A 115,343-nucleotide genomic window follows, 5' to 3' on the forward strand; every position below is an offset into this window, starting at 1 on the left:
TTACAATCACTTACCGCCCTCCCCCCGTAAATTCGGGGGAAAACACCGAAGGACAGGATCAAAAGATCCTGACCTTCGGTGCGTCCTGCAGAGTCAAACGCAATCAGGCGATGGCGCCCAACAGCTTTTCCCACTCTTTGTTTTCTTTCTTCGACACACCGCCCAGCAGGTCAATTGCCTGGCGCAGACGGAAACGGGTCAGGTCCGGCCCGAGGATTTCCATCGCATCGAGCACCGACACCGAACTCGCCTGCCCGGTGATCGCGGCAAACATCAGCGGCATTGCATCACGCAGCTTCAGCTCGAGGGATTCGACCACCGCCTGAATCGTCGCGGTGATGCTGTCTTTCTCCCACTGACGCAGGCTTTCCAGCTTCCACAGGATCAATTGCATCAACTGACGAACCTGATCGCCCGAGAGCTTTTTCGATTCGAACAGCTCGGCATCCGGGTTCACGCCACCGGAGAAGAAGAACCCGGCCAGCGGTGCAACCTGGCTGAAGGTTTCGACACGGCCCTGAACGTGCGGCGCGATCTTCATCATGTATTCGGAATTGAACGCCCACTTCTGCACGCGAGCGGCGAACTCTTCCACCGGCAGATCACGCAGCCACTGGCCGTTGAGCCACGACAGTTTCTCGATGTCGAAAATCGGCCCGCCCAGCGACACGCGCTTGAGGTCGAAGTTGTCGACCATTTCCTGCAGCGAGAACTTCTCGCGCTCGTCCGGCATCGACCAGCCCATGCGGCCCAGGTAGTTGAGCATCGCCTCAGGCATGAAGCCCATGCGCTCGTAGAACGTCACCGAAGTCGGGTTTTTGCGTTTGGACAGCTTGCTCTTGTCCGGGTTACGCAGCAGCGGCATGTAGCACAGCTCCGGTTGTTCCCAGCCGAAGTACTCGTAGAGCAGGATCAGTTTCGGCGCCGACGGCAGCCATTCTTCACCGCGCAGCACGTGGGTGATACCCATCAGGTGATCGTCAACCACGTTGGCCAGGAAGTACGTCGGCAGACCGTCGGTCTTCATCAGCACTTGCATGTCCATGCGATCCCACGGGATCTCGACGTCGCCACGCAGCATGTCCGGAACCACGCAGACGCCTTCGCTCGGCACCTTCATGCGGATCACGTGCGGCTCGCCGGCAGCCATGCGACGGGCGACTTCTTCCTTGGACAGCAACAGCGCACGGCCGTCGTAACGCGGGGTTTCGCCGCGTGCCATTTGCTCGGCGCGCATCTGGTCCAGCTCTTCGGCGGTGCAGAAGCACGGGAAGGCGTGGCCCATGTCGACCAGTTGCTGGCAATACTTCTGGTAGATATCGCCGCGCTCGCTCTGACGGTACGGGCCGTGCGGGCCGCCAACGTCCGGGCCTTCGCTCCAGTCGATGCCCAGCCAGCGCAGGGCGTCGAAGATCTGCTGTTCGGACTCGCGGGTCGAACGCAACTGATCGGTGTCTTCGATCCGCAGGATGAACTCACCGCCGTGCTGCTTGGCAAAGCAGTAGTTGAACAGTGCGATGTAAGCGGTACCTACGTGGGGATCCCCGGTAGGCGATGGCGCGATGCGAGTGCGGACGGTGGTCATGGCATGTCTCGAAAAGAATGAAAAGCAAAGAACGATCAAGCGGCGAATGGTAACAGGCGACACCCGCCCCGCTCCAGCGGGCAGGGCATTTAAGCCAAGGTTGCGTCTGGAACGCCCGTTGGCCGTGGTGAATGGCCGAATATCAACAGACAGCATTTACCGCTCATCGGCTGTATGCCAGATTCGCCTGCTGATAACTTTCCTGACAATTCCTCGACTACAGTTTGCCCATGCCTGCCCAACTCAAGCGTCGCCTGTTCATTTTCCTGTTGCTGGTCCTGTTGATTGCCGGGGGCTTTTTCGCTCATTGGTTTCTCAAGGGACGCTTTTATGAAAGCACCGACAACGCCTATGTCCAGGGTGAAATCACCCGCGTGTCGAGCCAATTGAGCGCACGCATCGACGAAGTCCTGGTGCAGGACAACCAGCACGTGGAAAAAGGCCAGTTGCTGATCCGCCTCGAAGGCGATGACTTCCGCCTCGCCGTCGATCGCGCCAACGCCGCCCTCGCCACCCGCGAGGCCGAACGCCTGCAAGCTCAGAGCAAACTGACCCAGCAAGCCAGCCTGATCGCCGCCAGCGACGCGCAAGTAGCCACGACCCAGGCGACGCTCGGCCGTTCGCAGGTGGATTTGTCGCGGGCAGAAACCCTGCGCAAACCCGGCTACGTTTCCGAGGAGCGGGTCACCACCCTCTCCGCCGACGCCCACATCGCTCGCTCGCAAGTGGCCAAGGCCCAGGCCGATGCCCAGAGCCAGCGCCAGCAGGTCAACGCACTGACCGCCGAAATCAAACGCCTCGACGCGCAGATCGCCAACGCCCGCGCCGACCTCGCCCAGGCCGAACTGAACCTGACCCGCAGCGAAATCCACGCGCCGATCAGCGGCCTGATCGGCCAGCGTGCCGCGCGCAATGGTCAGGTGGTACAGGCCGGCGCGTATCTTTTGTCGATCGTTCCGGACGAGGACATCTGGGTGCAGGCCAACTTCAAGGAAACCCAGATCGGCCACATGCAGCCGGGTCAGAAGGCCGAACTGCTCTTCGACGCCTATGGTGATACGCCGATAGAAGCCCGGGTCGACAGCCTGTTCGCCGCCTCTGGCGCGCAGTTCAGCCTGTTGCCGCCGGACAACGCCACCGGCAACTTCACCAAGGTCGTGCAGCGGATTCCGGTCAAGCTGACCTTCAAGGCCGATAACCCGCTGCACGGCAAGATCCGTCCGGGCATGTCCGTCACCGCCACCGTGAACATCAAAGACGCCCCGGACAATGGCCGGTGATTCACTGATCCGCCCGGTCGGCGAACCGACCCGGCGGGACTGGATCGCGGTGATGAGCGTGATGCTCGGCGCCTTCATGGCGGTGCTCGACATCCAGATCACCAACTCCTCGCTCAAGGACATTCAGGGCGCCCTGTCGGCGACGCTGGAAGAAGGCTCGTGGATCTCGACGTCTTATCTGGTGGCGGAAATCATCATGATTCCGCTGACCGCCTGGCTGGTGCAGTTGTTGTCGGCCCGTCGGCTGGCGGTGTGGGTGTCGCTGGGATTTCTGATTTCGTCGCTGTTGTGCTCGATGGCCTGGAGCCTGGAGAGCATGATCGTGTTTCGCGCCATGCAGGGTTTCACCGGCGGCGCGCTGATCCCGCTGGCGTTCACCCTGACCCTGATCAAACTCCCCGAACATCACCGCGCCAAAGGCATGGCGATGTTTGCCATGACCGCCACCTTCGCCCCGTCCATCGGACCGACCCTCGGCGGCTGGCTCACGGAAAACTGGGGCTGGGAGTACATCTTCTATATCAACATCCCGCCGGGGCTGATCATGATCGCCGGGCTGATGTATGGACTGGAGAAGAAAGAAGCGCATTGGGAACTGCTGAAAAGTACTGACTACACCGGCATTCTCACGCTGGGCATCGGCCTCGGTTGCCTGCAGGTTTTTCTTGAGGAAGGCCATCGCAAGGACTGGCTGGAATCGAGCCTGATCGTGACGCTGGGCAGCATCGCCCTGCTGAGTTTGATCACCTTTGTGATCGTGCAGATTTCCAAGCCCAATCCGCTGATCAACCTCGGCATTCTGCGCAATCGCAATTTTGGGCTGTCGAGTATTTCCAGCCTCGGCATGGGCGTCGGGCTGTACGGTTCGATCTATCTGCTGCCGCTGTACCTGGCGCAGATCCAGAATTACAACGCCCTGCAGATCGGCGAAGTGATCATGTGGATGGGCGTGCCGCAGCTGTTCCTGATTCCGCTGGTGCCGAAACTGATGAAATTCGTCTCGCCGAAATGGCTGTGTACGATCGGTTTCGGCCTGTTCGGGCTGGCGAGTTTTTCATCCGGGGTGCTCAACCCTGATTTCGCCGGGCCGCAGTTCAACCAGATCCAGATTATCCGCGCCTTGGGTCAGCCGCTGATCATGGTGACCATTTCACTGATCGCCACGGCGTACATCCTGCCGCAGGACGCGGGTTCGGCGTCGAGCCTGTTCAACATCCTGCGCAACCTCGGCGGCGCCATCGGCATCGCCCTGCTCGCCACACTGCTGGACGCGCGCACCAAGACCTACTTCGATTACCTGCGTGAAGCGGTGGTGCCGACCAATCCGCAGGTGGCCGAACGCCTGGCGTCGATGACTGATCGGTTCGGCAGTGACACGGCGGCGTTGGGCAAGTTGAGCGAGATCGTGCATCAGCAGGCGCTGATCATGGCCTACAACGATGCGTTTCATTTTGTCGGGATTGCGCTGGGGATCAGCATGCTGGCGATTTTGCTGACCAAGAAACTGCCCGCCGGACTGAAGGCCGGCGAGGCACATTAACCTTGAGCGGACGCAGAGCGTCCAGGGCTGCATTCCCACGCAGAGCGTGGGAACGATCAGTCAGACAGCCAACAGCCGCTCACGCAGCTTGGCAATTTCGTCGCGCATCTGCGCTGCCGCTTCGAATTCCAGGTCGCGGGCCAGCTGGTACATCTTCTCTTCCAGTTGGCGAATGCGTTTGGTGATCTCGCTCGGCGAGCGCAATTCGGCTTCGTACTTGGCGTTCTCTTCGGCGGCCTTGGCCATGCCCTTGCGCTTCTTGCTGCGCGAACCGGGCACGGTGGCGCCTTCCATGATGTCGGCGACGTCCTTGAACACGCCCTTCGGCGTGATGCCGTTGGCCAGGTTGAAGGCGATCTGCTTGTCGCGACGACGCTCGGTTTCACCAATAGCCCTCTCCATCGAACCAGTAATGCGGTCCGCGTAGAGAATCGCCCGGCCATTGAGGTTCCGCGCCGCGCGGCCGATGGTCTGGATCAGCGAACGCTCGGAACGCAGGAAACCCTCCTTGTCCGCGTCGAGAATCGCCACCAGCGATACTTCCGGCATGTCCAGACCTTCACGCAGCAGGTTGATCCCCACCAACACATCGAACGTGCCCAAACGCAGGTCGCGGATGATTTCGACTCGCTCGACGGTGTCGATGTCCGAGTGCAGATAACGCACGCGCACGCCGTGATCGGCCAGGTAATCGGTCAAGTCTTCGGCCATGCGTTTGGTCAGCGTGGTGACCAGCACCCGCTCCTCCACCGCCACACGCTTGGTGATTTCCGACAATAGATCGTCGACCTGGGTCAGCGCCGGGCGCACTTCAACCTGCGGGTCGACCAGACCGGTCGGGCGCACAACCTGTTCGATCACCCGTCCGGCGTGCTCGGCTTCGTAGTTGCCGGGCGTGGCCGAGACGAAAATCGTCTGCGGGCTCACTCCTTCCCACTCGTCGAAGCGCATCGGCCGGTTGTCCAGTGCCGATGGCAGGCGGAAGCCGTATTCAACCAGGGTTTCCTTACGCGAACGGTCGCCCTTATACATCGCGCCGACTTGCGGCACGCTGACGTGGGATTCGTCGATCACCAGCAAGGCGTCGGCCGGCAGGTAATCGTAGAGCGTCGGCGGCGCAGCGCCGGCCGGACGACCCGAGAGGTAGCGCGAGTAGTTTTCGATGCCGTTGCAGTAGCCGAGCTCGAGGATCATCTCCAGGTCGAACCGGGTGCGCTGCTCAAGACGCTGGGCTTCCACCAATTTGTTGTTGTTGCGCAGATACTCGAGGCGCTCCTGCAACTCGACCTTGATCCCTTCGATGGCGTCGAGCAGGGTTTCCCGCGGCGTCACGTAGTGGCTCTTCGGATAGAAGGTGAAGCGCGGCAGCTTGCGGATGACTTCACCGGTCAGCGGGTCGAACGCGGAAATGCTTTCCACCTCGTCATCGAACAACTCGATGCGGATCGCTTCAAGGTCGGATTCCGCCGGGTAGATGTCGATCACATCGCCGCGCACCCGGAAGGTCGCACGGGCGAAATCCATGTCATTGCGGGTGTATTGCAGGTCGGCCAGGCGCCGCACCAGCGCACGCTGGTCGAGCTTGTCGCCGCGATCGACATGCAAGACCATTTTCAAATAGGTTTCCGGGCTGCCCAGACCGTAGATGCACGACACCGTGGTGACGATGATCGCGTCCTTGCGCTCGAGCAATGCCTTGGTCGCCGAAAGGCGCATCTGCTCGATATGGTCGTTGATCGACGCATCCTTCTCGATGAAGGTGTCGGATGACGGCACATAGGCTTCAGGCTGGTAGTAGTCGTAGTAGGAAACGAAGTACTCGACAGCGTTGTTAGGGAAGAACGACTTGAACTCGCCGTACAACTGCGCGGCCAGGGTCTTGTTCGGCGCCAGAACCAGGGTCGGACGCTGCACCTGGGCGATCACATTGGCGATGCTGAAGGTCTTGCCCGACCCGGTCACTCCGAGCAGCGTCTGGTGCGACAGCCCGGCTTCGATGCCTTCGACCATCAGGCGAATGGCTTCGGGTTGATCGCCGGCGGGGTCGAAACGGGTGACGAGCTGGAATTCAGACATAAACACCTCTGGAATCGCGATGCGGCGGGTAACCGCAGCACCACGAGAAAGACCGCAAACGACCGATGTCGCGCAAGGAAAAACGAAGATTGTGCTGAATGTGGAGCCGATTGCCTCGCCTTTCAAGGCAAACGTCCTACATCCGGTAAAGTCTCCGACAAGCTCATTCGACTAACGGTCGAGAAATAATCGGAAAAACTTACCTTAAAAGCCGATTCGCCTGTCGCCATTGATCGATGATGGCCTCTATACTAGCTCCCCGTTTGTGCACCGCTCTAGTGCATTCGGCTGGAGCGCCACACGTCCCTCCACTCTCCAATAGAGCTGCCGTAAAAATGAGCCTGTTCTCCGCTGTCGAAATGGCACCCCGCGATCCAATCCTGGGCCTCAACGAAGCATTCAACGCCGATACCCGGACCAATAAGGTCAACCTCGGGGTAGGTGTGTACTGCAACGAAGAGGGGCGAATTCCACTCCTGCGCGCCGTCATCGAAGCCGAAACCATTCGCGCCGCTCAGCACGCCTCGCGCGGCTACCTGCCAATCGACGGCATCGCGGCCTACGACCAGGCCGTGCAAAAGCTGCTGTTCGGCAATGATTCGCCACTGCTTGCAGCTGGCCGCGTTGTCACCACTCAGGCCGTCGGCGGTACCGGCGCACTGAAAATCGGTGCCGACTTCCTCAAGCAATTGCTGCCCAATGCCGTCGTGGCCATCAGCGACCCGAGCTGGGAAAACCACCGCGCGCTGTTCGAAACCGCCGGTTTCCCGGTGCAGAACTACCGCTACTACGACGCCGCCACCCACGACGTGAACCGTGCCGGCCTGCTGGAAGACCTCAACGCCCTGCCGAACGGCTCGATCGTCGTGCTGCACGCCTGCTGCCACAACCCGACCGGCGTCGACCTGAGCCCGGCGGACTGGAACAATGTGCTGGAAGCGGTCAAGGCCAAAGGTCACGTGCCGTTCCTCGACATGGCTTACCAGGGTTTCGGTGACGGCATCGCCGAAGACGCCGCTGCCGTGCGTCTGTTCGCTGAGTCCGGTCTGACCTTCTTCGTATCGAGCTCGTTCTCCAAGTCGTTCTCGTTGTACGGCGAGCGCGTCGGCGCGCTGTCGATCGTCAGCGAATCGAAAGAAGAAAGCGCCCGCGTACTGTCGCAAGTCAAACGCGTGATCCGCACCAACTACTCCAACCCGCCGACCCACGGTGCAAGCGTCGTCGCCGCCGTGCTGAACAGCCCGGAACTGCGCGCTCAGTGGGAAGCCGAACTGGCTGAAATGCGCCTGCGCATTCGCGGTATGCGCGAGCAGATGGTTGCTCTGCTGGCGAAGAAAGCCTCGCAGCGTGACTTCAGCTTCGTCGGTCGTCAGCGCGGCATGTTCTCCTACTCCGGCCTGACCACCGAACAGGTTCACCGCCTGCGCAACGAGTTCGGCATCTACGCCCTGGACACCGGCCGCATCTGCGTCGCCGCGCTGAACCAGAGCAACATCGAAGCCGTGACGGACGCCATCGTTCAGGTCATCTGACCCGACGCGGCACTAAAAACGGGAAGCCTTCGGGCTTCCCGTTTTTTATTTGTCTGAAGAAAAGCCGCTACACCCTCTAGACTGCACCCAAACGATATTTCAGAGAGACGACATGAAAAACGATGACCTGCGCGCCGACCGCGACGATCTGGATGACTTCATCCCCCGCGCCCCGGCCAAACGCGGCAACAACCTGGTGCTGCAAGTCGCGGCCGGGGTGTTTCTCGGCGGGCTGGCGCTGTGGCTGGTGCAACTGGGCGCAACGATGCTGTACGCCAAACTGATGCTCGGCACCTTCACGTTCGGCGGTTAAGCCAGTTCCGCTGCACGCTGAGTCGCCGCATCGTCATAAACGACGTAGAGCGATTCGGCGATCTGGCTCTTGATGGCCTTGGTGCTTTCCAGACCGAGGACAAAACCTTCGGCCTTGCCGCCTGCACGGTTCAGCTCTTCAGCCGTGGCGGCCTGAGTGATCGCGTCGAAAAGCTTTTCGGCGTGTGTACCGACGCCTTTGGGCAGGCTGATTTGTGCGGTGCTCATGCGAACACCTCGACAGGACGATGAGTGAGGATGGGGCTATTCATGGCGCGTACCTTTTCGGCGAATGGCCGGCAGCGCGTGTGACCACTTCCGGGCGGCCATGGTAGACCTCTGCTACGGTTCTGGTAACCGCCAATCGCCGATAAACCGCCGCCCGTCCTGACCTTTCCAGAAAATTTACATCTCGCGCTTGACTAGTCTTTTTAAATCAGTAACATACGCACCAATTCCGCAATAGCTCAGTTGGTAGAGCAAGTGACTGTTAATCACTGGGTCCCTGGTTCGAGTCCAGGTTGTGGAGCCAAATACAGAGCCCCTGAATCGAAAGATTCAGGGGCTTTTTTGTGGGCATTGAAAAAGTCAGCGCCATAAAAAGGGCCGATCAGTTTCGCAACTGATCAGCCCTTTTCATTCAACTACAACGGTCAGACGTGCTCGCTGCTTTTGGCATGCGTCTTCGGTGCGCCGTGACCGTGATCCGCATCCGGATCGATCACCGGCACTTCATTGCCGTCGCAGTCGTGCAGTTTGCCGTCGCTGAAGTAGTCGCCTTCACGCAGCGCGGCCAGATCGCGATAACGCAGGGTCCGCTCTTCTGCCGCCGCAAACACCGACTGCTGATCCGAGTTGCCCGCCGTGAAGTGGTTGAACGCCAGGTTCAGCAGGATCGCCATGATCGCCGACGAGCTGATGCCCGAATGGAAAATCGTCGCGAACCAGCTCGGGAAGTGATCGTAGAAGTTCGGCGCGGCAATCGGGATCATGCCGAAGCCGATCGAGGTGGCGACGATGATCAGGTTGACGTTGTTGCGATAATCGACCTTGGACAGCGTGCGGATACCGCTCGCCGCCACGGTGCCGAACAGCACGATACCGGCGCCGCCGAGTACCGAGGTCGGCACGGCTGCGATGACCCGCCCCATGAACGGCAGCAGGCCGAGGATCACCAGGAAGATACCGCCGGTCGCTACCACATAGCGGCTCTTGATCCCGGTCACCGCCACCAGCCCGACGTTCTGGGCGAAGGCGCTCTGGGTGAACGAGCCGAAGATCGGCGCGAACATGCTCGACAGCATGTCCGCCCGCAGGCCGTTGCCCAGGCGTTTGGAGTCGACCTTGGTGCCGATGATTTCACCGACCGCCAGGATGTCCGCCGAGGTTTCCACCAGGGTCACCATGACCACGATGCACATCGACAGGATCGCGGCGAAGTGGAAGGTCGGCATGCCGAAATGGAACGGCGTCGGGAAGCCGAACATCGGGCCCTGGGTGACGTTGGAGAAGTCCGCCATCCCGAGGAACACCGCCAGCACCGTGCCGATCACCATGGCCAACAGGATCGACAGACGCGAGATGGTGGAACTGCCGACCTTGCTCAGCAACAACACCAGCACCAGCGTGACCGCCGCCAGACCGATGTTCTGCATGCTGCCGAAGTCGGGCGCATGACTGTTGCCGCCCATGGCCCAGCGTGCGGCCACCGGCATCAGCGTCAGGCCGATGGTGGTAATCACGATGCCCGTGACCAGCGGCGGGAAAAACTTGGTGATTCGCGAGAACACCGGCGTGATCAGCAAGCCGATCAGCGACGCCGCAATCACCGCGCCGAGCACCGACTGGAAGCCGCCCTCCCCGCCACTGCTGACAATCGCCACCATGGTGGCAACGCCGGAGAACGACACGCCCTGCACCAGCGGCAACTGACAGCCGAAAAACGGTAAACCCAGGGTTTGCAGCAACGTGGCCAGCCCCCCCGCAAACAATGAAGCAGCAATCAACAGACCGATGTCCGCCGGCGAAAGCCCGGCGGCCTGACCGATGATCAGTGGCACCGCGACGATACCGCCATACATGGTCAGAACGTGTTGCAGGCCGTAAGCCATATTCGCGCCGACCCCGAGATTCTCGTCCTCGGGCCGTTGGTGTGAAACATGGGGCGTTTTCATGGTGGGGGAGTTCCCTGGTTTTTGTTATGCGCACACTGTATGCAAGAGTCAGGACAAATGTCCATAGACTTGTATACAACTTATCAGTCACATAATGGTTAGCTAGCCACCCAACCTTCTATCTCGCTGCTTTCATCCCACAAATTCGGCAACACATCCCCAATCGAGTCCACGCTTTATCCGCCCAAGCTGAAGTGTTCATGGCAACCGACGGCGCGGTCGCGTTCTTTTTATACATATAAAGTATGCATAATGAAGTCATTCAAGATTCGGTCCGATAAAAGCAAGAATGCTGCCAACGCATTCGAGCCCAGCGAGCGATGGCAACTTTGTGCAGAGGTGATCAATGAAAGATGAATACAATTTCAGCGACGGTAAACGCGGCGCCATTGCTCCCACCAAGGGTAAAACGCGCATCACCATCATGCTCGATGACGCGGTGATCGAAGCCGCGCGCGAGGTCGCTGAAAGCGAGGGGTTTGGCTATCAGACGGTAATCAACAACACCCTGCGCCACGCATTGCTTAACAGCCGTGACGCTACCGAGGAACTCGAACATTCCAGCGGGCAATTCAAGCAAGGCATCACCGCCACCGACCTCAAGAGCCTTGAGAAAAAACTGTCGGCGGCCGTGAACGAGATCCGGCGGGTACTGGAACCGGACGTCAAACCGTAGCGTTCAAACTGGCTGAATCAAGCGCGCCAGAGCCTCTCGTGCACCGGGCTGGTGCGGCAAGTGCAGGCCGAACTCCCGTTCCAGCAATTCGATCAGTTCATCGACATCCGTCACTTCACGCCGCTCGCTCTCGGCGCCCATGCGATGGATCGCGAAACTGCCGTTGTTCAGTGTGCGCCGCCAGCCGTCGCCGGTACGCGCAACCATCAGGCGCTGGGCAAATGGCGAGTCCGGGTGGGTCGAGACATACCAGTTGCCGAGGGTGTAATCGATGTCTTCCTGGCGTTGCAGGTCGAACAGATACATCGGCCGCCATTCGCCAGCAACCTTGGCCCGCAGCATGTAGCCATCCGCCTGCACTTCGATGCGATACGGTTCATGCGGCGTGGATTGCTCGGCGTCGGTATCGAGCACCAGCGGTGCGGTCGGCACCATGCCACCGAAGCCGACGTCGGTGATGTAGCGCACGTCGTCAATGGTCACCAGGCTCAAGCGGTGAGTGCGCGCCGTCCAGCTGCCCTCGGGCTGATTCATGACCACGCGCCCGCTGATCCCCCGCGCATCGAACCCCAGCTCCAGCAGCAAGGCCAGAAACAGGTTGTTCAGCTCGTAGCAGTAACCGCCACGGGCGTCATGAAAGACTTTGCGTTCGATGGACGGCAGATCGATCAGGACGGGCTCGCCACTGAGCGTCGACAGGTTTTCGAAAGGAAAGGCGCCGGTATGGCGCAGTTGCAACAGACGCAGGGTTTCAAGGGTCGGTGCCGGGGGCGCATCGAATCCCAGGCGTTGCAGGTACTGTTTCAGATTCGTCAGGCGTGGCTCGCTCATTGCTGGGTCCTTTTGCATAGAGGCGCGGATCGTTCCGCCGATGGTCGCCATGTATACGGGATCCGGGCATCGAATCGACAATTGAATTAACCAATCACCTGCTAGCGTCTTTTACGCGAATCGATGCGAATCCACGTCGGTGCATGGTCGCTGGCATGCGGTTCGTTGCGCACCCAGGCATCCACACCGGCCTCGTGCAGATAAGGGCTCAGCTTTGGATTGAGCAGCAGATGGTCGATCCGCAGCCCGGAGTTCTTCTGCCAGTGCTGACGGAAATAATCCCAAAAGGTGTACAGCCGATCTTCGGGATACAGATGCCGCAAAGAGTCCGTCCAACCCTGATCCAGCAGGCGCTGATAGCACTCGCGGCTCTCCGGTTGCAACAACGCATCCTTGAGCCACGAACGGGTGTTGTAGATATCCAGATCGGTAGGCACCACGTTGTAATCGCCGGCCAGTACCACCGGATGATCGCTGCTTTGCAAATCCCGGGCGTATTTGATCAGGCGTTCGAACCAGGCCAGTTTGTAGTCGAACTTCGGCCCCGGTTGCGGGTTGCCATTGGGCAGGTACAGGCACCCCACCAGCACTCCATGCACCGCCGCTTCGAGGTAGCGGCTGTGTTTATCGTCGGGATCGCCGGGCAGGCCGCGCCGGCTCTCCAGCGGTTGCGCATCGCGGGCAAGAATCGCCACGCCGTTCCATGACGCCTGTCCGTGCCAGATGGCGCCATAACCGGCGGCCTCCAGATCGGCGGCAGGAAACGCGCTGTCCACCAGTTTCAGCTCCTGCAAGCAGGCGATGTCCGGCTGCTCGCGCCTGAGCCATTCCAGCAGGTTCGGCAGTCGGGCCCGCAGGCCGTTGACGTTGAACGTGGCAATGCGCATTTTTTTCATCGTCCGGATTCCTGCCATTGACCGATAAAAACTGTGACATCCACCCACCGCGACGGTTGCGTCGGATGCTTCCCGTACGGCGTAATAACCCCTCGCCCGATCGCCGAGAATCCCCACATGCAAACCACGCTGCAAGGTCAGGGCATCATCCTGCGCCCGCTTCAATACACCGACGCCGATGCCCTGCTCCGCGCTGCCGCCGACGGTGAACTGTGGAATCTCACGGTCACCGTGGTGCCGTCAGCCTCTACCGTCGACGCTTACCTGAAGAAAGCCCTCGACGGCCGTGAGGCTGGGACGGTCATGCCGTTCGTCATCGTGCTGAAGGAAACCGGCGAAGTGATCGGCTCGACCCGGTTCTGGAAGATCGACCCGCTCAACCGCAAGCTGGAGATCGGCAGCAGCTGGATCTCGGCACGCTTTCAGAAGACCTTCGTCAACACCGAGGCCAAGTACCTGATGCTGCGCCACGCCTTCGAGGTGCTCGATTGCGTGCGCGTGCAGTTCACCACCGACGAAAACAACCAGAAATCGCGTAATGCGATCCTGCGGCTCGGCGCGCAACAGGAAGGCATCGTCCGCCACGAACGCATCATGCCGGACGGCCGCAAGCGCAACTCGGTGCGCTTCAGCATCATCGATGACGAATGGCCGCAAGTACGCCTGAACCTGGAACGCAAACTGGCGGATTACGGCCTGCACTGAACGGTCAGACGCGATTGCGCAGCCATTGCAGGAAACCTTTCTTCGGCGCAGCTACCGGCGTTTCTTCGGTCAGGGATTGCGCCTTGTGCAGACGGAAATCGAGCAGCGCCTGCATCGCGTCGTTGATGTCGTGACGGGCGTCCAGGCACGGCTTGAGATAAGACTTCTCGATGCGGTACAGCGCGCAGAAAGTCTTGGCGGAGAAGTCGGCCGGCAATGATGTATCGGACAGAATCCCCGCCTCGCCGATCACTTCGCCCGGGCCCATCCGCCCGGACTCGAACGGTGTGCCGTGGCGTTTGAGCGTCACCGAGACCACGCCGGATTCGATGATGAACAGGTGATCGCTGACCTCGCCGCCCGCGAGGATCATCTCGCCGGCACGGAAAGTCTGCAGGGTCATGTTCTGGCTGAAGGTTTCTTTCTCCTCCTGACGCAGGGTGGAGAAAATCGGCGAGCTGTCGAGCAACGCCCGTGGCCTTGAGAGATTGCTCGGCACGCCAGGCTCATCGCTCGACAGCAGATTGACCCCGGACGCTTGCAGGTGTCGGTACGCCAGGTCGAACAGCTGATTGCGCACCACACGTTTTTCGCTCATCGAGGCGACAAACCCGCTGATTTCATATTCGGTGCCGGCACTGCTGGAGTTCTTCAGCGCAACGCTCGGCGCAGGGCTCTCCAGCAATTGGCGGCAACCCTGCATCGCCCGCTCCAGGGCATCAATCACCGAACTGGGCCGAGCATGGGGACTGACCTGCACGCTGACGGCAACCCCGAACATATTGCTCGGCCGGCTGAAGTTGATGATCTTGGCCTTGGCCGCCAGCGAGTTGGGAATCACCGCCATGCTGCCCTGACTGGTTTGCAGCCGCGTGGCGCGCCAGTCGATGTCGGTGACCCGGCCTTCGGTGCCGTCGATGGAGATCCAGTCATCCAGTTGATAAGGCTTGGTGGTGTTGAGCACGATCCCGGAAAACACGTCACTCAGGGTACTCTGCAACGCCAGACCGACGATGATCGCCAACGCCCCGGACGTCGCCAGCACGCCTTTGACCGGCAGGTCCAGCACGTAGGCCAGCGCCGCAATGATCGCAATCAGGAAGATCACCGCGCCCAGCAGATCCTGCAACAACCGCCCGGTGTGCCCGACCCGCTGCATCATCACCGCGCCGATCAACACCGTCAGGGTGCGCGCGCCGAACAGCCACCAGCCGATCTGCAGCCCGGTCGCCGCCAGGTGCAACGGCACGTTGTCGGCCCACGGCGCAGGCTCCATCGGATTGAGCCCTTCGTTGAACAGCAAAATGCTGAACAGGGCAAAAATCAGTACCCGCACCAACAGTTTCCACGAACTGCCGTGGGAGCTGATCAGACGCCACAGACCGAGATCGATCAGGATCAGGATCAAGGCGCAAAACAACGGATGATCGGTGAGCAGAGACAGCATCAAACAACTCCGACAGGGGCCAGTCGCGAGAAGATCGCACAGATTGGGCTCAGTGTAGGAGTAATTGATTTGGCGGGATGAGCGCCACCGAACGCGCTCGAAAAAAACCGGCAGGCGCACGTGGCACCTGCCGGGATTTTCAGCCGTGCATCTGGCCGAAACGGCCGGACTGGAAGTCGGCGAAAGCCTGATGGATTTCCTGCTCGGTGTTCATCACGAACGGGCCGTGGCCGACGATCGGCTCGTCGATCGGCTCGCCGCTGAGCAGCAGCACTACCGCGTCCTGGCTGGCTTCGAGGGTGATGCGATCGCCATCACGCTCGAACAGCGCCAACTGCCCTTCGCGCATCGTCTCCACACCGTTGATCTGTACCGAACCCTTTAACACCACCAGTGCGGTGTTGCGGCCTTCGTGCAGATCGAGCGAGAGCAACTTGCCGGTGTTCAGCCGCAGATCCCACACATCGATAGGCGTGAACGTGCGGGATGGCCCCTTGTGACCGTCGAACTCACCGGCGATCAGACGCAGGCTGCCGGCGCTATCCTTGAGCGCGATATTCGGAATCTCACTGTCCAGAATGGTCTGGTAACCCGGCGCGGCCATTTTGTCCTTGGCCGGCAGATTCACCCACAGCTGCACCATTTCCAGATTGCCGCCGGTTCGAGCGAAGTTTTCCGAGTGGAATTCCTCATGCAGGATTCCGGAAGCCGCCGTCATCCATTGCACATCGCCCGGGCCGATGGTGCCGCCACTGCCAGTGGAGTCGCGGTGCTGCACTTCGCCTTCGTAAACGATGGTCACGGTTTCGAAGCCGCGGTGCGGATGCTGGCCCACGCCACGGCGTTCGGTGGTCGGGGTGAATTGCGCAGGCCCGGCGTGGTCCAGCAGCAGGAACGGGCTGATGTGCTTGCCCAGGTTGTCGTAGGAAAACAGGGTGCGCACCGGAAACCCATCGCCGACCCAGTGGCCGCGAGGGCTGGTGTAGAGACCGATCAGGTTTTTCATGGTGGACTCCGTCATCAGGTTGATCATGGAACGATCATAAATTCACCACGTATTTAGTACTAGTCAGCCAAAACCGTCCTCATCGTTCTATTGGTGGAACGATACCGATTGCGGTGATTCGTGACTTTCAGTCAACAGTACTTTGCCCCGACAGCGGTTTTTCCCAGGGAATCAGACGCGGATACTCCTGCCCATTCCCACTGCAACCCTGGAGTCCTGCATGTCTGTTCCCGCTTTCGGTCTTGGTACGTTTCGCCTGCAAGGTCAGGTGGTCATCGATTCGGTGAGCACTGCCCTTGAACTCGGTTACCGGGTCATCGACACCGCACAGATCTATGAAAACGAAGCTGACGTTGGCGAGGCCATCGCTGCCAGCGGCATCGCCCGCGAAGAACTGTTCATCACCAGCAAGATCTGGATCGCCAACTTCGCCAAAGACCGGCTGATCGAAAGCCTCAAGGAGAGCCTGCAAAAGCTGCAGACCGATTACCTCGACCTTACGCTGATCCACTGGCCGTCGCCGGAAGATCAGGTGCCGGTCGAAGAATTCATGGGCGCGCTGATGGAAGCCAAACGCCTGGGCCTGACCCGGCAGATCGGCGTGTCCAACTTCACCATCGACCTGATGAAACAGGCGATCGCTGCGGTCGGCGTAGAAAATATCGCCACCAACCAGATCGAACTGCATCCCTACCTGCAAAACCGCAAGGTCGTCGAGTTCGCGCAAAGTCAGGGCATCCAGATCACGTCGTACATGACCCTGGCCTATGGCGAAGTGTTGAAGGATCCGCTGATCGTGCAGATCGCCGAGCGTCTGCAAGCCACCCCGGCGCAGGTCACCCTCGCGTGGGCGATGCAATCGGGTTACGCGGTGATTCCGTCGTCGACCAAACGCGCCAACCTGCAAGGCAACCTCGGCGCCACGGCGCTGACCCTGAGCGACGCCGACATGGCGCTGATCGCCACACTGGACCGGGGTCATCGCCTGACCAGCCCCAAAGGCATCGCGCCGCAGTGGGATTGACCGATCAGGCCTGAAGCTGCTGCGCGAGGTCGTGCATGGCCACGCGCAGCAATTCGATGGCGGTCGTCAATGCCGCTTCGGGCTCATCGTCACGGCAAGCCTGTTCGAGCACCCGACACGCCGAAACCACGCGTTCGGCACCGATCATGTGCGCCCCGCCTGTGACGTGATGCGCCAGATCACGTAAATCTGCGCGATCACTTTTACGGCCCGAATCATCCAGACGCTTCAGGTCGATGCGCAGACTATTCAGTACTTCCTCACGCAATTGCCCGATCAGCGGGTTGTCCGCACCCGCCAGTTGCAACAGCGCACTCAGATCGAATTCGGCCACTGCCGGATCGTCTAAGCTCTCGACCGGCGCTCCCCCGGATGCGGCGGCCATCAGCGCGCTCAATTCACGCAGCAGCACCGGCTTGAACAGGCAATCGTCCATCCCGGCCGCCCGGCATCGCTGCTTTTCTTCCATTTGCGCATTGGCGGTAAATCCGAGGATCAGACAGGGCGCCCTGCCCGTCGCGGCCTCTTCCTGACGCACCGCTCGTGTCAGCTCGTAACCGTTGAGCCCCGGCATGTTGCAGTCGGTGATCAGTGCATCGAAGGCGTGCCCGCGCCAAAGCGCCAGCCCCTCCTCACCGCCACCGGCGTCAACGGCACGGTGCCCGAGTTCACTCAACTGCCGGCACAACAACAGGCGATTCACCGGATGGTCATCCACCACCAGCACGTTCAGCGAGTTAACCATCGTCGCCGCTGGCGCCGGTGCGGCCTCTTGCACAAGCGCCGCCAGCACCGGCAGTTCCATTCGCAGCATGACCTGAGTGCCCCTTCCCGGTTCGCTGGTCATCCACAAATCACCGCCCATCATCCGGCACAGGTTGCGGCTGATCACCAGCCCCAGACCAGAACCTCCATGCGCCACAGACTGATGATCGCCGACCTGCACAAACGGGCGGAACAACCGCTGCTGATCCTCGGCGCTGATCCCTCGGCCACTGTCTTCGATGATCACGCCCGCTTCAATCAGCCCGTCCTGTTCGCCGAACACGCGCAGGCGCAGGCTCACCTCGCCGTCCTCGGTGAACTTGATTGCATTGCTCAGCAGGTTCGACAGCACTTGTTTGAACCGCAGGGGATCGAGCATCACCACGACGTTGCTGCGCTCATCCATTTCTACATGCCACAACAATTGTTTCTGCCGGGCCAGGCCTTCGAAAATCCGACACACCGACGCCACCACTTCATGCAGATTGACGCGCTCGGGGGCCAGCGACAGATGCCCGGACTCGATGCGTGCGATGTCGAGGATATCGCCGATCAATGCCAGCAGTTGCTGCCCGGCGCTGGACGCCACCTCGATCGCCTGGCGATCGGTCACGCCTTCATCGGCACGCTTGAGGGCCAGTTCGAGCATGCCGATCAGGGCGTTCATCGGTGTGCGGATTTCATGGCTCATGGTCGCCAGAAACGTGCTCTTGGCGCGATTGGCTTCATCGGCTGCGTCCTTGGCCTCCTGCAATTGCCGTAGCCATTGCTGGCGCTGGCGGATCTGCCGACGCTGAAAGCCGATCCAGCCCAACGCCAACAGCAACAGCCCTGCCGCCACTGCAAACCCGCGCAGTATTTGCGTTTGATGACGCTGCCAATAGCTGTCTTGCAGCACCACGTTACGACTCCAACGCGCGACCAGTCCGTCGATTTCCTGGGGTGCGATGCTCAGCAGTGCCTTGTTCAGAATCGATTGCAGCTGCGGGGCCTCAAGCGACGTCGCCATGGCAACCCGCGCCGGCAAATCACCCAGCGTGGAGACAATCCGCAAACGATCGCGGTACTGGTGATCGATCTGGTAGCGCGCCACCAGCAACGAACTCAATGTCGCGTCAGCCTTGCCGTCGAGCAGCGCCTGCGTGCCGTCGGCCGGACTTGGCAACTCGATCAGGCGGATCTGCGGCACGTTCTCCAGCAGATAATCGTGCAACGGACTACGGCGATAAAGCGCCAGACGTTTACCCGCCATGTCGTCCAGACTGCGCGGAGCCTGCGCCTTCGAGTCGGTAATGAGCACAAAGGGGCTGTTCACGTACGACCGAGTGAACAGCATTGCAGTTTCGCGCTCGCGGCTCGGTGTCATCACCGGCAACAGGTCCAGCTCACCGCTTTTGAGCTGCTCGACCTGATGATCCAGAGTTTGACCGCGCACCACCTCGAAGGTCAGGCCGCTGCGCTGACTGATCAGGTTGAGCAATTGAGCGGCCAGACCACTGAAACGGCCATCGGCGTCAAAGTATGTCAGCGGGGCAAAATCATCGACAGCGCCGACCCGTATCACCGGATGCTGATCCAGCCATTGTTGCTCGCTGTCGCTCAGGCTCACCCGCGACTGCGCCGCCATGTCGGCGCGACCGGCGCTCCAGCGCAGCTCCATGGCCAGGCGCTGCTCCATGGGAATGGCCAGCAGGGCCTTGTCGACCAGACGTTTCAAACGCGGGTTGCTGCGGGCCAGGGCAAAGCCGAAAGGGTTGGCATCAAGGCCCGAAGGCCCGGCCAGTTGCAAGTCGTTGTGAAAATGGGTGTTGATCAGGTAACTGGCGCTGATGAAGTCGCCCAGGTACAGATCATCCCGGCCGAACGCGACAGCGCCGAGGGCATCGAGAATCGATCGATAACGCTGCAGGGAAGCTTGCGGGTAAGCCTCTTCGATGGTCGAGGCTGGCAGGTAGTCGTCCACCATGGCAATGCGCTTGCCAGCCAGATCGCCAGGCAACGGATTGTCGATCCGAGTGACCCACATCGGCTGATCTTCAGCGTAGGCACGGGACAGCATCAGGCGAGGATTAGCGTCTTCAAACTTGTTCGACGTGCCCAGAAGGTGCACTTTACCAGCCACGAGCGCAGCCATGGCGCTTGCGCGGTCGGGATAGCACCAGACTTCGACGCCGATGTTCAAAATCTGTGCAATCGCGTCGGCGTAATCGGCCGTAAGACCTTCCAGTTCATGGCGTTTGCGGGTCAACTCAAACGGCGGGTAATCCGGCCAGGAGGCGCCGATGCGCAATACCGGGTTGGCGCTCAGCCACTGTTTATCCTGCTCATCAAGGCGGACCTGCACGCCTTCCAGACGGGTGCGGGAGACTATTTCCAGCCTTTGCGCGCTAGTCGCCGCCTGCGCTGTGCCCGCAAGCAGCATCAGCAGCAGGACGCATCGCAAAAGGCTCATCATGGGGATCCTCTCAGAGCAAATGGTTGCGAATGGCAAACTCTCGCAGTACCACCGACGACTTGATCCCGAGCTTGAGCATCAAGCGGGTCTTGTAGGTGCTGATGGTTTTGTGACTTCGGTTCATATCCTCGGCAATCTGCTTGTTCGATATACCTCGCGCCAGCTCTATCAGGATTTGCAACTCGCGATCGGACAGCGACGCGATCAGCTTGCCTTCATCACTGTGCAACTCAGTCTGCCCTGCGGTGACGTTCGGCAAGTCCAGGAAATAGCTATAGCCCGCGCGGACAGCCTTGATCGCACTCTGCAGCTGCTGCAATTCGGCGGATTTGGTGACGAAGGCCATCGCACCGGCTCGCCGGCAACGCATCAGAAATTGATCGGGATTGGCAGTGGAAAAAACCACGACTTTACAGGACAGTCCGACTTTCTTTAGGTGCTCCAGCGTTTCCAGGCCACCCGGGCCTGGTAAGTTCAGATCGAGCACCATGAGATCCGGCTCGTATAAACGGACCAACGACACCACCTCACTACTGTCCGAGGTGACATAAACCGGCTTGTAGCCGAGCGACTCCAGAACCAGGCGAACGGCACTGACCACAACGGGATGATCATCGACGATCAATGCTGAACCCATGAACACTCCCGGGGCGAATACATGACATGACGCCACCGATCTTGCATGAACGGGACTATTGGTAGCTGCGCCACAACTGTTACACGCTGTGCACGTTGCTTCACCTGTCAGATCTGACAGTTGTGCGCCAGACCGATCTGTGATCGAACACGCGAAGAGCGCCCAAGCGATGCCTCGACTGAGGTCATCAACTGCTCGATGGCTCGGATGGATGGCAACGGCGCAGGACTGGTGATGATCTTTGCCCCGAATTGCCGGGGAACACCTGAAGAATCCGCCGGCTCACCATAGACCAGCGCCCGCCGGATTTGCGGATGGTCAAACAGGAAACCGCGAAGATCCGCGATCCCGACCGCCAGTTCGGCGTTGATCACCAGGACATCGAACGGCTGACAGCCGTAGTCGACCAGCGTCAGCAGTTCGGCAAGGTTTTGCACCGGTGCAATACGGTAGTAATCGAGGCCGTTGAACATTCGTTCGATCTTCATCCGGTGAAAATGCTGCGGGTCGGCGATCAGGATGCGCAGGGTCTTGTCGGTCAACGTGGAAGTCCGGGAAGTTGCTTCAAGTGGCGGCAAGACTACCCAAGCGCCGAGGCGCACTCTGTAGGACTTTTCCGAAAAACACCGTCATTCATCCGCATTGAACGCTTTATTCCGTAGTGCTCGGACTCCAGAAAGCCTGCACCACCAGGCTTGAAGTGGAAATCCGCTTCACCAGTGCATCCAGCTCATCGCCGTCCACCGAAGTGGTCGCCAGCGTCGCTTCGATCTCGATTTCATCGGCCCCGAAGGCGTGCACATCGACGTCACTGGCCGGGTAGTTGCTGCGTTCGAGCTCGGCTTCAAGCAAGGCGAACACGGCCGTTTGCTGCGAACGCCGGGCGATGACGTAGACGATGTTGGTGACTTCCGCCGAGACCACATCGAGCGGCTGACGGTTGATGTTGTTGACGATCGGCCGCAGCAAGGTATTGGCGGCGAGCACGAACAAGGTGCCCAGCACCGCTTCGGCCAGCAGGTCGGCACCGGCGCAGGCGCCGACGGCCGCCGAGGTCCAGAGCGTGGCGGCGGTGTTGAGGCCGCGCACGTTGCCCTCTTCGCGCATGATCACCCCGGCACCGAGAAAGCCGATGCCGGAGACCACATACGCGACCACCCGGACCGCGCCTTCGGCACCGGCGAGACGGTTGGCCATGTCGACGAAAATCGCCGCGCCGACCGCCACCAGCACATTGGTGCGCAAGCCCGCCGTGCGTTGCCGGTACTGGCGCTCGAAGCCGATCAGGCCGCCGAGGATGAACGCCGCACTGAGGCTGACCAAAGTGTCGAGCAATGAGGTGAGGTTGAGATTGTTGATCGCTTGCATGTCGAACTCCTTGAAACCGCCCCCCTTGCTCCCACAAGGGGGGAATCTTGCCTGTTACTGCCAGCCGAAGCGGCGGATGTAGAAGCCTTTGACGGCCTGGGTCAGTGCCATGTACGCCAGCAGGATCACCGGCAGGAACACGAAGTACATCGACGGCAGCGCCTGCAATTTGAAGTAGTGCGCCAGCGGCCCCATCGGCAGGAAGATGCCCACGGCCATGATGATTCCGGTCATCACCAGCAACGGCATGGCTGCACGGCTTTGCAGGAACGGAATCTTCGGCGTGCGGATCATGTGCACGATCAGCGTCTGGGTCAGCAGCCCGACCACGAACCAGCCGGACTGGAACAGGGTCTGGTGATCCGGGGTGTTGGCATCGAACACGTACCACATCAAGGCGAACGTTGTGATGTCGAAGATCGAACTGATCGGACCGAAGAACAGCATGAAGCGCCCGACATCGCCCGGCTGCCAGCGTTGTGGCTGTTTCAGCATCTCGTCGTCGACGTTGTCGAACGGGATCGCGATCTGCGAAATGTCATACAGCAGGTTCTGCACCAGCAGGTGCATCGGCAGCATCGGCAGGAACGGGATGAACGCACTGGCCACCAACACCGAGAACACGTTGCCGAAGTTCGAGCTGGCAGTCATCTTGATGTACTTGAGCATGTTGGCGAAGGTCCGGCGCCCTTCCAGCACGCCCTCCTCCAGCACCATCAGGCTCTTTTCCAGCAGGATGATGTCGGCCGCTTCCTTGGCGATGTCCACCGCGCTGTCCACGGAAATCCCGATGTCTGCGGTGCGCAGCGCCGGGGCGTCGTTGATGCCGTCGCCCATAAACCCGACCACGTGACCATTACCCTTGAGGATGCGCACGATGCGCTCCTTGTGCGAAGGCGTCAGCTTGGCGAACACGTTAGTGGTTTCCACCGCCACGGCCAGTTCAGCGTCGCTCATGCGCTCGATGTCGTTGCCCATCAGCAGGCCTTGCTGGGCCAGGCCCACTTCGCGGCAGATCTTGGCGGTCACCAGCTCGTTGTCGCCGGTCAGCACTTTCACGGCCACGCCGTGCTCGGCCAGGGCCTTGAGTGCCGGGGCGGTGCTTTCCTTCGGCGGATCGAGAAACGCCACGTAACCGATCAGCGTCAGTTCCTGCTCGTCGCTCAGGCTGTAAGTGTCACGCCCCTCCGGCATCGACCGTGCTGCCACCGCTACCACGCGCAAGCCTTCAGCGTTGAATGCTGCAGTGACCTGACGGATTTTCGCCAGCAATTCATCGCTCAAGGCTTCGTCGACTTCGCCGTGACGAACCCGGCTGCACACCGACAGAACCTCTTCCACCGCGCCTTTGCAGATCAGTTGATGCGGCTGACCGCGCCCCTCGACCACCACCGACATGCGCCGGCGATTGAAGTCGAACGGGATCTCGTCGACCTTGCGAAACGCCGTGCCGACCTTCAGCTCACGGTGGATTTCCACGTGTTCCAGCACCGCCACGTCGAGCAGGTTTTTCAGGCCGGTCTGGTAGTAGCTGTTGAGGTAGGCCATTTCCAGCACGTCATCGGAGTCTTCGCCCCAGACGTCGACATTACGCGCCAGGAAGATCTTGTCCTGGGTCAGGGTGCCGGTCTTGTCGGTGCACAGCACGTCCATGGCGCCGAAGTTCTGGATCGCATCCAGGCGTTTGACGATGACTTTCTTGCGCGACAGGAACACCGCGCCCTTGGCCAGCGTCGAGGTGACGATCATCGGCAGCATTTCCGGGGTCAGGCCCACGGCGATCGACAGCGCGAACAGCAGCGCTTCGGTCCAGTCGCCCTTGGTGAAACCGTTGATGAACAACACCAGCGGCGCCATGACGAACATGAAGCGGATCAGCAGCCAGCTGACTTTGTTCACGCCTTGCTGGAACGAAGTCACCGCGCGATCAGTCGCCCCGACCCGCTGTGCCAGTGCACCGAAATAGGTGCTGTTGCCGGTGGTGAGAATCACCGCCACCGCCGTCCCTGACACCACGTTGGTGCCCATGAACAGGATGTTGTCGAGCTCCAGCGGATTGCGCGTGTCACGATCGGCCTGACGCGGGAATTTTTCCACCGGCATCGATTCGCCGGTCATCGCCGCCTGGCTGACGAACAGATCCTTGGCGCTGAGCACCCGGCAATCGGCAGGAATCATGTCGCCGGCCGAGAGCACGATCAAATCGCCGGGCACCAGTTGCTTGATCGGCAACTCAGCACGCGGCGCATCCCGGCGCAGCACGGTGGCGGTGTTGCTGACCATCGCTTTGAGCGCGTCGGCGGCCTGGTTGGATTTGCTTTCCTGCCAGAAGCGCAGCAGCGTCGACAGCACAACCATCGAGAAAATCACGATGGCGGCCTTGAGGTCTTCGGTCAGCCACGAGATCACCGCCAGCAAGGTCAGCAGCAGGTTGAACGGGTTTTTGTAGCAGTGCCACAGGTGGGTCCACCACGGCAGCGGTTGCTCGTGTTCGACTTCGTTGAGGCCATGCTGCGCGCGCAGCACATCGACTTCGAAATCGGTGAGGCCGTCGGTGTGGGTGCCGAGGTTCGACAGCAGCACGCCGCTGTCGCAATGGGCGGCGTCCACCAGTGTATTGGCGAGAGTCGGCGGCACTTCACGGCTGACCGTGGTGTCGCTGAGGGTTTCCAGCAAAGCCAGGCGACGGAAGTGCCGGGCGATGTGGCGGGTCCGCAGGAAGCCTGCGAAAAACTCCTTGAGCGTAAGTTTCATGGCTGTTGCCCCTATGGTCAGCCGGGAAACCGTCGAGCAGGTACGTCCTCGTCTCTGGCACCGGAAAACCGGCACGGCAAGGCGTGGCGCGCCGGTCAGAAAAGACAGGCGTGTCGATAGGGCTGCAATGACGACGATGAAGTCGACTTCACAGGCTTTTCAGTGTCGATGAGAAGGACGTCGGGACATGACCGGGACCGGTCATGATCGGGATGCCGCTGCTCGCTGTTCGGCGAGACAACGGCACAAAGGAATGCGCGTTATCTTGCCGAGAATCCGCCGGTTACAAGGACCGGCCGACAACTGTCACTCGAACAAGTACCCACTGTGGGTCTCCGCTATTGATGAAAACGCGCGAAGCTTACGCCCCGATGTCTGGAGAGTAAACCCGCAAAAGGAAGTGTGTCGGGGAATGTGGCGGGTGTTCAGGAAGGGTTCAGGATTGCCCCCGAGATCGCCGAGATCGCTCCCACGCTCTGCGTGGGAATGCAGCCGGGGACGCTCTGCGCCCCATTGGAACGCGGAGCGTCCCTTGAGGCATTCCCACGCAGAGCGTGGGAACGATCAGTGTGGAGGCTGAAAGGATACTTAGCTGGCAGTCGCCAACAACAGATCCATCACCGAACGGCTGTGCCCGCGGTTCTTGCCATGCTCATACAGCGAGCCGGCAATCTCGTCCGCGCGGATCGGCAGGATCGACAGCAGCGTATCGCTCAGACCGTGGCTGGCCTGGCAGAAGCCCTGCATGTACAGACCGGCCTTGCAGCGCTCGTCGGTGATCAGCCGGTAATTGCGGTCGACCTCGAAATCGCCCAGGTATTCCTCCAGCGGCGCCAGCAGTTTGCGATGCATCTGACGCTCGTAACCGGTGGCCAGAACGACCGCGTCGTAGGCACGCACGGTGACTTCGCCGGTGGCGTTGTTGTGCACGGTCAGTTCGATACCGCGCTCGGTGGCGGTGGCTTTCTCGACCGTGGTCAGAGTGCGGAACGCATGGCGCGCAACACCGGAAACCTTCTGGCGATAGAAGATGCCGTAGATGCGCTCGATCAGGTCGATGTCGACCACCGAATAGTTGGTGTTGTGGTACTCGTTGACCAGACGCTCACGCTCGCTGCTCTTCTGCTGGAAGATCAGGTCGGTGAATTCCGGCGAGAACACTTCGTTGACGAACGGGCTGTCGTCCGCCGGTTTCAGGGCCGAGCCGCGCAGGATCATGTCGACCTGCACCGACGGGAACGAATCGTTCAAGTCGATGAAGGCTTCCGCCGCGCTCTGGCCGCCACCGATGATCGCGATGCTCATCGGCTGGTTGTTGTTGCACGGCTGCTTGGCCATCTCGGCCAGGTATTGCGAGTGATGGAACACCCGACCGTCGCCCTTCAGTGCCTTGAACGCCTCGGGAATGCGCGGCGTACCACCGGCGCTGACCACCACCGAACGCGCGGTGCGCACGAATTGCTGGCCTTCGGTATCACGGGAAATCACCCGCAGCGCTTCGACCTGATGGTTGTGCAGCACCGGCTCGATGGTCAGCACTTCTTCACCGTAGCGGCTCTGCTCGGTGAACTGCGCGGCGACCCAGCGCAGGTAGTCGTTGTACTCCATGCGGCAGGGGTAGAAGGTGCCGAGGTTGATGAAGTCCACCAGACGGCCGTGGTGCTTGAGGTAGTTGACGAACGAGTACGGGCTGGTCGGATTGCGCAGGGTCACCAGATCCTTGAGGAAGGAAATCTGCAACTCGCTCTGGGTCGACAGGGTGTTGCCGTGCCAGCTGTAGTTGGGTTGTTTGTCGAGAAACAGAACATCCAGTTCCCCCTGGGTCGGGCCGCGCTCCTGCAGAGCGATGGCCAGCGCCAGGTTCGAAGGGCCGAAACCGACGCCGATCAGGTCGTGAACGATGGGCGATGCAATTGCCTGTGTCATTTCCAGTGTCCTCTGGACGAAAAGCCTGAGTGACCTGACCGGCCTTGAGCAGGACAGCAGATCGTCTGTTGAGTAGGAACGAGGACAGTGAAATAAAATTTAACGACGACGGCTCAATGGGCGTCCCATTGTTTGATGCGCAGGCGGCAATGCTTCATGGCGTTGACGATGTGCTTTTCCACCAGAGCCTTGGAAATCCCTAGGTGTTCGGCAATCTCGGGGTGCGACAGACCTTCGATCTTGCGCAGCAGAAAACTTTCGCGGCACAGCGGCGAAAGTTCTGCCAGGGCACGCTGAAGCATCTCCAGGCGCTGACTGTGGTCGAAGGTACTGTGAGGGGACGGAGTGAAATAGCGTTCTTCGCTGTCGAGCACATCCAGTGATTCAACCTGACGCAGGGCATTGCGCCGATGGTCGTCGATTACCAGATTGAGCGCGGTGCGGTAGAGGAAAGCCCGGGGTTGCTCGATCGGCGTGTCGCTGGAGCGCTCCAGCACCCGCACATAAGCGTCATGCACCACATCTTCGGCGACCTGGCGGTTGCCGAGCTTGGCGTTCAGGAAACACACCAATTCGCGATAGTAGTTTTCCAACATGACTCCCGGCCGCGTGGGGTGCGGTTTCTGTCCTTGAGCCCGATCCTGACCGCCCAGTGGGCAGTAGCAAGATAGTGGCAACTTGAGGGGCGTAATTTATAGTAATTCTCATATAGATTTAAAGTAGTGATTCTCTTCACCAGACAAATAGTCCTGCCGGGCAACCTGTAACTTCGTGTGTGAGCACTTAAATTCCCTTGCGCATTCATCGTTTACAGGACAGCTCCCCGTGTCTGTCGTGCCTTGCGACAGCGTTCAGCGACCCACCGAACCTGTTCACCTGCTGAACGACGGGCCGAATTCCACTGGCCGGAACCCTGCATGAAACGTCCCCGCCCCGCCCGACGCGCCCTGTTCGTTGCCCTTTGCCTGATCCCTGTCATCGCTGTTGCTGCATGGCAGGTGTTGCCGCCGGGCCGCGAGACCCTCGCCACCGTTCAAGTGACACGCGGCGATATCGAAAACAGCGTGACTGCACTCGGCACCCTGCAACCGAGGCGCTATGTGGATGTCGGTGCCCAGGCGTCCGGGCAGATCCAGAAAATTCATGTCGAGGCCGGCGATGTGGTCAAGGAAGGCCAGTTGCTGGTGGAAATCGACCCGTCCACGCAAAAGGCCAAGCTCGACGCAGGCCGGTTCTCCATCGAGAACCTCAAGGCGCAGTTGCAGGAGCAACGCGCCCAGCATGAGCTGGCGCAGCAAAAGTACCAGCGCCAGCAAAAACTCGCCGCCGGCGGCGCCACCCGCGAGGAAGACGTCCAGACCGCCCGGGCCGAAGTGCGCGCCACGCAGGCCCGCATCGACATGTTCCAGGCGCAGATCTGCCAGGCGCAGGCCAGTTTGCGCAGCGACGAAGCCGAGCTCGGTTACACACGCATCTATGCGCCGATGTCCGGCACGGTGGTGGCGGTAGGCGCCCGGGAAGGCCAGACACTCAACGCGCAACAGCAGACCCCGCTGATTCTGCGGATCGCGCGGCTCTCCCCGATGACCGTGTGGGCCGAGGTCTCCGAAGCCGACATCGGTCACGTCAAACCGGGCATGACCGCATACTTCACCACCCTCAGCGGCGGCAGCCGGCGCTGGAGCAGCACCGTACGGCAGATCCTGCCGGTGCCGCCGCGTCCGCTCGAGCAGAGCCAGGGCGCCAGCCCCACCAGCGGTCGCAGTGGCAGCGAACGGGTGGTGCTTTACACGGTATTGCTGGATGTCGATAACGCCGACAACACCCTGATGACCGACATGACCGCCCAAGTGTTCTTCGTTTCGCAACAGGCACAAAACACCCTGACCGTGCCCACCGCTGCCCTGCAACGCAGCGCTCGCGCGGACTGGCAACTGGCGCAAGTGGTCGCCGCCAATGGCGAGGTTCAATCCCGGGAAGTCCGTACCGGCATCCGCGACCGCTTGCGCACGCAGGTTCTTGAAGGACTTGTCGAAGGCGATCATGTCCTGAGCAGCCCGGCCACTGGCAACGGAGGCTGAATGCAAACGCCCCTGATTGACCTGCGGCAGATCCGCAAAGCCTATGGCGGCGGCGACAGTCCGCTTGTGGAAGTGCTGCGCGGCATAGATCTGTCGATTCATGCCGGCGAATTCGTGGCGATCGTCGGCGCGTCGGGCTCCGGCAAGTCGACACTGATGAACATCCTCGGCTGCCTCGACCGACCGACCAGCGGCGAATACCTGTTTGCCGGTGAAGAGGTCGCGCGGCTGGACACCGACGCTCTGGCCTGGCTGCGACGCGAGGCGTTCGGCTTCGTGTTTCAGGGCTATCACCTGATTCCGTCCGGTTCGGCCCAGGAAAACGTCGAAATGCCGGCCATCTACGCAGGCACACCGGCCGCCGAACGCCACGCCCGGGCCCATGCGTTGCTGACTCGCCTGGGCCTTGCCGGGCGCACCGCCAACCGCCCGCACCAACTCTCCGGCGGACAGCAGCAGCGGGTATCGATTGCCCGTGCGCTGATGAATGGCGGTCATATCATTCTCGCCGACGAACCCACCGGTGCGCTCGACAGCCACAGCGGCGCCGAAGTCATGACCCTGCTCGATGAACTGGCGGATCAGGGCCATGTGGTGATTCTCATCACCCACGACCGCGAAGTCGCGCAACGTGCCAAGCGCATCATCGAAATCCGTGACGGCCTGATCATCAGCGACACCGCCGATCCGTCATCGCCCCCCTCGCCCGCCTCCGGCTCCGGTGCGTTGCAAGCTGTGGATCTGCGTGAGCGCCTGAACACCGGCAGCACCCAGACCGGCGCCTGGAAAGGCGAATTGGTGGACGCCGTGCAAGCGGCATGGCGAGTGATGTGGGTCAACCGATTCCGCACCGCGCTGACCCTGCTGGGCATCGTCATCGGCGTCGCGTCCGTGGTGGTGATGCTGGCGGTGGGCGAAGGCAGCAAGCGCCAGGTGATGGCGCAAATGGGCGCCTTCGGCTCCAACATCATTTACCTCAGCGGCGCTGCCCCCAACCCGCGCACGCCACCGGGCATCATCACCCTCGATGACGTCGCCGAACTGGCTGCCCTGCCCCAGGTGGAGCGCATCATGCCGGTCAACGGCTCGACCGCCGGCGTGCGCTTCGGCAATGCCGACCACACCAGTTACGTGGGCGGCAATGACACCAACTTTCCGACCATTTTCAATTGGCCGGTGGTCCAGGGCAGCTACTTCACGCAAGCCGACGAAGACAGCGCCGCTGCCGTGGCGGTGATCGGCACCAAGGTTCGCGACAAGCTGCTCAAGGATGTCGCCGATCCCGTCGGTCAATACATCCTGATCGAAAACGTACCGTTCCAGGTGCTCGGAGTCCTCGCGGAAAAAGGCTCCAGCTCTGGCGACTCGGACAGTGACAACCGGATCGCCGTGCCCTACTCCGCCGCCAGCATGCGCCTGTTCGGCAGCCGCAATCCCGAGTATGTGGTCATCGCCGCGCGGGACGCCCGCAAGGTCAAGGAGGCGGAACAAGCCATCGAGCAATCGATGCTGCGCCGGCACAACGGCAAAAAGGATTTCGAGCTGACCAACAACGCCGCCATGATTCAGGCCGAGGCGCGAACCCAGGGCACGCTGTCGCTGATGCTCGGCGCGATTGCCGCCATTTCCCTGCTGGTGGGCGGTATCGGCGTGATGAATATCATGCTCATGACCGTGCGCGAGCGTACCCGGGAAATCGGTATCCGCATGGCCACCGGCGCCCGCCAGCGCGACATCCTGCGCCAGTTCCTGACCGAGGCAGTGATGCTCTCGGTAGTCGGCGGCGTTGCCGGGATCAGCCTGGCAATGCTGGTCGGTGGTGTGCTGCAACTCAGCGGCATCGCCATGGCGTTCCAGTGGATCGCGGTGTTCGGCGCCTTCGGTTGCGCGCTGGCCACCGGCGTCATCTTCGGTTTCATGCCTGCCCGCAAGGCCGCCCGGCTCGATCCGGTCAAGGCCCTCACCAGTGAATGATCGACCTATGAAAGCCCACCTGACACTTCTCGCCGCCAGCGTTTTGCTGGCGGCGTGCGGCAGCCCCGCGCCACGCCCCGACAACGGCCTGCAACCACCGCCCGCCTGGCAATCGCCCGAACATCCCGGCGCCAGCCAAAGCGATCGACAATGGTGGACTCATTTCGGTAGCACGGAACTCGATCATCTGATCGAACAGGCTCGACTGGGCAGCCATGACCTGGCCGCCGCCGTCGCCCGAGTGAGGCAGGCGCAGGCCAGCGCGACCATCGCCGGTGCGCCGCTGCTGCCCGAGGTCAAGGCCGGGCTGAATGCCAATCGCCAGAAACTCCTGCACGGCAAAGGCTACAGCCAGCTCGACGTGAACCCCGACAACCGCTCGCTGGATTACTACGACGCCGAGTTGAGTGCCAGTTACGAAATCGATTTCTGGGGCGGCAAACGCGCCGCCCGGGACAGCGCGGTGTTCGGTGTGCAAGCCAGTGAATTCGACCGTTCAACGGTGGAACTGACTCTGCAAAGTGCCGTCGCCAACAGCTACACCCAGGCCCTGGCGCTGCGCGAACAGGCGTGGATCGCCGAACTCAATCTGACCAATGCGCAAAGCGTTCTGCATCTGGTGCAGACCCGCTACGACGCCGGCAGCGCCACCGCGCTGGAACTGGCCCAGCAGAAAAGCCTGGTCGCCGAACAACAGCGCAAACTGCCGCTGGTACAACAACAGGCCCGCGAGGCACTGATCACCCTGGCCGCGCTGCTCGGCCAACCGGTGCAGGAGCTGCCGACACCCCGGCAGGCATTCGCTCAACTGCAATGGCCGGACATCGCCAGCGGTGTGCCCAGCGATCTGCTGCAACGGCGCCCGGACATCGCCAGCGCCGAAGCCAGACTGGCCGCCGCCCAGGCCGATGTGACCGTCGCCCGCGCCGCCATGCTGCCCAAGGTCACGCTGACCGCCAGCCTCGGCACCGGCGCGGACCTCGCATCGAATCTGCTGCGCACGACCTTCTACAACCTGTCGTCAGGTCTGGTGGCACCGATCTTCAACAATGGCCGCCTGCGTGCCGAACGCGACAAGGCCACGGCGCGCCAGGAAGAATTGCTGGAGACCTATCGCGGCGCAATCATCAATGGCTTTGCGGACGTGGAAAAAGCTCTTACGAGCATCCGCGGCCTCGATGAACAGCGTCAATGGCAAGGCGAGGAACTGCGCCAGGCACAGACCGCGTTCGATATCGCCCAGAGCCGCTATCAGGCCGGTGCCGAGGATCTGCTGACGGTGTTGCAGACTCAGCGCACGCTGTATGCCGCCCAGGACATGAACGTGCAGCTGCGGCTGTCACGCCTGCAGGCCAGCATCGCGCTGTACAAGGCGCTGGGCGGGGGTTGGCAAGTCATCTGAACAGCGCTTTGTTCAAGGCAAAAAAAATCGCAGCCCGACGCTGCGATTTTTTTTGCCTTCAGAGTTGCCGCCCCTTGACCTTCAGGTGCCTGGCGTACCACGGCCGCTGCGGCACTTTGCGGAACAGGTCGGCCATGTTGTCTTCATCGCCGAACGTGATGCGCAATGCCAGCTTCATGGTTTCCGGGTCCATCTCCACCGAGCGTCCTGCCTGAAGGCCGGGAACGGTGCTGCAACCATGGGTGTCGGGGCCGAGCCACGGATCATCGACCTCGACCCAGCGCCCCGGTGCAAACCATTGGACGCCATTGACTTGCAGGCGGCTCACTTCACCTGGATGAAAGCGTTCGTGAGCGCGATACCAGTCTTCGATGCGGTCGTCGATCCAGCCATGGAAACGCCAGAACACCGGGTTCACATGGGAGGAAAACGGATCGCCGAGAAAATCGTTTTCCGGGGCATACCAGCGCGCCGCGAAATCAGCCTGATCGCGAGCCATCGGCACTGGAATATCATTGGATGGATCACGGGCCACCGATGCCCAGCGCATGTGCAGCCAGTCGTGCAGGCCCAGCTCGACTTCCGAGCCGAACTGGCCGAGCGTCAGCTTCGAGAGATAGCGCGGATCGGTGTACTGCGATTCCCAGACCTGGAAATTGCTGTGGTAGGTCTCGGCCGTCTTGATGTCGCTGACCCACTGTGTGTATTCGTCATCGCCTTCCGTCAGCCAGGTCGGCGGCAAGGCATCGCCGTCGTGGTTGTCGAAGTAGCGGGCGAACCCCAGACGATCACGCTCGAGTTCCGGTTGCGGCGCGGGGAATTTCAACCAGGACGGCAAGTCCTGCATTGAGCGGGCGGTGCCCAGCATGTGCCGGTGCATGAAGAAAAAGTCGATGCCCGAGCCGTTGCGATCCTTGCGCGGACCGCGCGCATCACGCTCCTTGTAACGCGGGCCGGGTTGCCAGCCGATGCCGCGCAACGCGTCGCGTTTTTTCTCGGACAGTTTGTGCCACTTGTCCCGCGAGGCATGCCAGAGCTGGTGAAACAGGCGATGCTCGGGCGATACCAGCCACGCCAGCAACGTCGGGTTCAGACCGGTTCGCTCACGCGCCTCGGGGAAACGGCGTTTGATGGCGATGAACCGGTTATCGAGCTCCGGCAAACCCAGCGGCCGATCCAGGCGCAGCACCTGCCCGGTGAACGTGCCGCTGCCGGCATTGCCGAAGGCCGCCCAGACTTCGTCCAGTTTGACATCGAGCTCGTAGACCGCCGGCGCCTGTGGCTGGTCCGTGCGCATCAGACGCCAGTACAACTGCGCGCCATTACCCGAGACCAGATCGCCAATGACGTCATAGCGGGGCAAACCGTCGCCCCGCAACCGCGCGCCGGTGTCGAGACAGCCGCGCAAGCCGCGCCCACGCTGGGCAATATCGAGAAACAACTCCAGGCCTTCACGGGGCAGGCCGTCGAGCCCGGCATCGGCGCCTGTGAAACGGATGTCCCAGACACCGCGCAGGTTATCGGCCAACTGCTGGCCGGCAGTGTCCGCCAGATCCACCGTGGCCTCGCCCGGCGTGATCGGCTCCTCCTCGCGGGTCAGCTCACGATGTGCATAAAAAGCGGCAGGCAGCGCAGCGCCCGTGAGTGCCATGCCCGCCATGAACCAGCGTCGAGAGATCGTCATTGCCCTACCTGTGTCAGCCATGAAGCAGGCTTTATCCAAGCTAGAACGTTTGCTGGTGCGACAAATTTATCGCCTGCCCGAAAAGATCTCCGAACGCCCGGACCGCGTTCGCGCGTTCTTTTGCCGCCTCGCTAAATTCTTTGCCTCCCCAGTCGTTCCTCCCAGATAGCAAAGGCCCCTGCGCCTGTACCTCGACGGCGAACCTGAATGAGATGGCAATGACAAAACCGCGTTCGAAAAAGGCTCTATACATCGGCCTGCCGCTGGCCTTGGCGATCAGCGCCGGCGCAGGCTTTCTGGCCTGGGATTACTGGTTCAGGGACAACCCCGGCTACCCGGTCAAGGTGATGAAACAGGCCACCGAACTGCAGGAGCGGATCCTGTCGTTCGACAGCCACATCACCGTGCCCTTGAGTTTCGGCGCCCATGGCAATGAAGCCGACAAGGACGGCTCCGGGCAGTTCGACCTGATCAAGGCCAACCGTGGACGGCTGTCCGGCGCGGCGCTGACGGTGTTCGGCTGGCCGGAAATGTGGAACGGCCCGAACGCGCCTCACCGCCCCACCGACGGTTTCGTCGAAGAGGCCCGCAATCAACAGGAAGTGCGCTACAAGATCATCTCGGGCCTGGTGCGCGACTTCCCCAATCAGGTCGGCATCGCCTATACCCCTGACGATTTCCGCCGCCTGCATGGCGAAGGCAAGTTTGCGATTTTCATCAGCATGCTCAACGCCTACCCGCTGGGTAACGACCTGAGCAAACTGGACCTGTGGGCCGGTCGTGGCATGCGCATGTTCGGCTTCAGCTATATCGGCAACAACAGCTGGGCAGACTCCTCGCGCCCGTTGCCGTTTTTCAATGATTCCCCGGATGCGCTGGACGGCCTCTCGGACATCGGCAAACAGGCCGTGCACCGCCTCAATGACCTGGGCGTGATCATCGACGTCTCGCAGATGTCGACCAAGGGCCTGGAGCAGGTTGCGCAACTGAGCCGTACACCGCTGGTGGCTTCGCACTCCGCGCCGAGAGCGGCGGTGGACATTCCGCGTAACCTAAGCGACAAGGAACTGCAGCTGATCAAGAACAGCGGCGGCGTGGTGCAGGTGGTCGGTTTCTCGCAGTACCTCAAACCGCTGACCCAGGGCACCCAGGACAAACTCAACGCCCTGCGCGCCCGCTTCGATCTGCCGCCTCTGCCGAACCTGGCCATGGCGCTGATGCCGGGCGACCCGATCATCACCGCCTGGTCGGAACAGAAACTCGGTCAGTACGCCAGCGGCCTGTACGGAATTCTCGAAGAGGAACCGAAAGCCACCCTGAAGGACTTCGGCGACGCCATCGACTACACCGTGCGCAAGATCGGCATCGACCACGTCGGCATCTCTTCGGACTTCAATGACGGCGGCGGAATCAAGGGCTGGGAAAACGTCGGCGAGATCCGCAACGTCACCGCCGAACTGATCCAGCGCGGTTACTCCGAAGCCGACATCGCCAAGCTGTGGGGCGGCAACTTCCTGCGGGTCTGGGATCAGGTGCAGAAAGCCGCCAAACCTGCCCTGATCTCCCGTCAGGACACGACCCGACCATGACTGACCGCCGCACTTTTCTGAAGCAGGCCGGCGTACTGGCCGCCGCTCTGCCTCTGGGCGTGAGCCTGGCTGAACCGGCCCGCGCCGCCGCTTCGCCGCAGGACAAATGGTTGGCCTTGCGCGGGATGTTCGAACAGGATCCGGACGCGATCCACTTCGCCAACTTCCTGGTGACATCGCACCCAAGGCCCGTGCGCGAGGCTATCGCTCGCCATCGTGCGGACATCGACCGCAATCCGGGCCTGGCCATGGACTGGGATCTGGGCGTCACCGAACAGCGCGAAGAAAACGTGCGGGTCTGGGCCGGCCAGTACTTGCAGGCCAGGCCGAGCCAGATCGCCCTCACCGGCAGCACCACCGAAGGTCTGGCGATGATCTACGGCAGTGTGCACGTACGCCCGGACCAGGAAATCCTGACCACGGTTCACGAGCATTACTCCACCCGCAACATCCTCGACTTCCGCACCGCCCGCGACGGCACCCGGGTGCGCAAGCTCACGCTGTTCGAGAACCCGCAAAGCGTTTCGACGGATCAGGTGCTCGACATCATCAATCGCAACATCCGCCCCGAAACCCGCGTCCTCGGCATGACCTGGGTGCATTCGGGCAGCGGCGTGAAACTGCCGATCGCCGACATTGGCCGCCTCGTCGACGAACACAACCGAAACCGCGACGACAAGGACCGGATCATTTACGTGGTCGACGGCGTGCACGGTTTTGGTGTCGAAGACCTGAGCTTCCCGCAGATGAACTGCGATTTCTTCATCGCCGGCACGCACAAATGGATGTTCGGCCCGCGCGGCACCGGCATCGTCTGCAGTCGCAGTGACGAAGTGAAATACGTCAGCCCCAGCGTGCCGACCTTCTCCGAAGCCACGACCTTCGCCAACACCATGACGCCCGGCGGCTATCACGCCTTCGAACATCGCTGGGCGGTGGACGAAGCGTTCAAGCTGCACCTGCAACTGGGCAAGGCCGACGTGCAGGCGCGCATCCATCAGCTCAACAGCTATTTGAAGCAGCGCTTGCTGGAACAGCCGAATGTCGAACTGGTGACCCCGGTCGATCCGGAGTTCTCTGCCGGTTTCAGCTTCTTCCGGGTCAAGGGCCGTGACAGCGATGACATCGCCGCTCGCCTGATGAAACACCGCGTGGTCTGTGATGCCGTCAGCCGCGACGTCGGCCCGGTGATCCGGACCGCGCCCGGTCTGCTCAACACTGAAGCCGAAGTGGACCGTTTCCTCGATTTGCTGGGCAAGACGCTGCGCGCCTGACCCCTGCGCCCCCGGTTTTACTTTAAACAGAGACGACTCATGAAAAAGCCTCACGCCTCAATCACCTTCAAGGCATTGCCCGCCCTGGCCCTGACCGCCCTGTGCGCGGGCCTTCTGCCGGGCGCCGCCCTGGCAGCCACCCCGCCGGCCCCCGGCAAAGTGTTCAAGGACTGCAAGGATTGTCCGGAAATGGTGGTGTTGCCGACCGGCACTTACACCATGGGCACACCGGACGACGAAGTCGGCCGCGAACCCGACGAAGGCCCGCGCCACGAAGTGACCTTCACCCGACCGTTCGCCATCAGCCGCTTTCAGGTGCTGGTCGGCGAGTGGGATGCATATGTCCGCGAGACCGGCGCCAAGCCCTATGACTTCGATGATCGCCCGGGCCGCCGCTGCACCGCCGGCAAGCCCGAGTTCAAACAGACCAAACGCGACCCGGCCGTCTGCATGAACGTGGCCGAAGCCCAGGGCTACATCGACTGGCTGTCGAAAAAGACCGGCCACAGCTACCGCCTGCCGAGCGAATCGATCCGTGAATACGCGGCCCGTGGCGGCAGCACCGGATCGTTCCCCTTCCCGTTCGACGAAGGCAGCGACTACCAGATTTCCAAACACGCCAACACCTACGGCGCCGCCGACGGTTACAACTTCACGTCCCCGGCCGGCACCTTCCCGGCCAACGCCTTTGGCGTGTACGACGCCCACGGCAACGTCTACGAATGGACAGCCGACTGTTATCACAAGGATTACTCCGGCGTACCCAACGACGGCCGCCCATGGGTACAGGAAAACTGCGAACGCCAGGTCATGCGCGGCAACGACTGGGGCGAGGCACCGGTGTTTTCCCGTTCCGGCAACCGCAACAGCAGCTGGCCGACCAGCAAGGGCGACTGGCTGGGCTTTCGCGTAGTGCGCGACCTCTGATCCCGCCTGTCAGCGACCGCAGCCCGTCTGCGGTCGTTTAAAGAAACCCTGTGACCATTCGTTTTCCTTACATACCGGCACTCCCTCCGCACCGAAGCAGGAATCCTCCATGACCAAGCCAACGCGTGGGGCGATCAACGAATTGTTCGCCCTGCTCAAGCCCTTCCGCCTGATTGTCTGCGTGTCCATCGTGCTCGGCATGATCGGCGGCCTGAGCGTCACCGTGCTGCTGGCGACCATCAACAACGCCTTGCACTCGGCCGACGGACTGACCCGCACCGTGGTCATGATTTTCGCCGGGCTCTGCGCCCTGGCCTTGCTGACCACGATCCTGTCCGACATCGGCACTAACTACGTCGGCCAACACATCATTGCCCGCCTGCGCAAAGAGCTGGGGGAGAAAGTGCTGTCGGCACCGATCGACCAGATCGAACGCTATCGCAGCCACCGCCTGATTCCGGTGCTGACCCACGACGTGGACACCATCAGCGACTTCGCTTTCGCGTTTGCACCGCTGGCCATTTCCATGACCGTGACCCTGGGTTGCCTCGGTTATCTGGCGATGCTGTCCTGGCCGATGTTCCTGATGATGCTGGTGGCAATCGCCATCGGCACCACCATCCAGGCGATTGCCCGGGCCAAGGGCATGCGCGGGTTTTACGCTGCGCGCGACTCCGAAGACGAGCTGCAAAAGCACTACAACGCGATCGCCGAAGGCGCCAAGGAACTGCGCATCCATCGCCCGCGCCGCCAGCGCATGTTTGTCTCGGGTATCCAGAATACTGCCGAAAAGATCTGCGACACCCAGATCAAATCGATCAACACGTTCGTGATCGCCAAGTCCTTCGGATCGATGCTGTTCTTCGTGGTGATCGGCTTGGCCCTGGCCCTGCAATCGTTCTGGCCGAGCGGTGACAAGGCCGTGATGAGCGGCTTCGTGCTGGTGCTGCTGTACATGAAGGGCCCGCTGGAACATCTGGTCAGCACACTGCCGATCATCAGCCGCGCGCAGATTGCCTTCCGCCGGATTGCCGAACTGAGCGAGCAGTTCTCCTCGCCCGAGCCGCACCTGCTGCTGGAAGACCAGGGCAAGAAGCCCGGTGCCGTCAACCGTCTGGAATTGAACAATGTGCGTTATGCCTTCCCGCCGGTTGCAGGCAGCGAACCGTTCCGCCTCGGACCGGTCAACCTGCGCATCGAGCAAGGCGACATCGTGTTTATCGTCGGTGAAAACGGCTGCGGCAAAACCACCCTGATCAAACTGCTGTTGGGCCTGTATGCGCCGACCGAAGGCGAGATCCGGGTCAACGGCCAGCCGATCACCGCGTTGAACCGTGACGACTACCGCCAGAACTTCACCACGATCTTTGCCGACTACTACCTGTTCGATGACCTGATCCAGGGTGACCGCGAAGTGCCGCAGGACGCTACCCGCTACCTCGAACGCCTGGAGATCGCGCACAAGGTCAGCGTGCGCGACGGAGCGTTCACCACCACCGATCTGTCCACCGGCCAGCGCAAGCGTCTGGCACTGGTCAACGCCTGGCTCGAAGAGCGCCCGGTGCTGGTGTTCGACGAATGGGCCGCCGATCAGGACCCGACATTCCGGCGGATTTTCTACACCGAACTCCTGCCCGACCTGAAACGGCTGGGCAAGACCATCATCGTGATTTCCCACGATGACCGTTACTTCGACGTTGCCGATCAGCTAGTGCGCATGGAGGCCGGAAAGGTCAAAAGCGAACTGCAAACCGCTTGATCGACGAAGCCGCGGCCAGGCCGGAAAAATATTTTCCGGTTTACCGCGGCTTTCTCGTCTTAATGAGATGAATAAGAACCATTAACAACTATACCTGCCAAGGTCTTAACCTCATGTCCGCATCCCGCTTCATGCTTCGCCCACTGACCCGAGCCCTGCTCATGCACGGTGCTACCCGCTCCCGTCTGGCCACCACCGGCCTGGGACTGGCAATGACGCTGGCCGTCGCCCCGTATGTCCAGGCCCAGGAATGGACCCTGAACATCCCGGCGCAACCTTTGGCCCAGGCCCTGCAATCGCTCGGTCAGCAGACCAGCCTGCAAATCATCTACAGCCCGGAAAGCCTGCAAGGCCTGCGCTCCACCGCCCTGAACGGCCGGTATGCGGACGACAGCGCAATCGCGGCCATCCTCAAGGGCACCGGCATCCGTCATCAGCGTGACGGCAATACCGTGACCCTGCTGGCCCCCGCCACCGGCAGCGCGATGGAACTGGCACCGACCAACATCGACGGGCAACGACTGACGGCCACTACCGAAGGCAGCAACTCCTACACCACCGGTGGCGTGACCATCGGCAAGGGCGTGCACTCGCTGAAGGAGACCCCGCAGTCGGTCACGGTCATGACCCGCAAGATGCTGGACGACCAGAACCTCAACACCATCGAACAAGTGATGGAAAAGACTCCGGGCATCACCGTTTACGACTCGCCCATGGGCGGCAAGTATTTCTACTCGCGCGGTTTTCGCATGACCGGCCAGTACCAGTACGACGGCGTGCCGCTGGACATCGGCAGCAGCTACGTACAGGCCGACAGCTTCAACAGCGACATGGCCATTTATGACCGCGTCGAAGTGCTGCGCGGTGCTGCCGGCATGATGAAAGGCGCAGGCGGTACGGCCGGTGGCGTCAACTTCGTGCGCAAGCGCGGCCAGGACACCCCGCACACCCAACTGTCGCTTTCGGCAGGCTCGTGGGACAACTATCGCGGTCAGGTCGACACCGGCGGCCCGCTGAACGACGCCGGCACCATCCGTGGCCGCGCCGTGGTCACTCAGCAGACCCGCCAGTACTTCTATGACGTGGCCAGCCGCAAGGACCAGATCTACTACGGTGCGCTGGACTTCGACCTCAGCCCCGACACCACCCTGGGCCTGGGCATGGCCTATGAAGACGTCGACGCCACACCTTGCTGGGGCGGTCTGCCGCGCTACGCCGATGGCTCCGACCTGCACCTCAAGCGCTCCACCTGCCTGAACACCTCGTGGAACAACCAGCGCAGCAAACGCGCCACCTACTTCGGCGACGTGAAACATCAGTTCAACGACGACTGGTCCCTGAAAGTGGCCGGGGTCTTCTCGCGCAACACCCAGGACATGGAGTACGCGTTCCCGAGCGGCGCGGTGCCGGTAGGCGCCACCAGCTCCAACACGCTGATGCTGGGGAGCATCTACGACTACGAGCAGACCGACTACGGCTTCGATGCCTACGTGGACGGCAAATTCGACGCGTTCGGCCAGCAGCACGAACTCACCGTCGGCGCCAACGCCAGCCGTTCCCACAAGGATGACTTCTACGCCGTGGCGGCCTTGCCACAGCGCCAGAACGTACTGAACCCGAACCATCACCTGCCCCAGCCTGACGAAAGCTACTACCTGGCCAATGCCTCCCGGGGCGGTCCGGTAGATATGCACATCAAGCAATACGGTGTTTACTCCACCGCCCGCCTGAAGCTGGCAGATCCACTGACCTTCGTGCTGGGCAGCCGTGTCAGCTGGTACAAGTCCGACACCGATTCCGTGCAGTACTTCCGCGGCGAAGGCACCCCGGTCAACACCAAGTCCACCGAAACCGGACAGGTCACCCCGTTTGCCGGGCTGTTGTTCGACCTCAACGACAACCTGACCGCGTACGCCAGCTACACCGATATCTTCACCCCGCAAGGCGGCTACAAGACCATCGACGGCGGCACCCTCAAACCCCTGATCGGCCAGAGCTACGAGCTGGGGATCAAGGGCGAGTGGTTCGACGGTCGCCTGAACAGCTCCTTCAACCTGTTCCGCACCATTCAGAAAGATGCGGCCCAGGATGACCCGCGCTGTGAAGACAGTTCCTGCTCGCTGAACTCCGGCAAGGTCCGCGCCCAGGGCTTCGAAGCGGAAGTCAGCGGTGAAGTGATCGATCGCCTGCAACTGCTGGCCGGCTACACCTACACCCAGACCAAAGTGCTGGAAGACGCCGACGCCACCCAGGACGGCGTGATCTATAACTCCTACGTACCACGTCACCTGCTGCGCGTCTGGGGTGATTACAGCCTGAGCGGCCCTCTGGATCGCGTCACCATCGGTGCCGGCGTCAACGCCCAGAGCGGCAACTACCGCACCTCGCCACTGGGCGGTGACAACATCACCCAGTCGGGTTACGCGGTCTGGAACGGTCGCATCGGCTACCGCATCGATGACACCTGGTCCGTCGCCCTCAACGGCAACAACCTGTTCGACAAACGCTACTACGCCACTGTGGGCACCGAAGGTTTCGGTAACTTCTATGGCGACCCGCGCAATTTCGTGATGTCGGTCAAAGCTGACTTCTGATTACAGCGACCATGAAAAAACCCCGCATTGCGGGGTTTTTTCTGGCCTGCGAATTTGTCTGAGGTTCAGCTCAATGCGCGATGCAGCGCACGGCTCAGGGTTTCGTGTACCTGCAGGACATCGGGCATCACCGACGCCAGCCTCAGCAAGTCGTGGGTCAGCCCCGGGCAGTGCTCGAGCTCGACGCTCACACCGTGCTCACGCAACTTGTCGACATACGCCTGGCCCTCATCGAGCAGCGGATCGAACCCGGCCAGCACGACAATGGCCGGGGCGACGCCACGCAGATCTTCGGCCAGCAACGGCGAGAAACGCCAGTCCAGATAATCTTCCGGGGTGCGCGCGTAATGCCCATAAAACCAGTCCAGTGTCTCGTCTTCCAGCAGATAGCCTTCGCTGAACAGGGCCCGCGAATCATGGGCACGGGAGGCGTCGGTGACTGGATAGCACAACAACTGAACCTTGGGTGCGATGGCCACGGTGTGCGGCTGAACCACCGCTTGCACCGCCAGTACGGTGGCCAGCGTGGCCCCGGCGCTGTCACCGCCGAAGGCGACCCGGCCCGAGTCCAGGCCCAACGAAGCCGCGTGTTCGGCCAGCCACGACAAGGCGTCCTCACCGTCTTCCAGTGCCGTCGGGAAACGGTGCTCCGGCGCCAGTCGATAGCCCACGGAGAGCACCGCGCATGGCGTGCGCCGGCAGAACTCGCGACACACGCCGTCATGGGAATCGAGGCTTCCGACCACAAACCCGCCACCGTGGAAATACACCAGCACCGGCATTGGCGCTGACACACCTTGCGGGCGATAAAGTCGCAGTGCCAGCGGCGCACCGTCCCGGGCGGTCGCGCTGATGGCCTGCACGTCCAGGTCTTCGGGCGCCATCCAGCGCAACTGCGCAGTGGTCTGTTCGAAGGTGTCCCGGGCCTGGGCCGGGGTCATTTGGTGCAGCGCCGGCAGACCGGCATCCTGGCTGTCTTGAGCCAGGTCGAGAAAGGCTTCCAGATCAGGGTGTAACGACATCGCGAAGATCCTTGTATCAGCAAAAAAGGGGCGCGCCTCGGCAACGCCCCTCAAAAATGATCCAGCGTGCAGCGATCAGCCCACACGCGCCATGCAATGCTCGATCAGCGCTTCAAGTTCACGCTGGTAATCCTGCATCAGTGCGTCCATGGTGCCGGCGCGATAACGCTGGCTGCTGTAGATGCAGCGCAGCGCCAACTGGCCGTCATACACCTGGCCGACAATTTCCAGCCAGTTGCCCAGGTTCGCCTTCAGACTGTAGTTGTCACCGGTTTCCTCCAGCGCCGGCACCAGCAGAGCCTGCTCGTCGAAGCTCTGGTCGAACTGCCCCAGGTAGTTGAACGTCACCCGCGCCTGCGGCAGATCCGCCAGTTGCCGGGACACCTCGGCGCCCGCCAGATGACGAAGCACGCCATACCCGATGCCCTTCTGCGGCACCGCCGCCAGCTGCGCCTGTACGTCGATGATCGAACGTCCGATATCGTCGCTGTCCGGACGCAACCGGACCGGGAACATGCTGGTGAACCAGCCAAGGCTTCGGCTCAGGTCGATGGATTCGAACAGATCCTCGCGGCCGTGCCCTTCCAGCAGAATCAGCGCCGATGGCTGACCGCTCCAGCGGCACAGGGCCCGACCGAGTGCCGACAGCAGCAGGTCGTTGATTTGCGTGCGATAGACCGCCGGCGCCTGCTTGAGCAATTGTTCGGTGTGCTCGCGGGACAATTTGAGCCGCGCCTGCGCCTGCTGGCGCACCTGATTCTTGCCGCGGTAGTTGTCGCACGGCAGATCGACGCCCGGTTGATCGAGCTGCTCCAGCCAGTACGCCAGCTCCTGTTCGGCAATCGCCGGGGCCTGAGCCTGCAAGGCCTCGGCAAACGAACGATAGCTGCTGGTACGAATCGGCAGTTGCGGCGCCAGCCCTTGCACACACGCTTCATAAGCGGTTTTCAGGTCATCGAGCAGGATCCGCCAGGACACGGTGTCGACCACCAGGTGATGAATCACCACCAGCAGTCGCGCCTGACCGTCCGGCAGGGCGACATGCATCACCCGCCAGACCGGCCCGTCGTCCAGCTTGAGGCTGCGCTGGGCAAGGTTGGCCAGCGCTTCGACCTGTTCGCTGTTCTCGGCTTCACGGCGCCAGAGCACCGCATCGCCCTGTTCGTTGGCGGTGCAGTAGCGTTGCAGCCAGCGCCCGCTCTCCCGAGTGAAGCGCAGGCGCAGCGAGTCGTGGTGTTGCTCGATCCAGCCCAGGGCCTGCTCAAGCGCATCCAGATCCAGTGGCTGACGCGCACTCAACAGCAGTGACTGGTTGTAGTGATGGGCTTCGGACATGCCCTCGGCGAAGAACCACTCCTGGATCGGCAACAGATTGAACAAGCCCTCGCCCGCCACCTGCGTGACGTCCACCAGCGGCTGTCCGGCGCCTTCCTTCGTCACGTTCTGTTCGACGATGCCGGCGATGGTCTGATAGCGCATCAGATCGCGCAGCTTCAGATCCATTTGCAACGTCGGGTGGTTCCTGACCCGGGAAATGACCTGCAGGCTGAGGATCGAATCGCCACCCAGTTCGAAGAAGTTATCCGTGATGCCCACCTGTTCGACTTGCAGCACCTGAGCCCAGATCTCGGCCAGCAGTGTTTCCTGCTCGTTGCGCGGGGCGACATATTCCTCGCTCTTGAAGTCCGGCTCCGGCAGCGCCTTGCGATCGAGTTTGCCGTTGGGCGTGACCGGGAAAGCACTCAGGCAGACAATTTGCGCCGGCACCATGTACTCCGGCAGCGAGGCGCGCAGCCCGGCCTTGAGTTCATCGCCCACGTCTTCACCCGTTGGCGTCACTACATAACCGATCAGTTGCTTGCCGGACGCATTGTCCCGGGCGATCACCAGCGCATCGGTCACACCCTCCAGTTGACGCAGGCTGGCCTCGACTTCACCCAGCTCGATGCGGAAACCGCGCACCTTGACCTGATGGTCGATGCGCCCGACGTAATCGACCACGCCGTCCTGACGCAAACGCACAAGGTCGCCGCTGCGATACAGGCGCTCGCCGACCGCGAACGGATTGGGTACGAAGCGCTCGCAGGTCAGATCCGCACGGCCGTGGTAACCACGGGCAACCCCATAACCGCCGATGTACAGCTCACCGGCAAAACCTGGCGGCAGCGGGTTCAGATCCTCGTCCAGCACGTACAGCGAACGTGCACCGACGGCACGACCGATCGGAGCATAGGCCGCTTCACAATGCTGGCTCACCGGGACCTTCCAGAGCATCGGCGTGACCACGGTTTCCGTCGGGCCATAACCGTTGGTGAAGTATTCGGGACGCAGGGCCGCCTTCACCTGTTCGAAGGTCTGGTCCGGCACGGCATCACCGCCGAAGCAGTAGATGCGCACCGGTGGCGGCGCGATGCCGCTGGCCGCCGCGTACTCGGCCAACTGTTTGAGATAGGCCGGCGGGAAGCAGGCGATGGTGACGCCATACTCGTGCAAGGCGGCGTAGGTCTGCTCCGGCGTCCACAGGCAACCGTCGCGAATCACCAGGCGGCCACCGCTGTAGAGCGTGCTCAACCAGCGTTCATGGGCACCGTCGAAAGCGAATGACATGAAGTGCAGCTCGCAGCTGCTGGCGTCCATTTCATACAGTTCGGCGATCGCCTGACAGTGCATGCTCAACGGCCCTTGCGTGACCGCAACGCCCTTCGGCCGCCCAGTGGAACCGGAGGTATAAACCAGATACGCCAGCCCTTGCTCCTGCACACGGGAAACCGGCGCGTGATCGGGGTAGCGGGACTCGTCGAGCTGATCGATTTCCAGACGCAGCAGTCCTTCAGGCGCCGGCAAGGTGGCGCGCAGGCTGCTCTGGGTCAGCAACAGGGCCATGCCCGAATCCTCGATCATGTACGCCAGTCGCTCAGGCGGATAATCGATATCCAGCGGCACGTAGGCCGCACCGCTCTTGAGCACGGCGAGGAAGCTGACGACCATTTCCAGCGAGCGCGGCAGCGCCACGCCGATCACCACTTCCGGGCCCGCACCGTGTTCGGCCAGGCAGTGGGCCAGACGATTGGCCCGTTGTTCGAGTTCGGCATAGCTCAGGCTCAACCCGGCGCACTGCAGGGCAATAGCCTCGGGTTGATGCTGCGCATGCCGGCTGATCAGTTGCGGCAGCAGCACCGATTCGTGGCTGGAGACCGGTTCGGCACTCCAGGCCTGGATCGCCTGCCACTGCTCGTTCGACAGGCGCTGCAGATTGCCCAGTCGCTCGTAAGGCGCACGCATCATCGCTTCGAGGGTGTTTTCCAGCGTCAGGCGAATGCCTTCCACGGCCTCGGCGCTGAAGTGGCTGCGCAGGTACAGGTACTCGATCGACAGCTCGTCACCCAGCATCACCGCGAGGTCCATCGGTACGTTGGTCACGCCGTGGCCGATGGATTTGCCGAAGGTCAGGTCGGTGTCGTTTTCTTCTTGCAGGCGATCATCGATCGGGAAGTTCTCGAACACGATGATGCTGTCGAACAGTGCCTGGCCACCGAGGTTGGACCAGCGCTGCACATCGGCCAGCGGCGCCTGGGAATAGTCACGAATGTCCAGGTTGTAGGCCTGCACTTCGCCGAGCCAGTCCGCCAGGCGCTGATCGGCCTGCGGCGTCTGGATGATCGGCAAGGTGTTGATGAACAGACCCAGCATGTTGCCGACATTCGCCAGCCCTTCGGGACGCCCCGAAACCGTGGCACCGAACGTGACCGTGCGCTGCCCGGTGTAACGCTGCAACAGCAGCAGCCAGGCGCCCTGAATCAACGTGTTGGGGGTGATGCGCAGGTCGCGGCAGAACTGCAGCAGGCGTGCGGTTTGCGCCTGATCCCAGTTCGAGTAGATCGCATCGTGGCCGGAGACATCGGCCGAATGGCGCGGATGGATCGCCTGGCTCAACGCCGTCGGCTCGTTGACCGCCGCCAGACGCGCTTTCCAGAACAGCTCCTGCGCGTCCTGATCCTGTGCCTGCAACCAGGCGATGAAGTCGCGGTAACGACCGTTCTCACCGCTGACCTTGCCCTTGGAGTAATACTGCAAGACTTCGCCGAACAGGCGCGAGCTGCTCCAGCCGTCCATCAAGATGTGGTGGCTGGTCCAGATCATCTGATAGCGGTCATCGCTCAGGCGCAACAGCGTCACCCGCTGCAGACGTGCCTGGGACAGATCGAAGCCGAGGGCACGATCATCGCTGGCGAATTCGGCGATCAACTCATCGCTGACCTCACGCTCGCGCCAGTCGAGCACCTGCATCTGCAGCGGGGCCTGACGATGGACCACTTGCAACGGCTTGGCCAGCCCGTCCTGCCAGTGAAAACTGGTCCGCAGGATCGCCTGGCGATCGATCACAAATTCCCAGGCGCCCCGGAAACGCTCCACATCCAGGCCCTGGATCGGCAAGCTGACCTGGTTGACGTACAGGCTGCTGCCATTGTCCGAGAGCGTGTGGAACAGCATGCCCTCCTGCATCGGCGACAGCGGATAAACGTCCTCGATCAGATCCGCCGGCACCGGCAACGCATCGAGCTGCGCCTGCTCCAGACGCGCCAGCGGGTAGTTTTCCGGCGTGCCGTCGGCCTGCTGCGCGGACTCCACCGACGCCACCGTCGCCAGTTTCTGCACGGTCTGTTGCTGGAACAGATCCTTGGGGGTAAAGCGAATGCCCTGCTGGCGCGCACGGCTGACCAGCTGGATGGAGATGATCGAATCACCCCCCAGGCTGAAGAAGTTATCGGTCACACCGACCCGGTCAATCTTCAGGATGTCCTGCCAGACCACGACCAGCTGTTGCTCAAGCTCCGTTGACGGGGCGACATAGTCCCGGGCCGACTGATTGGCGTCCGGTGCCGGCAAGGCTTTGCGGTCCAGCTTGCCGTTGGGGGTCAGCGGCAGCGCCTCGAGGTACAGCCACTGCGCAGGCACCATGTAATCCGGCAGGTGCGCCTTGAGGGCGGATTGCAGCGATTCGCTCAGCTCATCCTGCTCCTGAAGGCTGAGGCCGGATTGGGTCGGCACCACATACGCCACCAGTTGTTGACCGCTGAGGCCGTCCACCGCCAGCACCACGCCTTCACGCACGCGGTCATGGGCCAGCAGGCGCGCTTCGATTTCACCCAGTTCGATGCGGAAACCGCGCACCTTGACCTGATGGTCGATGCGGCCCACGTATTCGATCCGACCGTCGTCACCCAGGCGCGTCAGGTCGCCGGTGCGGTACATCCGTTCGCCGCTGGTCGAGGCCGGGTTCGGCACAAAACGCTCGGCGGTCAGGCCCGGACGGAACAGGTAACCGCGGGTGATGCCGTCACCGGCCAGATACAGCTCGGCCGCCACCCCGATCGGCGACGCTTGCAGTTGCCCGTCCAGCAGGTACGCGGTGGTGTTGACCAGCGGCCGGCCGATGTTCGCCTGGCCGCCGGCTTCGCGGCGGGTCCAGGTCGAATAGGTGGTGTCTTCCGACGGCCCGTACAGGTCATAGACGTGCTCGACCGACGTCTCGCGGTACAGGCTGTCGACCACACTTTGCTTGAGCGGCTCGCCGGCCAGATTGATGATCCGCACGCCATTCGGAATATGCCCGGCACGGTGCAAGGCAGCGATGGCCGACGGCACGGTGTTGATCAGACGCACCTGATCGCGCTCCGGCAGGTCCGGCAGTTCCAGGGCATTGCGCGCCATGACGATCGAACCGCCACGCGCGAGGGTGACAAAAATCTCCCACACCGACAGGTCGAAGCAGACCGACGTCGAGGCGAGCACGCCTTGCAGGTCAGCCTCGCTGTAGACGTCGGCGGACCAGTGGATCAGTGCCTGGACGTTACGATGGGCAATCGCTACGCCTTTGGGTTTGCCGGTGGAGCCGGAGGTGTAGATGACGTAGGCCAGGTTCGCCGAATCGCCACACACGTCGAGGTTATCGGCAGCCGCATCGGCAAAGGCATCGCCGCCCGCCTCCACCAGCACCACCTGTGCATCGGTCTGCGGCAGTTGCGCCAGCAACGATTGTTGCGTCAGCAGGACCTTCGCCTGACTGTCTTCCAGCATGTACGCCACGCGATCGGCCGGGTAGTCCGGGTCCAGCGGCACATAGGTGCCACCGGCCTTGAGCACCGCCATCAGGGCGATCACCAGTTCCGCCGAGCGCGGCATCGCCACGCCCACCCGGACCTCGGCGCCGACGCCCAGCGTCGACAGATGACGGGCCAGCTGGTTGGCCCGGCGATTGAGTTCGGCATAACTCAGGGCCACACCGCCATGGCTCAGAGCCACAGCGTGCGGACGGGCCAGGACCTGCGCTTCGAAGCCTTGATGAATCAGACGCTCAGCCGGATACGCGGCGTGATTGTCGTTCCACTGCGCCAACGTGTTGTGCTCGGCACCCGACAGCAGCCCGACTTCACCCAACAGGCGTTGCGGCGACTCAAGGAACTGTTGCAACACTACTTCCAGGTGCGTGGCCAACCCAAATACGCCGCGCTCGGAAAACTGCTCGGTCAGGTAGTTGAAGTCCAGACTCAGGACCTCGCCGGCACCGGCGATCAGGGTCAGGCCGTAGTTGGTCTGCTCGCGGTGTTCCAGACCACCGAAGCGCAGGCCGCCCGGATTGGCCTCCAGCGTCTCTGATACCGGATAGTTTTCAAACACCAGCAAGGTGTCGAACAACGCTTCGCCGTTGAGCTCGGCCAGACGCTGAATGTCTTGCAGCGGCGTCTGCTCGAAGTCGCGCAGCAGCAGGTTCTTGTCCTGCACGCTGCGCACCCAGTCGCGCACGCTGACGCCCGGTTGCGGGCTGGCGATCACCGGCAAGGTGTTGATGAACAGCCCCAGTTGCTGCTCGACGCCCGGCAAATCCACCGGACGCCCGGACACCGTGGCGCCGAACGCGACCGTGGGCTGGCCGGTGTAGCGTTGCAGAATCAACAGCCATGCTGCCTGGACCAGACTGTTCAGAGTGACCTGCTGCTGGCGCGAGAAACTGTTCAGGCGGCGCGTGAACGCTGCATCGAACGTCAGGCGATGCACGCCCTTGCCCGCCCCCGGCTGCACGTTGCCCGGGCACGCCGAGGCCAGACGGGTCGGCTCGTCGAGCTCGGCCAGTTGCCCGCGCCAGAAAGCCTGCGCGGCCTGTTTGTCCTGGCCTTGCAGCCAGGCCAGGAAGTCCCGGTAACGGCCCTGCGCACCCGGCACCGGATGACCGGCGTAATCCTGCAGCACCTCACCGAACATCCGCGAGTTGCTCCAGCCATCCATCAGGATGTGGTGGCAGGTAAAGATCAGGCGATGGCGATCATCGGCCGTGCGCAACAGGCACAGACGCAGCAGCGGCGGGTTCTGCAAATCGAAACCGCGCTCCAGATCAGCCCGTGCCCGCGCTTCCATGGCCACGGCCAGGTCCGGCTCGTGGCGCATGTCCACTTCCGGCATTTCCAGGGTCAGCTGGCGATGAATGACTTGCAGTGGCGTGTCGAGACCGTCGCGACCCCAGATGAAACCGGCGCGCAGCACTTCATGGCGATCCACCACTCGCTGCCAGGCCTGCTGGAAGCGCGCGATGTCCAGACCTTCGATGTCCAGCAGCATCTGATAGACATAAGCGCTGGCATCGGCGTCATAGAGACTGTGGAACAGAATGCCCTGCTGCATCGGCGCCAGCGGATAGATGTCTTCGATCCGCTGGGCAACGATCGGCAGGTTGTCCAGATGGGTCTGGGACAACCCGGCCAGCGGCACGTCGGACGGTGTCAGACCACCGCTCGCGTGATTAAGGCAATGGTCGATCAACTCGGCCAGCGCGCCTTCATAGGCACGTGCCAGCGCATGGATGGTCGCGTCTTCGAACACATCGCCGCTGTAGGTCCAGGTCAGGCTCAACTGCCCCTGATAGACCCGGCCATCGATGGTCAGCGTGTTGGCCATCGGCGCGCGCTCGTCCTGCCCGGCGCCCTTGTCTTCGGTGGCCGGCACCCACAACGCGCCTTCATCGAAGTTGTTGTCGAACTGGCCGAGGTAGTTGAACGTCACCTTCGGCTGCGCCGCGCCGCTCAGGGCAGCCTGTGCCTCGGCGCTGCCCAGATATCGCAACAGGCCGTAGCCAATGCCTTTGTTGGGGATCGCCCGCAGCTGTTCCTTGATGCCCTTGATCGAGGTTTCGAAACCGGCGCCGGGGGTCAGACGCACCGGGAACATGCTGGTGAACCAGCCCACCGTGCGGCTCAGGTCGACATCGTCGAACAGGTCTTCACGACCATGCCCTTCGAGCTGTACCAGCGCGCTCTCGGCACCGGTCCATTCACACAGCACCTTGGCCAGCGCAGTCAGCAACAGGTCGTTGACCTGGGTGCGGTAGACCGCCGGGGCCTGTTGCAGCAACTGCCGGGTGCGCTCGGCATCCAGACGCGTATCGACGCTGCGCTCGAAACGGTTCCTCAACTGACCTTGCGGGTTGTCCAGCGGCAGTTCGATGCCCGCGCCGCTCAACTGCCCGCGCCAGTAATCCAGCTCGGCTTCCAGCACGGCACTGTGCGCATGCCCTTGCAGGCGCGCGCCCCAGTCCTTGAACGCGGTGGTCTTGGCCGGCAGGCGCACAACCTGCCCCGCCGTCAGCTGTTGGTAAACGGTTTGCAGGTCTTCCAGCACGATCCGCCAGGACACCCCGTCGACCACCAGGTGATGGATCACCAGCAACAGGCGCTGGCTGGCGTCCGGCAAGTCCACCAGCACCGCGCGGATCAGCGGGCCGTTGTCCAGATCGAGGCTGCGTTGCAGTTCCTGGCACAGCGCCGGCAAGACCGCGCTGTCCTGCAAGGTCACGGTGCGCAGCAGTTCCAGTTTCTGTTCGACCGGTGCGTGGGTCTGTTGCCAGCCACCCTCGAGGTCGCGGTAACGCAGACGCAAGGCGTCATGGTGCCGTTGCAGATGCTGCAACGCCTGCTCCAGTGCTGCCGCCGCCAGCGTTGCGGTCGGGGTCAGCAGGATCGACTGGTTCCAGTGATGACGCGCCGGGATATCGCTGTGGAAAAAGTACTGCTGGATCGGCGTCAGCACCGCCTCGCCGAGCACATCGCCCTGGGTCGCGAGCACCACGTCGCTCTGCTGCGCGACCGTGGCCAGGCGTTGCACCGTCTGATGCTGGAAGATGTCCTTGGGCGTGAAACGGATGCCCGCCTGACGTGCGCGGCTGACCACCTGAATCGAAATGATCGAGTCGCCGCCCAGCTCGAAGAAATTGTCGTTGAGGCCGACACGCTCGACCTTCAGCACGTCCTGCCAGATGGCGGCCAGTTGCTGTTCCAGCTCACTGCGCGGCGCGGCATACGCTTCCTGCACCTGAGCGACCTGCGGCTGCGGCAGTTGCTTGCGATCGAGTTTGCCGTTGGCGGTCAGCGGCAGGCGCTCGAGGAATGCCCAGCTGACCGGCACCATGTAGTCCGGCAAGGCGTCGCGCAGTTGCGCCTTGATCGAATCGCGCAGCGTCGCCTCGGCATCGGCTTGCAGTGCCTCGTTCGGCACGATCCAGGTCGCCAGTTGCTGACCGCTCGGGCCTTCGACCGCCAGCACCACCGCCTCGCGCACCGCCGGGTGCTTGAGCAGCCGGGTTTCGATTTCCCCCAGCTCGATACGGAAACCGCGGATCTTCACTTGATGGTCGATACGACCGATGTACTCGATCACCCCGTCGCCGCGCAGGCGTGCCAGGTCGCCGGTGCGGTACAGACGCTCGCCGGCCTGCGGGTTGAACGGGTCGGGCACAAAACGCGTAGCGCTCATGCCCGGCTGATTCAGGTAACCCCGGGCCAGACCGGCACCGGCGATGTACAGCTCGCCGATGCAACCTTGCGGCACCAGGTTCAGCGCGCTGTCGAGCAGGTACCACGACAGGTCGACGATCGGCTCGCCGATCGGGCTGCTGTGACTTTGCTCAAGGTCGGCCATCGACAATGGACGGTACGTCACGTGCACGGTGGTTTCAGTGATGCCATACATGTTCACCAGCGTCGGTGCACGGTCGCCGAAACGCTCGAACCATGGCCGCAGGTTCTGCACCTCCAGCGCTTCGCCACCGAACACCACGTAACGCAGCGAATGGTCGCGCGTGGATTCACTGGCCAGTTGCATCAGCGGCTTGAACGCCGATGGCGTCTGGTTCAGCACCGTGACGTGTTCATCGCACAGCAGGGTGTAGAAATCTTCCGGGGAACGGGTGACGTCGTGGGGTACGACCACCAGTTTTCCGCCGTACAGCAGCGCGCCGAAAATTTCCCAGACCGAGAAGTCGAACGCGTAGGAATGGAACAGGGTCCAGCTGTCGTCCGGGCCGAAACCGAACCAGTGGTCGGTGGCGCTGAACAGGCGGATGACGTTGCTGTGCGGCAGCAATGCACCTTTGGGTTTGCCGGTCGAACCGGAGGTGTAGATGACGTACGCCAGGTTGTCCGGGGTGGTCAGGCACACCGGGTTTTCGCTGTTGCCCGGCTCCAGTGTCTGGCTCAGGTCCAGGCAGGTGAGGCCCGGCGGAATCGGCAGCTGTGCCTGCAAATGGCCTTGGGTCAGCAGTAGACCGATGCCACTGTCCTCGATCATGTAACTCAGGCGGTCTTGCGGGTAGCCCGGATCCAGCGGCACGTAGGCACCGCCGGCTTTCAGCACGGCGACGATGGCGACGATCATGTCCAGCGAACGCTCGACCGCCACACCGACCCGCACATCCGGGCCGACGCCGTTCGCGATCAACCGGTGCGCCCACTGATTGGCCCGGCGATTGAGCTCGGCGTAGGTCAGCCGTTGCCCGGCAAAGGTCACGGCGACCGCCTCGGGATGACGTTCCGCCTGGGCTTCGATGGCCTGATGAATGCACTGCTCGACCGGGTGCTCGACCCGTGTCGGATTCCATTGGCTCAGCAGTTGTTGCTGACGTGCGTCATCGAGCATCGGCAACTGCCCGATGCTGCGCGACGGGTCGGCGACGATCGCCTGCAGCAGCGCGGTCCAGTGCTGTGCCAGACGCTCGATGGTCGCCGCATCGAACAGATCGGTGGCGTACTTGAGCACCGCTTCGATGCCGTGGGCCTGTTCGGTGGTGTTCAGCGTCAGGTCGAACTGGGCGGTCTGGCTCTGCCATTCCAGCGGCTCGATGCTCAGGCCGTTGAGGCGCGTCTCGACACTGCTGCGGCGTTCCGCCTGATGGTTGAACATGACCTGAAACAGCGGACTGTGGCTCAGGCTGCGACCCGGTTCCAGGGCTTCCACCAGTTGCTCGAAAGGCAAGTCCTGATGGGCCTGGGCTTCCTGTGCGGTCTGTTTGACCTGACGCAGCAAATCGACAAACGAGGTCTGGCTGTCAACGTCGGCCTTGAGCACCTGCGTGTTGACGAAGAAACCGATCAGACGCTCGATTTCCACCCGGCCACGGTTGGCCACCGGCACGCCGACACGGATGTCCGACTGCCCGCTGTAGCGGTGCAACAGTGCCTGGAAAGACGCCAGCAGCAAGACGAACAGCGTGACGTTTTCTCGCCGCGCAAAGGCTTTCAGGCCCTGGCTCAGCTGCGCATCGAGAATCAGGTTGTGGCTGGCCCCGGCAAAGCTCTGATCGACACTGCGCGCGCGGTCGAGCGGCAGTTCCAGCACCGGTTGTTCGCCGCCAAGTTTTTCCTGCCAGTAGGCCAGTTGCCGCGCCTGCTCGCCGGCTTCCATCCACTGGCGCTGCCACAAGGCGTAGTCGGCGTATTGAATCGGCAGGGGCGGCAGACCGGCATCGTGACCGAGGCTGAAACCGGCATAGAGCTGCACCAGCTCTTCGATCATCACTTGCAGCGACCAGCCGTCGGAGACGATGTGGTGCAGGGTCAGCACCAGCACATGGTCGTTCGGGTTGACCTGCAGCAGGGCCGCGCGCAGCAGCGGGCCTTGCTGCAGATCGAAAGTCTTCTGGCTCTGAGTCTGGACGAACGCCTGGATCGAAGCATCCGGGTCGCTCGCCAGCTCAGGGCTCAACGGGTAGGTTTCCAGCGCAAACGGTCCTGGCGGCAGGATCGTTTGCAGCGGTTGTTCGGTTTCCTGGGAGAACACCGTGCGCAAGGTTTCGTGTCGTTCGATCAGCGCCTGAAGGCTGCGCTCCAGCGCCGACTCATCCAGCGGACCCTGCAAGCGCAGGGCCGTCGGAATGTTGTAGGCCGCGCTGTGCGGCGCCCACTGCCAGAGAAACCACTGGCGCTGCTGGGCGTAGGACAGCAGCAGCGGCTCTTCGGCCGTGCGCTTGAAAACCGGGGCAATGTCAAAGAGGTTGACGCCTTTCTGCTTGAGCAGAACCGCCAGAGCCTTTCTTTGCTTAGCCGAAAGTTGTCCTACCGACTCGATTAACTCTTGCACGCGTTTTTCCCTCTCAAGAAATCAGTTTTTCCAGATCATCGAGGGATAGACGTTTGAGGGCCTCCAGGGATTTAGCCAATTCATCCTGAACGGGCGACATTTCGACGCGCAGCGCCTCGATCCGGTTGCAGAACGCTTTCAGCGTATCGGCTTCGAACAGCTCCTTGAGCGGCACCTTGTCGCCCAGACGCTCCTTGATCCGGGTCACCACCAGCGTCGCCAGCAAAGAATGGCCGCCGAGCTGGAAGAAGTTGTCCGCCAGGCCCACGCGCTCGACTTCCAGCACTTCCTGCCAGACCGTCGCCACCTCCCATTGCAAGTCGCTCTGCGGCGCTTCGTACTGCTGCTGCGTCGGGCTGTCGCCCAATGCCATCAGCGCCTTGCGGTCGAGCTTGCCGTTCGGGGTCAGCGGCACCGCCTCGATCACATGCAGATGCCCCGGCACCATGTGCGCCGGCAAACGACTGGCCAATGCGGCGCGCAGGCGCTCGGTCAGCGCCGCCGGGTCGGTCGCCGGTTGCGCCGCCACGACGTAGCCGTGCAGGTGCTTGCCCGCCGCGCCGTCCTGCGCCAGCACCACCGCCTCGCGCACCTCGTCCTGCTCCAGCAGGCGCGCTTCGACCTCGCTCAGCTCGATACGGAAACCACGAATCTTCACCTGATGGTCGGCGCGCCCCAGGTACTCGATGTTGTCGTCCGCGCCCTGGCGCACCAGGTCGCCGGTGCGGTAAAGCCGCTCGCCGTTGCCGGCATACGGGTTGGGCACGAAGCGTTCGGCGGTCAGCCCCGGGCGCATCAGATAGCCCCGGGTCACGCCCGCGCCGCCCAGGTACAACTCGGCCGCCACACCGGCCGGCAAACCATTGAGTTGCGTGTCGAGCAGGTACGCCACGGTGTTGTCCAGCGGCCGGCCGATGTTGGCCTGACCGTGCGCGGTGCGCAGGGTGAACGTCGAATACGTGGTGTCTTCCGACGGACCGTACAGGTCGTAGACCTGCCTGACCGATGGGGTCGCGTACAGCGTGTCTACCAGGCTCTGTTTCAGTGGCTCGCCAGCCAGATTGATGGTCGCGACCGACGATGGAATCTGCCCGGCCCGTTGCAGCGCGGCAATCGCCGACGGCACCGTATTGATCAGCGTGACCCGCTCGCGGGCCGGCAACTCCGCCAGGGCCAGCGCGTTGTCCGCCAGCACCATGCAGCCACCGCTGGCCAGGGTGACAAAGATCTCCCAGACCGACAGGTCGAAGCAGATCGAAGTCGACGCCAGCACACCGCGCAGTTGCTCCTCGCGGTACACCCCTTGCGACCACCGGATCAGCGCAGTGAGGTTGGCGTGACTGATGGCCACGCCCTTGGGCTTGCCGGTGGAACCCGAGGTGTAAATGACATAAGCCAGGTTTTGCCCGGTGATCCCGGCCACCGGCGCGGTGGTTGGATACCCGGCCAGCGATTGCTCGCCCTCCTCCACCAGCACCACCTGAGCGCTCAACGCGTCAGGCAGCATCGCCTGCGCTGCCGGCTCGGTCAGCAATACCGCGGCGCGGCTGTCGTCGAGCATGTGCAGCAGACGTTCCTGCGGGTAATCCGGGTCCAGCGGCACATAGGCGCCACCGGCCTTGAGAATTGCCAACAGCGCGACCAGCATGTCCGGGGTGCGGCGCATGCACACGCCGACCCGCACCTCCGGCCCCACGCCCAGCGCTTGCAGCTTGTGCGCCAGACGATTGGCCCGCAGGTCGAGGTGGCGATAGTCGATCTGCTGTTCGGCGTAGATCACCGCCGCTGCATCCGGTCGCAGTGCAACGCGGGACTCGATGAACTCGAGCACCGTACGCGAATCGTTCGCCGTGACGCCAGCCTTGCCCCAGTCGATCGCTTGCTTGCGCTGCGGCTCGTCGAGCAATTGCAAGGTGCCCAACGGTTGCGTGGCGTTGCCGAGGAACTGGCTCAACAGACTTTCGAGCTGACGACTCAGGCCGACGATCGTCGCAGCACCGAACAGGGCCTGATCGTAACTGACGCCCAGGCTCAGCTCGCGACCGGTGACCGCCACCAGCGTCAGCGGGTAGTTGGTCTGCTCCTGACGGCGGATCGCCGAGAACACCAGACCGGTATCCGGCCCCTGTTGCAGGGCTTCGGCCATCGGGTAGTTCTCGAACACCAGAATGCTGTCGAACAGCGCTCCCGCACCGAGTCCGGCCCAGCGCTGAATCTCGTAGAGCGGCGTGTGCTCATGCTCGCGCAGCGCCAGGTTGAGGCCCTGCACGTGTTGCAACCAGCGCTCGACCGGCATCTCGGCGGACGGCGCCGCCACGACCGGCAAGGTGTTGATGAACAGGCCGATCTGCTGCTCGACGCCGGGCAGATCGGTCGGACGTCCGGCCACCGTAGCGCCGAAGGCCACGCTGTCCTGACCGGTGTAACGCTGCAACAGCACCAGCCACGCCGCTTGCACCAGGGTGTTGAGGGTGACTTTCTGCTCCCGGGCGAAACGGTTCAGATCCGCCGTCAGCTGTTCGCTGAACACGTGCTGGTGATCGGCATAACCGCTGAAGCCGGACGGCTGCGTCGGCACGGCACTGGCCAGACGCGTCGGTTCTTCGAGCTGGGCCAGCGCCTGCTTCCAGAACGCCCGACTGGCTGGCTGATCGCGCTGACCCAGCCATTCGATGTAGTCGCGATAACGTCCCTGGGCAGCAGCCGGGATCAGGCCCGCATAACGCTGCAGCACTTCGCCGAACAACTGCGAGGTACTCCAGCCATCCATCAGGATGTGGTGGCAGGTGTAGATCAGGTGATGCGTCGAATCATCGGTACGCACCAGCGAAACCCGCAACAGCGGCGCGCCCGTCAGCTCGAAACCGTTGGCCAGATCATTGCCGGCCAGTTGTTCCAGCGCAGTGTCGAGGTCGGTTTGACCACGCCAGTCCTGCACGCTCCACGGCATTTGCACGCTCTGGCGAACCACTTGCACCGCTGCAGCGGCGTCGCTCGGCCAGACAAACGCGGTACGCAGAATGTCGTGGGCGTCGAGGGTCTGCTGCCAGGCCTGACGGAAACGCTCGGCCTCCAGATGTTGCACGTCGACCCGCAGCTGGTTGGTGTAAGCCGGGCTGCCGGGGTCGTTGAGGCTGTGGAACAGAATGCCTTGCTGCATCGGCGACAGCGGGTACAGATCGGTGATCTCCCGGGCCGGAATCGGCAGTGCCGAAAGTTGCGCCTGCGTCAGGCTCACCAGACTGAAATCGGACGGCGTGACGCCGGCCTCGCCGCTGTCGCAGCAGTGCTCGATCAGCCGTTCCAGCTCCAGGCGATAAGCCTCGGCCAGTGCCTGCACCGTGTCGGTACGGTACATGCCCGAACCGAATGTCCAGGTCAGTTCCAGCTCGCCGCCATACACCTGACCGTCAATGCTCAACCAGTTGCCCAACGGTGCCGTGGCGTCCTGATTGGCCCCGGTGCTTTCGCCGGACGGCACGAACAGGGCGCCCTCGGCAGCACTGAAGTCGCCGTCGAACTGGCCCAGATAGTTGAAGGTCACCCGTGGCGGGGCCAGCGAACGCAGCTCGGCGGCACCGGTCAGGTAGCGCAGCACGCCGTAACCGATGCCTTTGCCCGGCACGGCGCGCAGTTGCTCCTTGATCGCGCACAACGATTCGCCCGGCCCTGCCTGCGGTGTCAGACGCACCGGGAACAGGCTGCTGAACCAGCCCACCGTACGACTCAGATCGAGTTCCTCGAACAGGTCTTCGCGACCATGGCCTTCAAGCTGGATCAGCACCGACGGCTGTCGGCTCCAGTCACACAACACCCGCGCCAGCGCCGTGAGCAGCAGATCGTTGATCTGCGTGCGATACGCGGCCGGAGCAACCTTGAGCAACTTGTGGGTCAGTGCCTGGCTCAGGCGCGAACTGACGCGTTGCGCCTGCTCCTGAGTCTGCACGTCTTGTGCAAAGTCCCGTGGCAACTCCACGTCGCCCGCGCTCAGGGTCGTCAGCCAATACTCGCGCTCGCGGCCCAGTGTTTCGCTATGGGCATAACGGTGCAGATGCTCGGCCCAGCTCTGCAGCGAACTGCTCTTGCCCGGCAACACCAGCGGCTTGCCCGAGGCCAGTGCGGTGTAACCGAGCTGCAAGTCTTCCAGCAGGACGCGCCAGGATACGCCATCGACCACCAGGTGATGGATCACCAGCAACAGACGCTGTTCACCGCCGGGCAGATTTGCCAGCACCGCCCGCAGCAGTCGCCCCTGTTGCAGATCCAGACTGCGCTGAGCCAGATCCGCCAGCGCCGTCAGTTGATCCAGGCTGTCCAGCTCGCGCACCCACAACAGCTCCGGGTCGCGTTGCGTCTGGAACGTTGCCTGCCACACATCGCCCGACGCCTGGAAGTTCAACGCCAGTGCATCATGCTGCTCGATCAGTGCCGCCAGTGCGGCTTGCAGATGACTGGCATCAAGCGGCGCCTGCGGTTGCAGCATCACCGACTGGTTCCAGTGCTCTCGCCGGGCAATCGGTGTTTCGAAAAAGCGCGCCTGAATCGGCAGCAAAGCCAGCTGCCCGCCGACCTTCTGCGGCGCTGCCGCCACGGGTTTGGCTTCGATCAGTTTGGCCACCGCCGCCAACTGGCCCACGGTCTGCTTCTCGAACAATTGCTTGGGGCTGAGCTTGATGCCCTGGCGCTTGGCCCGGGCAATGATTTGCAGGCTGAGGATCGAGTCCCCGCCCAGTTCGAAGAAATTGTCGGTGCTGCCCACACGCTCGAGCTTGAGCACATCGGCCCAGATCGCCGCGAGTTTTTCCTCGATCTCGCCCACCGGCGCGACGAAGCGCTGCGTCACCACACCTGGCACCGGCAAGGCGCGCTTGTCCAGTTTGCCGTTGGCGGTCAGCGGCAATTGCTCCAGCAGGACAACCTGCGCCGGCACCATGTAATCCGGCAGACGGGCTTGCAGTTGCTCGCGCAGTGTTTCCGCCTTCAGCGCTGCATCCGCCGCCGGCACGCACCAGGCCACCAGTTGCAGACGCGCCGGGTCGTCATCCAGCGCCAACGCGAGTACCGCCGCTTCGCTGACACCGTCCAGGCCGAGCAGCACCCGGGCGACTTCCGCCGGTTCTACCCGATACCCGCGCACCTTGACCTGATCGTCGGCGCGCCCGATGAACTCCACCGCCTGCTGGCGATTGCGACGCACCCGATCGCCACTGCGATAGACCCGCGCACCGGCCGGCCCGAACGGATCGGGAACGAAGCGCTCGGCCGTCAGCCCCGGTTGCCCCAGATAACCGAGGGCAACACTGTCGCCGCCGATGTACAGCTCGCCCGCAACCTGATCGGCCACGCTGTTGAGTACATCGTCAAGCACATACACATGCGCCCCGGCCAATGGCGTGCCGACCGGCACACTGCGAGCCCCCGGTTCCAGCGAACCGACTTCGTGGGCCAGTACACCGACGGTGGTTTCGCTCGGGCCGTAGTGGTTGATGACCCGGCAACCCGGCTTGAGCTGACGCACACGCTCCACCAGCGCCGGCGAACACGCTTCGCCGCCGACAATCAGCGCCTGCTCCGGCAGCACATCGGCTGCACGCGACGCCTGCAACAAGGCCGCCAGATGTCCCGGAACGATTTTCAGCATGCCCACCCGGTGCCCGGCCATGTACTCGGCGAAGCGATCCGGATCGAAGCCCAGCTCTTCCGGCAATACATGCAGCAACCGGCCCGAGCACAGCGCACCGAACAGCACGGTGAAACCCAGGTCCGCCGCGATGGTGGAGACCAGCGCCATGCTGGTGTCCGGCGCCGGATCGAGACGCTCCAGCACCCCGCGCACGTAACTGGCCAACGCACCGTGGCTGACCAGCACGCCCTTGGGTTGACCGGTGGAACCGGAGGTGTGAATCACATAGGCCGGCGACTGCGTCGACAGCTCGCAGGCAGGGGCCGTCACCGGCTGCTGTTGCCATTGCCGCGCATCGAATACCAGCTCCTGACAACCGGCGACCGCCAGTTCCGAAACCCGCGAATCCCCCTCGGCACACAGCACTGCCCGAGCCTTGGCAGCGCCGAGCATCTGCTGCAAGCGCGCCATCGGGGCCTTGACGTCCAGCGGCATGTACACCGCGCCAGCCTTGAAGATCGCCAGCACGCACGTCAGCCAGTCGAGCGAGCGCTCCATCAGCACCGCCACCGGTTGACCGGCAACCGCGCCTTGGGCCAGCAGATGATGCGCGAGGCGATTGGCAGCCTGATCCAGCGCCTCAAAGCTCAAGCCGCCGTTCAGATCCCGCGCAGCCAGCACTTGCGGCTGGCGCGCGACTTCGCGCTCCCAGTGCTGCAACACCGATAGTGCCGGTTCAAGCGGTGCCGCGAGCGCGCTCGGCAATGCCGTCGCCACGGTGTGCAGTGGCGCTTGTGGCGCTTTCAGCAGCGCACCGAACAGACCGAGCAAGGCCGAGACAAAACCTTCGACGGTTGCGTGTCGATAGAGGTCGCTGGCGTAGGTCATCTGCCCGTGAATCAACGTGCCGTCGTCGGTGATGTCCAGCGCCAGATCGAAGTGCGTGCCGTCCTTGTCCAGCGGATACTCCGCCACGGTCAGGCCCGGCAACGCCATCGAGCGCTGCTTCTGCATGCCGACGTTCTGGTTGAGCTTGGCCTGGAACAACGGGTTGTGCCCCAACGTACGCTCGGCGACCAACTCGTCCACCAGTTGCTCGAACGGCAGCTCCTGATGGGCCTGCGCGCCGAATGACGCCTCGCGCACCCGCGCCAGCAAGTCCTCGAAACTGCCTCGCTCATCCACCTCGCAGCGCAGCACCTGGGTATTGACGAAGAAGCCGATCAGCCCTTCGACCTCGGCGCGACTGCGGTTGGCGTTGGGCACGCCGACGCGGATGTCACGCTCGCCGGCCTGACGCGAGAGGAACAGCGAGAACCCTGCGAGCACCAGCATGAACAGACTGATGCCTTGAGCACGGGCGAACCCGTTGAGCTGACGTGACAGATCCGCGCCAAAATCGAAGCTCAAAGTCTGGCCTTCAAAACTCTGGGTCAGCGGCCGGGCGAAGTCCGGGGCGACCTCCAGCAGCGGATGTTCCTCACCCAGTTGCTGACGCCAGTAATCGAGTTGACGCTCGCCCTCGCCGGCTTCCAGCCAGCGCCGCTGCCAGATGGCGTAGTCGGCGTATTGCAAGGCCAGCGCCGGCAACTGCGGTTCGCGCTGCAGGCTGAACGCCTGATAGCACTGCACGAATTCCTTGACCATCACGTCCATCGACCAGCCGTCGGAGACGATGTGGTGCATGCTCACCACCAGCACGAACTCATCGTCCGCCAGGCAAAACAGACTGGCGCGCAGCAACGGGCCGTGACGCAGATCGAACGGCTGCGCCGTCACCTTCTGCACGTGCTCGGCCAGCGTCTGCTCGCGTTCTTGCGCGGCAACACCGTTCAAGTCGATGCGTTCCAGCGCAACGCCCTGCGGTTCGAGGATCACTTGATGCGGCTGCTCGCCGTCGGTGCGGAACACCGTGCGCAGCACTTCATGGCGCGCCAGCAGGTGATCGAACGAGCGGGTCAACGCCGCTTCGTCCAGCCGCCCTTTCAGGCGCAGGCCGGCGGCCATGTTGTACGCGGCGCTCTGTGGTTCGAGCTGCCAGAGAAACAGCAAACGCTGCTGGGCGAACGACAGCGGGATCTGCGCGCAGTCGTGGCGGCTGACCGGCAGCGGCAGCAGGCTGAAATCCTTGCCCTCTTCGCGCAGCTTGGCCAGAAACAGCCGACGCTGCTCAAGCGGCAAGCCGACGAACCTTTTAGCGATGCGCTCCGCCATGGTGCCGCTCATACTTCTTCTCCTTCCAATTCATTCATGAACAGGTCCATGTCGGACCAGTCGTTATCCGCTGCACCGTCGGCCAACTGCGCCACTGCCTGGGCCAGTTCACCGAGCAGCGGCTTTTCGAACAGATTGCGCAGCGGCAACACCACGTTCAGCTGTTTCTTGATCCGGCCGATCACTTGCGCCGCCAGCAGCGAATGGCCGCCCAGCTCAAAGAAGTGATCGTCCAGACCGACACGTGGCACTTGCAGGACATCCGCCCAGATCTGCGCCAGGGCTTGTTCGATGTCCGATTGCGGGGCGCGGTAGTCGACCTGCAATTGATCCATGTCCGGCGCCGGCAAGGCCTTGCGATCAAGCTTGCCGCTCGGCGTCAGCGGCAACTCCGCCAACAGCAGCAGATGGCCCGGCACCATGTAGTCCGGCAGCCTGGCCTGCAGCGAAGCCCTGACCTGCTGACGGAACGCCGACTGACCGGCCACCCCGTCGAGCACGTCCTGATCGGCCACCAGATACGCCACCAGTTGCAGGCTGCCATTGAGCGGCAAGGCCAGCACCACGGCCTCGCGGATGCCCGGGCATTGCTGCAGGCGCGATTCGATTTCACCCAGCTCGATACGGAAACCGCGGATCTTCACTTGATGGTCCACGCGACCGACGTATTCCACCGCGCCGTCAGCACGCAAACGTGCGCGGTCGCCGGTGCGGTACAGGCGCTCGCCACTGGCAAACGGGTCGGCAATGAAACGCTCGGCACTCAGGGTCGGTTGTCGGTGATAGCCGCGCGCCAGGCCCGGGCCGCCGATGTACAACTCGCCCACCGCGCCTTGCGGCAGCAGGTTCAAATCGTCGTCCAGCACGTACAGGCGACGTGCGGCCAGACCGCGACCAATCGGAATGCCGCGCCACGACACGGCGTCAGGGGTCAGCGCCGAGCAGTCGTGGATCGTCGACACCACGGTGGCCTCGGTCGGCCCGTAGGTATTGAGCAGGCGCACATGACCCAGCCCGGCCTGTTGCCACAGGCGCAGACCGTCCACCGCCATCGCCTCGCCGCCCACGTGAATCTGGCGCAGCGCACCGAAATGCGCTGGAGGATTGGCGGCGTATTCCTGCACCAGCCAGTACCAGTACGCCGCCGGCAAGTCGGCCAGGGTGATGCCGTGCTCGAGGATCACCTGATGCAATGTCGCGCTGTCCCACAGACGCGCGTCGCGCAGCACCACGCTCGCGCCGTGACAGAGCGGCGGGAAAAACTGCTCGACGAATCCGTCGAAGCTGCTGGTCGCGAACTGCAAGACCCGGTCGCCTTCGCGCAGGTCGCTGTAGTCGATGGCGCGCTCGATGAACTCGCTCAGCGCCGCATGACTGATCGCCACGCCCTTGGGCCGACCGGTCGAACCGGAGGTGTAGATCACGTAGGCGAGGTTTTGCGGCTCGACCGTCACCGGCAGATTGTCGCTGGCGCCATCGTCGGGCAGCGTGTCCAGGCACAGGCTTTGCACACCGTCGAGAGCCGGCAGAGCGGCCAGCGTCTGACGGTCGGTCAGCAACAGTTTCAGCCCACTGTCGTCGAGCACATGGCGCAGGCGCTCGCCCGGCGTCTGCGGATCCAGCGGCACATAGGCGCCGCCGGCCTTGAGCACGGCCAGCAAGGCGACGGCCAGTTCCAGCGAACGCCCCAGCGCCACGCCGACCAGCACATCTGGGCCGACACCCCGGGCGCGCAGTTGATGGGCCAGGCGATTGCTGCGCCGGTTCAGTTCGGTATAGCTGATCGAGGGTGACGGCTCGCTCGCCAGAATCACCGCCGGCGCCTCGGGCGTACGCACCACTTGCGCTTCGAACAGGGTCTGAAAGCTGTCCAGTCGCGGACTCTCTTCAGTGGCCTGGATCAGACTTTCCTGCTCGGCGACGTCCAGCATCGAAAGGTTGCCGATCAACTGCTGCGGATCACGGCAGACCGACACCAGCACGTTGCGCCAGTGCCCGGCCAGCGCGGCGATGGTGGACTCGTCGAAAATATCGGTGGCGTAGGTGAACGCGGCGAACAGTTGCTCGCCCTCTTCACGGGTGTCGAGCATCAGATCGCTGGTGGCCGCATGTTCGCGGCCGCTGCCGGTCAGTTGTTCCTCGGTCAGGTAACCGACCCGCAAGCCGGACGCCAACTGCGCCTGCTGCAAATCGGTCACCAGCGGCTGATGGTTGAACATCACCTGGAACAGCGGGTTATGGCTCTGACTGCGGGCCGGTTGCAGGGCTTCGATCAAGGCATCGAACGGCAGATCCTGATGGGACTGCGCGCCGGCCGCAGACTGGCGCAGGCTCTGTAACAGATCGGCGAAACGGCTGTTGGCGGTGACCACGCTGCGCAGGATCTGCGTATTGACGAAGAAGCCGATCAAGCCTTCGGTTTCGCTGCGGGTACGGTTGGCGATCAGGCCGCCGACGCGAATGTCGGTCTGGCCGCTGTAGCGATGCAGCAAGGTCTTGAACGCCGCCAGCAGAACCACGAACAGGGTCACGCCCTGACGTTGCGCGAGGTTTTTCAGATCCTGGCGCAGGCCGGCGTCGATGACCGTTTCCAGACGCGCTCCACGGTGACTGGCCTGGGCCGGGTACGCGCGGTCGGTCGGCAGTTCAAGCACCGGATGTTCGTCGCCCAGTTGCGCGCGCCAGTAGTCGAGCTGCCGCTCGCGCTCGCCCGCCTCCAGCCAGCTGCGTTGCCACAGCGCATAGTCGCGGTAGTGCACGGTGATCGCCGGCAATTGGGGCTCGCGCCCGGCCACCAGCGCATCGTAGGTGTGCATGAATTCATCGATGAGAATGTTCATCGACCAGCCGTCGGCGATGATGTGGTGCAGCGTCAGCAACAGCACGTGTTCCTGCGCGTCCAGCCGCAGCAGACGCAGGCTCAGCAAAGGCCCGTTTTCCAGATCGAAGGCTTGCGTGGCCTCCGCCATCATGTGCTGCCGGGCCAGCGGCCAGCGCTGATCCTCGGGCAACGCGCTCAGGTCAGTGAGGGTCAGCTTGACGGGCTGCGGTTCGGCGACTTTCTGGAAAGCTTGTTCGCCCTCCTGACCGAACGTGGTGCGCAGGCACTCATGCCGCGCCGCCAGCAGACTGAACGCCTGCTCCAGCGCCTCGGGCTGCAACTCACCGCTCAGGCGCACGGCCATTGGCAGGTTGTAGGCGGCGCTTTGCGGATCCATCTGCCAGAGAAACCACATCCGCTGCTGGGCATACGACAAGCCGTCACGCTCGGCGGCCCCGATGCAGGCGGTCATGGGCAGCTGCGCAAAATTGATCCCTTCACGGGCCATGCCGGCGAGGAACAAACGACGTTTGTCCTGAGGCAATTCGATAAAGCGGCGGGCTAGTTTCTGTGCGTCTGCGGCATTCATGCATTGGGTCCTTGCTGATCGGCGGCGTGACCAGGAGGCCCGGTCGTATCAACAAGAACGAATGACAAACGCCATGATTTAGCGGGGCCGGGCAATCCCCGGCCGACGGTTGCCGGGACTGGCGCACAAACGCCGAAGCCGGCTCTCGACCGGCTTCGACAACCACCCGCTCACCTGCTGCGACGGGTCAGAGGGCGTCCTGGGAGTGACCTTCGGCCATGGCCACGATCACCTTGCGCGGGCCTTCGAACGGCGAGCGGGCATGGGCCGACAACATGTTGTCGAGCATCAGCACATCGCCCTCCTGCCACGGGAAGCTGATGGCACATTCGTCGAGCACCGCACGGATCTGGCTCAGGACCTCATCTTCAATGGGCGAGCCATCGCCGTAGTAGACGTTACGCGGCAAGTCCTCTTCATCGACGATGTCCAGCAGACTCTCGCGCACTTCCGGTTGCAGGTTGGAAATGTGGAACAGGTGCGCCTGATTGAACCAGACCATGTCCCCGGTGACCGGATGCCGGGCCACTGCCTGACAGGTCTGGCGGGTACGCAGTTCGCCGTCGTCCTTCCATTCGCAGATAATGCCGTGGGCTTGGCAGTAGGCCTCGACCTCGGCCTGGTCTTCGGTGTTGAACACATCTTCCCAGGCCACATCCAGGCCGTTGCCGAAGTTGCGCACATACATCAGACCCTTGCTGACGAAGCGCTCGCGGATCGCCAGCGGAATTCGTCGATACACTTCGCGACTGTCGGCAATCGGCGTTTCGCCGCCGGACCTGGCCGCGATCATGCTGTAGAACCAGATCTTCATCGGCCAGTCCCGGGAGTAGGCCTGCTCGTTATGCAGCGGAATACTCTGGTGCGCCGGGTATTCGGTGGAGGTGTACACCCCCTGCGTCACGTTGGTACGAGGCGTGGAGCCGAACTCGTAGTTCAGCAGCGGATGGCCGAAGCTCGCCGCAAACTCGCGAAAGCGCTCCGCACCCTCCAGCCGGAACCCGCGAAACAGCACACCGCCGTCTTGCAGCAGGTGCTCATCGACCAGCGCTTTCAATTCGTCGAACACCGCCAGCAAATCGGTATCGGCGTCGCTCGCCTCCACCAGCAGCGGCAGGCGACCGCGGTGCGGCAACAACGGACGGACGGAAAATCCCTCAGCAACAGCCATGACTGGCCTCCTCAAAACACTCGATTGGTGAACCGCGCCTTACAGCGCCGGTGCCGCCGACAGCGCATGGCGCCGGTGATGGGCTTCCAGGTGATTCTTGAGCGTGCGGATGACCCGGGCTTCATGCTCATGAATGAAGAAGTGCCCACCGGTCATCATGTCCACCGAGAAACTGCCCAGCGTCTCTTTGCTCCAGCCGATCAACTGTTCTGTGGTTGCGCGGTCCTCCTTGCCGCCCAGCACATGCACCGGGCAATTGAGCAGTGGTCGCTCGATCGGCGTGAAGCGTCCGCACATCATGAAATCGGCGCGCAGGACCGGCAGCGTCAGGCTCATCAGCTCCTGATTGGCCAGTACTTCTTCGCTGGTGCCCTGAAAGGTGCGCAGCTGTTCGATCAGCTCTTCGTCGCTGCGCGGCTCGGAAAAACCTCGGTCGTAATCGCTGCGCATGCTCGGGGCGGCGGTGCCGGAGGCGAACAGCGCCACCGGCTCGGGCGCACCAAGATCGCGAAAGGCGTGGGCCAGCTCGCACGCGAGCAGCGCGCCCAGGCTATGCCCGAACAGCGCATAGGGCGCCTGCAGCGAAGGTTTATGCTCGCGAGCCAGTTGCCGGGCCAGGGCCCGCATGTCGATTTGCAGGGGTTCGTCGTAGCGCGCGCCGCGTCCGGGCAACTCCACCGGTTGCAGTTGCATCCACGACGGCAGCTGGCGCCGCCAGCGGCTGTAGACCATGGCGCTGGCGCCCGAATAGGGCAGGCACAGCAGTGTCAGCTTTGTCACCGCGTTTACCTCAATGGGTTATCTGTAAAAGAGAACGGATGAGGCACGACGGGAATTAGTCCGGGTGACGATCACTTCAAATGACGGAAACTCTGCACCGCCGAGCCCAGCACCACCGCCCCGGCGGCAATCGCCAGCCAGAAGCCGCTGCGCGCACCGAATGCGTCCACCAGCGCGCCGGAACCGGCAGCGCCGATGGCCACGCCGATGCTCAGACCGGTCACCAGCCAGGTCAGGCCTTCGGTGAGTTTGGCCGGCGGCACGATGCGCTCGATCAACGCCATCGCCACGATCAGTGTCGGGGAGAAGAACAGGCCGGCGATGAACACCGCGACGGCCAGCCCGAAAATGTTGGTCGCCAGCAGCAACGGCAGCGTGGTCACCGCTGTCGCCAGACCGCCGTAGAGAAACAGCCGCGGCAACGGCAGCTTCGAGCGCATCGCACCGAAGGCGATACCGGCCAGACAGGAACCGATGGCGTACACCGACAACACGATGCTCGCCGCCGCCGGCTGGCCCTGCTGCTGGGCGAACGCGACGCTGACCACATCCACCACGCCGACAATCACGCCCATGGCGAGCATCAACGCCAGCAGCCATTGCACGTCGGTCGAACGAATGATCGAACCCTGATGCTGCGATTCGTGCGGATGCACCGGCGGCTCAGTGCTGCGCTGGGCGACGAACGCCGTGACGCCGATAGCCAACATCAACAGCGCCGCCAGCGGCCCGGCCTCGGGAAACACGCCGACGCACAAGCCTACCGACAGCGGCGGGCCAACGATAAAGCAGACTTCGTCGAGCACCGACTCCAGCGCATAAGCGGTCTGTAACTGCGGCTGGCCGCGATAGATTTCGGTCCAGCGCGCCCGCGCCATCGCCGACATGCTCGGCATGCAACCGGCGAGTGCGGCGCAGACAAACAACGTCCAGGTCGGCGCCTGCAAGCGGGTGCACAACAGCAACATCAGCAGCGCGCCCCCTCCGATCAGCGCCGCCACCGGCAGCACTCGCCCCTGACCAAAGCGGTCCACCAGTCGTGACACCTGCGGCGCGCAAAACGCCGTGGCCAGCGCAAACGTCGCCGCCACCCCACCCGCCAACGCATAGCCGCCGGTCAATTGCGAAAGCATGGTGATCACGCCGATGCCGGTCATGGAAATCGGCATGCGCGCGATCATCGCGGCAATCACAAAAGCCCGGGCGCCGGGGGCGTTGAACAGTTCGCGGTAAGGGTTTGCCATCGGATGCAGCCTCATCAGGGGCGGCCAAGTTGCCACAAAGCCTGACGGCCGGGGAAGCGAGGAATTGTTGGTGGAATGTGAAGTCCCTGTGGCGTGCAGGGCCAATCGCTGCCGCATAAAGCTGTCGATGATTTCATGTACGCGGATGAACTCTCGCCGCCGCCCATCAGTCAGCTAAATAAGCTCTCAACCCAAGGCGCGACCCTGCATGCAGATTTCCCTCGCCCGCCAAGTGGCTCTTGTCACCGGCGCCAGTTCCGGCATCGGCCACGGCGCCGCCAAAGCCCTGGCTGCCGCCGGTGCTGCCGTGGTCATCAACTACAACCGTCAGGCCGAACCCGCCGAAGCACTGGCCCGGCAGATCGTCGCCGACGGTGGACAGGCCATCGCCATCGGCGCCGATGTCTCGAAGGAAGAAGACGTTGAGCGACTGTTCCAGCAAACCCTCGACGCCTTCGGCACACTGGACATTCTGGTGGCCAATTCCGGCCTGCAAAAAGACGCGGCGGCTGTGGATATGTCGCTGGCCGACTGGAATGCGGTGATCGGCGTCAACCTCACCGGCCAGTTCCTCTGCGCCCGCGCCGCGCTGCGGATCTTCAACCGCCAGGGCGTGCGCGAAGGCGTGTCGCGAGCCGCCGGCAAGATCATCCACATGAGCTCGGTGCACCAGCGCATTCCCTGGGCCGGGCACGTTAACTACGCAGCGTCCAAGGGCGGCGTCGATCAGTTGATGCAGACTTTGGCCCAGGAAGTCAGCCACCAGCGAATCCGCATCAACGGCATCGCACCGGGGGCGATCCGCACGGCCATCAATAAGGAGGCCACCGAAGGCGACGCCGCGCAGGACCTGCTCAAACTCATCCCCTACGGTCGCATCGGCGATGTCGAGGACGTGGCCAACGCGGTGGTGTTTCTCGCCTCCGATGCCTCCGACTACATCGTCGGCACCACCCTGTTCATCGACGGCGGCATGAGCCTCTATCCGGAGTTCCGTGGCAATGGCTGAGCATCAATCCGAACGACAAAGCCCCATCGACGCCCACGGCATCATTGGCGACATGCGCAGCGCCGCGCTGGTCAACGACAAGGGCAGCGTGGATTTCTTCTGCTGGCCGGAGTTCGACAGTCCGTCGATTTTCTGTTCGCTGCTGGACACCCCCGATGCGGGGATTTTCCAGCTCGCTCCCGACCTGCCCGATGCCCGGCGCGAACAGATCTACCTGCCCGATACCAACGTCCTGCAAACCCGCTGGCTAAGCGATCACGCCGTGGTGGAAATCACCGACCTGCTGCCCATCGGCGACAACGACGATGCCTTGCCGCTGTTGATGCGTCGGGTGCGAGTGGTCAGCGGGCAGGCGACGTTTCATCTGCGCTGCGCGGTTCGGCATAACTACGCCCGCGTTGAAACGCGCGCCGTCAACGATAAAAAGGATGTGCTGTTCAGCGCCAGCGGCCAGCCGACACTGCGGTTGGCCTCGGATCAGACCTTGAGCATCGATAACGCTGCGGCGGTCGGGCAATTCACCCTCAAACAGGATCAGACGGCGGCGTTCATGCTCGGCGCCAGCGACGATCCGCGCTTTGCCGAAGGCGCCGCGCAGCTGTGCATCGAACGCACGCTGAAGTTCTGGCGCGACTGGATCGGCCAGTCCAACTATCGCGGTCGCTGGCGGGAAATGGTCAACCGCTCGGCCCTCGCTCTGAAGTTGCTGACCTCACGCCAGCACGGCGCAATCCTCGCCGCGGCCACCTTCGGCCTGCCGGAAACACCCGGCGGCGAACGCAACTGGGACTACCGCTACACCTGGATCCGCGACGCCTCGTTCACCGTTTACGCCTTCATGCGCCTGGGCTTTGTCGACGAAGCCAACGCCTACATGCGCTGGCTGCGCGGGCGGGTCAGCGATTGCAGCGGCCAGTCGTCGATGAAGCTGAACATCCTCTATGCGATCGACGGCCGCCAGGAACTGCCGGAAACCGAACTCACGCATTTGTCCGGCCATGGCGGCGCGAAACCGGTACGGATCGGCAATGGCGCGTACGACCAGATTCAACTGGATATCTTCGGCGAACTGATGGACGCCGTTTATCTGGTCAACAAATACGGCGACGCGATTTCCCACGGAGGCTGGAAACATGTGATGGAAGTGGTCGATCAGGTCTGTGAGACCTGGCAGACCAAGGACGTAGGCATCTGGGAAATGCGCGGTGAGCAACATCATTTTCTGCACTCGCGGCTGATGTGCTGGGTGGCGCTGGACCGGGCCATCCGCCTGGCCTCGAAACGCTCGCTGCCGGCGCCCTTCGCCCGCTGGGACCAGACCCGTCAGGCGATTCATGCCGACATCTGGGACAACTTCTGGAACGAAGAGCGCGGGCATTTCGTGCAGTACCAGGGCGGCACGGCGCTGGACGGCTCGATGTTGCTGATGCCGCTGGTGCGATTTGTCAGTGCCAAGGATCCGAAATGGCTGGCGACGCTGGAAGCCATCGAAAAACACTTGGTGCGTGACGGCATGGTTTATCGCTATCGCAACGACGATGCGGGTATCGACGGATTGTCCGGCACCGAAGGCGCCTTCGCCGCGTGTTCATTCTGGTACGTGGAATGTCTGGCCCGCGCCGGGCAAGTAGAAAAGGCCCACCTGGAATTCGAACAATTGCTGCGCTACGCTAATCCGCTGGGGTTGTACGCGGAAGAGTTCGACAACCGAGGCCGGCATCTGGGCAACACGCCACAGGCATTGACTCATCTAGCGCTGATCAGTGCAGCGAGTTTTCTGGATCGCAAGCTGAGTGGGGAGAAAAATTACTGGCAGCCGTAGTCATCCTTCTTCGCCAGTGCCTGTAAGAAAGATCCCAACTCCAATCGCCGTTTGTAGGATGGCTACCTACGAACGGCAAACACCCCCGAGCCTTGCGGTTGAAGGGCTGGCCCACACAATCGATTCCTTTCGATACAACTTGTTGATGGCACGCCCTACAGAAACCTGCCAACCCCGTGTAACGCTTGTCCCGCAACTCGCACTTACACCCCGAAATACCTTGTTGCCAGCTGTTACATCCCCCCCTACCATCCACCGCAACGGGCACAGCGGAGCTGTCCAATAAAAACCCGATTCAAGGAACCAGAATGAGCCAACGCATCCACCGCCAGATCGACACCCCACTGCGCACGGCCTCAAGCGCGACGAACTGTGGGAAGCCGCCGACAAAGGCCTGATCAAATGCTGGGAAATCGGCCGCCAGCGCGCCGCCCGCTTCCCCGACCTCGCTCAACGCTGCAGCGCCGATGAACTGCCGGTGCTGGGCTGGAAAGGTGGGGTCAGTCGCAGCCTGAAGAAGAATGAAAAATACGGATCGCTGAAATACCTGGCCCAGTGGCAGGGGTTGCGTGGGGAGGATCTGGATATTGATCTGGGTTCCGAGCGAGTCATGACCTGCTCGCGGACGAAAATGGTGGTGACGTTTACGCCGGATCGCAGCAAGTATTTCAATCAGGTGGCGGAAGCTGAAACTTGAGGAATTCCGTATGACCCAAGCCATGATGCAGTTTTGCAAGACTGAAAGTCTGACCATCGCCTATGAGCATCACGGCCCGGAAAACGGCACGCCGGTCATTCTCCTCCACGGCTTCCCCTACTCCCCCCGCGCCTACGACGAAATCGCCCCGCCCCTCGCCGCCAAGGGTTATCGGGGAATCGTGCCGTACTTGCGCGGTTACGGCCCGACCCGTTTCAACAGCCCGGACACGCCGCGTTCCGGCCAGCAAGCGGCGCTGGCGCAGGATCTGCTGGATCTGATGGATGCACTGGGGATCGAACAAGCGACATTGTGCGGTTACGACTGGGGCGGTCGGGCGGCGTGCATTGTGGCGGCGCTGTTTCCCGAGCGCGTGCGCGGGTTGGTGACGGGCGATGGCTATAACCTGCAAGACATTCCGAATTCGATCCAGCCGCTGGATCCGCAGAGCGAGCATCGCTACTGGTATCAGTACTACTTCCATACGCCCCGTGGCGTTGAAGGGCTGACGCAAAACCGGCGGGCGCTGTGCGAGTTGCTCTGGCAGTTGTGGTCACCGACCTGGGCGCGGAACGCCGAGCGTTATCCGCTGAGCGCGCCGGCGTTCGATAACCCGGACTTCGTCGAGGTGGTGATTCACTCTTATCGCCATCGCTTCATGTATGCGCCGGGCGATCCGGCGCTGGAGTGGATGGAGCAGGCGCTGGAGAAACAACCGGCGATCGGCGTGCCGACGATTTCGCTGTGCGGTGCGGATGATGGCGTTGGCCCGGCGCCGGAAGACGATGAAGATGCCCACCACTTCACCGGGATTTACGAGCGGCGGGTGCTGGCGGGTGTCGGGCATAACATTCCCGAGGAAGCGCCGGGCGAAACGCTCAAGGCATTACTGGATCTGCTCCAGCGCTGACCGAAAACCGCTCCCGATAAGCCTGCGGCGTCACACCCATGGCCCGCAGGAAACTGCGTCTCAAGGTTTCTTCACTGCCAAATCCACAATTGGCCGCGACCCGTTTGATCGGCAAACCGGTGTCGCTCAGCAATCGGCGGGCGGTTTCGACGCGGATCAGTTCGATGGCCCGGGCCGGGGTCTGGCCGGTGTCGGCGCGGTAGTGGCGCACGAAGCTGCGTTCGCTCATGCCGGCCTGTTCCGCGAGGGTCGGGATGCCCAAGTCGCAGGTCAGGTGTTCGGCGATCCACGCGTGCAGATCATCGAAGCGGTTGCCCTGTTTTTGCAGCGACAGCGTCACGCTGAATTGCGACTGCCCGCCCGGGCGTTTGAGGAACACCACCAGTTGCCGGGCGACGTCCAGGGCCATGTCGCGGCCGAGGTCGTCTTCGACCATGGCCAGCGCCAGGTCGATGCCGGCGGTGACGCCCGCCGAGGTCCAGACCGGGCCGTCGTTGATGAAGATCGGATTGGGCTCGACCTGCAAGCGTGGGTGTTGCTGCGCCAGTTGTTCGCAGCGGGTCCAGTGGGTGACGACTCGCCGGCCGTCGAGCCAGCCGCTAGCAGCCAGAAGAAAGGCGCCGGTGCAGACCGAGGCCACGCGCCGGCATCCGTTGGCGTGCTCACGCACCCAACTCACCAATTCGGCGTCTTCGGCAGCGGCGTAGACGCCCCAGCCGCCGGCGATGATCAGCGTATCGCTGGGCTGCGGCGGCAGCGGCTCGGCCAACATCGCCAACCCGGCGGACGAGTTCACCGCCCCGCCACCGCTGGCAATCACCGTTGGCGCGTACGGCGCAGGCAAACCCTGCTGGCGGGCGATGTCGTTGGCCGAGGCGAAGACCTGCAACGGCCCGGTGACATCGAGCAATTGCACATTGGCGAACGCGAGGACGTGGATGGTTTTCGGCATTTGGCGTAATTCGTGGGCTGATTGGCGTATTCGCCAAAACCTACGCGCCTACAGTGAAGCCGTCTACCCCCTTTTCACGGAGAAGAACCATGGCGTTGCAGATCGGTTTTCTGTTGTTTCCCCAGGTGCAGCAACTCGACCTGACCGGCCCGTACGACGTACTGGCCTCGTTGCCGGACGTGCAGGTGCACCTGATCTGGAAGGATCTGGTGCCGGTCACCGCCAGCACCGGGCTGGTGCTGAAACCGACCACCACCTTCGAGGATTGCCCGGCTCTGGATGTGATCTGCGTGCCTGGCGGCGCCGGGGTCGGGCCGTTGATGGAGGATGAGCAGACGCTGGCGTTCATCAAATCGCAAGCGGCGCAGGCGCGTTACGTGACATCGGTGTGCACCGGTTCGCTGGTGCTCGGCGCGGCGGGTCTGTTGCAGGGCAAACGGGCGACCACGCACTGGGCTTATCACGATCTGCTGCCGACACTGGGCGCGATCCCGGTGAAGGATCGGGTGGTGCGCGACGGCAATCTGTTTACCGGGGGCGGTATCACGGCGGGGATCGATTTTGCTCTGACCCTGGCGCAGGAACTGGTGGGAGTCGATACGGCACAACTGGTGCAGTTGCAGCTGGAATATGCGCCGGCGCCGCCATTTGATTCGGGCAGCCCGGGCACGGCGCCGAGTGCTGTTGTCGATGAAGCGCGCAAGCGTGCGGCGCCTTCGCTGAAGTTGCGTACTGAAATCACCGAGCGCGCTGCGGCGAAACTCAACCTGCGCTGACATTTCAGCCACACCCGAGAACTTGTGGGAGCTGGCTTGCCAGCGATAGCGGTGAGTCAGTCAATGAAGATGTCGACTGTGCAGACGCCATCGCTGGCAAGCCAGCTCCCACAGGTCTCTCACAGGTCTCAGTGTCAGCCACAGGTTTGCGTGTTGTCCCGGTTTCTCGCCACACCTTCACTTGTCCCCTCGCCCCCACCCGTGTAGAAAGCCTGTCCACAAATCGTGCACAAGGACTTTCCATGACAGCTCTGCCATGGCTCTATCTCGGGCTTCTCAGCCTTGGTTACGGATTGGCGCTGAGTTTCGGCCAGCTCGGCTGGCTGGCGCTGATCTCCCTTGCACTGCTGGTTTTCGCCGGTTATGCCGTGCGCCAGCAAACCGTGCCGGTCGGGCGTTATCTCGGCCATGGCCTGTTTATCGTGCTGGCTCTGGCGCTGGCCCTGCACTGGCTGCCGGGTTTCTACAACGGCCGGGCCATCGAGCCGCAGCGCTTCACCGACAACGCCGTGCCGTTCTCGATGTACCTGAATCTCGACAAACCGCTGATTGGCTTCTGGCTGCTGCTGGTCTGCCCGTGGATCGTCGCGCGACGTTCGTTGCGCCTGACCGTCTACGCCACTGCGCTGGCACTGACGTTGAGTGTGATTCTGGCGCTGGGCGGCGCGGTATTGCTGGGCATGATCACCTGGGCGCCGAAATGGCCGGATCAGGCGTGGCTGTGGGGGCTGAACAATCTGCTGCTGGTGACGCTGGTCGAAGAAGCACTGTTTCGCGGCTATATCCAGGGCGGCCTCAGTCGGCGTTTCCAACATCTACCCTACGGCGAAAACCTCGCGCTGCTGCTGGCGTCCCTGCTGTTCGGCCTGGTGCATGTGGGCGCCGGCTGGCAATGGGTGTTGCTGGCGAGCCTGGCGGGTGTCGGCTATGGTCTGGCCTACCGATTTGGCGGGCTCGGTGCGGCGATCGCCACGCATTTTGGCCTGAACCTGCTGCATTTCGGCCTGTTCACCTATCCGATGCTCGCGGGTTGAAGCAAGGGCCGTTTTGCGACGCCGTACTTATAAATGAAAAAAAATTTCAATAAATGGCCGACCCCGCCGACAACCTTTCAAAGCCTTGCGGATTGAAAAACCATGCGTAACAACCAGCCCATTACACAACGCGAACGGACTTTCCCGGCTCAGCAACGGTTGATTTCCACAACCGACGCCAAGGGCGTGATCACCTACTGCAACGACGCATTCGTCGAAATCAGCGGGTTTTCGCGTGAGGAACTGATCCGTGCGCCGCACAACCTGGTTCGTCACCCTGACGTGCCGGCGGCGGTGTTTTCGCACATGTGGGGCACACTGAAACAAGGCTTGCCATGGATGGGCATTGTCAAGAATCGCTGCAAGACCGGTGATCATTACTGGGTGAATGCCTATGTAACGCCGGTGTTCGATGGCAATCAGGTGGTCGGTTACGAGTCGGTGCGGGTCAAACCCACCGCCGAACAGATCCGCCGTGCCGAAGCGCTCTACCAACGCATCAACCAGGGCAAGTCGGCGATTCCTTCGAGCGACAAGTGGCTGCCGATTGTGCAGGACTGGCTGCCGTTCATTCTGGTCAGCCAGTTGAGCTTCATGATCGGCGCCACCCTGAACTCGCAGTGGGGCTTCGCCCTCGCCGCCGGCCTGTCGGTGCCGCTGGGCCTGCTGGGCCTGCAATGGCAACAACGCGGGCTCAAGCGCCTGCTGCGTCTGGCCGAGCAGACCACCTCCGACCCGTTGATCGCGCAGATGTACACCGACAGCCGTGGCGCCCAGGCGCGTCTGGAAATGTCGATCCTCAGCCAGGAAGCGCGCCTGAAAACCTGCCTGACTCGTCTGCAGGACACCGCCGAGCACCTGACCGATCAGGCCAAACAGTCCGACGCCCTGGCGCACAACAGCTCCAGCGGTCTGGAACGTCAGCGCGTGGAAACCGAGCAGGTCGCCACCGCCGTCAACCAGATGGCCGCCACCACCCAGGAAGTGGCGAGCCACGTCCAGCGCACCGCCGACGCCACCCAGGAAGCCAATCGCCTGACCGGCCGCGGCCGCGACATCGCCGGCGAAACCCGCGAAGCCATCCAGCGCCTGTCGGTCGTGGTCGGTGAAACCGGCCTGACCGTCACCCAACTGGCCAAGGACAGCGACGAAATCGGCGGCGTGGTCGACGTGATCAAAGGCATCGCCGACCAGACCAACCTGCTCGCGCTCAACGCTGCGATTGAAGCAGCACGTGCCGGCGAAATGGGCCGTGGTTTTGCGGTGGTAGCTGACGAAGTCCGCCAACTGGCGCAACGCACCAGCGAATCCACCGGCCAGATCCACGCCCTGATCGCCAAGTTGCAGCAGACTGCATCCAGCGCCGTACAAACCATGGAAGCCGGCCATCGCCAGGCAGAAGAAGGTGTAGCGCGGGTTCTGGAAGCGGACCAGGCCCTGGTCGGCATCAGCGAAGCAGTGGCCAACATCACCGACATGACCACCCAGATCGCCGCCGCGACCGAGGAGCAAAGTGCAGTGGCTGAAGAAATCAGCCGCAACATTAGCAACATCTCGGAACTGGCGGACCAGACCTCGGAACAGGCGCATAACTCGGCGTTGTTGAGTGAAGAGCTGACCAAGACGGCCAATACGCAGTATTCGTTGGTGGAGCGGTTTAACCGCTGATTGGAATGGCAATACAAAAAACCCGGATAGCGAGAGCTTCCGGGTTTTTTATTGTGGCTAAACGTGTGACTACACATAGGGGCGCTATGCCCTACAAGAACACCAGAATCCGCTGACTGGTGCACCTGTGGGGTCGGCTCTATCGTTTGCCGGTAGAAATCCAATCCCTTAAGCTGGTCAGTATGAATACATCTCCTTTGGAGGCTCCGATGGCCACCACCAGAAAGATCGACAAGCCAGTCAAAAAAGTCATTCGCGATGAACTGACTTTTCTTGATGTCCGGCAAGCCGCGCGTGATGGGCAGAAAGCGTTCGATAAATATGTGATCACTGGCAAGCTACCCATAACAAAGTAGCCATAGATGCCAGCAGTCAAAATCTCTGCGCTTTTCGAACAAATCAACAACTGGAAAAACTTCGCCGCTCATTTTTATAACTACAAAGTGTGCGGTGAAATGCCCTCTATTTTTGGGCGAGACGAACGACTCGACCTCAGCGATATGCATCACATCCACCTGGCCAGCACCCAAGCGACCCAGTCACGGTGGGCAAAAATAGACCGCCAGTATTATCGAACTGCGTTGGTTGATGATCCTGACAACGACTTCTGGCTTATCTACGCCTACGACGCTTTCCGGGATGAATATCTTTTGCTGACAATCACAGGCCCGGATGCCCATAACCGGAGTGAGTGGGGTTCATTTCTGCGAACGGTGCATAGCGAGATTGTTGAGCCGTGGATCGTGGGAAAAGTCATCTATTCCGACCTTGAGGACTTTTGATCAGTTGGCTGGCCAATTCTTGGAACTCGCCTGTAGCAAGGCAATAAAAAACCCGGATAGCTAGAGCTTCCGGGTTTTTTATTGCCTTGCTACTTACTCCTTCGGCACAAGGTTATCCAGCGCCTGATTCACCGCCAACTCGCCCAACATCACCACTTGCGCAATGCCCAACAGGGTCTTGCGATTCGGCCCTTCCAGCAGGCCGGCAAAGTCACCGAGCATGACCGTGGCTGACGCGAGGGACTCGCAGGCATTGGCCAGCAAGGACTCGGTGTCGGTTTGCGGGTTGACCATGAACATGTCGTTTGGGGTGTAGGGCGTGGCCATGATTTGGGCTGCGGGGGTCAGGTAATAGTCGAGGGCGCGTTCGGCCGCGTCGTGGAGTTTTCTTGAATCGGGAAATTCGTACGGGGACACCGGATCTTCTAACGGTGGAATGACGGTCTTGGACATCGGCTGGAACTCCGGAAAAGAGTCGCTTGAGGATTTTTATAGACGGCTGCCTGGCAGTGAGGGGACAAGCCCCTCACCGAGGCCGCAACTACCGCGAGACGTGATGGTTATCCAGCACACGATTGACCAGCAGCTCACTCAGCATGATGACCTGCTGCAGAATCTGCATCGCCTTGCGCTGCGACGGATCGACGGTTTCGCCAATATCCCGGGCCATGTCACTGGCTGACGACAGCGTTTCGCACGCTTCGACCAGCAGCGTTTCGTCATCCATTGTGGGATTGACCAAATAGATCTTGCCGGGCTTGCGCGATGGCTTGGATGTCTTCTGCGCCCCAGGATCGAGGTAATGATTGATCGCCCGCTCGGTTGCCGATTTTATGTTTTCGGCTTCCAGTGCGGCGTCGTAGGGGATTGAATCGGTTTCTGGTGGGTTTGGTGTGGCTTTGAACATAGATAGAACTCCAATTCGAAAAAATAGGAGCCATCACCCTCGCTACCAAACGGCGGGTGGCGGCCATGCGCGGGTTGGTAGACCGGTCGAATTGGGAAACCCGGCGCTCACGAATGAGCCCCACGCATGCCCACCATACAAAGCTGCACCTCAGAAAAGAGACAGCATTGAAGGTGTCGCAATAACCACAACTCGAATCGGGCTACCAAACCCAGCCACTTTTCAGTGACAGGGAAACGATATAGCCCTCTCCAAGCCGCGTAAGCCGGCGGATTCTGGCGTACGCGTAGGCAACGACGCAAGGTGTTGTAGCCCTTATGGCGTAACGGTTCGTGTACTTTAAACGTCGGCACGCGATCGTGTTTATTCGCTGGAAATGCCGGGCTGTGGGAGCTTTGAGTTTTGGTGGCGTGCCAGTGAAACCTTCCCCTCACCCTAGCCCTCTCCCCGAGGGAGAGGGGACTGACCGAGGTGTTTGGACGAGGTACGCCGACGTGAAATACCGAGGTGAACTCTGGCCTTAAAAAGCAAACATCCCGCTTCTAACCACTCAACACGATGAGCGTTAGCTCGAGTAAAGCTTTTGATCTTCGGGCCCCTTCGGCAGGCTGAGTGGAGGGATTAGTGCGGGGGTGGGAGCGCAGCGACCGTTTGGCGAAGCCAAACACATCGAGAGGAGGTGCAGCGAAGCAAACCGTAGGCGATGCCCCCCGGACGAATCCCGGAACGAAGGAACCCCGAACCTCAGCGAGGGGCCGAACGCCGGGGCCTAGACCTTTTGGTTACTTTTGGGGCGTTTGCCAAAAGTGACCCGCCGTAAGGGCGGAACCCTAAGCAGCCATAACCGCAGCAACGGATATACACCCCCAACCAAACCTCAACGAAGAAACCCGGCAACCTTCTCCGCAGCCGAAGCCAAATGCTGCTCATGCGTAAACCCGGACACCTTGAGCGGCTTCAAATCATGATCCCCCGCCGCCAGCCAAAACACTTCAATTTCCGGCGATAACGAATAACCTTCGACCGCTTCGCGATTCCCCAGCGCATCTCGCTCCCCCTGAACAATCAACGTCCGAGTCTTCAACCCAGCGAGATGTTCGACCCGTGGTTTCTCCGGTTTCCCAACCGCATAAAACGGATAGCCCAGACAAACCAACGCATCAACGCCAAGCTCATCGGCAAGCAAACTAGCCATCCGCCCCCCCATGGACTTCCCGCCAATCGCGAGCGGCCCAGCGACATGAAGTCGCACCAAGCCATAAACCTCACGCCAGCACTCCTGCAATTTTCCAGCAGGATTGGGCGGCCGCTTAACCCCATCAACCCGCCGCTGCGCCATATAAGGAAACTCAAACCGCAACACATTCACCCCAAGCCCGGCAAGGCGCCCAGCCATATCCGTCATCCACTCACTGTCCATCGGCGCCCCCGCCCCATGCGCGAGAATGAGCGTCGCCGAAGCCTCCCCAACAGCCGCATCCCAAAGCCACCCGTGATCCCGCAGGCACTGCGCCCATTGATCCCCGTCAATACTGGCCTTGTGCTGTTTGTCCATGCTTGCCTCGCTTTTAGTCTGCCTATAACTCCAGGCGAAGGACGCGCTGTCGGCGCTCACTTCGGCTGAACCGTGGATGGGGAACCATGAACACTTCTATCAGTACCGCCTACAACTACAAGGTGGTCCGCCAATTCGCCATTATGACGGTGGTGTGGGGCATCGTCGGCATGGGGCTCGGGGTTTTTCTCGCGGCTCAATTGGTCTGGCCCGAACTCAACTTCAACCTGCCGTGGACCAGCTTCGGACGCCTGCGCCCGCTGCACACCAACGCGGTGATCTTCGCGTTCGGCGGCTGTGCCTTGTTCGCCAGTTCGTTCTACTCGGTGCAGCGCACCTGCCAGACCCAGCTGTTTGCGCCGAAAGTCGCCGCGTTCTGCTTCTGGGGCTGGCAACTGGTGATCCTGCTGGCAGCCATCAGCCTGCCACTGGGTTACACCAGCTCCAAGGAATATGCCGAGCTGGAATGGCCGATCGACATCCTGATCACCATCGTCTGGGTCGCCTACGCCATCGTGTTCTTCGGCACGATCATGCAGCGCAAGACCAAGCACATTTATGTGGGCAACTGGTTCTTCGGCGCGTTCATCATCACCGTGGCGATCCTGCACATCGTCAACAACCTTGAGTTGCCGGTGAGCTTCACCAAGTCCTACTCGGTGTATGCCGGTGCGACTGACGCGATGGTGCAATGGTGGTACGGCCACAACGCCGTAGGCTTTTTCCTCACCGCCGGTTTCCTCGGGATGATGTACTACTTCGTGCCGAAACAGGCCGAACGTCCGGTGTATTCGTATCGCCTGTCGATCGTGCACTTCTGGGCGCTGATCACCTTGTACATCTGGGCCGGCCCGCACCACTTGCACTACACCGCGCTGCCGGACTGGGCGCAGTCGCTGGGCATGGTGATGTCGCTGGTACTGCTGGCCCCGAGCTGGGGCGGCATGATCAACGGCATGATGACCCTTTCGGGCGCCTGGCATAAGTTGCGCAGCGATCCGATCCTGCGCTTCCTCGTGGTGTCGCTGGCGTTCTACGGCATGTCGACCTTCGAAGGTCCGATGATGGCGATCAAAACCGTCAACGCCCTCTCCCACTACACCGACTGGACCATCGGCCACGTACACGCCGGCGCACTCGGCTGGGTGGCGATGATTTCCATCGGCGCGCTGTATCACATGATCCCGAAAGTCTTCGGCAAAGAGCAGATGCACAGCATCGGCCTGATCAATGCGCACTTCTGGCTCGCGACCATCGGCACCGTGCTCTACATCGCCTCGATGTGGGTCAACGGCATCGCCCAGGGCCTGATGTGGCGTGCAGTGAACGAGGACGGCACGCTGACCTACTCCTTCGTCGAAACCCTGGTGGCCAGCCACCCTGGCTTCGTCGTGCGGCTGATTGGCGGGGCGATCTTCCTCAGCGGCATGTTCCTGATGGCTTACAACACCTGGCGCACCGTGCGGGCCTCGCAGCCTGCTGACGTCGTTGCTGCCGCGCAGATGGCCTGAGGAGTCCGCCATGAAACACGAAACGATTGAAAAGAACGTCGGCCTGCTGATGCTGCTGATGGTGTTCGCCGTGAGCATCGGCGGCCTGACCCAGATCGTCCCGCTGTTCTTCCAGGACGTGACCAACAAACCGGTGGAAGGCATGAAGCCCTACACCGCGCTGCAACTGGAAGGCCGCGACATCTACATCCGCGAAGGCTGCGTCGGTTGCCACTCGCAGATGATCCGTCCGTTCCGCGCCGAAACCGAACGCTACGGGCACTACTCGGTGGCCGGCGAGAGCGTGTGGGATCACCCGTTCCTGTGGGGCTCGAAACGTACCGGTCCGGACCTGGCCCGGGTCGGCGCGCGCTACTCGGATGACTGGCACCGCGCGCACTTGTACAACCCGCGCAACGTTGTACCGGAATCAAAAATGCCGGCCTACCCATGGCTGGTCACCCAACCGGTCGACAGCAGCCACACCGAAACCAAGCTCAAGACCATGCGCACCCTCGGCGTGCCCTACACCGACGACGACATCAGCGGCGCGGTGGCCAGCCTCAAGGGCAAGACCGAAATGGACGCCCTCGTCTCCTACCTGCAAGTGCTTGGCACTGCGATCAAGAGCAAGAGGTGAGCCATGGTCATTGAAATGAGCGCGGGGCTGATTCGCGGCCTCGGCACGGTCGTGGTGTTCGTGGCCTTCGTCGGCCTGACCCTCTGGGTGTTCAACCGCAAGCGCACGCCGGAATTCGCCGAAGCGCGCCTGCTGCCGTTTGCCGACGAGCCGCAACCCGACACTACCCAAGCTAATGAGACAAGGAGTACCCGGCCATGACCACCTTCTGGAGTACGTGGATCTGCGTACTGACCATCGGCAGCCTGATCGGCCTGACCTGGCTGCTGGTCGGCACCCGCCGGGGCGAAACCAAGGGCAGCGTCGACCAGACCATGGGCCACAGCTTCGACGGCATCGAGGAGTACGACAACCCGCTGCCGCAGTGGTGGTTCATGCTGTTCGCCGGCACGCTGGTGTTTTCCGTGGGTTATCTGATCCTTTATCCGGGCCTGGGCAACTGGAAAGGCATCCTGCCCGGCTACGAGGACGGCTGGACCGGCGTCCACGAGTGGGAAAAGGAAATGAGCAAGGCCGACGCCAAATTCGGGCCGATCTTCGCCAAGTTCGCCGCGATGCCGGTGGAAGAAGTGGCGAAGGATCCGCAGGCGCTGAAAATGGGTGGCCGTCTGTTCGCCTCCAATTGCTCGGTGTGCCACGGCTCGGACGCCAAGGGCGCGTTCGGTTTCCCTAACCTCGCCGACAAGGACTGGCGTTGGGGCGGTAGCGCCGACACCATCAAGACCACCATCATGGGTGGCCGGATGGCGGCGATGCCGGCGTGGGGTGAAGTGCTGGGCGAGACTGGCGTGAAAAACGTCGCCGCCTATGTGCGTCATGAACTGGCGGGGCTGCCACTGCCGGCGGACAACAAGGCTGATCTCCAAGCGGGTCAGCAGGCGTTCAGCACAACCTGCACTGCCTGTCACGGGGCAAACGGCCAAGGCACCGAAGCCATGGGCGCGCCGAACCTGACGCACCCGGCCGGTTTCATATACGGCACCAGCCTGACCCAGCTCGAGCAGACCATTCGCCATGGCCGTCAAGGCCACATGCCCGCTCAGAACGAGCTGCTCGGTAACGATAAAGTGCAATTGCTGGCCGCTTATGTGTACAGCCTGAGCAATGGATTGAATACAGAAAAACTGATTACTGAGGACAATAAAAAGTAATCATTGCGCACAAGACTGCCGCACGTTTCCAGTGCGGCAGTTTCCAGCCCCTTTGCGACGCATTGTCGCACCCCTTCACCCCCTCTCCTTTCGGTTACCCGGATTCGGGTCTACGCTTGCTCGATGCGGACTGGCCCGTGCCGGTTCCAGGTCGACCCCGAGCGAGGCGTTGAACGAATCGGCTGACTGACATGGCCGCAAAGGCCGGTAGATACCGGCTGTCGTGCCAATTACCGTCCGTCACCCGAACCGAGCGTTCGAACACACCCCGTTACATCCGACCGGGACCCCTCGCTTTTTTCGTCCGCTGCGACATTTTGCCCGAGGGCAATTTTGTCCTTACGCGGCGCATGGAAAGGCCGCAGAATCAGCGTTGGAAAGCATTGACCCAGGTCATGGCGCGTTGCATTGACCCCCTGCTTTCTACATACTTGCGGCCGATTTTAATCCTAATAAAACACCCAAACCGTGGAACCTTAGAATGAGCACAGCAATCAGTCCGACTGCTTATAACTATAAGGTAGTCCGCCAGTTCGCCATCATGACGGTGGTCTGGGGGATCCTTGGCATGGGGCTTGGTGTCTTCATCGCCTCGCAACTGGTCTGGCCGGAGTTGAATTTCGGTCTGCCGTGGACGAGCTTTGGACGCCTGCGCCCGTTGCACACAAACCTGGTGATTTTCGCCTTCGGTGGTTGTGCACTGTTTGCCACTTCCTACTATGTCGTGCAGCGAACCTGCCAGACGCGACTGATTTCCGACAGCCTCGCGGCCTTCACCTTCTGGGGATGGCAAGCGGTGATCGTCGGCGCGATCATTACCTTGCCGCTGGGTTACACCACCACCAAGGAATACGCGGAACTGGAATGGCCCCTCGCCATTCTGCTGGCCATTGTCTGGGTCACCTACGGTCTGGTGTTCTTCGGCACCATCACCAAGCGCAAGACCAAGCACATCTATGTCGGTAACTGGTTCTACGGTGCGTTCATCGTGGTGACCGCGATGCTGCACATCGTCAACCACATGTCGTTGCCGGTCAGCCTGTTCAAGTCCTACTCGGCCTACTCGGGCGCCACCGACGCGATGATCCAGTGGTGGTACGGCCACAACGCCGTGGGCTTCTTCCTGACCACCGGCTTCCTGGGGATGATGTACTACTTCGTGCCGAAACAGGCCGAACGTCCGATCTACTCCTATCGTCTGTCGATCGTGCACTTCTGGGCGCTGATCACCCTGTACATCTGGGCCGGCCCGCACCACCTGCACTACACCGCACTGCCGGACTGGGCGCAGTCGCTGGGCATGGCGATGTCGATCATTCTGCTGGCGCCAAGTTGGGGCGGCATGATCAACGGCATGATGACGCTGTCGGGCGCCTGGCATAAGCTGCGCACCGACCCGATCCTGCGCTTCCTCGTGGTATCGCTGGCGTTCTACGGCATGTCGACCTTCGAAGGTCCGATGATGGCGATCAAGACCGTCAACTCGCTCTCGCACTACACCGACTGGACCATCGGCCACGTACACGCCGGCGCGCTCGGCTGGGTAGCGATGATCTCGATCGGCGCGATCTACCACATGATCCCGAAACTGTTCGGCCGTGCGCAGATGCACAGCACCGGCCTGATCAACGCGCACTTCTGGCTCGCGACCATCGGTACCGTGCTGTACATCGCTTCGATGTGGGTCAACGGCATCACTCAGGGCCTGATGTGGCGTGCAATCAACGACGACGGCACCCTCACCTACTCGTTCGTCGAAGCGCTGCAGGCCAGCCACCCTGGCTTCATCGTCCGAGCTCTGGGCGGTGCGTTCTTCGCCAGCGGCATGCTGTTGATGGCTTATAACGTATGGCGCACCGTTCGCGCCTCGAACCCGGCTGAAGCCGAAGCCGCCGCCAAGATCGCCGTAGTTGGAGCTCACTGATGAAGCATGAAGCTGTCGAGAAGAATATTGGTCTGCTGGCCTTCTTCATGGTCATCGCCGTCAGCGTCGGTGGCCTGACCCAAATCGTTCCGCTGTTTTTCCAGGACGTCACCAACAAGCCGGTCGAAGGCATGAAGCCGCGCACCGCCCTTGAACTGGAAGGCCGCGACGTTTACATCGCCAACGGCTGTGTCGGCTGCCACTCGCAGATGATCCGTCCGTTCCGTGCCGAAACCGAACGTTATGGCCACTACTCGGTCGCCGGTGAAAGCGTCTGGGATCACCCGTTCCTGTGGGGTTCCAAACGTACCGGCCCAGACCTGGCCCGTGTCGGCGGTCGTTACTCCGATGACTGGCAGCGTGCGCACTTGTACAACCCGCGCAACGTCGTGCCCGAGTCGAAAATGCCGGCCTACCCGTTCCTCGTAGAAAACAAGCTCGATGGCAAAGACACGGCCAAGAAAATGGAAGTGTTGCGCACGCTCGGCGTCCCTTACACCGACGAAGACATTGCCGGTGCAAGAGATGCCGTGAAGGGCAAAACCGAAATGGACGCGCTGGTGGCCTATCTGCAAGGCCTGGGCACCATCATCAAAAGCAAACGGTGATTCTGATGGATATCGGGATGATTCGAGGCCTGGGCACCGTTGTCGTGATGGTTGCCTTCATCGGCCTGGCGTTGTGGGTGTTCAGCCCCAAGCGCAAGTCGGAGTTTGAAGACGCGACCTTGCTGCCCTTCGCGGATGATCCCGAAGCCATCAAGCACGTCGAGCAAGCTTCTAGGAGTAACAAAGAATGACTACATTCTGGAGTCTGTACGTCACAGTCCTCAGTCTCGGTACGATCTTTTCCCTGACCTGGCTGTTGCTGTCGACCCGCAAGGGCCAGCGCACCGAGCAGACCGACGAGACGGTCGGCCACTCCTTCGACGGGATCGAGGAGTACGACAACCCGCTGCCGAAATGGTGGTTCATGCTGTTCGTGGGCACCATCGTCTTCGCTCTGGGTTATCTGGTGCTGTACCCGGGCCTGGGCAACTGGAAAGGCCTGCTGCCGGGTTACAACTACCTCGATACCGAGAAGCAGACCGCGTTCGCCAACGGCCAGACCGGCTGGACCGGCGTTCACGAGTGGGAAAAGGAAATGGCGCGTTCGGACGCCAAGTTCGGTCCGATCTTCGCCAAGTTCGCCGCCATGCCGATCGAAGAAGTGGCCAAGGATCCGCAAGCCCTGAAGATGGGTGGCCGTCTGTTCGCCTCCAACTGCTCGGTCTGCCACGGTTCCGACGCCAAGGGCGCTTATGGTTTCCCGAACCTGACCGACGCCGACTGGCGCTGGGGCGGCGAGCCGGAAACCATCAAGACCACCATCATGGGCGGTCGTCACGCGGTGATGCCGGCCTGGGCTGAAGTGATCGGCGAGCAAGGCGTGGCCGACGTGGCCGCGTTCGTGCTGACCAATCTGGATGGCCGCAAGCTGCCGGAAGGCACCAAGGCAGATCCGGCCAACGGCCAGAAACTGTTCGCCGCCAACTGCGTGGCGTGCCACGGCCCGGCGGGTAAAGGTACGCCAGCGATGGGTGCACCTGACCTGACCCACCCGGCCGCGTTCATCTACGGTTCGAGCTTCGCGCAACTGCAGCAGACCATCCGTTACGGCCGTCAGGGCCAGATGCCTGCCCAGGAACAACTGCAAGGCAACGACAAGGTTCACCTGCTGGCGGCTTATGTTTACAGCCTGTCCCACGGTGAAAAACCAGCGGAAGCCGAGGCCCAGTAAGGCCAACGCTTGAAGCAAAAAACGGCCCCGCCCATGATAATTGGCGGGGCCGTTTTGTTTCACCTCAGTGCTGATTCAAAGAATGTTGCCTCCACCGAGACTGTCCAGGCCTGAGGGCTTGCGCTGCTTGCCAGCGTCATCAGGCCGGTTGCTGTTCGGGCCACCCGGCTGCTTCGTGCCCTCTCCATCTTCAGCCGACTCAATCGTTCCCAAAGCCGCTTGCAGGTACGCGACGGCCAGGGAAGCCCCCGGAATGGCGCTATTGAGAATGACGTCCAATGCATCGATTTCTTTCTGAGTAATGCCGAGTGCCTTGATCTTGCTTTTGTTCATACGTTTCATCCTTGAAAAGTGTCAGCTGTCCCGGGCAACGCCAATAAAAGCGATGCCCAGGCAATTATTTACGGGCGACTGGCCCAGATGGATTTCACCGGAACCGTGTGCACGAATCGCGGCTTTTGCCATTCATTGTTCTCGACCAGGTTGACGTGCATTTGCTTGCCATCCTCGGTGAAGCTCGCCGTCAGGTAGGTCTGTTGGGAAGTCCCGCCGCTGAGAAAAACCGGGACTTTACCCCACCATTTTCTGGAGCCTCCCCGCGTGTGGTAGTGGCCGGCAAAAATGGCCGTGACCTCATACTTTTCGATCATGTCCTGAAAACGCTGCCACTGCTGCGCATCGCCCTCCCAGTCATCGGGCTTGTGCATATTGATGATGATTGCGTAACCCTGAGCCCGCGCAACCCTCAAGTCTTTCTCAAGCCAATCCAGGGACTGGCTGATTTTCATGTCGTGTAACGGATGTTTGAGTTGAACTTCGTAAGTAGGCTCATTGTTCAACTGAACAAGGTGCACCTGACCGATATTCTTCGAGTAGGCAAGACTGCCATCATACTGTTTGCCAAATCCGCCACCCGTCACACGCACATCAAAATCATCGACCTTGCCAGCATGATATTCATGGTATTCGACGATGCTGTTTACGGCGCAGCGATTACCCAGACAATCATCGACGTTATTCTGATAGTCATGATTCCCCAATCCATATAAATAATCACTGCCAAAGTATTTTTTCAGCGCGGACTTCATGTATGAAATCTGATAAGGATGACCGAAAGCCGTGATATCGCCGTTGATCATCAATGGCACTTCAGCCTGACCACCCATTTTGCTGCGAAACTCCACAATGCTCGCAAACTGGCTATCCACGAGCCATTTGGCGCGCTTTTCAAAATCCTCATCCGACTCTGCCTGGCCACTATCCGTTCTGTCCGTCCATGGGTACTGAGGGTCCGATGCGAAAACCATATGCCGCGGCATCATTTCACTGGACAGCGCGAACGGTGCAAACAATACACACAGACACGCCACCAGCCTTGTTACTTCCTTGATAAACATACAACTCAATCCTTGCTCATATAAATAATAGATAAACTCAGCTGCGAACAGCCGCAGACGCAAACTATTCGAGAACGATGTTTATTTCAAATGCCCGACAAGCAGCAATTGATTTTATATATTTCAAGCCCGAGCAAAACACTTCATGCAACAACTAATACCCACAACACACAACTCAACTTAACTATTCAATCGATTCTATAAAAAGTTAAACCTTCCAGCGCTTTTCAGCTTGAGACCTGCAATAACTCCGCCGGATGCCCCTGAAGCAAACGGCATCCTGAGCCAGGGCTGCCCCCCAGGCGTGTTGGACGATTCGGCTCGCCACCCGGAAAAAACCGTCCATACTCAACAAGTCAATTGATCTGCATCACGCTTTGTTACATTCGCTACACCATCCATGATTTTTCCCCAACGCGACCAAAGGTCGCACCCGTTCGTCGGTATGACAGGCGTATCATTGGGCCACTGCAACACCCCTTTTTGACCCCGGCCGGCACGTATCGACCGAGGCATTTTTCCACTGCCGTGGGATGCAATGATGAGCAACCAGATTCCGGTACACGACGTCACGCCCCCCAACAAGAACGCGAACAACAGCGTCGACCTTTACGCCTCTCGAGAAAAAATCTACACCCGTGCTTTCACCGGCCTGTTCCGCAATCTGCGGATGATGGGCGGCGCTGCCTTGTTCCTGCTGTATTTCGGTACGGTCTGGCTGAATTGGGGCGGCCATCAGGCCGTGTGGTGGAACCTGCCGGAACGCAAGTTCTTCATTTTCGGCGCCACGTTCTGGCCGCAGGACTTCATTCTGCTCTCGGGCCTGTTGATCATTGCGGCGTTCGGCCTGTTCTTCATCACCGTGTATGCCGGCCGGGTCTGGTGCGGGTACACCTGTCCGCAAAGCGTGTGGACGTGGATTTTCATGTGGTGCGAAAAGGTCACCGAAGGCGACCGCAACCAGCGCATCAAGCTCGACAAGGCGCCGATGAGCGCCAACAAGTTCCTGCGCAAATTCGCCAAGCACGCGCTGTGGCTGCTGATCGGTTTCGTCACCGGCATGACCTTCGTCGGCTACTTCTCGCCGATCCGCGAACTGGTCTTCGAATTCTTCACCGGGCAAGCCGATGGCTGGTCGTATTTCTGGGTCGGTTTCTTCACCCTCGCCACCTATGGCAACGCCGGCTGGCTGCGCGAGCAGGTGTGCATCTACATGTGTCCGTATGCGCGCTTCCAGAGCGTGATGTTCGACAAGGACACCCTGATCGTTTCCTACGACCCGCGTCGCGGTGAAAGCCGTGGTCCGCGCAAGAAAGGCGTCGACTACAAGGCCCAAGGCCTGGGCGACTGCATCGACTGCACAATGTGCGTTCAGGTCTGCCCGACCGGCATCGACATCCGCGACGGCCTGCAGATCGAGTGCATCGGTTGCGCCGCGTGCATCGACGCCTGCGACAGCATCATGGACAAGATGGATTACCCGCGCGGGCTGATCAGCTACACCACCGAGCACAACTTGTCCGGGCAGAAAACCCATAAACTGCGGCCGCGCCTGATCGGTTATGCCGTGGTGCTGCTGGCGATGATCAGCCTGTTAGTGACAGCCTTCTTCATGCGTTCGCTAGTGGGTTTCGACGTCAGCAAGGACCGCGTGCTGTACCGTGAAAACGCTGAAGGCCGGATCGAAAACGTCTATAGCCTGAAGATCATGAACAAGGATCAGCGCGACCACACCTACGTGCTGGAAGCCGCCGGATTGCCGGATCTGCGCCTGCAAGGCAAGCGCGAGATCAAGGTGCCTGCCGGAGAAATCTTCAGCATGCCGGTCGAGCTGTCGAGCGCGCCTGAACAATTGCCATCGAGCACCAACGAGGTGAAATTCATCCTCAAGGATGCCGATGACGACAGCGTCCACGTAGAAGCCAAGAGCCGGTTCATCGGCCCACAAAATCGTTGAGAGAACTGAACATGCCCGCAGCAAACGCCGCAAGTCCCTGGTACAAGCACCTTTGGCCATGGATCATCATCGGGATTCTGGCCTGTTCGGTGACCCTGACGCTGTCCATGGTGACCATCGCGGTGAACAACCCGGACAACCTGGTCAACGACAACTACTACGAGGCCGGCAAAGGCATCAACCGTTCGCTGGATCGCGAACTGCTGGCCCAGACCCTGAAGATGCGCGCTGCCGTGCATCTGGATGATGTGACCGGCGAAGTCGACCTGCGCCTGAGCGGCGACAGCCAGCCGAAAACCCTGGAACTGAACCTGATCTCGCCGACCCAGCCGGAGAAGGATCGCAAGATCGTCCTGGCGCGCAGCGAGACTGAAACGGGTCGTTACATCGGCCAGTTGAGCGACAAGATCGAAGGCCGGCGTTTTGTGGAGTTGCTGGGTACTCAGGACGATCACGTGTGGCGGATGTTCGAAGAAGAGCTGGTCAGCCATGACAAGGATTTGTTGCTGGGTGATGAGCCGCTGCAGGGTGCAGAAGACCTGAAGAATTAAGCAGCCTGCAAGTGCCCCCTCACCCTGGCCCTCTCCCCCTGGAGAGGGAACTGTTCTCGGACGCTTGCACGCGCCATGTATGCCAGTCGATGTCGCTGACTGAACCCATTAATCCGGCCACCACCGATCGGCCCCCTCTCCCTCCGGGAGAGGGCTGGGGTGAGGGCAAGCGGACCACTCGATTCCAAGGGTTTATTCCCTCGACAATGCCATGACCACTCCACTCCCCTGCTACCACTGCGCCCTGCCCGTCCCGGCCGGCAGCCGCTTCACCGCCGTCGTGCTCGGGGAGTCCCGCGAGTTCTGCTGCCCCGGCTGCCAGGCCGTGGCCGAAGCCATCGTCGCCGGCGGCCTGGAAAGTTATTACCAGCATCGCAGCGAAGCTTCGGCCAACCCCGAAGCGCTGCCGGTGCAACTGGTCGATGAACTTGAGCTGTACGACCGCGCCGACGTGCAGCAACCGTTCGTGCGCCACGAAGGTGAACTGGCCGAAACCACGTTGCTGATGGAAGGCATCAGTTGCGCCGCCTGCGGCTGGCTGATCGAGAAACACCTGCGCACCCTGCCCGCTGTGGCCGAGGCGCGGCTGAACCTGTCCAACCATCGCCTGCATGTGCGCTGGGCAGACACTCAGTTGCCGCTGAGCCAGATCCTCGGCGAACTGCGCCACATCGGCTACGCCGCACACCCGTATCAGGCCGACCGCGCCAGCGAACAACTGGCCAGCGAAAACCGCCTTGCCCTGCGCCAACTCGGGGTCGCCGGGCTGCTGTGGTTTCAGGCGATGATGGCGACCATGGCGACCTGGCCGGAATTCAACATCGACCTCAGCCCGGAACTGCACACGATCCTGCGCTGGGTCGCGCTGTTCCTCACCACGCCGATCGTGTTCTACAGCTGCGCGCCGTTTTTCAAAGGGGCCATGCGCGACCTGCGCACCCGTCACCTGACCATGGACGTCTCGGTATCACTGGCGATCGGCGCGGCTTATGTCGCCGGGATCTGGACTTCGATCACCGGGGTCGGCGAGCTGTACTTCGACGCGGTAGGCATGTTCGCCCTGTTCCTGCTCGCCGGGCGCTACCTCGAACGTCGCGCCCGCGAGCGCACCGCCGCTGCCACCGCACAACTGGTCAATCTGTTGCCCGCCTCGTGCCTGCGCCTCGACGACGCCGGCCAGAGCGAACGCATCCTGCTCAGCGAACTGCGCCTCGGTGATCGCGTGCTGGTGCAACCGGGTTCTGTGCTGCCGGCGGACGGCAAGATTCTCGACGGTCAATCGAGCATCGACGAATCGGTGCTGACCGGCGAATACCTGCCGCAGCCGCGTACCAAGGGCGATGCCGTCACCGCCGGCACGCTGAACGTGGAAGGCGCGCTGACCGTCGAGGTGCAGGCGCTCGGCCAGGACACGCGACTCTCGGCCATTGTTCGCCTGCTGGATCGCGCCCAGGCGGAAAAACCACGGCTGGCGGAAATCGCCGACCGCGCCGCGCAATGGTTCCTGTTGTTGTCGTTGATCGCAGCCGCCGCCATCGGCCTGCTGTGGTGGGAGCTGGATTCGTCGCGAGCGTTCTGGATCGTCCTCGCGATGCTGGTTGCAACCTGCCCGTGCGCGCTGTCGCTGGCGACGCCGACCGCCCTCACCGCCGCCACCGGCACCCTGCACAAACTCGGCCTGCTGCTGACCCGCGGCCATGTGCTGGAAGGCCTGAACCAGATCGACACGGTGATCTTCGACAAGACCGGCACCCTCACCGAAGGCCGATTGGTGCTGCGTTCGATCCGCCCGCTTGGCGCCCTCGACAGCGATCAATGCCTGAGCCTCGCCGCCGCCCTGGAAAACCGTTCCGAACACCCGATCGCCCGCGCCTTCGGTCGCGCACCGCTGGCTGCCGAAGATGTCCACAGCACGCCGGGCCTGGGGCTTGAAGGATTGGTCGGCGAACAACGTTTGCGCATCGGTCAGGCGGATTTTGTCTGCGATCTCAGCGCCGCGCCTGTGCCGTCGATGCCGAAGGAGCCGGGGCAATGGCTGCTGCTCGGTGACCTCCAGGGACCGCTGGCCTGGTTCGCCCTCGACGACCGTCTGCGCGACGACGCTCCGGCCCTGCTCGCCGCCTGCAAGGCGCGCGGCTGGCGCACACTGCTGCTGTCGGGCGACAGTTCGCCGATGGTCGCCAGCGTCGCTGCCGAACTGGGTATCGACGAGGCCCGGGGCGGTCTGCGTCCGGACGACAAGCTGCAAGTGCTGCAACAACTGCACAGGGACGGCCGCAAGGTGTTGATGCTCGGCGATGGGGTCAACGACGTGCCGGTGCTGGCCGCTGCGGACATCAGCGTGGCCATGGGCTCGGCTACCGATCTGGCAAAAACCAGCGCCGATGCTGTGTTGCTGTCCAACCGCCTCGACGCCTTGGTACAAGCCTTCACGCTGGCCCGCCGCACCCGTCGGGTGATCATCGAGAACCTGTTGTGGGCCGCGCTGTACAATGGCCTCATGTTGCCGTTCGCCGCCCTCGGCTGGATCACTCCGGTGTGGGCCGCCGTCGGCATGTCGATCAGTTCGCTGACCGTGGTGCTCAACGCCCTGCGCCTGACTCGCCTGCCGAGTGCGCCGGCCGTCAGCGCCACGTCAGAAACCCGCCCGCTGCCGGCCTGAGCCGCGCGGGCATGGAGTACAGATGCCAGCTCTTTACGTGATGATTCCGGCCGCGCTGCTGATCGTGGCCATCGCCGTCTACATCTTCTTCTGGGCGGTGGACAGCGGCCAGTACGACGACCTCGACGGTCCGGCCCACAGTATCCTGTTCGACGATCAGGACCCGAACCACACCGCCGCAGTGGACGAAGCCAACCCGGCCAAACCGGACGACAAGGCGCCACCCCATGCTTGAACTGGCGCCACTGCTGGTGTCTGCGTTGATTCTCGGCCTGCTCGGCGGCGGGCATTGCCTGGGCATGTGCGGCGGCCTGATGGGCGCGCTGACCCTGGCGATTCCCAAGGAACAACGCAGCCGACGCTTTCGATTGCTGCTGGCTTATAACCTCGGGCGAATTCTCAGCTATGCCACGGCCGGGTTGCTGATCGGGCTGGCAGGATGGGCGGTGGCCAACAGTCCAGCCGCGCTGTTCATGCGCGTGATCGCGGGTTTGCTGCTGATCGCCATGGGCCTGTACCTGGCAGGCTGGTGGAGCGGCCTGACACGCATTGAAAGCCTGGGCCGTGGTCTGTGGCGCTACATTCAACCCGTCGCCAATCGGCTGTTGCCGGTGTCGAGCCTGCCCCGCGCCTTGCTGCTCGGCGCGCTGTGGGGCTGGCTACCGTGCGGGCTGGTTTACAGCACGTTGCTGTGGTCGGCCAGTCAGGGTAATGCGCTGGACAGCGCGTTGCTGATGCTCGCCTTCGGGCTCGGCACCTGGCCGGTTTTACTCGCGACAGGCCTGGCTGCCGAACGAGTGACGGCACTGTTGCGCAAACGCAGTGTGCGCATGGCCGGCGGCCTGTTGGTGATCCTGTTCGGCATCTGGACTCTGCCGGGGCCGCACCAGCACTGGCTGATGGGCCACTGATCGGCGGCGCTGCCTTCGCGAGCGAGCTCGCTCCCACAGGATAGTTGTGGCCTGCACAAAACCTGTGGGAGCGAGCTTGCTCGCGAAGAGGCCCGCACTGGCAACACCGATATCCCCGTTGATGCAAATCAAGATGCCTTTTCGCGCCCTCCCCTAGACTTGGCACACTGCCAGCCTATCCGGGGGAATGCCCGCATGCTCGACGCCATTCGTTGGGACACCGATTTGATCCGCCGCTACGACCTGGCGGGGCCGCGCTACACCTCGTACCCGACGGCCGTGCAATTTCACAGTCAGGTCGGCACCTTCGACCTGTTCCACGCCCTGCGCGACAGCCGCAAGGCCCTGCGCCCATTGTCGCTGTACGTGCACGTGCCGTTCTGCGCGAACATCTGCTACTACTGCGCCTGCAACAAGGTCATCACCAAGGATCGCGGCCGTGCGCTGCCGTACCTGCAACGGCTCGAGCAGGAAATCCAGCTGATTGCCTGCCACCTCGACCCGGCGCAGAAAGTCGAACAACTGCATTTCGGCGGCGGCACGCCGACCTTTCTCAGCCACGACGAATTGCGCCAGTTGATGGCGCACCTGCGCAAACATTTCAATCTGCTGGATGACGATTCCGGCGATTACGGCATCGAAATCGATCCACGCGAAGCCGACTGGTCGACCATGGGCCTGCTGCGCGAACTTGGTTTCAACCGAGTCAGTATCGGCCTGCAGGATCTCGACCCGGCGGTGCAACGGGCGGTCAATCGCCTGCAAAGCCTTGAAGAAACCCGCGCGGTGATCGACGCGGCGCGCACCCTGCAATTTCGCTCGATCAACATCGACCTGATCTACGGTTTGCCCAAGCAGACTCCGGACAACTTCGCCCGCACCGTCGAGGAAGTCATCAGCTTGCAACCGGACCGGCTCTCGGTGTTCAACTACGCGCACCTGCCGGAACGCTTCATGCCGCAGCGGCGGATCAACGGCAACGAACTGCCGAGCCCGGCGCAGAAACTGGAAATGCTCCAGCGCACCATCGAACAACTGACCGCCGCCGGCTACCGCTACATCGGCATGGACCACTTCGCCCTGCCCGACGATGAACTGGCGATTGCTCAGGAAGAGTCGACCCTGCAACGCAATTTCCAGGGCTACACCACCCACGGCCATTGCGACCTGATCGGCCTGGGCGTGTCGGCCATCAGCCAGATCGGCGACCTGTACTGCCAGAACAGCAGCGACCTCAATCACTACCAGAACACCCTCGCCGGCGCGCAACTGGCCACCAGCCGAGGCCTGGTGTGCAACGCCGACGACCGCTTGCGCCGCGCGGTGATCCAGCAACTGATCTGCAATTTCAGCCTGGATTTCGCCGAGATCGAGCGCAGCTTCAACATCGATTTTCAGGGTTACTTCGGCGCGCTCTGGCCGCAATTGCAGGGCATGGCGCAGGACGGGTTGATCGAACTGGATCGCGAGCGCATCACCGTGCTGCCGGCCGGGCGCCTGCTGGTGCGTTCGGTGTGCATGGTGTTCGACGCGTATCTGGAACAGCAGAACCGCCAGCGTTTTTCGCGGGTGATTTAGCTCTTCATCAGCAGCGAGTTGGTGTTCAGGTTCTGGTCAGCGGTCAGGCCCGATTGGTCGATGACCTTGGCCAGGGACAGATTGGCGGTGATCAGACCGTTGTTGAGGGCGGAGATGGCGCCTTTGAGGGCAGCGATCTTGGCGAACCGCTCTTCGTTGGAAAGGGTCTTGTTGGCCATCAGCGCGTTGATCTGGGCGTTCTTTTCGGCGATCTGCTGGCGAAACTTGCGAATCATCTTCAGCAATTGCTGGACGTTTTCAGGCAGCCCGCTTTCTTCGATATCGCGGTTTTTTCCGCCGGAGCCGGCGGATTTTGCAATGGCGGCACCGGACAGCGACACTTTGACGCCCTCGACCAAGGTCGGGCTTCCCAACGATGCCGCGTCTGTGCCGGACTCATCGTCAACGGAGGTTTCAGCACTTTCCAGCAACGACGCAACGCCACTGTTACCGGGGGTCAGCGTACCAATAGCAGTCATCGAAGCGGTTCCTTGCATGCCGTCAGATACCTGTTTATCGGCCGTCATCCCTGCGGCTTTATGCCGTGGGGGCAATCTCGCCACAGGCTGGCCTGAATGTCCTCCGCTGGGTTACCCTTACGCCTTATGTGTGTTTTCCCACAAGGATTTAAGAAATGTCCGAGCCAGTTAAACTGCGCGCTCACAACCAGGCTAATTGCAAGGATTGCAGCCTGGCCCCTCTCTGCCTGCCACTTTCGCTGAATCTGGAAGACATGGATGCGCTGGACGAAATCGTTAAACGTGGCCGCCCGTTGAAAAAGGGTGAGTTCCTGTTCCGCCAGGGCGACACTTTCGATTCCGTTTATGCAGTACGCTCCGGCGCCCTCAAGACCTTCAGCCTGAGCGACACCGGCGAAGAACAACTGACCGGCTTCCACCTGCCGAGCGAACTGGTCGGGCTGTCCGGCATGGACACCGAGAAACACCCGGTTTCCGCCCAGGCGCTGGAAACCACTTCGGTCTGCGAGATTCCCTTCGAACGCCTCGACGAGCTGGCCCTGCAATTGCCGCAGCTGCGCCGCCAGTTGATGCGCGTGATGAGCCGCGAAATCCGCGACGATCAGCAAATGATGTTGCTGCTGTCGAAGAAAACCGCCGACGAGCGCATCGCCACCTTCCTGGTCAACCTGTCGGCACGTTTCCGCGCTCGCGGGTTCTCGGCCAACCAGTTCCGCCTGAGCATGTCGCGCAATGAAATCGGCAACTATCTGGGGCTGGCGGTGGAAACCGTGTCCCGGGTCTTCACCCGCTTCCAGCAGAACGAACTGATCGCCGCCGAAGGCAAGGAAATCCACATCCTCGACCCGATCCAGCTCTGCGCCCTGGCCGGCGGCTCGCTCGAAGTCTGATCTCGACCCGCGGCCGAGCGAATCGTTTCAGCCGCGGGTATACTGCGCCGTTTGCAGCCCTGCCAGGACACCTCGACGATGGTCTTCGACTCCTTCGACATCAAATCCCTGATCCGCCCCGTGATCGACTTCCCGAAACCGGGTGTGATCTTTCGCGACATCACCCCGCTGTTCCAGTCGCCCAAGGCTCTGCGCCTGGTGATGGACAGCTTCGCCCACCGCTATGTCGAAGCCGACTTCACCCACATCGGTGCGATGGATGCGCGTGGTTTCCTGATCGGTTCGGTACTGGCCTATCAGTTGAACAAGCCGCTGGTGTTGTTCCGCAAGCAGGGCAAGCTGCCGGCGGACGTGCTGGCCGAAGGTTACGCGACCGAGTACGGCGAAGCGTTCCTCGAAGTGCATGCCGACAGCCTGTGCGAAGGCGACTCGGTGGTGATGTTCGATGACCTGATCGCCACCGGCGGCACGCTGATCGCAGCGGCCAACCTGATCCGCCGCATGGGCGCCCGCGTTCATGAAGCGGCGGCGATCATCGATCTGCCAGAGCTGGGTGGCTCGCAGCGTCTTGAGGACATGGGGATTCCGACGTTCTGCCTGACGCAGTTTGCGTTGACTGATAAATAATCAGCCCCGCGCCTCGATCGTTCCCACGCTCCGCGTGGGAACGATCAAACACCGAAGATTACAGTCCCATCTGCTTGCTGATGATCTCGTTCATCACTTCCCGCGTCCCGCCGCCAATCGACAAGATGCGGTTATCCCGGTACAGCCGCTCCACCAGGCTTTCGCGCATATAACCCAACCCGCCAAGAATCTGCACCGCTTCATTGGTGATGCGATCCGAAGTCTCCGTGGCAAAGTTCTTGGCCATGGAAATTTCCTTGATCACGCTCTGCCCCGCCGCCATTTTCGCCGCCTGCCGGTAGGTGAACTCCCGCGAGACTTCCAGCGCCGTGGCCATTTCCGCGAGGCGATGCTTGATCACCTGGAACTTGCCGATGGGTTTGCCGAACGCTTGTCGCTCCTTCGCCCACTTCAGGCTTTCTTCCAGCGCCAGTTGCGCGGTCATGTTGGCCATCAACGCAAGGGCCAGACGCTCGGATTGGAAGTTGCCCATGATGCAGGCAAAGCCCATGTTCTCCGCGCCGATCAGATTTCCCACAGGCACCCGGCAATCGTCGAAGAACAATTCAGCCGTGTCCGACGCCCACCAGCCCATTTTCTTCAGTTGCCGGCCGACGGTGAAACCCGGCGTACCCTTCTCGATCAACAGCAGGCTGATGCCACCAAAACCGGGCGCACCGGTACGCACCGCGACGGTGTAGTAGTCGGCGCGTACGCCACTGGTGATAAAGGTTTTGCTGCCACTGACCCGGTAATGGTCGCCGTCGCGTACGGCGCGGGTCTGCAGGTTGGCGACGTCGGAACCGCCGCCCGGCTCGGTGACGGCCAAGGCGCTGATCTTCTCGCCGCGGAGCACTTGGGGGACGACGCAATCGCGGACTTCAGGCCGGGCCCATTTTACGATCGGCGGCAAACCGATATCGAGCGAACCAAGCCCGGCCACCAGCCCGCCGGAGCCGCAGCGCATCAGTTCTTCGCTGGCGGCGATCTTGGCGAACAGATCACCTTCGTGACTGCCGCCCAGCGCTTCGGGGTAACCGATGCCGAGGATCCCGGCCGCACCGGCCTTGAGGTACAGATCACGGGGAAAGCTTTCGGCTTCTTCCCACACATCAATGTCCGGCAGGATCTCGCGTTCGACGAAACGTCTGACGCTGTCGCGGACCATTTGGTGGCTGGGGTCGAAGTATTCCTGGAAGGCGGGCATCGGCGAACTCCATGGAAGGGTTCGCCGAACTTAACCGAGCGCTTGCTTGGTTTTCAACAGGATTGTGTGGCTCAGAGGGAAATCGGCTTGCGCCCGGCAAACGAGTGAGCCAGCGTGCCGCCGTCCACCAGTTCCAGTTCGCCACCCAACGGTACGCCGTGGGCGATGCGCGAGGCGATCAGGCCTTTGTTCTGCAGCAACTGGGCGATGTAGTGGGCGGTTGCTTCGCCTTCCACGGTCGGGTTGGTGGCGAGGATGACTTCGGTGAAGGTGCCCGCCTCTTCGATCCGCGCCATCAATTGCGGAATGCCGATGGCCTCCGGGCCGAGCCCGTCCAACGGGGACAGGTGCCCCTTGAGCACGAAATAGCGACCGCGAAATCCGGTCTGCTCGACCGCGTAAACGTCCATCGGCCCTTCCACCACGCACAGCAGCGTGTCGTCGCGGCGGGTGTCGGCACATTGCGGGCACAGATCGTCTTCGGTCAGCGTGCGGCACTGGCGGCAGTGTCCGACCCCTTCCATGGCCTGGCTCAAGGCCTGGGCCAGGCGCGTACCGCCGCTGCGGTCACGTTCGAGCAACTGCAACGCCATACGCTGGGCAGTTTTCTGACCCACGCCCGGCAAAGTTCGCAGGGCATCGATCAGTTGGCGAATCAAAGGGCTGAAGCTCATGGGGAAAAAGTCCGACAAAACAACGAGACGCGGTTTATACCCGCGCCTCCGGCCAGCGTCAAATCCTCAGTCCTGGGCGACCTTCACCACCAGTTTGCCGAAGTTGCGCCCCTCCAGCAGCCCGATAAACGCTTGCGGCGCCTGCTCCAGGCCCTCGACCACGTCCTCGCGGAACTTCACCTTGCCATCGCGTACCCACGGCACCATGGCGCTGATGAATTCCGGCTGACGGTCACCGTAGTCGTCGAACACGATGAAGCCCTGAATCCGTACGCGTTTGGTCAGCAAGGTCCGTTGCAAGGCGGGCAAACGATCCGGGCCTTTCGGCGCTTCCGAGGCGTTGTAGCCAGCGATCAGGCCGCACAGCGGGATCCGCGCCTTGGGATTGAGCAGCGGCACGACGGCATCAAAGACGTGGCCGCCGACGTTTTCGTAATAGATGTCGATGCCATTGGGACAGGCCTTGGCCAGTTGCTCGGCGAAGTCCGGTGCCTTGTGATCGATACAGGCGTCGAAGCCCAGTTCCTCGACCACGTATTTGCACTTCTCGGCACCACCAGCCACGCCGACGGCGCGCAGACCCTTTATCTTCGCCACCTGGCCGACCACCGAGCCCACTGCGCCGGAAGCCGCAGCGACCACCAGGGTCTCTCCTTCTTTTGGCTGGCCGATGTCCATCAACCCCATGTACGCGGTCATGCCGGGCATGCCCAGCACGCCGAGGGCCATCGACGGACTCGGCAGGCCCGAAGGGATCGGGATGATATTGCGGCCATCGCTGATGCTGTGGCTTTGCCACCCGGTGGCACCAACCACCAGATCGCCGGGGTGGAATTTCGGATGACGCGACTGTTCGACCCGGCTGACAGCCCCGCCGGTCATCACCTCGCCGATTTGTACCGGCGCCGCGTAGGACGGCGCGTCACTCATGCGCCCGCGCATGTAGGGATCGAGCGACAGGTACAGGGTCTTGAGCAACACCTGGCCGTCGTCAAGATCCGGCAGCGCCTCGCGCTCCAGACGGAAGTTCTCGGGCGTTGGCGCGCCCACCGGACGCGAGGCCAGGACGAAGCGTTGATTGAGGGTCAGAGGGTCGGACATGTCAGCGTCTCCTTTGAAGGGTGAATTCGGCGGTATAGGGAGCAGACCGTTGCAGCTATTGCGCGTTCGATGTTTCGTCAGCCGGAAACAAAAATGCCAGGCGCACTGCCTGGCATTTTGTGTAGCTCATCTGTCGCCGGATGGCGAATCAGAACGGCAGTTTCATACCGGCCGGCAGGTTCATGCCAGCGGTCATGCTGCCCATTTTCGCCTGGCTGTTGGCTTCGATCTGACGCACGGCGGCGTTGACGGCAGCGGCCACCAGATCCTCGACCACTTCACGGTCGTCTTCGTCCAGGCCCGGCAGAACGCTCGGGTCGATGCTAACTTTTTTCACGTCATGACGACCGGTCATCACCACGGTGACCAGATCGCCACCGGCTTTGCCGGTGACTTCGGCGTTGGCCAGTTCTTCCTGCATCTTGGCCATTTTTTCCTGCATCTGCTGCGCCTGCTTCATCAGGCCGGCCATGCCACCTTTCATCATGGGAATCACCTCAAAAGTACTTGGATCAAAACAGCGCCCGGCCAGACAGGCCGGACGCCCTCAGTTATTAGCCCTGACTGACCAGGGCGTCGACAGGTTCAATAGTATCGTGTCGCACGACCGCACCGAACTGCTGGACCATCTGCTGGATGAACGGATCGCCGTGGATCGATTCCTCCGCCTCGCGCTGACGGTTGGCACGGCGCCGGGACGCGGCCTGGGCCGGGGTTTCCTGCTCGGGCTTGATCAACTCGATGGTCAGGGTCAGCGTGCGCCCGTGGAACTGGTTCAGCGCATCGTTCAGACGACGTTGCTGGGTGGCGTTGAACAAGGCGCTGTGGGCCGGGTCTAGGTGCATCAGCCAGTTGTCACCATCGACCGCGATCAGCGTGCAGTTGGCGGCGATGCTGCCGGTCATGCCGGAGATCGGCAGTTGCGGGAACAGCTCCAGCCATTGCAGGGCTAGACCGGTGGCCGGCGCGGCGGCAGGTTCCGGCTCGGGCTCCGGGGCCGGTTCTGCGGCGTGTTCGCTGGCCAGATCGTCGAGGTAACTGTAGGCCGAATCCATGTCCGGCTCGATGTAGTCCTCGTCGAGCGGCGGCTCGTCGTCCATGTCCATGCCCGGCGTGGCGGCATCGACCTCGGCTACTGACGGCTCGGGGATCGGCGCGGCGGCCCACTCCGGGGCGTCCGGCACGACGCTGTCCGGGGTCGGCAGCGGCATCGGCGGCAAATCCGGTTGTTCGGCGGTGGTTTCCAGCACCGGCTCGACCGCTGGCTGCTGCACAGGCGCCGGTTCTACCGGGTCGTTCCACGGCAGGTCGACGACTTCTTCAACGGCGACCGGCTCGGGCTCTGGCTCAGGAACGGTTTCAGGCGCAATCACCGGGGCAACCGGTGCAGGCTCGGGAGCCGGCGCAGGTGCAACCACCGGCGCTGGCGCGGGCGCAACAGCCGCAGCAACTACCGGCGCAGGTTTCGGCGCGGCAGCCACTGAGTTTGCGGAATCAACTGTGGCCTGGCTGATCCCCACTGGCTTTAGCGGTTGCCGCGGGGCGTCCGCTGTGTCTGCCGGCCGGAAGGCCAGCATCCGCAGCAGCACCATTTCGAAACCGCCTCGCGGGTCCGGCGCCAGCGGCAAGTCGCGGCGACCGATCAGGCCCATCTGGTAATAGAACTGCACGTCTTCGGCCGGCAAGGCCTGGGCCAGTGCCAGCACCCGGTCACGGTCGCCGTGGCCGTTGTCGACACCTTCCGGCAAGGCCTGGGCGATGGCGACGCGGTGCAGCACGTTGAGAATTTCCGAGAGCACGCCGTTCCAGTCCGGGCCCTGTTCGGCCAAATGACGCACGGCTTCTAGCAATGCCTTGGCGTCGCCTTCGATCAGCGCGTGCAGCACGTCGTAGACCTGGCCGTGATCCAGCGTACCGAGCATCGCCCGCACGTCGGCGGCCAATACCTTGCCTTCACCGAAGGCAATGGCCTGGTCGGTCAGGCTCATGGCATCACGCATCGAACCGTCGGCCGCGCGGCCGAGCAGCCACAGGGCGTCGTCTTCGAACGGGACATTTTCGGCGCCCAAAACGTGGGTCAGATGCTCGACCACCCGCTCCGGGGTCATGTTCTTCAGAGAGAACTGCAGGCATCGCGACAAAATCGTTGCCGGAAGTTTCTGCGGGTCGGTGGTCGCCAGGATGAACTTGACGTAGGGCGGCGGCTCTTCGAGGGTTTTCAGCAGCGCATTGAAGGAATGGCTGGAAAGCATGTGCACTTCGTCGATCAGGTAGACCTTGAAGCGCCCGCGGCTCGGGGCGTACTGCACGTTGTCGAGCAGCTCGCGGGTGTCCTCGACCTTGGTCCGGCTCGCGGCGTCGATCTCGATCAGGTCGACGAAACGGCCTTCATCGATCTCGCGGCACACCGAACACTCGCCGCACGGGCTTGAAGTGATACCTGTTTCACAGTTCAGGCATTTGGCGATGATCCGCGCAATCGTGGTCTTGCCGACGCCCCGCGTACCGGTGAACAGGTAGGCGTGGTGCAGGCGCTGGCTGTCCAAGGCATTGATCAGAGCCTTGAGCACATGGGTCTGGCCGACCATTTCGCGGAACGAGCGCGGACGCCATTTACGTGCAAGAACCTGATAACTCATCGAAAACCGTCGCGGCAAAGGAAGCAGAAGCGGCTAATGCTAGCGGAGCAAGGGCAAAATTGCATCCGGTGTGCTCGTCTATTCTGGCTAAGCTGCATGAGCGAGGGCTTTTGTCGGCTCGGGATCGGGAATTACCGGAGCGTTTATGCGGTGGGCCGTGGGGGCATTACTGGGATTGAGCCTGAGCGCGATGGCGTCGCCACCGCCGCTGCGCTTCGTGGTTGCCGACAGCTGGGCGATGCCGATGGTGCAGATCGAACGCGGCCGCCCGACCCAGGGCATCCTCTACGACATGATGCTCAGCCTCGCGACCCAGGTCGGCGTGCCGGCACAATTTCACGTCCTGCCCCGCGCCCGGGTGCAGAACGCCATGGAACACGGCGACGTCGACGTGCGCTGCTATGCCGCACAATCCTGGCTGCCGAACCTGTCCGGGGATTACATCTGGAGCATTCCGCTGCTGTTCCAGCGTGACCTGCTGATCAGCCGCCAGGACCAACCGCTTAGCGCCGATCCGGCCCACCTGCCCCGCCAGTCGATCGGCACCGTGCTCGGCTACAGCTACCCCACGCTGCAACCGATATTCGACGCCGACCGACTCTGGCGCGAAGACGCGCGCAACCAGGAACAGGTGCTGGACAAGCTGCTGGCCGGGCGCTACCGCTACGCCGTGAGCAATCAATGGACCCTGGACTGGTTCAACCAGCGCCTGCTGCCGGGGCAGCAACTGCAGGCGGTGGCGGTGTTGCAGGAGCAGAAGGTCGGCTGCTATGTGCGCAATGATCCGAACGTGCCGGTGCAGCGGATATTGAGGACGTTGCTGCGGATGAAAATGTCGGGGGAAATTGATGACATTATCCGGTTGTATACCAGGAGCTCCGAGATCAGCCCATAACATTTTGGAGAGTGTGAGCTTTCGCGGAGGTTGCAGCGTCTTAAAACTGCCTGCACTAACGGCTGCTCCAATTTGCAACGTTTTCCAAACAGCGCGCCTTCAGCTCATCCCTTTCAACACCGTAATGGAGCTGGCGATGGGCATCCGCAGTTATTGCTATCACGTTATCAACCGTATCAGGACCACCCTCTGAAAGCGGGATAATGTGATGAGTTTCTAAATAAACACCACCATTTGCCATCTTAAAGCCGGCAACCTTCGTTAGCTCACAGATGCCTCCAGATCGTGCTAATACTCTACGGCGAACGCTCGGATCACGAAAACGCTTCACTCCCCCATAAACATAGCTATCAACGCGCCCCTCAACGAGAAACTGATCGACGACTCTTCCATCAGCAGATATATCAGCCCCATCAAGAATTTCTTCAGCTCCAGTATTTCTACAGATAATATTTGGCTGATCTCGCACGCCACGAACCAAAACGAAGGCTCCTGTAGCACTGTCAAACGACTCTACGAACCATGCTTGATCATCCAGCTCCCGCCCGACTGCACGATCATGCCCTGCTTCGCCTTCTTCTTTTTCGCGAACAGGTCCAGAGACAATAACTACCCGAACATTTTTTTCATTCACGTACGCAAGTTCAACGGTAGAACTGAAATGCTGTGCCCGCGTGATGCGCGGATCCTTGATTGTACGGTTTCTATTCCTTATGTCTTTTTCAAGTTGCCGTATCAGCGTGTCGGCATAGCTCCTCAGGTTTCCAACAAAACAGATTCGCCCACGACTATCGAGCTCCATTTCCTCGAACCAAACGCATAAAAGTAATACGTCACCATTTTCACTTCGAAAAGACCATTCGTAGCAGTACCCACCATTTGATTGAGGTAGGGCTACGGGCTGTCCATCTTTTCTTCTGAAGCTCCACGCTTGAATATCGATACCTGCGCTTTGCACGCAATCTATGATCATCCATTTGCCAGTTGGCTTTAGGGAATCCAGAACTGGCTCCATTGCGCACTTCCTTGTGATTTATGTGGATGCTCTTGAGGATAGCAGCCAATCGTATTGAGCACCCAGATGCTGCGACGACCGCTTTCAGTCACGAGAATCTAAATTACGAACAGGTTGACGAAGTAAATATGCATCAAACCAGCTAGTTACAAAATAACCCTGTGCAGAAAGCATTCACAAAAACGGCTCATAGGATTGAGCCCTTTGCTATTGAAGAAGCTCCTTCAAAATTGTGCCTTCACATAACTCTCGATAGGTTTCTGCAGTAGGTCCTGTGGATGATCACCGCCGAAAGTCAGCCACTTGCTCTTGCCTGAAACCACGGTCGAGGCCAGAGGCTCATCACCCTTCGCGCCATAGATCACCAATTTCACTTCGATCCGGTCCGGGATACCCGACCACTCTGTAGCCCGGTCCTCCCAATGCAGTATTTCCGGCACAACGTAGTAGCCGGCATTCCCCAGCTCTCTGATACAGGCAAGATCGGCACAGGATTCGGAGACTTTCACCTGATTGGAATAGCGAGCAAATGCCGACCGAACCGCGCCCGCCGTCATGGCACCTGACGCTTTATAAAGGTTGGTCTCGTAACGACCATCGACAGGCGTTGCGATAAAGACCGCCTGACCCTGGATTAACCTTTCAGGGCTTGTCGCCAAATCCTGCTGAACGTACTTGGCGGAGCAGCCTGAAACCAGAACAGATAAAACAATGATTGAACGCTTGAACACAGTGTCTCCATGATTTTCGATGCGGGAGGATCAACCCGCTAGTGGTAGGGCTGAAGCGCGCGAATACTACTAGTGCACTACACTCTGTCCATGCAGAATGGAAGCTAGCAGAGCGAAAAATCGCAGCACAAACCGCAATGGAAGGCCGCCTAAATCGCTCCAACTTGTATGCTACGAACACTGTTTTTAAATGAAGCCCATCAATATCCATGCGACTCACGGAATTTCTGCGTTCTGCCTTGGTGTTCTTCCACCCATTCAACGACATCCATCGGAACGTAAAGCTTCACCTTTGCACGAGAAATTGCAATGTAAACAGCGCAAATCCGCCGATCGAACTCATAGGCATCCTTGAATCGCTCTTTGGTGAGCAGCTCAGGAGTTAAGAAAACCTCATCAAACTCCATGCCCCCCGTGCTTTCTGCAAGCATCAACATGCAGCATTTTTCAGAACGACCGATCATTCTGTTCAAACGAGTCAGATCGGCAATCTTGAAGCCTTTCTCCAGTTCGCCTTTGACCCATAGAAACGACAAGTCAAATTGGTTGGCGTCGCACACTTGCTGCCAATCAGTCATATCACTGAAATACCGATGTGCACCATTCGGGATGGCGTCGATACTGTAAAAATCAGGTTTAAACAATGCGATAGCGGTAGTCATGAAACGCTTGAGGTCATCCTCTGCGCCATCCGAAAAGCTAAACGCGCAATTGGCATCGTGCAAGGAGATCGCCCATCTCACCGTATCCCAGGGCGATGCCGTCAGTACTACACAACCTTCAGGTGGAGCAAAACCTGGCGAGTAGATTTCTATACCGACGTCAGCGTCACGAGCACCTTCGAATGGAATCTTGCTCTTCTCTGTATGAAGGGAGATCAACGGATTGACCAAACGCTCAACATTGCGGCCTGAGCGTACGGAGTAACAGACGTCACTTTGCCGAACCTCACGCTTTCTTTTGACTACGTCACGATTGGCATGCTGATACTCATCCCCCAGAGTTATCAGTACCTGACGCCCACGATCAATGATCTGTAAAAGCGACGCGGGGATGTCCTGACTCTCGTCAATCAGAATATGCGTATATCGGGCAGGCACCGCACATCCTGCCAAACTCGCCCGTTTTATCATCAATAAAGCTTCGAGGTCTGCTTGAGCGACCCATGTCGGATTCGCTGAGAGATAGACCCAAAGCCGGCTCGAATACTCGAGAAGCACTTTGGCATCCAGGGTAGACAAGGCGCGCTTGAAATGAGGGAAGTGTTTGGCCGACAGCGTGTGATCCGTAGAGCCGCAATAGAGCTCAATCACCTTGAGGCAGACATCAAGGGTGGCCGGACCATTGCGAGACTGGAAACCGAGGATATTCAATTCCCGCGAAAGAGCATCCTTGCTCGGCCCTCTGAGCGAAACCTGTGCAGCTCTGGGCGCAAACTCATTCAACAACTTCCGTGCAAAGGTTTCGAAGGTGGCGCAAGAAGTCCCCTTACCTGCGCTTCCAATGCGCTTGCGCAGCGTTTCCAGCTTTGCCTTTGTGCGCGCCAACACCAAAGCCGCACCAGGTTGCAAACAGTCCATCAGGACGCTTAGCAGGTGGCTCTTTCCAATTCCCGCGTAACCTTGAACATGTAGATCCTCATCCAGATTTGCACGAAAGGTTCTGACCAACTTGTCTTGCGCAGCGCTCAACCAACGCTCACGGTGCTTAGGCGTGACCATCTGCTGGCTGAATGGGTTGTGGGCCTTATGGTGGCGGATTTTGTACCCAACATCCCATTTGCCATCAGACATCAGGTATTCCCGCGCCGACACTTCATCAGCCAGGAGGAAACGAAGATTCAAACGCTTGAGAGCTTTCAGGCCGCGGGTCAACTTATCATTGTTGAATAACCGTTGCGCTTCGGGCAGCAAACCTGTGCCTCCCAAGCTACGAGAATCAACAGCCCACGCAATAAGCTTGACCAGAATCTTCTCTGCCGCGACAGCACTCAGGTCTTTTTCGCCTGCCTGTGCCAAATTTTGAATGACCAGCACCGCCGCCAGTTCCGGATCGCTTAGGACGTCGAGATTTTTTGCGCCATTTGCCAGAAGCAAGCTCGCACACACGTCTTCTGTAATGGGCAGAAACGCAGGACTGGATAAATCAAAATGTTCCGGGTGCATAAGTCCTCTTAGCTAAGGCAGGGAACATCACAAGCTCAATCCCAACCATGATCTTCATTCATTTCGGGATCATCCTCCTCTGGATCATCGACTGACCAGAGATCACTATCTTCAAATACCCGAACTATTTCATTTCGGATCGGCGTGACATGGCGAACATCATTGAGCCAACCCAATTCGACCAATCTGGATCGTACCTCTCCAATCGGCACACCCAGAGTGGTGCTCAAGCGGTAAAGGATCCTTTCGGCGATCTTGATATTTCCATCCTGATGGTCGACATAGATAACCCCATGCCCGCGCCACTTCACCTCAAAATGGTCAAGGAGTGGCGCCAAGTGTTCTGCCAAGTTTTCCTTTGCCATCCATTTCGAATCACTCATGGGTGACCTCGTCATTGATTCGAAGCTCAAAGCGATAGCCCCCGAAAGTGCCCGACATCTCTCCGGGATATCTGCCACCCCCCTTCCCTACGCTGGCTCCTTCGGCACCGATTTTCCCCTTCAACTCACAAGCCGCCATATCGAACAACCTGAGCAAATTTTCGGGACTCTCGGCAGTCACGCGCAACTGCAGATCACATTTCTCCGCAACCATGTGAATTGAAGGCCGGGAATTCACTATCGGATCGAGAGACATGTCTTGCTGAGGTTCATCCACGCGTTTGCTAGCGGCTGCACCACTTAGAATTGCAGCATGCTCTTCGTCCATGAGATCGAGCACCCTCGAAAGCTCAAGGGTCTTTTCAGGATGCAATTGCATCTGCTCCTTGATCTCTAGGCGGCGTAGCTGCCAGTCCCGAATTTTTGCTTGGGTCGAGTTATCCATTTCACCCACTTAGACTAGTTTTCAATGCTGGGTAACGGAGTATGACAGCCTTCATCTGCGATGGTTAAAAGCACGTGCAGGACAGGAAGGTCATTTCATTAAATATGGCGGCATTGCGAGACGGGACTTTCCCACAGGAAGAATTTGCGTGCTCCGCCAAATCGCAGGCATAAAAAAACCGCAGTGGGCGAAACCCATGCAGTTCGGTGTCGATTCGTTCGATGTTCGTTAAGGTGGTAACCCTACCAGCCACACCCCGGCACACAATGTTCCCGCTGTGGCTGCTGCCTTCCGGCTCTGACCAGGTTCACGGGTAATCGTTGCGGGGGGACCGATAGGGTCACCATAACGACGCTCGCCTGTCGGCGAGCCGCGCCATTGTACCTATCTGAGACGAAGTTACAACCGCTGGTTGAAGATTAAAAATATGAAGGGCTTCAAGCACTTGCTATTGCGCTTGCAGCACCTCGTCCGCGCGGCCGCCCTCTTGCTGGATCACCAGATGAATGAAGTGCAGCTTGGCGATCGCCGCCGGCGGCAGGACGAACGGATAGAAATCCGGCTGGCCCATGCTGCGCGACAGTTCGTTGAGCATCCCCGCCAGTTCGATCCACGCGTTGACGAACGACAGGAACGCCGCGCCGCCAGGATGCTCGGGGTCGTACAGCGTGCTCGACGGAAACGGCTGGTAGTCGAGGTCCATCTCCCGGGCACTCATGCCGAAGCCCAGCGCCGTATCCACCGCGTCCATCATGTGCAGGTAATGCGCCCAGGTTTCCGCCCAGTCTTCCCACGGGTGCATGGTGGCGTAGGCGCTGACGTAATGCTGCGGCCAGTCCGCCGGCGCGCCCTGTTGATAATGCCGCTCCAGCGCCTCGGCATAACTGGCGCGTTCATCGCCGAACAGGTTGCGGAATGAACCGAGCCACGGACCGTTGTCGATCAGGCGATCCCAGTAGTAGTGCCCGACCTCATGGCGAAAGTGCCCGAGCAGCGTGCGATAGGGTTCATGCATCTGCGCCCGGACCTGCTCGCGGTGGGCGTCGTCGGCTTCTTCGATGTCGAGGGTGATCAGGCCGTTGGCGTGGCCGGTCATGGGTGCATTGCCTTGCAGATCGACGCCGATGAAATCGAAGGCCAGGCCGGTGGCTTCGTCGACGGTTTTCGGGACGACCGGCAGGCCGAGGCTGATCAGTTGCGCCACCAGTCGGCGCTTGGCGATTTCCACCTTGCGCCAGCGTTCGGGGTTTTCCGGGACGGACAGATCGGGGATGGTGCGATTCAGAGCACAGGCCGCGCACAGGGTGTCGTGATCATTGGCGGGCAGCAGCCAGTTACAGGCCGCCGGCGTATCAAGGTTGGCGCAGCGCCGGAACAGCCCGGCCTCGGGATCGACGTCCAGCGTCCAGGTGCCCTCTTGCGGCCCCGGTTGCAGCGAGGTCAGGCGACTGTGTTCCGGTTGATAACCCAGCGTCGCGTTGCAGGCCAGGCACTGGCTGTTGCGAAAGAACAGCGACTGGCCGCAGCGGCACGGCCAGACTTTGCTGTTGCGCGAGGATTCGCCCATGAACGGCGCGACGATGCGGGAACTGAGCTGCTCGAAAAAGCGGTACATGGCGATCTCTCCCTTGGGCTTGCCAAGACTAGATCATTCCCGCCCAAAGATCGTTCCCACGCTCTGCGTGGGAACGATCACCTGTCGATCAGTCAGGCGCTGATACCGTGCCCTTTCAGGAACGCGATAAACGCCTCCTCATCCATCACTTTCACGCCCAGTTCGTTGGCCTTGGTCAGTTTCGACCCGGCGCCCGGCCCGGCGACCACGCAATGGGTCTTGGCCGACACGGAGCCGGCGACCTTGGCGCCGAGGCTTTCCAAGTGTTCCTTGGCGACGTCGCGGCTCATCAGCTCGACCTTGCCGGTCAGCACCCAGGTTTCCCCGGAAAGTGGCAGACCTTCGACGACTTTCTTTTCGCTCTGCCAGTGCATGCCGAAATCGCGCAGTTGCTTCTCGGCGTCTTCAGCCAGTTGACGATGCTCGGGCAAGGCGAAAAACTCGCGAACCGAATTGGCCTGCTTTTCCGGCAATGCCTGGCGCATGTCCAGCCAGTCAGCGTTCATCACGCCTTCCAGCGTTTCGAACTTGTCCGCCAGCTTCTGCGCCCCGCCCGGCCCGACCGAAGGAATGTGCAGCTTGTCGAGGAAGCCGCCCAGCGTGGTGCTGGCGGCAAACTCGGCGCCCAGCTCGCCCTGATCCTGAATCTGCAAACCGTGGCCCAGCAGCTCGGTGATCACCTGCTGGTTGTGCGCATCTTCGAAGAAGCTGTGAATCTCGTGCGCCACTTCCAGGCCGATGTCTGGCAGGTACGTCAGCACTTGCGGCAAGGCTTGCTGAACACGCTCCAGCGACCCCAGCGAACGCGCCAGCACCTTGGCCGTCTCTTCGCCGACATCCGGAATGCCCAGCGCATAGATGAAGCGCGCCAGACCCGGCTTCTTGCTGTCCTCGATAGCGGCCAGCAACTTGTTGCTCGACACTTCGGCAAAACCTTCGAGGTCGACGATGTCATCGAACTTCAGCGCGTAAAGATCGGCCGGCGAACTGACCAGACCTTCATCGACCAGTTGCTCGACGCTCTTGTCGCCAAGGCCTTCGATGTCCATCGCGCGACGGGAGACGAAGTGAATGATCGCCTGCTTGAGCTGCGCACCACAGGCCAGTCGGCCGACGCAGCGATACACCGCACCTTCGCTGATGGTTTCCTTGCCCTTGCTGCGTTTCACCAGTTGCGTGCGTTCGACATGGGAGCCACAAACCGGGCAGCTCTCGGGAATCTGCACAGGGCGCGCGTCTTCAGGGCGGCGCTCCATGACCACTTGCACCACTTGCGGTATCACGTCACCGGCGCGGCGAATGATCACTGTGTCGCCGATCATCAGGCCCAACCGGGCGACTTCATCCATGTTGTGCAGCGTGGCGTTGGCCACGGTGACGCCGGCGACCTTGACCGGTTTCAACCGCGCCACAGGGGTGACGGCGCCGGTGCGGCCGACCTGGAATTCCACGTCGACCAGTTCGGTGAGTTCTTCCATCGCCGGAAATTTGTGGGCGATGGCCCAGCGTGGTTCACGGGCGCGGAAGCCCAGCTCGCGCTGGTCGGCAATGCTGTTGACCTTGAACACCACGCCGTCGATTTCATAGGCCAGCGAATTACGGCGCTCACCGATATCGCGGTAGTAGTCCAGGCATTCACCGATGCCCTTGGCCAGTTTCAATTCGTGGCTGATCGGCATGCCCCAGGCTTGCAGTTGCTTGAGGTTGCCGATGTGGGTGTCGGAAATATCGTGAGAGACCTGACCGATGCCGTAGCAGCAGAATTCCAGCGGACGGTTGGCGGTGATCTTCGAATCCAGCTGTCGCAGGCTGCCGGCGGCGGCGTTGCGCGGGTTGGCGAAGGTCTTGCCGCCGACTTCCAGTTGCGAGGCGTTGAGGCGTTCGAAACCGGCCTTGGACATGAACACTTCGCCGCGCACTTCCAGGGTCGCCGGCCAGCCCGTGCCGTGCAGCTTCAGCGGGATGTTGCGCACCGTGCGCACGTTGACGCTGATGTCTTCGCCGGTGGTGCCGTCGCCACGCGTGGCGCCGCGCACCAGCACGCCATCCTGATACAGCAGGCTGACCGCCAGGCCATCGAGTTTCGGCTCGCAGCTGTATTCCACCGCCGCGCCACCGCCGAACAGGTCGCCGGCCGGGAGATCCAGACCTTCGGTCACCCGGCGATCGAACTCGCGCATGTCGGT

The 115,343-nt window shown here is 61.5% G+C and carries 82 protein-coding genes, 1 tRNA gene, 1 other RNA gene and 1 pseudogene (1 of these 85 running past the window's edge); 42 read left to right on the forward strand and 43 right to left on the reverse strand.

Annotated elements, in window-relative coordinates:
- Positions 1-103: 103 nt before the first annotated feature.
- Positions 104-1,585, reverse strand: coding sequence for a glutamate--tRNA ligase (gene gltX, locus C1X29_RS13860; RefSeq protein ID WP_102717672.1), 1,482 nt, complete (start codon positions 1,583-1,585; stop codon positions 104-106).
- Positions 1,586-1,815: 230 nt separating this feature from the next.
- Here gltX and C1X29_RS13865 point away from each other — a divergent pair, with 230 nt between their 5' ends.
- Together C1X29_RS13865 and C1X29_RS13870 are read left to right on the forward strand one after the other, a co-directional pair.
- Positions 1,816-2,865: an HlyD family secretion protein gene (locus tag C1X29_RS13865; RefSeq protein ID WP_102717673.1), complete on the forward strand. Its 1,050-nt coding sequence runs from the start codon at positions 1,816-1,818 to the stop codon at positions 2,863-2,865.
- A gap of 49 nt (positions 2,866-2,914) precedes the next feature.
- Positions 2,915-4,405 carry an MDR family MFS transporter gene (locus tag C1X29_RS13870; protein ID WP_170844900.1) on the forward strand — a complete coding sequence of 497 codons (1,491 nt, stop codon included), beginning with the start codon at positions 2,915-2,917 and terminating at the stop codon, positions 4,403-4,405.
- A gap of 60 nt (positions 4,406-4,465) precedes the next feature.
- Here C1X29_RS13870 and uvrB read toward each other — a convergent pair whose 3' ends face one another.
- A complete protein-coding gene (uvrB, locus tag C1X29_RS13875) occupies positions 4,466-6,481 on the reverse strand; it encodes an excinuclease ABC subunit UvrB (protein WP_011333338.1) in 2,016 nt (671 codons plus the stop codon).
- Positions 6,482-6,816: 335 nt separating this feature from the next.
- Here uvrB and C1X29_RS13880 point away from each other — a divergent pair, with 335 nt between their 5' ends.
- Positions 6,817-8,013 (forward strand): amino acid aminotransferase, encoded by a 1,197-nt coding sequence (locus tag C1X29_RS13880; protein ID WP_102717674.1) that lies wholly within the window; start codon positions 6,817-6,819, stop codon positions 8,011-8,013.
- A gap of 112 nt (positions 8,014-8,125) precedes the next feature.
- On the forward strand, positions 8,126-8,326 hold the full coding sequence (locus C1X29_RS13885; RefSeq protein ID WP_007956421.1) for a hypothetical protein: 201 nt from the start codon (positions 8,126-8,128) through the stop codon (positions 8,324-8,326).
- On the opposite strand, the gene C1X29_RS13890 is transcribed toward C1X29_RS13885, so the two are convergent.
- Positions 8,323-8,553 carry a hypothetical protein gene (locus tag C1X29_RS13890; protein WP_102686996.1) on the reverse strand — a complete coding sequence of 77 codons (231 nt, stop codon included), beginning with the start codon at positions 8,551-8,553 and terminating at the stop codon, positions 8,323-8,325. The two genes, C1X29_RS13885 and C1X29_RS13890, sit on opposite strands and share 4 nt — an antisense overlap.
- Before the next feature lie 228 nt (positions 8,554-8,781).
- Between C1X29_RS13890 and C1X29_RS13895 the strand changes: the two genes are divergently transcribed.
- Positions 8,782-8,857 (forward strand) — tRNA-Asn (locus C1X29_RS13895).
- A gap of 121 nt (positions 8,858-8,978) precedes the next feature.
- On the opposite strand, the gene C1X29_RS13900 is transcribed toward C1X29_RS13895, so the two are convergent.
- A complete protein-coding gene (locus C1X29_RS13900) occupies positions 8,979-10,499 on the reverse strand; it encodes a nucleobase:cation symporter-2 family protein (RefSeq protein WP_102717675.1) in 1,521 nt (506 codons plus the stop codon).
- 346 nt (positions 10,500-10,845) lie between these two features.
- Here C1X29_RS13900 and C1X29_RS13905 point away from each other — a divergent pair, with 346 nt between their 5' ends.
- The gene (locus tag C1X29_RS13905; RefSeq protein WP_102717676.1) at positions 10,846-11,175 is read left to right on the forward strand and encodes a BrnA antitoxin family protein; all 330 of its coding nucleotides are present in this window, start codon (positions 10,846-10,848) and stop codon (positions 11,173-11,175) included.
- A gap of 3 nt (positions 11,176-11,178) precedes the next feature.
- On the opposite strand, the gene C1X29_RS13910 is transcribed toward C1X29_RS13905, so the two are convergent.
- On the reverse strand, positions 11,179-12,006 hold the full coding sequence (locus C1X29_RS13910; protein ID WP_102717677.1) for an arylamine N-acetyltransferase: 828 nt from the start codon (positions 12,004-12,006) through the stop codon (positions 11,179-11,181).
- Positions 12,007-12,107: 101 nt separating this feature from the next.
- Positions 12,108-12,902 carry an exodeoxyribonuclease III gene (locus C1X29_RS13915; RefSeq protein ID WP_085747846.1) on the reverse strand — a complete coding sequence of 265 codons (795 nt, stop codon included), beginning with the start codon at positions 12,900-12,902 and terminating at the stop codon, positions 12,108-12,110.
- Positions 12,903-13,019: 117 nt separating this feature from the next.
- Between C1X29_RS13915 and C1X29_RS13920 the strand changes: the two genes are divergently transcribed.
- The gene (locus C1X29_RS13920; protein WP_102717678.1) at positions 13,020-13,607 is read left to right on the forward strand and encodes a GNAT family N-acetyltransferase; all 588 of its coding nucleotides are present in this window, start codon (positions 13,020-13,022) and stop codon (positions 13,605-13,607) included.
- Positions 13,608-13,611: 4 nt separating this feature from the next.
- On the opposite strand, the gene C1X29_RS13925 is transcribed toward C1X29_RS13920, so the two are convergent.
- Both C1X29_RS13925 and C1X29_RS13930 read right to left on the reverse strand, forming a co-directional pair.
- Positions 13,612-15,054 (reverse strand): mechanosensitive ion channel family protein, encoded by a 1,443-nt coding sequence (locus tag C1X29_RS13925; RefSeq protein ID WP_085747848.1) that lies wholly within the window; start codon positions 15,052-15,054, stop codon positions 13,612-13,614.
- Positions 15,055-15,193: 139 nt separating this feature from the next.
- The gene (locus tag C1X29_RS13930; RefSeq protein WP_102717727.1) at positions 15,194-16,060 is read right to left on the reverse strand and encodes a pirin family protein; all 867 of its coding nucleotides are present in this window, start codon (positions 16,058-16,060) and stop codon (positions 15,194-15,196) included.
- 220 nt (positions 16,061-16,280) lie between these two features.
- On the opposite strand from C1X29_RS13930, the gene dkgB reads away from it, so the two are divergent.
- A complete protein-coding gene (gene dkgB, locus C1X29_RS13935; RefSeq protein ID WP_102717679.1) occupies positions 16,281-17,084 on the forward strand; it encodes a 2,5-didehydrogluconate reductase DkgB in 804 nt (267 codons plus the stop codon).
- Positions 17,085-17,088: 4 nt separating this feature from the next.
- Here dkgB and C1X29_RS13940 read toward each other — a convergent pair whose 3' ends face one another.
- From C1X29_RS13940 to C1X29_RS13970, 7 genes are all read right to left on the reverse strand, one after another.
- Positions 17,089-20,304 (reverse strand): transporter substrate-binding domain-containing protein, encoded by a 3,216-nt coding sequence (locus tag C1X29_RS13940; RefSeq protein WP_102717680.1) that lies wholly within the window; start codon positions 20,302-20,304, stop codon positions 17,089-17,091.
- A gap of 10 nt (positions 20,305-20,314) precedes the next feature.
- Positions 20,315-20,941, reverse strand: a complete 627-nt coding sequence (locus C1X29_RS13945) for a response regulator transcription factor (RefSeq protein ID WP_085747851.1) — start codon at positions 20,939-20,941, stop codon at positions 20,315-20,317.
- Positions 20,942-21,048: 107 nt separating this feature from the next.
- Positions 21,049-21,483, reverse strand: a complete 435-nt coding sequence (locus C1X29_RS13950) for a chemotaxis protein CheY (RefSeq protein ID WP_102686988.1) — start codon at positions 21,481-21,483, stop codon at positions 21,049-21,051.
- Positions 21,484-21,592: 109 nt separating this feature from the next.
- Complete coding sequence (locus C1X29_RS13955; RefSeq protein ID WP_085607898.1) at positions 21,593-22,309, reverse strand: MgtC/SapB family protein; 717 nt, start codon at positions 22,307-22,309, stop codon at positions 21,593-21,595.
- A 54-nt stretch (positions 22,310-22,363) separates the two neighbouring features.
- Positions 22,364-25,063: a magnesium-translocating P-type ATPase gene (gene mgtA, locus C1X29_RS13960; protein WP_102717681.1), complete on the reverse strand. Its 2,700-nt coding sequence runs from the start codon at positions 25,061-25,063 to the stop codon at positions 22,364-22,366.
- Positions 25,064-25,651: 588 nt separating this feature from the next.
- Positions 25,652-26,989, reverse strand: coding sequence for a lysine N(6)-hydroxylase/L-ornithine N(5)-oxygenase family protein (locus tag C1X29_RS13965; RefSeq protein WP_102717682.1), 1,338 nt, complete (start codon positions 26,987-26,989; stop codon positions 25,652-25,654).
- A 113-nt stretch (positions 26,990-27,102) separates the two neighbouring features.
- Positions 27,103-27,585, reverse strand: a complete 483-nt coding sequence (locus tag C1X29_RS13970) for a sigma-70 family RNA polymerase sigma factor (protein WP_085747855.1) — start codon at positions 27,583-27,585, stop codon at positions 27,103-27,105.
- A gap of 321 nt (positions 27,586-27,906) precedes the next feature.
- Here C1X29_RS13970 and C1X29_RS13975 point away from each other — a divergent pair, with 321 nt between their 5' ends.
- The 3 genes from C1X29_RS13975 to C1X29_RS13985 are packed head-to-tail and all read left to right on the forward strand — an operon-like array spanning position 27,907 to position 32,446.
- On the forward strand, positions 27,907-29,070 hold the full coding sequence (locus C1X29_RS13975; RefSeq protein WP_102717683.1) for an efflux RND transporter periplasmic adaptor subunit: 1,164 nt from the start codon (positions 27,907-27,909) through the stop codon (positions 29,068-29,070).
- Positions 29,071-31,044, forward strand: a complete 1,974-nt coding sequence (locus tag C1X29_RS13980; RefSeq protein WP_102717684.1) for a MacB family efflux pump subunit — start codon at positions 29,071-29,073, stop codon at positions 31,042-31,044.
- Between the two features lie 7 nt (positions 31,045-31,051).
- Complete coding sequence (locus tag C1X29_RS13985; RefSeq protein ID WP_102717685.1) at positions 31,052-32,446, forward strand: efflux transporter outer membrane subunit; 1,395 nt, start codon at positions 31,052-31,054, stop codon at positions 32,444-32,446.
- A 58-nt stretch (positions 32,447-32,504) separates the two neighbouring features.
- Here the strand turns inward: C1X29_RS13985 and C1X29_RS13990 are convergent, their stop codons facing one another.
- Positions 32,505-34,130, reverse strand: a complete 1,626-nt coding sequence (locus C1X29_RS13990) for a PvdJ/PvdD/PvdP-like protein (RefSeq protein WP_085747859.1) — start codon at positions 34,128-34,130, stop codon at positions 32,505-32,507.
- 218 nt (positions 34,131-34,348) lie between these two features.
- On the opposite strand from C1X29_RS13990, the gene pvdM reads away from it, so the two are divergent.
- The 5 genes from pvdM to C1X29_RS14015 all read left to right on the forward strand — a co-directional run bounded on the left by pvdM (position 34,349) and on the right by C1X29_RS14015 (position 42,273).
- On the forward strand, positions 34,349-35,719 hold the full coding sequence (gene pvdM / locus C1X29_RS13995; RefSeq protein ID WP_102717686.1) for a pyoverdine-tailoring dipeptidase-like protein PvdM: 1,371 nt from the start codon (positions 34,349-34,351) through the stop codon (positions 35,717-35,719).
- On the forward strand, positions 35,716-36,993 hold the full coding sequence (locus tag C1X29_RS14000) for an aminotransferase class V-fold PLP-dependent enzyme (RefSeq protein ID WP_102717687.1): 1,278 nt from the start codon (positions 35,716-35,718) through the stop codon (positions 36,991-36,993). Before pvdM ends, C1X29_RS14000 begins: the two co-directional genes overlap by 4 nt.
- A gap of 39 nt (positions 36,994-37,032) precedes the next feature.
- Positions 37,033-37,920, forward strand: a complete 888-nt coding sequence (locus C1X29_RS14005; RefSeq protein ID WP_102686980.1) for a formylglycine-generating enzyme family protein — start codon at positions 37,033-37,035, stop codon at positions 37,918-37,920.
- A gap of 109 nt (positions 37,921-38,029) precedes the next feature.
- Complete coding sequence (locus tag C1X29_RS14010; protein WP_102717688.1) at positions 38,030-39,679, forward strand: cyclic peptide export ABC transporter; 1,650 nt, start codon at positions 38,030-38,032, stop codon at positions 39,677-39,679.
- A gap of 113 nt (positions 39,680-39,792) precedes the next feature.
- Positions 39,793-42,273 carry a TonB-dependent receptor gene (locus tag C1X29_RS14015; protein ID WP_102686979.1) on the forward strand — a complete coding sequence of 827 codons (2,481 nt, stop codon included), beginning with the start codon at positions 39,793-39,795 and terminating at the stop codon, positions 42,271-42,273.
- A 65-nt stretch (positions 42,274-42,338) separates the two neighbouring features.
- Here the strand turns inward: C1X29_RS14015 and C1X29_RS14020 are convergent, their stop codons facing one another.
- From C1X29_RS14020 to C1X29_RS14050, 7 genes are all read right to left on the reverse strand, one after another.
- Positions 42,339-43,295: an alpha/beta hydrolase gene (locus C1X29_RS14020; protein ID WP_102717689.1), complete on the reverse strand. Its 957-nt coding sequence runs from the start codon at positions 43,293-43,295 to the stop codon at positions 42,339-42,341.
- 75 nt (positions 43,296-43,370) lie between these two features.
- On the reverse strand, positions 43,371-55,697 hold the full coding sequence (locus C1X29_RS14025; RefSeq protein ID WP_102717690.1) for a non-ribosomal peptide synthetase: 12,327 nt from the start codon (positions 55,695-55,697) through the stop codon (positions 43,371-43,373).
- 13 nt (positions 55,698-55,710) lie between these two features.
- The gene (locus C1X29_RS14030; protein WP_102717691.1) at positions 55,711-63,546 is read right to left on the reverse strand and encodes a non-ribosomal peptide synthetase; all 7,836 of its coding nucleotides are present in this window, start codon (positions 63,544-63,546) and stop codon (positions 55,711-55,713) included.
- A complete protein-coding gene (locus C1X29_RS14035) occupies positions 63,543-66,944 on the reverse strand; it encodes a non-ribosomal peptide synthetase (protein ID WP_102717692.1) in 3,402 nt (1,133 codons plus the stop codon). The genes C1X29_RS14030 and C1X29_RS14035 overlap by 4 nt, the downstream gene beginning before the upstream one ends.
- 187 nt (positions 66,945-67,131) lie before the next feature.
- Positions 67,132-68,115: a TauD/TfdA family dioxygenase gene (locus C1X29_RS14040; protein WP_102717693.1), complete on the reverse strand. Its 984-nt coding sequence runs from the start codon at positions 68,113-68,115 to the stop codon at positions 67,132-67,134.
- 39 nt (positions 68,116-68,154) lie between these two features.
- Positions 68,155-68,895: a thioesterase II family protein gene (locus tag C1X29_RS14045; RefSeq protein ID WP_039770083.1), complete on the reverse strand. Its 741-nt coding sequence runs from the start codon at positions 68,893-68,895 to the stop codon at positions 68,155-68,157.
- Between the two features lie 71 nt (positions 68,896-68,966).
- Positions 68,967-70,139 (reverse strand): MFS transporter, encoded by a 1,173-nt coding sequence (locus tag C1X29_RS14050; protein ID WP_102717694.1) that lies wholly within the window; start codon positions 70,137-70,139, stop codon positions 68,967-68,969.
- A gap of 208 nt (positions 70,140-70,347) precedes the next feature.
- Between C1X29_RS14050 and C1X29_RS14055 the strand changes: the two genes are divergently transcribed.
- The 4 genes and pseudogenes from C1X29_RS14055 (at position 70,348) to C1X29_RS14070 (ending at position 74,577) form a co-directional block, all read left to right on the forward strand.
- Positions 70,348-71,148: a glucose 1-dehydrogenase gene (locus tag C1X29_RS14055; RefSeq protein WP_102717695.1), complete on the forward strand. Its 801-nt coding sequence runs from the start codon at positions 70,348-70,350 to the stop codon at positions 71,146-71,148.
- On the forward strand, positions 71,141-72,970 hold the full coding sequence (locus tag C1X29_RS14060; RefSeq protein ID WP_102717696.1) for a glycoside hydrolase family 15 protein: 1,830 nt from the start codon (positions 71,141-71,143) through the stop codon (positions 72,968-72,970). The genes C1X29_RS14055 and C1X29_RS14060 overlap by 8 nt, the downstream gene beginning before the upstream one ends.
- 308 nt (positions 72,971-73,278) lie before the next feature.
- Positions 73,279-73,667: pseudogene (locus C1X29_RS29685) on the forward strand (hypothetical protein).
- A gap of 10 nt (positions 73,668-73,677) precedes the next feature.
- Entirely contained in the window at positions 73,678-74,577 is a 900-nt protein-coding gene (locus C1X29_RS14070) for an alpha/beta fold hydrolase (protein WP_102717697.1), read from the forward strand.
- Here the strand turns inward: C1X29_RS14070 and C1X29_RS14075 are convergent.
- The gene (locus C1X29_RS14075) at positions 74,546-75,529 is read right to left on the reverse strand and encodes a GlxA family transcriptional regulator (protein ID WP_102717698.1); all 984 of its coding nucleotides are present in this window, start codon (positions 75,527-75,529) and stop codon (positions 74,546-74,548) included. The genes C1X29_RS14070 and C1X29_RS14075 overlap by 32 nt on opposite strands.
- Positions 75,530-75,618: 89 nt before the next feature.
- On the opposite strand from C1X29_RS14075, the gene inhA reads away from it, so the two are divergent.
- The 5 genes from inhA (at position 75,619) to C1X29_RS14095 (ending at position 79,789) form a co-directional block, all read left to right on the forward strand.
- A complete protein-coding gene (inhA, locus tag C1X29_RS14080) occupies positions 75,619-76,305 on the forward strand; it encodes an isonitrile hydratase (protein ID WP_102717699.1) in 687 nt (228 codons plus the stop codon).
- A 242-nt stretch (positions 76,306-76,547) separates the two neighbouring features.
- Positions 76,548-77,339 (forward strand): CPBP family intramembrane glutamic endopeptidase, encoded by a 792-nt coding sequence (locus C1X29_RS14085; RefSeq protein ID WP_102717700.1) that lies wholly within the window; start codon positions 76,548-76,550, stop codon positions 77,337-77,339.
- A 102-nt stretch (positions 77,340-77,441) separates the two neighbouring features.
- Positions 77,442-79,007 carry a PAS domain-containing methyl-accepting chemotaxis protein gene (locus tag C1X29_RS14090; protein WP_064594745.1) on the forward strand — a complete coding sequence of 522 codons (1,566 nt, stop codon included), beginning with the start codon at positions 77,442-77,444 and terminating at the stop codon, positions 79,005-79,007.
- A 209-nt stretch (positions 79,008-79,216) separates the two neighbouring features.
- Positions 79,217-79,363: a hypothetical protein gene (locus C1X29_RS29430; RefSeq protein WP_165369536.1), complete on the forward strand. Its 147-nt coding sequence runs from the start codon at positions 79,217-79,219 to the stop codon at positions 79,361-79,363.
- Positions 79,364-79,369: 6 nt separating this feature from the next.
- On the forward strand, positions 79,370-79,789 hold the full coding sequence (locus C1X29_RS14095; protein WP_102717701.1) for a type II toxin-antitoxin system YafO family toxin: 420 nt from the start codon (positions 79,370-79,372) through the stop codon (positions 79,787-79,789).
- A gap of 93 nt (positions 79,790-79,882) precedes the next feature.
- On the opposite strand, the gene C1X29_RS14100 is transcribed toward C1X29_RS14095, so the two are convergent.
- The 3 genes from C1X29_RS14100 to C1X29_RS14110 form a co-directional block, all read right to left on the reverse strand.
- A complete protein-coding gene (locus tag C1X29_RS14100) occupies positions 79,883-80,242 on the reverse strand; it encodes a DUF6124 family protein (RefSeq protein ID WP_011333296.1) in 360 nt (119 codons plus the stop codon).
- Positions 80,243-80,330: 88 nt separating this feature from the next.
- A complete protein-coding gene (locus tag C1X29_RS14105; RefSeq protein ID WP_102717702.1) occupies positions 80,331-80,696 on the reverse strand; it encodes a DUF6124 family protein in 366 nt (121 codons plus the stop codon).
- An 877-nt stretch (positions 80,697-81,573) separates the two neighbouring features.
- Positions 81,574-82,251, reverse strand: coding sequence for an alpha/beta family hydrolase (locus tag C1X29_RS14110; RefSeq protein ID WP_102717703.1), 678 nt, complete (start codon positions 82,249-82,251; stop codon positions 81,574-81,576).
- Between the two features lie 86 nt (positions 82,252-82,337).
- Here C1X29_RS14110 and ccoN (C1X29_RS14115) point away from each other — a divergent pair, with 86 nt between their 5' ends.
- The 8 genes from ccoN (C1X29_RS14115) to ccoP (C1X29_RS14150) all read left to right on the forward strand — a co-directional run bounded on the left by ccoN (C1X29_RS14115) (position 82,338) and on the right by ccoP (C1X29_RS14150) (position 89,235).
- Positions 82,338-83,762, forward strand: coding sequence for a cytochrome-c oxidase, cbb3-type subunit I (gene ccoN, locus C1X29_RS14115; protein WP_102717704.1), 1,425 nt, complete (start codon positions 82,338-82,340; stop codon positions 83,760-83,762).
- A 10-nt stretch (positions 83,763-83,772) separates the two neighbouring features.
- A complete protein-coding gene (ccoO, locus tag C1X29_RS14120) occupies positions 83,773-84,381 on the forward strand; it encodes a cytochrome-c oxidase, cbb3-type subunit II (RefSeq protein ID WP_039770055.1) in 609 nt (202 codons plus the stop codon).
- A 3-nt stretch (positions 84,382-84,384) separates the two neighbouring features.
- Positions 84,385-84,582, forward strand: a complete 198-nt coding sequence (locus tag C1X29_RS14125) for a cbb3-type cytochrome c oxidase subunit 3 (protein ID WP_102717705.1) — start codon at positions 84,385-84,387, stop codon at positions 84,580-84,582.
- On the forward strand, positions 84,579-85,532 hold the full coding sequence (ccoP, locus tag C1X29_RS14130) for a cytochrome-c oxidase, cbb3-type subunit III (RefSeq protein WP_102717706.1): 954 nt from the start codon (positions 84,579-84,581) through the stop codon (positions 85,530-85,532). Before C1X29_RS14125 ends, ccoP (C1X29_RS14130) begins: the two co-directional genes overlap by 4 nt.
- A 481-nt stretch (positions 85,533-86,013) precedes the next feature.
- Positions 86,014-87,456 carry a cytochrome-c oxidase, cbb3-type subunit I gene (ccoN, locus tag C1X29_RS14135; RefSeq protein WP_007960352.1) on the forward strand — a complete coding sequence of 481 codons (1,443 nt, stop codon included), beginning with the start codon at positions 86,014-86,016 and terminating at the stop codon, positions 87,454-87,456.
- The gene (gene ccoO, locus C1X29_RS14140) at positions 87,456-88,064 is read left to right on the forward strand and encodes a cytochrome-c oxidase, cbb3-type subunit II (protein ID WP_011333287.1); all 609 of its coding nucleotides are present in this window, start codon (positions 87,456-87,458) and stop codon (positions 88,062-88,064) included. The genes ccoN (C1X29_RS14135) and ccoO (C1X29_RS14140) overlap by 1 nt, the downstream gene beginning before the upstream one ends.
- 5 nt (positions 88,065-88,069) lie before the next feature.
- Positions 88,070-88,255 (forward strand): CcoQ/FixQ family Cbb3-type cytochrome c oxidase assembly chaperone, encoded by a 186-nt coding sequence (locus C1X29_RS14145; RefSeq protein ID WP_003175465.1) that lies wholly within the window; start codon positions 88,070-88,072, stop codon positions 88,253-88,255.
- Positions 88,252-89,235: a cytochrome-c oxidase, cbb3-type subunit III gene (gene ccoP, locus C1X29_RS14150; RefSeq protein ID WP_102717707.1), complete on the forward strand. Its 984-nt coding sequence runs from the start codon at positions 88,252-88,254 to the stop codon at positions 89,233-89,235. Before C1X29_RS14145 ends, ccoP (C1X29_RS14150) begins: the two co-directional genes overlap by 4 nt.
- Before the next feature lie 75 nt (positions 89,236-89,310).
- Here ccoP (C1X29_RS14150) and C1X29_RS14155 read toward each other — a convergent pair whose 3' ends face one another.
- Positions 89,311-89,568, reverse strand: coding sequence for a hypothetical protein (locus C1X29_RS14155; protein ID WP_085747881.1), 258 nt, complete (start codon positions 89,566-89,568; stop codon positions 89,311-89,313).
- Positions 89,569-89,636: 68 nt separating this feature from the next.
- Entirely contained in the window at positions 89,637-90,632 is a 996-nt protein-coding gene (locus C1X29_RS14160; protein ID WP_102717708.1) for a metallophosphoesterase, read from the reverse strand.
- Positions 90,633-91,173: 541 nt separating this feature from the next.
- Here C1X29_RS14160 and ccoG point away from each other — a divergent pair.
- The 6 genes from ccoG to hemN all read left to right on the forward strand — a co-directional run bounded on the left by ccoG (position 91,174) and on the right by hemN (position 98,291).
- Positions 91,174-92,589 carry a cytochrome c oxidase accessory protein CcoG gene (ccoG, locus tag C1X29_RS14165; RefSeq protein ID WP_085747882.1) on the forward strand — a complete coding sequence of 472 codons (1,416 nt, stop codon included), beginning with the start codon at positions 91,174-91,176 and terminating at the stop codon, positions 92,587-92,589.
- A gap of 11 nt (positions 92,590-92,600) precedes the next feature.
- The gene (locus C1X29_RS14170) at positions 92,601-93,140 is read left to right on the forward strand and encodes a FixH family protein (RefSeq protein WP_102717709.1); all 540 of its coding nucleotides are present in this window, start codon (positions 92,601-92,603) and stop codon (positions 93,138-93,140) included.
- 211 nt (positions 93,141-93,351) lie between these two features.
- A complete protein-coding gene (locus tag C1X29_RS14175) occupies positions 93,352-95,802 on the forward strand; it encodes a heavy metal translocating P-type ATPase (RefSeq protein ID WP_102717710.1) in 2,451 nt (816 codons plus the stop codon).
- A gap of 22 nt (positions 95,803-95,824) precedes the next feature.
- Positions 95,825-96,037 (forward strand): cbb3-type cytochrome oxidase assembly protein CcoS, encoded by a 213-nt coding sequence (gene ccoS / locus C1X29_RS14180; RefSeq protein WP_007951659.1) that lies wholly within the window; start codon positions 95,825-95,827, stop codon positions 96,035-96,037.
- The gene (locus C1X29_RS14185) at positions 96,030-96,713 is read left to right on the forward strand and encodes a sulfite exporter TauE/SafE family protein (protein WP_064378773.1); all 684 of its coding nucleotides are present in this window, start codon (positions 96,030-96,032) and stop codon (positions 96,711-96,713) included. Before ccoS ends, C1X29_RS14185 begins: the two co-directional genes overlap by 8 nt.
- 195 nt (positions 96,714-96,908) lie before the next feature.
- Entirely contained in the window at positions 96,909-98,291 is a 1,383-nt protein-coding gene (gene hemN / locus C1X29_RS14190; RefSeq protein ID WP_011333280.1) for an oxygen-independent coproporphyrinogen III oxidase, read from the forward strand.
- Here the strand turns inward: hemN and C1X29_RS14195 are convergent.
- Positions 98,288-98,770 carry a hypothetical protein gene (locus C1X29_RS14195; RefSeq protein WP_102717711.1) on the reverse strand — a complete coding sequence of 161 codons (483 nt, stop codon included), beginning with the start codon at positions 98,768-98,770 and terminating at the stop codon, positions 98,288-98,290. The genes hemN and C1X29_RS14195 overlap by 4 nt on opposite strands.
- Positions 98,771-98,925: 155 nt before the next feature.
- Here C1X29_RS14195 and fnr point away from each other — a divergent pair, with 155 nt between their 5' ends.
- Positions 98,926-99,660, forward strand: a complete 735-nt coding sequence (gene fnr / locus C1X29_RS14200) for a fumarate/nitrate reduction transcriptional regulator Fnr (protein WP_007951654.1) — start codon at positions 98,926-98,928, stop codon at positions 99,658-99,660.
- Between the two features lie 78 nt (positions 99,661-99,738).
- On the forward strand, positions 99,739-100,287 hold the full coding sequence (locus C1X29_RS14205) for an adenine phosphoribosyltransferase (RefSeq protein ID WP_003223345.1): 549 nt from the start codon (positions 99,739-99,741) through the stop codon (positions 100,285-100,287).
- 58 nt (positions 100,288-100,345) lie between these two features.
- Here the strand turns inward: C1X29_RS14205 and C1X29_RS14210 are convergent, their stop codons facing one another.
- The 5 genes from C1X29_RS14210 to dnaX form a co-directional block, all read right to left on the reverse strand.
- A complete protein-coding gene (locus C1X29_RS14210; protein ID WP_102717712.1) occupies positions 100,346-101,494 on the reverse strand; it encodes an acyl-CoA dehydrogenase family protein in 1,149 nt (382 codons plus the stop codon).
- A 71-nt stretch (positions 101,495-101,565) separates the two neighbouring features.
- A complete protein-coding gene (gene recR, locus C1X29_RS14215; protein WP_007951652.1) occupies positions 101,566-102,168 on the reverse strand; it encodes a recombination mediator RecR in 603 nt (200 codons plus the stop codon).
- Positions 102,169-102,234: 66 nt separating this feature from the next.
- A complete protein-coding gene (locus C1X29_RS14220; RefSeq protein WP_102717713.1) occupies positions 102,235-103,269 on the reverse strand; it encodes an NADP-dependent oxidoreductase in 1,035 nt (344 codons plus the stop codon).
- 148 nt (positions 103,270-103,417) lie between these two features.
- Positions 103,418-103,756, reverse strand: coding sequence for a YbaB/EbfC family nucleoid-associated protein (locus tag C1X29_RS14225; protein WP_007951650.1), 339 nt, complete (start codon positions 103,754-103,756; stop codon positions 103,418-103,420).
- Positions 103,757-103,823: 67 nt separating this feature from the next.
- Positions 103,824-105,908, reverse strand: coding sequence for a DNA polymerase III subunit gamma/tau (gene dnaX / locus C1X29_RS14230; RefSeq protein WP_102717714.1), 2,085 nt, complete (start codon positions 105,906-105,908; stop codon positions 103,824-103,826).
- 145 nt (positions 105,909-106,053) lie between these two features.
- On the opposite strand from dnaX, the gene C1X29_RS14235 reads away from it, so the two are divergent.
- Positions 106,054-106,803 carry an ABC transporter substrate-binding protein gene (locus C1X29_RS14235; protein WP_102717715.1) on the forward strand — a complete coding sequence of 250 codons (750 nt, stop codon included), beginning with the start codon at positions 106,054-106,056 and terminating at the stop codon, positions 106,801-106,803.
- A gap of 55 nt (positions 106,804-106,858) precedes the next feature.
- Here the strand turns inward: C1X29_RS14235 and C1X29_RS14240 are convergent, their stop codons facing one another.
- From C1X29_RS14240 to ligA, 8 genes are all read right to left on the reverse strand, one after another.
- Complete coding sequence (locus C1X29_RS14240) at positions 106,859-107,818, reverse strand: HNH endonuclease signature motif containing protein (protein ID WP_102717716.1); 960 nt, start codon at positions 107,816-107,818, stop codon at positions 106,859-106,861.
- A 224-nt stretch (positions 107,819-108,042) separates the two neighbouring features.
- Positions 108,043-108,549, reverse strand: coding sequence for a DUF4823 domain-containing protein (locus tag C1X29_RS14245; protein WP_102717717.1), 507 nt, complete (start codon positions 108,547-108,549; stop codon positions 108,043-108,045).
- 200 nt (positions 108,550-108,749) lie between these two features.
- Positions 108,750-110,714, reverse strand: a complete 1,965-nt coding sequence (locus C1X29_RS14250; RefSeq protein WP_102717718.1) for a hypothetical protein — start codon at positions 110,712-110,714, stop codon at positions 108,750-108,752.
- A gap of 35 nt (positions 110,715-110,749) precedes the next feature.
- Positions 110,750-111,097, reverse strand: a complete 348-nt coding sequence (locus C1X29_RS14255; RefSeq protein WP_102717719.1) for a hypothetical protein — start codon at positions 111,095-111,097, stop codon at positions 110,750-110,752.
- Entirely contained in the window at positions 111,090-111,542 is a 453-nt protein-coding gene (locus tag C1X29_RS14260; protein ID WP_102717720.1) for a hypothetical protein, read from the reverse strand. Before C1X29_RS14260 ends, C1X29_RS14255 begins: the two co-directional genes overlap by 8 nt.
- A 240-nt stretch (positions 111,543-111,782) precedes the next feature.
- Positions 111,783-111,879: signal recognition particle sRNA small type (gene ffs, locus C1X29_RS14265), an RNA gene on the reverse strand.
- Between the two features lie 111 nt (positions 111,880-111,990).
- Positions 111,991-113,157 carry a putative zinc-binding metallopeptidase gene (locus C1X29_RS14270; RefSeq protein ID WP_102717721.1) on the reverse strand — a complete coding sequence of 389 codons (1,167 nt, stop codon included), beginning with the start codon at positions 113,155-113,157 and terminating at the stop codon, positions 111,991-111,993.
- Positions 113,158-113,249: 92 nt separating this feature from the next.
- Positions 113,250-115,343, reverse strand: the 3' portion of a protein-coding gene (ligA, locus tag C1X29_RS14275) for an NAD-dependent DNA ligase LigA (protein WP_102717722.1). It continues 264 nt past the right edge of the window; the window shows 2,094 of its 2,358 coding nt (coding positions 265-2,358); its start codon lies off the right edge, out of view — the gene reads right to left on this strand; it ends in the stop codon at positions 113,250-113,252.

Source organism: Pseudomonas sp. GW456-12-10-14-LB2 (genome assembly GCF_002884345.1).
GTDB classification, from domain to species: Bacteria; Pseudomonadota; Gammaproteobacteria; order Pseudomonadales; family Pseudomonadaceae; genus Aquipseudomonas; species Aquipseudomonas paraglycinae.

Coding starts and splice junctions, on each gene's coding strand:
- C1X29_RS13925 (WP_085747848.1), bottom strand. CDS start 15,054: ATGCTGTCTCTGCTCACCGATCATCCGTTGTTTTGCGCCTTGATCCTG.
- C1X29_RS14170 (WP_102717709.1), top strand. CDS start 92,601: ATGCCCGCAGCAAACGCCGCAAGTCCCTGGTACAAGCACCTTTGGCCA.
- C1X29_RS29430 (WP_165369536.1), top strand. CDS start 79,217: ATGGCCACCACCAGAAAGATCGACAAGCCAGTCAAAAAAGTCATTCGC.
- C1X29_RS14255 (WP_102717719.1), bottom strand. CDS start 111,097: ATGAGTGATTCGAAATGGATGGCAAAGGAAAACTTGGCAGAACACTTG.
- C1X29_RS13915 (WP_085747846.1), bottom strand. CDS start 12,902: ATGAAAAAAATGCGCATTGCCACGTTCAACGTCAACGGCCTGCGGGCC.
- C1X29_RS13965 (WP_102717682.1), bottom strand. CDS start 26,989: ATGACACAGGCAATTGCATCGCCCATCGTTCACGACCTGATCGGCGTC.
- C1X29_RS14260 (WP_102717720.1), bottom strand. CDS start 111,542: ATGGATAACTCGACCCAAGCAAAAATTCGGGACTGGCAGCTACGCCGC.
- dkgB (WP_102717679.1), top strand. CDS start 16,281: ATGTCTGTTCCCGCTTTCGGTCTTGGTACGTTTCGCCTGCAAGGTCAG.
- C1X29_RS13880 (WP_102717674.1), top strand. CDS start 6,817: ATGAGCCTGTTCTCCGCTGTCGAAATGGCACCCCGCGATCCAATCCTG.
- C1X29_RS14100 (WP_011333296.1), bottom strand. CDS start 80,242: ATGTCCAAGACCGTCATTCCACCGTTAGAAGATCCGGTGTCCCCGTAC.
- ccoP (WP_102717707.1), top strand. CDS start 88,252: ATGACTACATTCTGGAGTCTGTACGTCACAGTCCTCAGTCTCGGTACG.
- inhA (WP_102717699.1), top strand. CDS start 75,619: ATGGCGTTGCAGATCGGTTTTCTGTTGTTTCCCCAGGTGCAGCAACTC.
- C1X29_RS14145 (WP_003175465.1), top strand. CDS start 88,070: ATGGATATCGGGATGATTCGAGGCCTGGGCACCGTTGTCGTGATGGTT.
- mgtA (WP_102717681.1), bottom strand. CDS start 25,063: ATGAAACTTACGCTCAAGGAGTTTTTCGCAGGCTTCCTGCGGACCCGC.
- C1X29_RS13955 (WP_085607898.1), bottom strand. CDS start 22,309: ATGCAAGCGATCAACAATCTCAACCTCACCTCATTGCTCGACACTTTG.
- dnaX (WP_102717714.1), bottom strand. CDS start 105,908: ATGAGTTATCAGGTTCTTGCACGTAAATGGCGTCCGCGCTCGTTCCGC.
- fnr (WP_007951654.1), top strand. CDS start 98,926: ATGTCCGAGCCAGTTAAACTGCGCGCTCACAACCAGGCTAATTGCAAG.
- C1X29_RS14015 (WP_102686979.1), top strand. CDS start 39,793: ATGTCCGCATCCCGCTTCATGCTTCGCCCACTGACCCGAGCCCTGCTC.
- uvrB (WP_011333338.1), bottom strand. CDS start 6,481: ATGTCTGAATTCCAGCTCGTCACCCGTTTCGACCCCGCCGGCGATCAA.
- C1X29_RS13885 (WP_007956421.1), top strand. CDS start 8,126: ATGAAAAACGATGACCTGCGCGCCGACCGCGACGATCTGGATGACTTC.
- C1X29_RS14270 (WP_102717721.1), bottom strand. CDS start 113,157: ATGTACCGCTTTTTCGAGCAGCTCAGTTCCCGCATCGTCGCGCCGTTC.
- C1X29_RS14185 (WP_064378773.1), top strand. CDS start 96,030: ATGCTTGAACTGGCGCCACTGCTGGTGTCTGCGTTGATTCTCGGCCTG.
- C1X29_RS14210 (WP_102717712.1), bottom strand. CDS start 101,494: ATGCCCGCCTTCCAGGAATACTTCGACCCCAGCCACCAAATGGTCCGC.
- ccoO (WP_011333287.1), top strand. CDS start 87,456: ATGAAGCATGAAGCTGTCGAGAAGAATATTGGTCTGCTGGCCTTCTTC.
- C1X29_RS14050 (WP_102717694.1), bottom strand. CDS start 70,139: ATGGCAAACCCTTACCGCGAACTGTTCAACGCCCCCGGCGCCCGGGCT.
- C1X29_RS14085 (WP_102717700.1), top strand. CDS start 76,548: ATGACAGCTCTGCCATGGCTCTATCTCGGGCTTCTCAGCCTTGGTTAC.
- C1X29_RS14155 (WP_085747881.1), bottom strand. CDS start 89,568: ATGAACAAAAGCAAGATCAAGGCACTCGGCATTACTCAGAAAGAAATC.
- C1X29_RS14235 (WP_102717715.1), top strand. CDS start 106,054: ATGCGGTGGGCCGTGGGGGCATTACTGGGATTGAGCCTGAGCGCGATG.
- C1X29_RS13900 (WP_102717675.1), bottom strand. CDS start 10,499: ATGAAAACGCCCCATGTTTCACACCAACGGCCCGAGGACGAGAATCTC.
- ccoO (WP_039770055.1), top strand. CDS start 83,773: ATGAAACACGAAACGATTGAAAAGAACGTCGGCCTGCTGATGCTGCTG.
- C1X29_RS14000 (WP_102717687.1), top strand. CDS start 35,716: ATGACTGACCGCCGCACTTTTCTGAAGCAGGCCGGCGTACTGGCCGCC.
- C1X29_RS14030 (WP_102717691.1), bottom strand. CDS start 63,546: ATGAGCGGCACCATGGCGGAGCGCATCGCTAAAAGGTTCGTCGGCTTG.
- pvdM (WP_102717686.1), top strand. CDS start 34,349: ATGACAAAACCGCGTTCGAAAAAGGCTCTATACATCGGCCTGCCGCTG.
- gltX (WP_102717672.1), bottom strand. CDS start 1,585: ATGACCACCGTCCGCACTCGCATCGCGCCATCGCCTACCGGGGATCCC.
- C1X29_RS13930 (WP_102717727.1), bottom strand. CDS start 16,060: ATGAAAAACCTGATCGGTCTCTACACCAGCCCTCGCGGCCACTGGGTC.
- recR (WP_007951652.1), bottom strand. CDS start 102,168: ATGAGCTTCAGCCCTTTGATTCGCCAACTGATCGATGCCCTGCGAACT.
- C1X29_RS14005 (WP_102686980.1), top strand. CDS start 37,033: ATGAAAAAGCCTCACGCCTCAATCACCTTCAAGGCATTGCCCGCCCTG.
- C1X29_RS14225 (WP_007951650.1), bottom strand. CDS start 103,756: ATGATGAAAGGTGGCATGGCCGGCCTGATGAAGCAGGCGCAGCAGATG.
- C1X29_RS13910 (WP_102717677.1), bottom strand. CDS start 12,006: ATGAGCGAGCCACGCCTGACGAATCTGAAACAGTACCTGCAACGCCTG.
- C1X29_RS14205 (WP_003223345.1), top strand. CDS start 99,739: ATGGTCTTCGACTCCTTCGACATCAAATCCCTGATCCGCCCCGTGATC.
- C1X29_RS14175 (WP_102717710.1), top strand. CDS start 93,352: ATGACCACTCCACTCCCCTGCTACCACTGCGCCCTGCCCGTCCCGGCC.
- C1X29_RS14020 (WP_102717689.1), bottom strand. CDS start 43,295: ATGTCGTTACACCCTGATCTGGAAGCCTTTCTCGACCTGGCTCAAGAC.
- C1X29_RS13920 (WP_102717678.1), top strand. CDS start 13,020: ATGCAAACCACGCTGCAAGGTCAGGGCATCATCCTGCGCCCGCTTCAA.
- C1X29_RS14125 (WP_102717705.1), top strand. CDS start 84,385: ATGGTCATTGAAATGAGCGCGGGGCTGATTCGCGGCCTCGGCACGGTC.
- ccoP (WP_102717706.1), top strand. CDS start 84,579: ATGACCACCTTCTGGAGTACGTGGATCTGCGTACTGACCATCGGCAGC.
- C1X29_RS14055 (WP_102717695.1), top strand. CDS start 70,348: ATGCAGATTTCCCTCGCCCGCCAAGTGGCTCTTGTCACCGGCGCCAGT.
- ccoN (WP_102717704.1), top strand. CDS start 82,338: ATGAACACTTCTATCAGTACCGCCTACAACTACAAGGTGGTCCGCCAA.
- C1X29_RS13970 (WP_085747855.1), bottom strand. CDS start 27,585: ATGTTGGAAAACTACTATCGCGAATTGGTGTGTTTCCTGAACGCCAAG.
- C1X29_RS13945 (WP_085747851.1), bottom strand. CDS start 20,941: ATGGGTTCAGCATTGATCGTCGATGATCATCCCGTTGTGGTCAGTGCC.
- C1X29_RS14070 (WP_102717697.1), top strand. CDS start 73,678: ATGACCCAAGCCATGATGCAGTTTTGCAAGACTGAAAGTCTGACCATC.
- C1X29_RS13890 (WP_102686996.1), bottom strand. CDS start 8,553: ATGAGCACCGCACAAATCAGCCTGCCCAAAGGCGTCGGTACACACGCC.
- ccoN (WP_007960352.1), top strand. CDS start 86,014: ATGAGCACAGCAATCAGTCCGACTGCTTATAACTATAAGGTAGTCCGC.
- C1X29_RS14060 (WP_102717696.1), top strand. CDS start 71,141: ATGGCTGAGCATCAATCCGAACGACAAAGCCCCATCGACGCCCACGGC.
- C1X29_RS13975 (WP_102717683.1), top strand. CDS start 27,907: ATGAAACGTCCCCGCCCCGCCCGACGCGCCCTGTTCGTTGCCCTTTGC.
- C1X29_RS14010 (WP_102717688.1), top strand. CDS start 38,030: ATGACCAAGCCAACGCGTGGGGCGATCAACGAATTGTTCGCCCTGCTC.
- C1X29_RS14160 (WP_102717708.1), bottom strand. CDS start 90,632: ATGTTTATCAAGGAAGTAACAAGGCTGGTGGCGTGTCTGTGTGTATTG.
- C1X29_RS14095 (WP_102717701.1), top strand. CDS start 79,370: ATGCCAGCAGTCAAAATCTCTGCGCTTTTCGAACAAATCAACAACTGG.
- C1X29_RS14035 (WP_102717692.1), bottom strand. CDS start 66,944: ATGAATGCCGCAGACGCACAGAAACTAGCCCGCCGCTTTATCGAATTG.
- ccoS (WP_007951659.1), top strand. CDS start 95,825: ATGCCAGCTCTTTACGTGATGATTCCGGCCGCGCTGCTGATCGTGGCC.
- C1X29_RS14110 (WP_102717703.1), bottom strand. CDS start 82,251: ATGGACAAACAGCACAAGGCCAGTATTGACGGGGATCAATGGGCGCAG.
- C1X29_RS14040 (WP_102717693.1), bottom strand. CDS start 68,115: ATGGCTGTTGCTGAGGGATTTTCCGTCCGTCCGTTGTTGCCGCACCGC.
- C1X29_RS14075 (WP_102717698.1), bottom strand. CDS start 75,529: ATGCCGAAAACCATCCACGTCCTCGCGTTCGCCAATGTGCAATTGCTC.
- C1X29_RS14240 (WP_102717716.1), bottom strand. CDS start 107,818: ATGGAGCCAGTTCTGGATTCCCTAAAGCCAACTGGCAAATGGATGATC.
- C1X29_RS13985 (WP_102717685.1), top strand. CDS start 31,052: ATGAAAGCCCACCTGACACTTCTCGCCGCCAGCGTTTTGCTGGCGGCG.
- C1X29_RS13980 (WP_102717684.1), top strand. CDS start 29,071: ATGCAAACGCCCCTGATTGACCTGCGGCAGATCCGCAAAGCCTATGGC.
- C1X29_RS13905 (WP_102717676.1), top strand. CDS start 10,846: ATGAAAGATGAATACAATTTCAGCGACGGTAAACGCGGCGCCATTGCT.
- C1X29_RS14105 (WP_102717702.1), bottom strand. CDS start 80,696: ATGTTCAAAGCCACACCAAACCCACCAGAAACCGATTCAATCCCCTAC.
- C1X29_RS14220 (WP_102717713.1), bottom strand. CDS start 103,269: ATGTCCGACCCTCTGACCCTCAATCAACGCTTCGTCCTGGCCTCGCGT.
- C1X29_RS14090 (WP_064594745.1), top strand. CDS start 77,442: ATGCGTAACAACCAGCCCATTACACAACGCGAACGGACTTTCCCGGCT.
- C1X29_RS13940 (WP_102717680.1), bottom strand. CDS start 20,304: ATGATGAGCCTTTTGCGATGCGTCCTGCTGCTGATGCTGCTTGCGGGC.
- hemN (WP_011333280.1), top strand. CDS start 96,909: ATGCTCGACGCCATTCGTTGGGACACCGATTTGATCCGCCGCTACGAC.
- C1X29_RS14195 (WP_102717711.1), bottom strand. CDS start 98,770: ATGACTGCTATTGGTACGCTGACCCCCGGTAACAGTGGCGTTGCGTCG.
- C1X29_RS13990 (WP_085747859.1), bottom strand. CDS start 34,130: ATGACGATCTCTCGACGCTGGTTCATGGCGGGCATGGCACTCACGGGC.
- C1X29_RS14250 (WP_102717718.1), bottom strand. CDS start 110,714: ATGCACCCGGAACATTTTGATTTATCCAGTCCTGCGTTTCTGCCCATT.
- ccoG (WP_085747882.1), top strand. CDS start 91,174: ATGAGCAACCAGATTCCGGTACACGACGTCACGCCCCCCAACAAGAAC.
- C1X29_RS13865 (WP_102717673.1), top strand. CDS start 1,816: ATGCCTGCCCAACTCAAGCGTCGCCTGTTCATTTTCCTGTTGCTGGTC.